At 70.1% G+C, this 110,664-nt stretch carries 121 protein-coding genes (1 of these 121 cut by a window edge); 88 read left to right on the top strand and 33 right to left on the bottom strand.

Annotated features, from left to right (window positions below; genetic code table 11):
- The first annotated feature begins 31 nt into the window (after positions 1 to 31).
- Together fusA and tuf are read left to right on the top strand one after the other, a co-directional pair.
- Entirely contained in the window at positions 32 to 2,137 is a 2,106-nt protein-coding gene (gene fusA / locus ACYVHG_RS05970; RefSeq protein WP_461166493.1) for an elongation factor G, read from the top strand.
- 122 nt (positions 2,138 to 2,259) lie between these two features.
- Entirely contained in the window at positions 2,260 to 3,450 is a 1,191-nt protein-coding gene (gene tuf / locus ACYVHG_RS05965; RefSeq protein WP_461166492.1) for an elongation factor Tu, read from the top strand.
- A gap of 67 nt (positions 3,451 to 3,517) precedes the next feature.
- On the opposite strand, the gene ACYVHG_RS05960 is transcribed toward tuf, so the two are convergent.
- Positions 3,518 to 4,336, bottom strand: a complete 819-nt coding sequence (locus ACYVHG_RS05960) for a hypothetical protein (RefSeq protein WP_461166491.1) — start codon at positions 4,334 to 4,336, stop codon at positions 3,518 to 3,520.
- Between the two features lie 155 nt (positions 4,337 to 4,491).
- The gene (locus tag ACYVHG_RS05955) at positions 4,492 to 4,650 is read right to left on the bottom strand and encodes a DUF5302 domain-containing protein (protein WP_461166490.1); all 159 of its coding nucleotides are present in this window, start codon (positions 4,648 to 4,650) and stop codon (positions 4,492 to 4,494) included.
- Positions 4,651 to 4,722: 72 nt separating this feature from the next.
- Between ACYVHG_RS05955 and ACYVHG_RS05950 the strand changes: the two genes are divergently transcribed.
- Complete coding sequence (locus tag ACYVHG_RS05950; RefSeq protein WP_461166489.1) at positions 4,723 to 5,544, top strand: SDR family oxidoreductase; 822 nt, start codon at positions 4,723 to 4,725, stop codon at positions 5,542 to 5,544.
- A gap of 18 nt (positions 5,545 to 5,562) precedes the next feature.
- On the opposite strand, the gene ACYVHG_RS05945 is transcribed toward ACYVHG_RS05950, so the two are convergent.
- The 7 genes from ACYVHG_RS05945 to ACYVHG_RS05915 all read right to left on the bottom strand — a co-directional run bounded on the left by ACYVHG_RS05945 (position 5,563) and on the right by ACYVHG_RS05915 (position 11,911).
- Complete coding sequence (locus tag ACYVHG_RS05945; RefSeq protein WP_461166488.1) at positions 5,563 to 6,960, bottom strand: nucleobase:cation symporter-2 family protein; 1,398 nt, start codon at positions 6,958 to 6,960, stop codon at positions 5,563 to 5,565.
- Positions 6,957 to 8,144 (bottom strand): FAD-dependent urate hydroxylase HpxO, encoded by a 1,188-nt coding sequence (gene hpxO, locus ACYVHG_RS05940; RefSeq protein WP_461166487.1) that lies wholly within the window; start codon positions 8,142 to 8,144, stop codon positions 6,957 to 6,959. Before hpxO ends, ACYVHG_RS05945 begins: the two co-directional genes overlap by 4 nt.
- A 75-nt stretch (positions 8,145 to 8,219) precedes the next feature.
- Positions 8,220 to 8,558 carry a hydroxyisourate hydrolase gene (gene uraH, locus ACYVHG_RS05935; RefSeq protein WP_461166486.1) on the bottom strand — a complete coding sequence of 113 codons (339 nt, stop codon included), beginning with the start codon at positions 8,556 to 8,558 and terminating at the stop codon, positions 8,220 to 8,222.
- Positions 8,555 to 9,064, bottom strand: coding sequence for a 2-oxo-4-hydroxy-4-carboxy-5-ureidoimidazoline decarboxylase (gene uraD / locus ACYVHG_RS05930; RefSeq protein ID WP_461166485.1), 510 nt, complete (start codon positions 9,062 to 9,064; stop codon positions 8,555 to 8,557). The genes uraH and uraD overlap by 4 nt, the downstream gene beginning before the upstream one ends.
- A gap of 48 nt (positions 9,065 to 9,112) precedes the next feature.
- Positions 9,113 to 10,240, bottom strand: coding sequence for an alcohol dehydrogenase catalytic domain-containing protein (locus ACYVHG_RS05925; RefSeq protein WP_461166484.1), 1,128 nt, complete (start codon positions 10,238 to 10,240; stop codon positions 9,113 to 9,115).
- Complete coding sequence (locus ACYVHG_RS05920) at positions 10,240 to 11,262, bottom strand: 2Fe-2S iron-sulfur cluster-binding protein (protein WP_461166483.1); 1,023 nt, start codon at positions 11,260 to 11,262, stop codon at positions 10,240 to 10,242. The genes ACYVHG_RS05925 and ACYVHG_RS05920 overlap by 1 nt, the downstream gene beginning before the upstream one ends.
- 10 nt (positions 11,263 to 11,272) lie before the next feature.
- On the bottom strand, positions 11,273 to 11,911 hold the full coding sequence (locus ACYVHG_RS05915) for an alpha/beta hydrolase family protein (protein WP_461166482.1): 639 nt from the start codon (positions 11,909 to 11,911) through the stop codon (positions 11,273 to 11,275).
- A gap of 33 nt (positions 11,912 to 11,944) precedes the next feature.
- On the opposite strand from ACYVHG_RS05915, the gene ACYVHG_RS05910 reads away from it, so the two are divergent.
- Positions 11,945 to 13,042, top strand: a complete 1,098-nt coding sequence (locus ACYVHG_RS05910) for a CaiB/BaiF CoA transferase family protein (RefSeq protein ID WP_461166481.1) — start codon at positions 11,945 to 11,947, stop codon at positions 13,040 to 13,042.
- Positions 13,043 to 13,121: 79 nt separating this feature from the next.
- Here ACYVHG_RS05910 and ACYVHG_RS05905 read toward each other — a convergent pair whose 3' ends face one another.
- The 3 genes from ACYVHG_RS05905 to ACYVHG_RS05895 all read right to left on the bottom strand — a co-directional run bounded on the left by ACYVHG_RS05905 (position 13,122) and on the right by ACYVHG_RS05895 (position 15,466).
- Complete coding sequence (locus ACYVHG_RS05905; protein WP_461166480.1) at positions 13,122 to 13,826, bottom strand: chymotrypsin family serine protease; 705 nt, start codon at positions 13,824 to 13,826, stop codon at positions 13,122 to 13,124.
- 126 nt (positions 13,827 to 13,952) lie between these two features.
- Positions 13,953 to 14,435 (bottom strand): hotdog fold domain-containing protein, encoded by a 483-nt coding sequence (locus ACYVHG_RS05900; protein ID WP_461166479.1) that lies wholly within the window; start codon positions 14,433 to 14,435, stop codon positions 13,953 to 13,955.
- A 32-nt stretch (positions 14,436 to 14,467) separates the two neighbouring features.
- A complete protein-coding gene (locus ACYVHG_RS05895; RefSeq protein WP_461166478.1) occupies positions 14,468 to 15,466 on the bottom strand; it encodes an alpha/beta hydrolase family protein in 999 nt (332 codons plus the stop codon).
- Positions 15,467 to 15,909: 443 nt separating this feature from the next.
- Between ACYVHG_RS05895 and rpsJ the strand changes: the two genes are divergently transcribed.
- From rpsJ to rpsQ, 11 genes are read left to right on the top strand one after another with little or no spacing between them, the layout of a single operon-like run.
- Positions 15,910 to 16,215 carry a 30S ribosomal protein S10 gene (gene rpsJ, locus ACYVHG_RS05890; protein ID WP_003938093.1) on the top strand — a complete coding sequence of 102 codons (306 nt, stop codon included), beginning with the start codon at positions 15,910 to 15,912 and terminating at the stop codon, positions 16,213 to 16,215.
- A gap of 43 nt (positions 16,216 to 16,258) precedes the next feature.
- A complete protein-coding gene (rplC, locus tag ACYVHG_RS05885) occupies positions 16,259 to 16,924 on the top strand; it encodes a 50S ribosomal protein L3 (RefSeq protein ID WP_461166477.1) in 666 nt (221 codons plus the stop codon).
- Positions 16,921 to 17,574, top strand: a complete 654-nt coding sequence (gene rplD / locus ACYVHG_RS05880) for a 50S ribosomal protein L4 (protein WP_461166476.1) — start codon at positions 16,921 to 16,923, stop codon at positions 17,572 to 17,574. The genes rplC and rplD overlap by 4 nt, the downstream gene beginning before the upstream one ends.
- Positions 17,574 to 17,885 carry a 50S ribosomal protein L23 gene (rplW, locus tag ACYVHG_RS05875; protein WP_461166475.1) on the top strand — a complete coding sequence of 104 codons (312 nt, stop codon included), beginning with the start codon at positions 17,574 to 17,576 and terminating at the stop codon, positions 17,883 to 17,885. Before rplD ends, rplW begins: the two co-directional genes overlap by 1 nt.
- Complete coding sequence (gene rplB / locus ACYVHG_RS05870) at positions 17,886 to 18,722, top strand: 50S ribosomal protein L2 (protein ID WP_068522671.1); 837 nt, start codon at positions 17,886 to 17,888, stop codon at positions 18,720 to 18,722.
- Positions 18,723 to 18,736: 14 nt separating this feature from the next.
- Complete coding sequence (rpsS, locus tag ACYVHG_RS05865) at positions 18,737 to 19,018, top strand: 30S ribosomal protein S19 (RefSeq protein ID WP_068522670.1); 282 nt, start codon at positions 18,737 to 18,739, stop codon at positions 19,016 to 19,018.
- On the top strand, positions 19,018 to 19,428 hold the full coding sequence (rplV, locus tag ACYVHG_RS05860; RefSeq protein ID WP_461166474.1) for a 50S ribosomal protein L22: 411 nt from the start codon (positions 19,018 to 19,020) through the stop codon (positions 19,426 to 19,428). The genes rpsS and rplV overlap by 1 nt, the downstream gene beginning before the upstream one ends.
- Before the next feature lie 2 nt (positions 19,429 to 19,430).
- Positions 19,431 to 20,240, top strand: a complete 810-nt coding sequence (gene rpsC / locus ACYVHG_RS05855; RefSeq protein WP_461166473.1) for a 30S ribosomal protein S3 — start codon at positions 19,431 to 19,433, stop codon at positions 20,238 to 20,240.
- A 4-nt stretch (positions 20,241 to 20,244) separates the two neighbouring features.
- Entirely contained in the window at positions 20,245 to 20,661 is a 417-nt protein-coding gene (gene rplP, locus ACYVHG_RS05850; protein WP_013128011.1) for a 50S ribosomal protein L16, read from the top strand.
- Complete coding sequence (gene rpmC, locus ACYVHG_RS05845; protein WP_013128010.1) at positions 20,661 to 20,891, top strand: 50S ribosomal protein L29; 231 nt, start codon at positions 20,661 to 20,663, stop codon at positions 20,889 to 20,891. Before rplP ends, rpmC begins: the two co-directional genes overlap by 1 nt.
- A complete protein-coding gene (rpsQ, locus tag ACYVHG_RS05840) occupies positions 20,888 to 21,193 on the top strand; it encodes a 30S ribosomal protein S17 (RefSeq protein WP_461166472.1) in 306 nt (101 codons plus the stop codon). The genes rpmC and rpsQ overlap by 4 nt, the downstream gene beginning before the upstream one ends.
- A gap of 109 nt (positions 21,194 to 21,302) precedes the next feature.
- Here rpsQ and ACYVHG_RS05835 read toward each other — a convergent pair whose 3' ends face one another.
- On the bottom strand, positions 21,303 to 21,848 hold the full coding sequence (locus tag ACYVHG_RS05835; RefSeq protein WP_461166471.1) for a hypothetical protein: 546 nt from the start codon (positions 21,846 to 21,848) through the stop codon (positions 21,303 to 21,305).
- Between the two features lie 198 nt (positions 21,849 to 22,046).
- Between ACYVHG_RS05835 and ACYVHG_RS05830 the strand changes: the two genes are divergently transcribed.
- Positions 22,047 to 23,519: a DEAD/DEAH box helicase gene (locus tag ACYVHG_RS05830; protein ID WP_461166470.1), complete on the top strand. Its 1,473-nt coding sequence runs from the start codon at positions 22,047 to 22,049 to the stop codon at positions 23,517 to 23,519.
- Positions 23,520 to 23,525: 6 nt separating this feature from the next.
- Here ACYVHG_RS05830 and ACYVHG_RS05825 read toward each other — a convergent pair whose 3' ends face one another.
- From ACYVHG_RS05825 to ACYVHG_RS05815, 3 genes are read right to left on the bottom strand one after another with little or no spacing between them, the layout of a single operon-like run.
- Entirely contained in the window at positions 23,526 to 26,948 is a 3,423-nt protein-coding gene (locus ACYVHG_RS05825) for a helicase HerA domain-containing protein (protein ID WP_461166469.1), read from the bottom strand.
- Positions 26,945 to 27,610 carry a hypothetical protein gene (locus ACYVHG_RS05820; protein WP_461166468.1) on the bottom strand — a complete coding sequence of 222 codons (666 nt, stop codon included), beginning with the start codon at positions 27,608 to 27,610 and terminating at the stop codon, positions 26,945 to 26,947. The genes ACYVHG_RS05825 and ACYVHG_RS05820 overlap by 4 nt, the downstream gene beginning before the upstream one ends.
- Positions 27,607 to 28,566 (bottom strand): endonuclease domain-containing protein, encoded by a 960-nt coding sequence (locus ACYVHG_RS05815; protein WP_461166467.1) that lies wholly within the window; start codon positions 28,564 to 28,566, stop codon positions 27,607 to 27,609. The genes ACYVHG_RS05820 and ACYVHG_RS05815 overlap by 4 nt, the downstream gene beginning before the upstream one ends.
- 148 nt (positions 28,567 to 28,714) lie before the next feature.
- On the opposite strand from ACYVHG_RS05815, the gene rplN reads away from it, so the two are divergent.
- The 5 genes from rplN (at position 28,715) to ACYVHG_RS05790 (ending at position 31,647) form a co-directional block, all read left to right on the top strand.
- The gene (gene rplN, locus ACYVHG_RS05810) at positions 28,715 to 29,083 is read left to right on the top strand and encodes a 50S ribosomal protein L14 (protein WP_013128004.1); all 369 of its coding nucleotides are present in this window, start codon (positions 28,715 to 28,717) and stop codon (positions 29,081 to 29,083) included.
- A gap of 1 nt (position 29,084) precedes the next feature.
- Entirely contained in the window at positions 29,085 to 29,390 is a 306-nt protein-coding gene (rplX, locus tag ACYVHG_RS05805; RefSeq protein ID WP_461166466.1) for a 50S ribosomal protein L24, read from the top strand.
- A gap of 1 nt (position 29,391) precedes the next feature.
- On the top strand, positions 29,392 to 29,955 hold the full coding sequence (rplE, locus tag ACYVHG_RS05800; protein WP_461166465.1) for a 50S ribosomal protein L5: 564 nt from the start codon (positions 29,392 to 29,394) through the stop codon (positions 29,953 to 29,955).
- 3 nt (positions 29,956 to 29,958) lie between these two features.
- A complete protein-coding gene (locus ACYVHG_RS05795) occupies positions 29,959 to 30,144 on the top strand; it encodes a type Z 30S ribosomal protein S14 (RefSeq protein WP_461166464.1) in 186 nt (61 codons plus the stop codon).
- A 234-nt stretch (positions 30,145 to 30,378) separates the two neighbouring features.
- The gene (locus ACYVHG_RS05790; protein ID WP_461166463.1) at positions 30,379 to 31,647 is read left to right on the top strand and encodes a phosphatase PAP2 family protein; all 1,269 of its coding nucleotides are present in this window, start codon (positions 30,379 to 30,381) and stop codon (positions 31,645 to 31,647) included.
- Here the strand turns inward: ACYVHG_RS05790 and ACYVHG_RS05785 are convergent, their stop codons facing one another.
- Positions 31,648 to 32,490 carry a DUF2382 domain-containing protein gene (locus tag ACYVHG_RS05785; protein ID WP_461166462.1) on the bottom strand — a complete coding sequence of 281 codons (843 nt, stop codon included), beginning with the start codon at positions 32,488 to 32,490 and terminating at the stop codon, positions 31,648 to 31,650.
- A 458-nt stretch (positions 32,491 to 32,948) separates the two neighbouring features.
- Between ACYVHG_RS05785 and ACYVHG_RS05780 the strand changes: the two genes are divergently transcribed.
- The 12 genes from ACYVHG_RS05780 (at position 32,949) to ACYVHG_RS05725 (ending at position 41,636) form a co-directional block, all read left to right on the top strand.
- Entirely contained in the window at positions 32,949 to 34,115 is a 1,167-nt protein-coding gene (locus ACYVHG_RS05780) for a cellulase family glycosylhydrolase (RefSeq protein WP_461166461.1), read from the top strand.
- A gap of 301 nt (positions 34,116 to 34,416) precedes the next feature.
- Positions 34,417 to 34,815 carry a 30S ribosomal protein S8 gene (gene rpsH / locus ACYVHG_RS05775; RefSeq protein ID WP_461166460.1) on the top strand — a complete coding sequence of 133 codons (399 nt, stop codon included), beginning with the start codon at positions 34,417 to 34,419 and terminating at the stop codon, positions 34,813 to 34,815.
- A gap of 14 nt (positions 34,816 to 34,829) precedes the next feature.
- Positions 34,830 to 35,369: a 50S ribosomal protein L6 gene (gene rplF / locus ACYVHG_RS05770; protein ID WP_461166459.1), complete on the top strand. Its 540-nt coding sequence runs from the start codon at positions 34,830 to 34,832 to the stop codon at positions 35,367 to 35,369.
- Positions 35,370 to 35,372: 3 nt separating this feature from the next.
- Positions 35,373 to 35,783 carry a 50S ribosomal protein L18 gene (gene rplR, locus ACYVHG_RS05765; protein ID WP_461166458.1) on the top strand — a complete coding sequence of 137 codons (411 nt, stop codon included), beginning with the start codon at positions 35,373 to 35,375 and terminating at the stop codon, positions 35,781 to 35,783.
- 43 nt (positions 35,784 to 35,826) lie between these two features.
- The gene (gene rpsE / locus ACYVHG_RS05760) at positions 35,827 to 36,480 is read left to right on the top strand and encodes a 30S ribosomal protein S5 (RefSeq protein ID WP_461166457.1); all 654 of its coding nucleotides are present in this window, start codon (positions 35,827 to 35,829) and stop codon (positions 36,478 to 36,480) included.
- Between the two features lie 36 nt (positions 36,481 to 36,516).
- The gene (rpmD, locus tag ACYVHG_RS05755) at positions 36,517 to 36,696 is read left to right on the top strand and encodes a 50S ribosomal protein L30 (RefSeq protein WP_461166456.1); all 180 of its coding nucleotides are present in this window, start codon (positions 36,517 to 36,519) and stop codon (positions 36,694 to 36,696) included.
- 3 nt (positions 36,697 to 36,699) lie between these two features.
- Positions 36,700 to 37,164 carry a 50S ribosomal protein L15 gene (rplO, locus tag ACYVHG_RS05750; RefSeq protein WP_461166455.1) on the top strand — a complete coding sequence of 155 codons (465 nt, stop codon included), beginning with the start codon at positions 36,700 to 36,702 and terminating at the stop codon, positions 37,162 to 37,164.
- Between the two features lie 263 nt (positions 37,165 to 37,427).
- Positions 37,428 to 38,741, top strand: coding sequence for a preprotein translocase subunit SecY (gene secY, locus ACYVHG_RS05745; RefSeq protein ID WP_461166454.1), 1,314 nt, complete (start codon positions 37,428 to 37,430; stop codon positions 38,739 to 38,741).
- Positions 38,738 to 39,280, top strand: coding sequence for an adenylate kinase (locus ACYVHG_RS05740; protein ID WP_461166453.1), 543 nt, complete (start codon positions 38,738 to 38,740; stop codon positions 39,278 to 39,280). Before secY ends, ACYVHG_RS05740 begins: the two co-directional genes overlap by 4 nt.
- A complete protein-coding gene (gene map, locus ACYVHG_RS05735) occupies positions 39,280 to 40,101 on the top strand; it encodes a type I methionyl aminopeptidase (protein ID WP_461166452.1) in 822 nt (273 codons plus the stop codon). Before ACYVHG_RS05740 ends, map begins: the two co-directional genes overlap by 1 nt.
- A gap of 42 nt (positions 40,102 to 40,143) precedes the next feature.
- Entirely contained in the window at positions 40,144 to 40,920 is a 777-nt protein-coding gene (locus tag ACYVHG_RS05730; RefSeq protein ID WP_461166451.1) for a MerR family transcriptional regulator, read from the top strand.
- Between the two features lie 59 nt (positions 40,921 to 40,979).
- Entirely contained in the window at positions 40,980 to 41,636 is a 657-nt protein-coding gene (locus ACYVHG_RS05725; protein WP_461166931.1) for a hypothetical protein, read from the top strand.
- A gap of 9 nt (positions 41,637 to 41,645) precedes the next feature.
- Here ACYVHG_RS05725 and ACYVHG_RS05720 read toward each other — a convergent pair whose 3' ends face one another.
- Complete coding sequence (locus ACYVHG_RS05720; RefSeq protein WP_461166450.1) at positions 41,646 to 42,947, bottom strand: bifunctional o-acetylhomoserine/o-acetylserine sulfhydrylase; 1,302 nt, start codon at positions 42,945 to 42,947, stop codon at positions 41,646 to 41,648.
- Positions 42,948 to 43,023: 76 nt separating this feature from the next.
- On the opposite strand from ACYVHG_RS05720, the gene ACYVHG_RS05715 reads away from it, so the two are divergent.
- Both ACYVHG_RS05715 and infA read left to right on the top strand, forming a co-directional pair.
- Positions 43,024 to 43,584, top strand: coding sequence for an NUDIX hydrolase (locus ACYVHG_RS05715; protein ID WP_461166449.1), 561 nt, complete (start codon positions 43,024 to 43,026; stop codon positions 43,582 to 43,584).
- 90 nt (positions 43,585 to 43,674) lie between these two features.
- Positions 43,675 to 43,896, top strand: a complete 222-nt coding sequence (gene infA / locus ACYVHG_RS05710) for a translation initiation factor IF-1 (RefSeq protein WP_005140011.1) — start codon at positions 43,675 to 43,677, stop codon at positions 43,894 to 43,896.
- Between the two features lie 77 nt (positions 43,897 to 43,973).
- Here infA and ACYVHG_RS05705 read toward each other — a convergent pair whose 3' ends face one another.
- Positions 43,974 to 44,702, bottom strand: coding sequence for a S1 family peptidase (locus ACYVHG_RS05705; protein WP_461166448.1), 729 nt, complete (start codon positions 44,700 to 44,702; stop codon positions 43,974 to 43,976).
- Between the two features lie 223 nt (positions 44,703 to 44,925).
- Between ACYVHG_RS05705 and rpmJ the strand changes: the two genes are divergently transcribed.
- The 18 genes from rpmJ to ACYVHG_RS05615 all read left to right on the top strand — a co-directional run bounded on the left by rpmJ (position 44,926) and on the right by ACYVHG_RS05615 (position 56,634).
- Entirely contained in the window at positions 44,926 to 45,039 is a 114-nt protein-coding gene (rpmJ, locus tag ACYVHG_RS05700; RefSeq protein ID WP_013127970.1) for a 50S ribosomal protein L36, read from the top strand.
- 198 nt (positions 45,040 to 45,237) lie between these two features.
- Positions 45,238 to 45,609 carry a 30S ribosomal protein S13 gene (gene rpsM / locus ACYVHG_RS05695; protein ID WP_461166447.1) on the top strand — a complete coding sequence of 124 codons (372 nt, stop codon included), beginning with the start codon at positions 45,238 to 45,240 and terminating at the stop codon, positions 45,607 to 45,609.
- Positions 45,609 to 46,022 carry a 30S ribosomal protein S11 gene (gene rpsK / locus ACYVHG_RS05690; RefSeq protein WP_068573267.1) on the top strand — a complete coding sequence of 138 codons (414 nt, stop codon included), beginning with the start codon at positions 45,609 to 45,611 and terminating at the stop codon, positions 46,020 to 46,022. Before rpsM ends, rpsK begins: the two co-directional genes overlap by 1 nt.
- A gap of 22 nt (positions 46,023 to 46,044) precedes the next feature.
- Positions 46,045 to 46,650, top strand: a complete 606-nt coding sequence (gene rpsD, locus ACYVHG_RS05685; RefSeq protein WP_461166446.1) for a 30S ribosomal protein S4 — start codon at positions 46,045 to 46,047, stop codon at positions 46,648 to 46,650.
- A 48-nt stretch (positions 46,651 to 46,698) separates the two neighbouring features.
- Entirely contained in the window at positions 46,699 to 47,754 is a 1,056-nt protein-coding gene (locus tag ACYVHG_RS05680) for a DNA-directed RNA polymerase subunit alpha (protein WP_461166445.1), read from the top strand.
- A 34-nt stretch (positions 47,755 to 47,788) separates the two neighbouring features.
- Positions 47,789 to 48,493, top strand: coding sequence for a 50S ribosomal protein L17, sunset domain variant (gene rplQ / locus ACYVHG_RS05675; RefSeq protein ID WP_461166444.1), 705 nt, complete (start codon positions 47,789 to 47,791; stop codon positions 48,491 to 48,493).
- Between the two features lie 94 nt (positions 48,494 to 48,587).
- Positions 48,588 to 49,418, top strand: coding sequence for a tRNA pseudouridine(38-40) synthase TruA (gene truA, locus ACYVHG_RS05670; protein WP_461166443.1), 831 nt, complete (start codon positions 48,588 to 48,590; stop codon positions 49,416 to 49,418).
- Between the two features lie 96 nt (positions 49,419 to 49,514).
- Entirely contained in the window at positions 49,515 to 50,177 is a 663-nt protein-coding gene (locus ACYVHG_RS05665) for a DedA family protein (protein WP_461166442.1), read from the top strand.
- Positions 50,178 to 50,244: 67 nt separating this feature from the next.
- A complete protein-coding gene (locus ACYVHG_RS05660; RefSeq protein WP_461166441.1) occupies positions 50,245 to 51,447 on the top strand; it encodes a type VII secretion-associated protein in 1,203 nt (400 codons plus the stop codon).
- A gap of 18 nt (positions 51,448 to 51,465) precedes the next feature.
- Positions 51,466 to 51,783: a hypothetical protein gene (locus ACYVHG_RS05655; protein WP_461166440.1), complete on the top strand. Its 318-nt coding sequence runs from the start codon at positions 51,466 to 51,468 to the stop codon at positions 51,781 to 51,783.
- A 4-nt stretch (positions 51,784 to 51,787) separates the two neighbouring features.
- A complete protein-coding gene (locus ACYVHG_RS05650; RefSeq protein WP_461166439.1) occupies positions 51,788 to 52,090 on the top strand; it encodes a YbaB/EbfC family nucleoid-associated protein in 303 nt (100 codons plus the stop codon).
- A 112-nt stretch (positions 52,091 to 52,202) separates the two neighbouring features.
- Positions 52,203 to 52,502 (top strand): hypothetical protein, encoded by a 300-nt coding sequence (locus tag ACYVHG_RS05645; protein ID WP_461166438.1) that lies wholly within the window; start codon positions 52,203 to 52,205, stop codon positions 52,500 to 52,502.
- Between the two features lie 2 nt (positions 52,503 to 52,504).
- Positions 52,505 to 53,878, top strand: coding sequence for a WXG100 family type VII secretion target (locus tag ACYVHG_RS05640; RefSeq protein WP_461166437.1), 1,374 nt, complete (start codon positions 52,505 to 52,507; stop codon positions 53,876 to 53,878).
- Between the two features lie 90 nt (positions 53,879 to 53,968).
- Positions 53,969 to 54,259, top strand: coding sequence for a PE domain-containing protein (locus ACYVHG_RS05635; protein ID WP_461166436.1), 291 nt, complete (start codon positions 53,969 to 53,971; stop codon positions 54,257 to 54,259).
- A gap of 2 nt (positions 54,260 to 54,261) precedes the next feature.
- Complete coding sequence (locus ACYVHG_RS05630) at positions 54,262 to 55,209, top strand: PPE domain-containing protein (RefSeq protein ID WP_461166435.1); 948 nt, start codon at positions 54,262 to 54,264, stop codon at positions 55,207 to 55,209.
- Positions 55,206 to 55,913 carry an ESX secretion-associated protein EspG gene (locus tag ACYVHG_RS05625; protein WP_461166434.1) on the top strand — a complete coding sequence of 236 codons (708 nt, stop codon included), beginning with the start codon at positions 55,206 to 55,208 and terminating at the stop codon, positions 55,911 to 55,913. The genes ACYVHG_RS05630 and ACYVHG_RS05625 overlap by 4 nt, the downstream gene beginning before the upstream one ends.
- A gap of 69 nt (positions 55,914 to 55,982) precedes the next feature.
- Complete coding sequence (locus tag ACYVHG_RS05620; RefSeq protein ID WP_461166433.1) at positions 55,983 to 56,309, top strand: WXG100 family type VII secretion target; 327 nt, start codon at positions 55,983 to 55,985, stop codon at positions 56,307 to 56,309.
- Positions 56,310 to 56,337: 28 nt separating this feature from the next.
- Complete coding sequence (locus tag ACYVHG_RS05615) at positions 56,338 to 56,634, top strand: WXG100 family type VII secretion target (protein ID WP_461166432.1); 297 nt, start codon at positions 56,338 to 56,340, stop codon at positions 56,632 to 56,634.
- 77 nt (positions 56,635 to 56,711) lie between these two features.
- Here ACYVHG_RS05615 and ACYVHG_RS05610 read toward each other — a convergent pair whose 3' ends face one another.
- Positions 56,712 to 58,163 (bottom strand): type VII secretion protein EccE, encoded by a 1,452-nt coding sequence (locus ACYVHG_RS05610; protein ID WP_461166431.1) that lies wholly within the window; start codon positions 58,161 to 58,163, stop codon positions 56,712 to 56,714.
- A 131-nt stretch (positions 58,164 to 58,294) separates the two neighbouring features.
- Here ACYVHG_RS05610 and eccB point away from each other — a divergent pair, with 131 nt between their 5' ends.
- Entirely contained in the window at positions 58,295 to 59,713 is a 1,419-nt protein-coding gene (gene eccB / locus ACYVHG_RS05605) for a type VII secretion protein EccB (RefSeq protein ID WP_461166430.1), read from the top strand.
- 22 nt (positions 59,714 to 59,735) lie between these two features.
- Here the strand turns inward: eccB and mycP are convergent, their stop codons facing one another.
- Together mycP and eccD are read right to left on the bottom strand one after the other, a co-directional pair.
- Entirely contained in the window at positions 59,736 to 60,995 is a 1,260-nt protein-coding gene (gene mycP, locus ACYVHG_RS05600) for a type VII secretion-associated serine protease mycosin (protein WP_461166429.1), read from the bottom strand.
- Positions 60,995 to 62,494 carry a type VII secretion integral membrane protein EccD gene (eccD, locus tag ACYVHG_RS05595; RefSeq protein WP_461166428.1) on the bottom strand — a complete coding sequence of 500 codons (1,500 nt, stop codon included), beginning with the start codon at positions 62,492 to 62,494 and terminating at the stop codon, positions 60,995 to 60,997. The genes mycP and eccD overlap by 1 nt, the downstream gene beginning before the upstream one ends.
- Before the next feature lie 192 nt (positions 62,495 to 62,686).
- Between eccD and eccCa the strand changes: the two genes are divergently transcribed.
- Positions 62,687 to 66,718 carry a type VII secretion protein EccCa gene (gene eccCa, locus ACYVHG_RS05590; RefSeq protein ID WP_461166427.1) on the top strand — a complete coding sequence of 1,344 codons (4,032 nt, stop codon included), beginning with the start codon at positions 62,687 to 62,689 and terminating at the stop codon, positions 66,716 to 66,718.
- Here the strand turns inward: eccCa and ACYVHG_RS05585 are convergent.
- Both ACYVHG_RS05585 and ACYVHG_RS05580 read right to left on the bottom strand, forming a co-directional pair.
- Positions 66,713 to 67,966, bottom strand: coding sequence for a hypothetical protein (locus ACYVHG_RS05585; RefSeq protein WP_461166930.1), 1,254 nt, complete (start codon positions 67,964 to 67,966; stop codon positions 66,713 to 66,715). The two genes, eccCa and ACYVHG_RS05585, sit on opposite strands and share 6 nt — an antisense overlap.
- 280 nt (positions 67,967 to 68,246) lie before the next feature.
- Positions 68,247 to 69,584 (bottom strand): hypothetical protein, encoded by a 1,338-nt coding sequence (locus ACYVHG_RS05580; protein WP_461166426.1) that lies wholly within the window; start codon positions 69,582 to 69,584, stop codon positions 68,247 to 68,249.
- Between the two features lie 317 nt (positions 69,585 to 69,901).
- Here ACYVHG_RS05580 and rplM point away from each other — a divergent pair, with 317 nt between their 5' ends.
- From rplM to ACYVHG_RS05545, 7 genes are all read left to right on the top strand, one after another.
- Positions 69,902 to 70,351 (top strand): 50S ribosomal protein L13, encoded by a 450-nt coding sequence (gene rplM / locus ACYVHG_RS05575; RefSeq protein ID WP_461166425.1) that lies wholly within the window; start codon positions 69,902 to 69,904, stop codon positions 70,349 to 70,351.
- Positions 70,352 to 70,398: 47 nt separating this feature from the next.
- Entirely contained in the window at positions 70,399 to 70,857 is a 459-nt protein-coding gene (rpsI, locus tag ACYVHG_RS05570; protein WP_461166929.1) for a 30S ribosomal protein S9, read from the top strand.
- Between the two features lie 95 nt (positions 70,858 to 70,952).
- Positions 70,953 to 72,287: a phosphoglucosamine mutase gene (gene glmM / locus ACYVHG_RS05565; RefSeq protein WP_461166424.1), complete on the top strand. Its 1,335-nt coding sequence runs from the start codon at positions 70,953 to 70,955 to the stop codon at positions 72,285 to 72,287.
- Positions 72,288 to 72,327: 40 nt separating this feature from the next.
- Complete coding sequence (locus tag ACYVHG_RS05560; RefSeq protein ID WP_461166423.1) at positions 72,328 to 73,020, top strand: HAD family hydrolase; 693 nt, start codon at positions 72,328 to 72,330, stop codon at positions 73,018 to 73,020.
- Positions 73,021 to 73,088: 68 nt separating this feature from the next.
- Entirely contained in the window at positions 73,089 to 73,385 is a 297-nt protein-coding gene (locus ACYVHG_RS05555; protein WP_461166422.1) for a hypothetical protein, read from the top strand.
- Positions 73,378 to 75,261 (top strand): hypothetical protein, encoded by a 1,884-nt coding sequence (locus ACYVHG_RS05550; RefSeq protein WP_461166421.1) that lies wholly within the window; start codon positions 73,378 to 73,380, stop codon positions 75,259 to 75,261. The genes ACYVHG_RS05555 and ACYVHG_RS05550 overlap by 8 nt, the downstream gene beginning before the upstream one ends.
- A 9-nt stretch (positions 75,262 to 75,270) precedes the next feature.
- Entirely contained in the window at positions 75,271 to 75,468 is a 198-nt protein-coding gene (locus ACYVHG_RS05545) for a hypothetical protein (RefSeq protein WP_461166420.1), read from the top strand.
- Between the two features lie 6 nt (positions 75,469 to 75,474).
- Here the strand turns inward: ACYVHG_RS05545 and ACYVHG_RS05540 are convergent, their stop codons facing one another.
- On the bottom strand, positions 75,475 to 76,320 hold the full coding sequence (locus tag ACYVHG_RS05540; protein ID WP_461166419.1) for a dienelactone hydrolase family protein: 846 nt from the start codon (positions 76,318 to 76,320) through the stop codon (positions 75,475 to 75,477).
- Positions 76,321 to 76,358: 38 nt separating this feature from the next.
- Between ACYVHG_RS05540 and ACYVHG_RS05535 the strand changes: the two genes are divergently transcribed.
- From ACYVHG_RS05535 to tsaE, 4 genes are read left to right on the top strand one after another with little or no spacing between them, the layout of a single operon-like run.
- Positions 76,359 to 77,783, top strand: coding sequence for an NAD(P)H-hydrate dehydratase (locus tag ACYVHG_RS05535; RefSeq protein ID WP_461166418.1), 1,425 nt, complete (start codon positions 76,359 to 76,361; stop codon positions 77,781 to 77,783).
- A 7-nt stretch (positions 77,784 to 77,790) separates the two neighbouring features.
- Positions 77,791 to 78,930: an alanine racemase gene (gene alr / locus ACYVHG_RS05530; RefSeq protein ID WP_461166417.1), complete on the top strand. Its 1,140-nt coding sequence runs from the start codon at positions 77,791 to 77,793 to the stop codon at positions 78,928 to 78,930.
- A complete protein-coding gene (locus ACYVHG_RS05525) occupies positions 78,927 to 80,006 on the top strand; it encodes an alpha/beta fold hydrolase (RefSeq protein ID WP_461166416.1) in 1,080 nt (359 codons plus the stop codon). The genes alr and ACYVHG_RS05525 overlap by 4 nt, the downstream gene beginning before the upstream one ends.
- Complete coding sequence (tsaE, locus tag ACYVHG_RS05520) at positions 80,003 to 80,446, top strand: tRNA (adenosine(37)-N6)-threonylcarbamoyltransferase complex ATPase subunit type 1 TsaE (protein WP_461166415.1); 444 nt, start codon at positions 80,003 to 80,005, stop codon at positions 80,444 to 80,446. The genes ACYVHG_RS05525 and tsaE overlap by 4 nt, the downstream gene beginning before the upstream one ends.
- A gap of 57 nt (positions 80,447 to 80,503) precedes the next feature.
- On the opposite strand, the gene ACYVHG_RS05515 is transcribed toward tsaE, so the two are convergent.
- On the bottom strand, positions 80,504 to 81,136 hold the full coding sequence (locus tag ACYVHG_RS05515; RefSeq protein ID WP_461166414.1) for a 4a-hydroxytetrahydrobiopterin dehydratase: 633 nt from the start codon (positions 81,134 to 81,136) through the stop codon (positions 80,504 to 80,506).
- A 268-nt stretch (positions 81,137 to 81,404) separates the two neighbouring features.
- On the opposite strand from ACYVHG_RS05515, the gene tsaB reads away from it, so the two are divergent.
- From tsaB to tsaD, 3 genes are read left to right on the top strand one after another with little or no spacing between them, the layout of a single operon-like run.
- Positions 81,405 to 82,004 (top strand): tRNA (adenosine(37)-N6)-threonylcarbamoyltransferase complex dimerization subunit type 1 TsaB, encoded by a 600-nt coding sequence (gene tsaB, locus ACYVHG_RS05510; RefSeq protein ID WP_461166413.1) that lies wholly within the window; start codon positions 81,405 to 81,407, stop codon positions 82,002 to 82,004.
- Positions 81,976 to 82,512 carry a ribosomal protein S18-alanine N-acetyltransferase gene (rimI, locus tag ACYVHG_RS05505; protein ID WP_461166412.1) on the top strand — a complete coding sequence of 179 codons (537 nt, stop codon included), beginning with the start codon at positions 81,976 to 81,978 and terminating at the stop codon, positions 82,510 to 82,512. The genes tsaB and rimI overlap by 29 nt, the downstream gene beginning before the upstream one ends.
- Positions 82,509 to 83,543: a tRNA (adenosine(37)-N6)-threonylcarbamoyltransferase complex transferase subunit TsaD gene (tsaD, locus tag ACYVHG_RS05500; protein ID WP_461166411.1), complete on the top strand. Its 1,035-nt coding sequence runs from the start codon at positions 82,509 to 82,511 to the stop codon at positions 83,541 to 83,543. Before rimI ends, tsaD begins: the two co-directional genes overlap by 4 nt.
- 27 nt (positions 83,544 to 83,570) lie before the next feature.
- Here the strand turns inward: tsaD and ACYVHG_RS05495 are convergent, their stop codons facing one another.
- The gene (locus ACYVHG_RS05495) at positions 83,571 to 84,014 is read right to left on the bottom strand and encodes a MarR family winged helix-turn-helix transcriptional regulator (RefSeq protein WP_461166410.1); all 444 of its coding nucleotides are present in this window, start codon (positions 84,012 to 84,014) and stop codon (positions 83,571 to 83,573) included.
- 61 nt (positions 84,015 to 84,075) lie between these two features.
- Here ACYVHG_RS05495 and ACYVHG_RS05490 point away from each other — a divergent pair, with 61 nt between their 5' ends.
- From ACYVHG_RS05490 to groL, 3 genes are all read left to right on the top strand, one after another.
- Complete coding sequence (locus ACYVHG_RS05490; protein WP_461166409.1) at positions 84,076 to 85,557, top strand: MFS transporter; 1,482 nt, start codon at positions 84,076 to 84,078, stop codon at positions 85,555 to 85,557.
- A 149-nt stretch (positions 85,558 to 85,706) separates the two neighbouring features.
- Entirely contained in the window at positions 85,707 to 86,006 is a 300-nt protein-coding gene (gene groES / locus ACYVHG_RS05485; RefSeq protein WP_461166408.1) for a co-chaperone GroES, read from the top strand.
- Positions 86,007 to 86,095: 89 nt separating this feature from the next.
- Positions 86,096 to 87,703 (top strand): chaperonin GroEL, encoded by a 1,608-nt coding sequence (gene groL, locus ACYVHG_RS05480; protein WP_461166407.1) that lies wholly within the window; start codon positions 86,096 to 86,098, stop codon positions 87,701 to 87,703.
- A 68-nt stretch (positions 87,704 to 87,771) separates the two neighbouring features.
- On the opposite strand, the gene ACYVHG_RS05475 is transcribed toward groL, so the two are convergent.
- A complete protein-coding gene (locus ACYVHG_RS05475) occupies positions 87,772 to 88,074 on the bottom strand; it encodes a WhiB family transcriptional regulator (protein WP_461166406.1) in 303 nt (100 codons plus the stop codon).
- Positions 88,075 to 88,476: 402 nt separating this feature from the next.
- On the opposite strand from ACYVHG_RS05475, the gene ACYVHG_RS05470 reads away from it, so the two are divergent.
- The 3 genes from ACYVHG_RS05470 to ACYVHG_RS05460 are packed head-to-tail and all read left to right on the top strand — an operon-like array spanning position 88,477 to position 90,996.
- Positions 88,477 to 89,358, top strand: a complete 882-nt coding sequence (locus tag ACYVHG_RS05470; RefSeq protein ID WP_461166405.1) for a hypothetical protein — start codon at positions 88,477 to 88,479, stop codon at positions 89,356 to 89,358.
- 20 nt (positions 89,359 to 89,378) lie between these two features.
- Positions 89,379 to 89,963, top strand: coding sequence for a sigma-70 family RNA polymerase sigma factor (locus ACYVHG_RS05465; RefSeq protein WP_461166404.1), 585 nt, complete (start codon positions 89,379 to 89,381; stop codon positions 89,961 to 89,963).
- Entirely contained in the window at positions 89,953 to 90,996 is a 1,044-nt protein-coding gene (locus ACYVHG_RS05460) for an anti-sigma-D factor RsdA (protein WP_461166403.1), read from the top strand. Before ACYVHG_RS05465 ends, ACYVHG_RS05460 begins: the two co-directional genes overlap by 11 nt.
- Positions 90,997 to 91,012: 16 nt before the next feature.
- On the opposite strand, the gene ACYVHG_RS05455 is transcribed toward ACYVHG_RS05460, so the two are convergent.
- Positions 91,013 to 91,402, bottom strand: a complete 390-nt coding sequence (locus ACYVHG_RS05455; RefSeq protein ID WP_068528661.1) for a DUF5319 domain-containing protein — start codon at positions 91,400 to 91,402, stop codon at positions 91,013 to 91,015.
- An 84-nt stretch (positions 91,403 to 91,486) separates the two neighbouring features.
- On the opposite strand from ACYVHG_RS05455, the gene guaB reads away from it, so the two are divergent.
- From guaB to ACYVHG_RS05430, 5 genes are all read left to right on the top strand, one after another.
- Positions 91,487 to 93,028, top strand: a complete 1,542-nt coding sequence (gene guaB / locus ACYVHG_RS05450; protein WP_461166402.1) for an IMP dehydrogenase — start codon at positions 91,487 to 91,489, stop codon at positions 93,026 to 93,028.
- A gap of 60 nt (positions 93,029 to 93,088) precedes the next feature.
- The gene (locus tag ACYVHG_RS05445) at positions 93,089 to 94,258 is read left to right on the top strand and encodes a GuaB3 family IMP dehydrogenase-related protein (protein ID WP_461166401.1); all 1,170 of its coding nucleotides are present in this window, start codon (positions 93,089 to 93,091) and stop codon (positions 94,256 to 94,258) included.
- An 80-nt stretch (positions 94,259 to 94,338) separates the two neighbouring features.
- Positions 94,339 to 96,075: an FAD-dependent oxidoreductase gene (locus tag ACYVHG_RS05440; RefSeq protein ID WP_461166400.1), complete on the top strand. Its 1,737-nt coding sequence runs from the start codon at positions 94,339 to 94,341 to the stop codon at positions 96,073 to 96,075.
- A gap of 39 nt (positions 96,076 to 96,114) precedes the next feature.
- Positions 96,115 to 97,686, top strand: coding sequence for a glutamine-hydrolyzing GMP synthase (guaA, locus tag ACYVHG_RS05435; protein ID WP_461166399.1), 1,572 nt, complete (start codon positions 96,115 to 96,117; stop codon positions 97,684 to 97,686).
- 51 nt (positions 97,687 to 97,737) lie between these two features.
- Positions 97,738 to 98,547 (top strand): SDR family oxidoreductase, encoded by an 810-nt coding sequence (locus ACYVHG_RS05430; protein ID WP_461166398.1) that lies wholly within the window; start codon positions 97,738 to 97,740, stop codon positions 98,545 to 98,547.
- Here ACYVHG_RS05430 and ACYVHG_RS05425 read toward each other — a convergent pair.
- Together ACYVHG_RS05425 and ACYVHG_RS05420 are read right to left on the bottom strand one after the other, a co-directional pair.
- Positions 98,480 to 98,719: a hypothetical protein gene (locus tag ACYVHG_RS05425; RefSeq protein WP_461166397.1), complete on the bottom strand. Its 240-nt coding sequence runs from the start codon at positions 98,717 to 98,719 to the stop codon at positions 98,480 to 98,482. The genes ACYVHG_RS05430 and ACYVHG_RS05425 overlap by 68 nt on opposite strands.
- On the bottom strand, positions 98,709 to 99,977 hold the full coding sequence (locus ACYVHG_RS05420; RefSeq protein WP_461166396.1) for a PspC domain-containing protein: 1,269 nt from the start codon (positions 99,975 to 99,977) through the stop codon (positions 98,709 to 98,711). The genes ACYVHG_RS05425 and ACYVHG_RS05420 overlap by 11 nt, the downstream gene beginning before the upstream one ends.
- Positions 99,978 to 100,140: 163 nt before the next feature.
- Here ACYVHG_RS05420 and ACYVHG_RS05415 point away from each other — a divergent pair, with 163 nt between their 5' ends.
- Together ACYVHG_RS05415 and ACYVHG_RS05410 are read left to right on the top strand one after the other, a co-directional pair.
- Positions 100,141 to 101,505, top strand: a complete 1,365-nt coding sequence (locus tag ACYVHG_RS05415) for an ATP-binding protein (protein ID WP_461166395.1) — start codon at positions 100,141 to 100,143, stop codon at positions 101,503 to 101,505.
- Positions 101,502 to 102,173 (top strand): LuxR C-terminal-related transcriptional regulator, encoded by a 672-nt coding sequence (locus ACYVHG_RS05410; protein WP_461166394.1) that lies wholly within the window; start codon positions 101,502 to 101,504, stop codon positions 102,171 to 102,173. Before ACYVHG_RS05415 ends, ACYVHG_RS05410 begins: the two co-directional genes overlap by 4 nt.
- An 11-nt stretch (positions 102,174 to 102,184) precedes the next feature.
- Here ACYVHG_RS05410 and ACYVHG_RS05405 read toward each other — a convergent pair whose 3' ends face one another.
- Together ACYVHG_RS05405 and ACYVHG_RS05400 are read right to left on the bottom strand one after the other, a co-directional pair.
- Positions 102,185 to 103,351, bottom strand: a complete 1,167-nt coding sequence (locus ACYVHG_RS05405; protein WP_461166393.1) for a serine/threonine-protein kinase — start codon at positions 103,349 to 103,351, stop codon at positions 102,185 to 102,187.
- Positions 103,352 to 103,367: 16 nt separating this feature from the next.
- Entirely contained in the window at positions 103,368 to 103,916 is a 549-nt protein-coding gene (locus ACYVHG_RS05400; RefSeq protein ID WP_461166392.1) for a CGNR zinc finger domain-containing protein, read from the bottom strand.
- A 49-nt stretch (positions 103,917 to 103,965) separates the two neighbouring features.
- On the opposite strand from ACYVHG_RS05400, the gene ACYVHG_RS05395 reads away from it, so the two are divergent.
- From ACYVHG_RS05395 to ACYVHG_RS05370, 6 genes are all read left to right on the top strand, one after another.
- Positions 103,966 to 105,477 (top strand): amino acid permease, encoded by a 1,512-nt coding sequence (locus ACYVHG_RS05395; protein ID WP_461166391.1) that lies wholly within the window; start codon positions 103,966 to 103,968, stop codon positions 105,475 to 105,477.
- 87 nt (positions 105,478 to 105,564) lie between these two features.
- Complete coding sequence (locus ACYVHG_RS05390; RefSeq protein ID WP_461166390.1) at positions 105,565 to 107,700, top strand: DUF6421 family protein; 2,136 nt, start codon at positions 105,565 to 105,567, stop codon at positions 107,698 to 107,700.
- On the top strand, positions 107,697 to 108,401 hold the full coding sequence (locus ACYVHG_RS05385) for an SDR family NAD(P)-dependent oxidoreductase (protein ID WP_461166389.1): 705 nt from the start codon (positions 107,697 to 107,699) through the stop codon (positions 108,399 to 108,401). Before ACYVHG_RS05390 ends, ACYVHG_RS05385 begins: the two co-directional genes overlap by 4 nt.
- On the top strand, positions 108,398 to 109,459 hold the full coding sequence (locus tag ACYVHG_RS05380) for a threonine aldolase family protein (RefSeq protein ID WP_461166388.1): 1,062 nt from the start codon (positions 108,398 to 108,400) through the stop codon (positions 109,457 to 109,459). The genes ACYVHG_RS05385 and ACYVHG_RS05380 overlap by 4 nt, the downstream gene beginning before the upstream one ends.
- A 145-nt stretch (positions 109,460 to 109,604) precedes the next feature.
- Complete coding sequence (locus ACYVHG_RS05375) at positions 109,605 to 110,282, top strand: hypothetical protein (RefSeq protein WP_461166387.1); 678 nt, start codon at positions 109,605 to 109,607, stop codon at positions 110,280 to 110,282.
- Positions 110,279 to 110,664, top strand: partial view of a DNA polymerase Y family protein gene (locus tag ACYVHG_RS05370; RefSeq protein ID WP_461166386.1) — the start only. 1,339 nt of this gene lie beyond the right edge of the window; only the first 386 of its 1,725 coding nucleotides appear in the window; it begins with the start codon at positions 110,279 to 110,281; its stop codon lies beyond the right edge, outside the window. Before ACYVHG_RS05375 ends, ACYVHG_RS05370 begins: the two co-directional genes overlap by 4 nt.

The following is a 110,664-nucleotide window of genomic DNA, read 5'->3' as shown; positions in this document are numbered from 1 at the left end:
CCATCCGCTTGAGAGAACGAGGCTTACCACCGTGGCACAGGAAGTGCTTACCGACCTCACGAAGGTCCGCAACATCGGCATCATGGCGCATATCGATGCCGGTAAGACCACCACGACCGAGCGCATCCTCTTCTACACCGGTGTGAACTACAAGATCGGTGAGACCCACGACGGTGCCTCGACCACCGACTGGATGGAGCAGGAGAAGGAGCGGGGTATCACCATCACCTCCGCAGCCGTGACCTGCTTCTGGAAGAAGAACCAGATCAACATCATCGACACCCCCGGGCACGTCGACTTCACGGTCGAGGTGGAGCGTTCGCTCCGCGTGCTCGACGGTGCCGTCGCCGTGTTCGACGGCAAGGAGGGGGTCGAGCCCCAGTCCGAGCAGGTCTGGCGGCAGGCTGAGAAGTACGACGTCCCCCGCATCTGCTTCGTCAACAAGATGGACAAGCTGGGCGCCGACTTCTACTTCACCGTGCGCACCATCGAGGACCGTCTCGGTGCGAAGCCGCTGGTCCTGCAGCTGCCGATCGGCGCCGAGGACGAGTTCGACGGTGTCGTCGACCTGCTCGAGATGAAGGCCATCACCTGGCGCGGCGTGGTCGAGATCGGCGCCGAGCCGACCATCGAGGAGATCCCCGCCGACCTCGCCGACAAGGCCGCCGAGTACCGCGAGAAGCTGCTCGAGACCGTCGCCGAGTCCGACGAGGCCCTCATGGAGAAGTACTTCGCCGGCGAGGAGCTCTCGATCGAGGAGATCAAGGCTCAGATCCGCAAGCTCACCGTCGCGCGTGAGCTGTACCCGGTGCTGTGCGGCTCGGCGTTCAAGAACAAGGGCGTTCAGCCCATGCTCGACGCCGTGATCGACTACCTCCCCAGCCCGCTCGACGTCCCCTCCATCGAGGGCCACGCCGTCGGCGACGAGGAGGAGACCCTCTCGCGCAAGCCCAGCAAGGACGAGCCCTTCTCGGCTCTGGCCTTCAAGATCGCCGCGCACCCGTTCTTCGGCAAGCTCACCTTCGTCCGCGTGTACTCGGGTCACATCGACTCGGGCACCCAGGTCCTCAACGCGACCAAGGGCAAGAAGGAGCGCATCGGCAAGCTGTTCCAGATGCACGCCAACAAGGAGATGCCGGTCGAGGACGCGACCGCCGGTCACATCTACGCGATGATCGGTCTCAAGGACACCACCACCGGTGACACCCTCTGCGATCCGGCGAACCCGATCGTGCTCGAGTCCATGTCCTTCCCGGACCCGGTCATCAACGTCTCCATCGAGCCGAAGACCAAGTCCGACCAGGAGAAGCTCGGCGTCGCGATCCAGAAGCTCGCCGAGGAGGACCCGACCTTCTCCGTCGAGCTCGACGAACAGACCGGCCAGACCGTCATCGGCGGCATGGGCGAGTTGCACCTCGACATCCTCGTCGACCGTATGCGTCGTGAGTTCAAGGTCGAGGCGAACGTCGGCAAGCCGCAGGTGGCCTACCGCGAGACGGTCCGCCGCCCGGTCGAGAAGCACGAGTACACCCACAAGAAGCAGACGGGTGGCTCGGGCCAGTTCGCGCGTGTCATCATCAAGCTGGAGCCGCTGGAGGACGCCGAGGACGGCGCCACCTACGAGTTCGTCAACGCCGTGACCGGTGGCCGCGTGCCGAAGGAGTACATCCCTTCGGTCGACGCCGGCGCCCAGGACGCGATGCAGTACGGCGTGCTCGCGGGCTACCCGCTGGTGAACGTCAAGGTCACGCTGCTCGACGGTGCCTACCACGACGTGGACTCGTCGGAGATGGCGTTCAAGATCGCCGGTGCGCAGGCCTTCAAGGAGGCCGCACGCCAGGCCGGTCCGGTCATCCTCGAGCCCATCATGGCTGTCGAGGTCACCACCCCCGAGGACTACATGGGTGACGTGATCGGCGACCTCAACTCCCGCCGTGGCCAGATCCAGGCCATGGAGGAACGCAGCGGAGCCCGCCTGGTCAAGGCTCAGGTCCCGCTGTCGGAGATGTTCGGCTACATCGGCGACCTCCGGTCGAAGACCCAGGGCCGAGCGAACTACTCCATGGTTTTCGACTCCTACGCCGAGGTTCCGGCGAACGTGTCGAAGGAGATCATCGCGAAGGTGAACGGGGAGTAGTCCTCCCCGCTCCCCGGAGCGTGGCGCTTCGGCGCCTGGCGCCTCGGCGTCGACAACAAGTTAAGTAATCACCCTTGTGGGGCAACCGGCCCCGCAAGCACTCAAGTCCAGGAGGACATCAAGTGGCGAAGGCGAAGTTCGAGCGGACCAAGCCGCACGTGAACATCGGCACCATCGGTCACGTCGACCACGGCAAGACCACCCTGACGGCTGCCATCACCAAGGTTCTGGCCGAGAAGTACCCGGACCTCAACGAGGTCTCGGCGTTCGATCAGATCGACAAGGCGCCCGAGGAGAAGGCTCGTGGCATCACGATCAACATCTCGCACGTCGAGTACCAGACCGAGAAGCGCCACTACGCTCACGTCGATGCGCCGGGTCACGCCGACTACATCAAGAACATGATCACCGGTGCCGCTCAGATGGACGGCGCGATCCTGGTCGTGGCGGCCACCGACGGCCCGATGCCGCAGACCCGCGAGCACGTGCTGCTCGCCCGTCAGGTCGGCGTGCCCTACATCCTGGTCGCCCTGAACAAGTGCGACATGGTCGACGACGAGGAGATCCTCGAGCTCGTCGAGATGGAGGTCCGCGAGCTGCTGGCCTCGCAGGAGTTCGACGAGGACGCCCCCGTCGTCCGCGTCTCGGGCTACCAGGCTCTGCAGGGCGACGCCAAGTGGGTCGAGTCCATCGCCGAGCTGATGAACGCCGTCGACGAGTCCATCCCGGACCCGCAGCGTGAGACCGACAAGCCCTTCCTGATGCCGGTCGAGGACGTCTTCACGATCACCGGTCGTGGCACCGTCGTCACCGGTCGCGTCGAGCGCGGCATCATCAACGTGAACGAGGAGGTGGAGATCGTCGGCATCCGCGAGAAGTCGACCAAGACCACCGTCACGGGCATCGAGATGTTCCGCAAGCTGCTGGACTCGGGCCAGGCGGGCGACAACGTCGGTCTGCTGGTTCGTGGCCTCAAGCGTGAGGACGTCGAGCGCGGCCAGGTCGTCGTGAAGCCGGGCACCACCACCCCGCACACGGAGTTCGAGGGCCAGGCCTACATCCTGAGCAAGGACGAGGGCGGCCGCCACACGCCGTTCTTCAACAACTACCGTCCGCAGTTCTACTTCCGTACCACGGACGTGACCGGCGTCGTGACCCTCCCCGAGGGCACCGAGATGGTCATGCCGGGCGACAACACCGAGATGAGCGTCAAGCTCATCCAGCCGGTCGCCATGGACGAGGGCCTGCGCTTCGCGATCCGCGAGGGTGGCCGCACCGTCGGTGCCGGCCGCGTCACCAAGATCATCGCCTGATCTTCGGTAGCAGCTGACAACGGCGCCCCTCCCGCAAGGGAGGGGCGCCGCTGTCGTTGGACGAGGTCTAGACCAGGTGCCGGGCCACCGTCCAGCAGTACACCGCGGATTCGACGTCACCGCCGGCCGCCGCGAGCGCCGTCTCCATGATCGCCCGTTCGAGCAGGTGCGCGCGCAGTGCGGCCCCGTCCGGAGCCCCCGCCGGGAAGGCCGAGCGCGGATTCGCCCGCGGCAGTCGCAACGCCTCCTCGACGTCGCCCAGTTCCAGGCGCAGCCGCTCGGTCGCCGCCCGCGGCACCCGGCCTGCCGCCAGTCGCCGACGGATCTGCACCCGCGTCTGCGGGTCACCGATCGCGTGGCGCGGTTCGACGGTGACCCGCTCCAGATCACGCACCAGCGCCCGGCACTGCCGGAGGGCACCGTCGGGCGGCAGGGACCGCACCCGGCGTACCCGGTCCGGGGAGGCCACCACCTCGAACCGGCTGACCGAACCGGGCAGCACCGGACCCAGGTGATGTTCCCCGACCAGCTGCCAGCGGCCCTTCGGAATGTGATGGGCCCGGCTCGGATGCGTGCTGGCCACCGCACCGATGCTGTAGCCATGCGCACCGGCGAACTCGACGAGCTGGCGCACGGGATCGTCCACCGGTGCCCACGCCGCCGCCTCCGGCTCGCTCCACAGCACCCGCACCCCGGCCGGGACCACCGTGCCGGCCGGTAGCCAGCCGGCGTCGGAGCCGGTCAGTACGAGCAGCGCGGAATCGTCGCGGAACAGGTACGCGGCCGCCCAGTGCAGGCCCGAGCCGGGTAGGTGCGGACCGCCGCGCAGGGAGCCGAGCACCGAGGCGATGACCGCCCGGACCTGCCGGACCGGGGCGCTCTCCACCGCCTGTTCCGGATCCGAGGACTCCGACGATGGTCGATCCGTGCGGCGCAGGGGGACCGGCACCGGGATGAGCAGGGGAAGGTCGATGATCGCCTCCTCACCCGGTCCGGACCATGCGATCGCAATGCTAGCGCGCGGCGCGGCCGCTCTCCCGGCTATCCGCTCTTGCGGCGGAACTGCTGTTGATGGCTCTCCGAGCCGTGCGGCTGCTGGGCCTTGGCGGCCCCGTCCAGATGGGCCGATCCCTTCCGGTGTACGGCGTTCTTCCGGTCCAGAGCTTCCTTGAACTTGTCGGCGATACCGTCGTCGGTCATGGGGTTTCTCCTTCCTTCGGCGTGGTTTCACGCTAGAACGGACCTCGAGTGATGTCACCGGATTTTCCGTCGATGAGGGGAGCAACGCGGATGGGTACCTATGTGATCACCGGAGCGGCCTCGGGTCTCGGCGCCGCCACTGCCGAACGGCTGCACCGGGCCGGGCACGGCGTGATCGGAGTGGACCGCGCCGGGACCGACGTCGAGGCCGACCTCGGCAGTCCCGGCGGCCGGTTCGAGGCGGTCGCCCGGATCGGTGAACTCGTCGGATCGGCGCCGGTCGAGGGCTTCGCGGCCTTCGCCGGAATGGCACCCGCAGCCGGGCGCCCGGGGTCCGACCTGGTGGCGGTGAACTACTTCGGCGCGATCGACCTGCTGGTGGGGCTGCGGCCGCTGCTGTCCCGGGAACCGTCGTCGGCGCTGCTGGTCAGCTCCAACTCCACCACCACCCAGCCCGGATGGCCCGTCGACCTGGCGCAGGCCTGCCTCGGCGGCGACGAGCACGCCGCCGCCCGGCTGGCCGACTCCTACGGTGAGCACGGCTCGGTCCTGACCTACCCCGCCACCAAGGCGGCGCTGGCCTACTACGTGCGCACCCACGCCGCCGACTACATCCGCAGCGGCATCCGGCTCAACGCGATCGCCCCCGGGTTCATCGACACCCCGATGACCCGGGCCGGGCGTGAGGACCCGCACCTGGCCTCGGCGATGGACGCCTACCTGAGGCTGATCCCGGCCGGGCGGGCCGGGACCGCTGAGGAGATCGCCGCGCTCGCGGCCTTCCTGCTCGGACCGGACGCCGGGTACTGCGTCGGCTCGGTGGTCTTCGCCGACGGTGGCCTCGACGCCCATCACCGTCCCACCGACTGGCCCCGTCCGACCGAGGCGACCTGACCGCCCGCCGACCCCCGGCTACTGGCCGGCCGATCCGGATGCCGATGCCGGGGTGGCGGCGCGCGCTCGCAACACGTTGAACACCAGGTTCAACACCACCGCCACGATCGCCGCGGCGCTGATCCCGGAGTGCGCGATCACCGCGAACCAGGTGGGGAAGGCCTGCCAGAAGTCGGGGGAGACCACCGGGATCAAGCCGAAGGCCACCGCCGAGGCCACGATGACCAGGTTGTTGTTGCCCGCGTAGTCCACCTTCGCCAGGGTCCGCACGCCACTGGCGGCGACGGTCCCGAACAGGACGATCCCGGCGCCGCCCAGTACCGGGCCGGGGATCACCGAGAACAGGGCCGCCGCCATCGGCGAGAGCCCCAGCAGCAGCAGGATCGCGCCGCCCGCAGCGACCGCGAACCGGCTCTTGACGCCGGTGAGCGCCACCAGTCCCACGTTCTGCGCGAAGGCCGTCGCCGGGAAGGCGTTGAACACCGGCGCCAGCACCGAGGAGGCCATGTCCGCGCGCAGTCCGTCGGCCACCCGGCGGCTGTCCACCCGGGAGCCCACCACATCGCCGACCGCGATGATGTCGGCGGTGGTCTCGACCATGATCACCACGATCACCACCGTCATCGAGATGATCGCGCCCACCTCGAAGACGGGCCAGCCGAAGGCGAAGGGCTGCGGCAGCGCGAGCACCGACGCCGAACCGATCCCGCCGGTTACCGCCTTCCCGACCAGCAGAGCGGCGACCGTACCCACGGCCAGGCCCAGCAGCACCGCCAGCCGGGAGAGCACCCGGATGCGGCTGAGCGCGATCACCACCGCGAAGGTGAACATGGCCAGGCCGATATTGCCCAGCGTCGCGAAGTCGGGGTTCGGCACCGTGTGCCCGCCGACGGTCTTCGTCGGTTTCCCGGTGATCCATCCCGCCGCCACGGGCATCAGCGACAGCCCGATCACGGTGATGATCGAGCCGGTCACCACCGGTGGGAAGAAGCGCACGATCCGGGCGAAGAACGGGGCCAGCACCAGCCCGATCGCCGCCGCCACGATCACCGCGCCGAGCGCCACCTGCAGGCCGTGCGAGCCGCGGCCCCCGATGATCGCCAGCGTGGTGGAGACCGCCGCGAAACTGGTGCCCTGCACCAGCGGCAGCCGGCTGCCGAAACCCGGCACCCCGAGGGTCTGCAGCATCGTCGCCAGGCCGCTGATGAACAGGCCACCCGCGACCAGGACGCTCTTCTGCGCGGTGTCCAGGCCGGCCGCTCCGCCGATGATCAGCGGCACCGCGATCACCCCGCCGAACATGGCCAGCACGTGCTGGACGCCGTACCCGACGGTGCGCGTCGGCCCCAGGTACTCGTCCTCGGGTGCGCCGCTGCGCGGTGCGTCCGCTGACGCCGTCTTCGTCGATTCGGTCATGACAGGATCCCTCCGCCGAGATGGACGGGACTGTCTTCGACATTGCCGAGGATCCCGTTGATGATGCCTTCGCCGTCCGCCCCGTCGAGACTGCGGTACCAGTCCGCCGTGGCCGCCGGATCGAAGCCGTGGGTCTGCAGGCTCCGCTTCCGGGCCCGCAGCACCAGATCACCCGCCCGTTCGGAGCGGATGCGCTGGTAGCGCAGCAGGGTGTCGGCCACCGAGACGGTGTTCGTCGCCACCGTGATCCCCAGCGCGAACGAGTCCTCCAACGCCGAACAGGCGCCCTGCCCGATGTCCGGGGTGGTGTTGTGCGCGGCGTCGCCGAGCAGCGTCACCCGCCCGCGGGTCCAGGTGTGGAACGGGTCGATGTCCCAGATCTCCACCCGGTTCAGCGAGGCCGACGGGTCGATCCCGCCGAGCAGGGCCCGAACCCCCGGCGCCCACCCGCCGAAGGCCGCGTGCAGCGGCGCCATCGGATCGGCGCGGTCGTAGGGCAAACCGGCGGGTTGCGGCACGTCGAACCAGAAGTAGAAGCGGTCCCCGGCCACCGGCATCACCGCGGCACGTTTGCCCTCACCGACGTAGGTGGTCCATTGGTCGGGCGGGCCGATGCGCGGATCCACCGGTACCAGCCCGTTGAAGTTCGTGTAGCCGGAGTAACTGCGCTCGACCGGGTCGAGACCGGCGGTGACGTACTCGCGGATCACCGAACGGGCACCGTCGGCCCCGATCAGCATGTCGGCGCTGTCGGTGCTGCCGTCGTCGAACTCGACGGTGACGCCGGCGCCGTCGTCGGTCACCGCCACCGCGCGCATCCCCAGACGGATCCGGTCCAGCCCGACGGTGCGCATGAGCAGCATCTGCAGGTCGGCGCGGGACACCGGGTACGGACGCTGCCCGGAGCGCCGGGTGACCGCGTCCAGGCCGAACCGGCACATCGGCTCCCCGGTGAGACCGTCGATGTACGCCATGTACGCCATGTCGCCGCCGAGCTCGGCGACCTGATCGGCCAGGCCCAGCCAGTTGAGCACCTTGACGCCGTTGGGCCACAGCGACAGTGCCGCACCGACCGGCTTGTTCTCCCGCATCCGGTCGTAGAGCACGACCTCGTGCCCGAGCCTGCTCAGCGCGAGCGCGGCACTGGTTCCGCCGATGCCCGCGCCGATGATGATCACCTTCATGCACCGGCACGTTAGGCCGCGTGTGTCACCGCAACATTTCCGATTCGAGGCGGCCGGTTACACCGGTGTTGCAGGTCAGCTGCCGCGGTAGGTGGAGTATCCGAACGGCGAGAGCAGCAGCGGTACGTGATAGTGCGGGCGGTCGCCGACACTGAAGTTGACGGTCACCGTCGGGTAGAAGCTCTCGCGCCCCTCCCGGGCGAAGTAGGCGCCGGTGCCGAAGGCCAGCAGGTAGTCGCCGGGTTCGAGCTGCTGGGGGCCGAGCGCGAGCCGGCCGTCGGCGTCGGTACTACCGCGCCCGAGTTCGGTGCCGTCGATGCCGGTGAGGACCACCGCCACACCGGCGGCGGGGGTGCCGGTGGTGGAATCGAGGACATGCGTCGTCAAGTGGGTCGAGTGGGTCGAGTGGGTCACTGCTGTTCTCCTGCGCTCAGGTCGGTGTGTAGTCGCAGCAGGGCGATCTCCCGCAGCTGCGCAAGCGCCTCGCCGGACTCGGTGGCCTCGTCGTTGCCCAGCCGGCGGTGGGCGTGCGCCAGGATCTCCTCCGCCGACCGTCCGGCCGCGCGGATCAGGAAGACCCGCCCGAACCGCGCCTCGTAATCGGCGTTGGCCTGCGCGATCGCGTCGACGGTGCGCTGCTCGGCCGAGCCGACCGCCGCCTGCTCGGAGCGGGAGGCCTGCGCCGCGGCACCGTCGCCGGTGGGCTGCCGGCCGATCCGCGGGTGGTCGGCCAGGGCGGCGTCGAGATCGGCCGCGGTCCAGGACTGCGAGAGCTCGTCGGCGCGGGCGGCCGCGGCCTCGACGCTGCCGAACGGGCGCGCGTCGGCCAGTGCGAGCGCCCAGGAGTCGATCGAGGCCCACACCCGGGCCCACTGCGCGGCCCGGTCGCGGTCCGCGGTGTTGAAATCGGCCAATCCCATGCCGCCCACCCTAAACCCGAAACCGGATTCCGGTATGCGGAAAATCGATCAGAATCGGATGATCTGCCGGACCGCGGCACCGTCGGCCAGCGCGTCCATGCCCTGGTTGATCTGCTCCACGGCGATGACCCCGCTGATCAGCTTCTCCACCGGTAACCGGCCCTCCCGCCACAACTGCACGTACCGGGGGATGTCACGTTGCGGTACCGCCGAGCCGAGATAACTGCCGATGATGGTGCGCGCCTCCGCGGTCATCTGCAACGGACTGATCTGCGCGCGGGCCTGCGGATTCGGCAGCCCGACGGTGACCGTCCGCCCACCCGGGGCGGTGGCCGCGACGGCGGTCTCGAAGGCAGCGGGATGCCCGGCCGCCTCGATCACCACCGGCGCCCGCAGTCCGGCGTCGAGCACCTGCTGCGGACTGTAGGTGAGGTCGGCACCGAGTCCGCGGGCGGCGTCCAGCTTGGCCGGCTGCGCATCCACACCGATCACCCGGCCGACGGCACCGTCGGCCTGCAGCGACTTCGCGGTGAGCACGGCGGCCATCCCCACGCCACCCAGCCCGATCACGATCACGTCGTCGCCGCCGCCGGGTGCGCCGGCGTTGAGCACCGCGCCGCCGCCGGTGAGCACCGCGCAGCCGAGCACCGCGGCCACCTCGGGCGGGACGTCGGCATCGACCCGGGTGACCGAGCGGGCATCGACCACGGCGTGATCGGCGAATCCGGAGACGCCGAGGTGGTGGTGCACCGGCTCGCCGCCGCGGCTCAGTCGCCGTCCGCCGCCCAGCAGCTCACCGGCGTTGTTGGCGGCGCTGCCCGGGGCGCACGGCAAACGGCCGTCGGTGCGGCAGGGCGCGCACTCGCCGCACCGCGGTAGGAAGGCCATCACCACCCGGTCACCGACGGCCACATCGGGTCCGGTTCCCGCCGGGACCGGACCGAGCTCCTCGACGATGCCCGCCGCCTCGTGACCGAGCAGCATCGGCACCGGCCGCACCCGGTTCCCGTCCACCACCGACAGGTCCGAATGGCACAGTCCCGCGGCCTCGATGCGCACCAGGACCTCGCCCGGTCCGGGCGGCGCCAGCTCCAGCTCTCCGACGGAGATCGGCGTCGAATCCGCGTACGGGCGCGGCCTGCCGATCTCCTCGAGCACCGCTCCGCGGATCCGCATCAGTATTCGACCTCCAGCTCCGGCGACGTCGGCTTGGCCTGACATCCCAGAATGTAGCCGTCCTCGGCGTCGTCGGGGTCGAGTCCGTCGGTCACCGCCATCTCGACGGTGCCCTTGGTCAACCGGCACAGGCAGGTCGCGCACTCACCGGACTGGCAGGAGTAGGGCACGTCGTGGCCGTTGTTGATCAGCACGTCCACCAGGGACTCGCTGTGCGGCCACGGGACGGTGAAGGTGGCCCCGAGGTTGTACACGGTGACCTGCGGCGCGTCATCGGTGACGGGGACCTCGTGCGGCACGATGTCGGCGAAGGCGTCACCGGTGAGCGAGGCGTAGATCTCCTGATGCACCTGCTCACGAGGGGTGCCGATGAGGTTCGCCGCCTGCTTGCACGCGGCCATGAACTCCTCTCGCCCGCACAGGTAGGTGGCCCGCGAGTGGTAGGGCGTGAGCAGCGTGGAGAGGCTGTCGGCGTCCGGGATGCCGCGTTCGGACTCCATCCACCACAGCACCGTCAGCCGCTCGTGCTCGGCCTCCAGCGCGGCGATCCGGTCCCGGAAGATGGTCGACGCCGGATCGGCGTTGGCGTACAGCAGGGTGATCGGCTCGGTGCCGGCGGTGAGCGCAGCGGCCAGGATCGACATGATCGGGGTGATCCCGCTGCCCGCGGCGAGCAGCAGCAGCGGAACGTCCAGGCTCTCGGGGACGAAAGAACCGGCCGGTGGCAGGACCTCCAGCTCGCTGCCGGCGGCCAGGTTGTCGCACAGCCAGTTCGAGGCGTACCCGCCGGCGGTGCGCTTGACCGTCACGCCGGGGGAGCCCGGGTCGAACGGGGAGGTGAACAGCGAGTACGACCGCGCCACCGACCCGGTCAGCTCCGAGGGCACGCGGACGGTGACGAACTGCCCGGGCCGGTAGTCCCACTGCGCGTCGAAGACGAACGACTTGGCGAGATCCGTCTCGTCGACCACCTCGGTGACGGTGACGATCTGGCTGCGGCTCGAATGGGGGGTCAGACTCATGCCTGACAGGTTATCGGTGCGCCTGATCGAGCAGCGCGATCACGGCGTCGGCGGCCTTGACCGGCGCGCCGGATCGGGTGGGCGCCAGATCGTGTGCGGCGGCCACCTCCACGATCGTGGTGGGTCCGGCGATCAGTTCCGCGGCCTCGGCGAGTTCCTCGGTGGTGGCGAACGGATCGCGCTTGCCGTGCACCAGCACCGTCGGGACCGAGACGGCGGGCAGGTGTTCGGTGCGGGCCCGCTCCGGCCGGCCCGGCGGGTGCAGCGGATAGGACAGCAGCAGCAGGCCCGCGGGCAGTGCGGCTCCGGGGCCGGCTCCGTCGGCGAGTTCGGCGACCGCCATCGACGCCATCCGGCCGCCGTAACTGTGCCCGCCCCACAGGATCGTCCCGTCCAGCTCCAGGGTGCGCACCGCCTCGGCGAAGGCGGCGCGGTCGGCCGGCTGTCCCGACGGTGACGGCGGGCCCTTCGGCCGCAGCCGGCGGAAGGGCAGGTCGATCCGTACCGTGCGCACCCCCCGTCCGGCCAGTTCGTCGCCGAGCAGTCGCAGCATCGTGGCGTCGCGGTCGCCGCCGGCGCCGTGCGCCAGTACCAGGGTCGCGCGGACGTCGGTACCGGCATCGGGATCGTGAATGGAGAGCCAGGTCACGTCGACAGGGTACGGGCAAGTTAACGTCGATTCATGACTGATTCGAAGCAGGGCCCCCTGGCGGGGTTGAAGGTGGTCGAGTTCGCGGGTCTCGGGCCCGCCCCGCACGCGGCGATGCTGCTGGCCGACCAGGGCGCCGACGTGGTCTCGGTGCAGCGTCCCGGGGTCGGAGTCTCCGGCCTCACCGGGAGGCCCACCGGGGTCAAGCGCGGGCGGCGGATCGTCGAGGCGGATCTGAAGGACCCGGACCAGATCGCCGCTGTGCTGGATCTGATCGACCGCGCGGACGTGCTGGTCGAGGGATTCCGGCCGGGTGTGATGGAGCGTCTGGGCCTGGGGCCGGAGGAGGTGCAGCAGCGCAACCCGGGCATCGTCTACGCCCGGATGACCGGCTGGGGTCAGGACGGTCCGTTCGCGCAGCGCGCCGGCCACGACATGAACTACCTCGCACTCACCGGCCTGCTGCACGCGATCGGCCGAAAGGGCGAGCGTCCGGTGCCGCCGCTGAACCTGGTCGGCGACTTCGGTGGCGGCTCGATGTTCCTGGTCTTCGGGGTGTTGGCCGCGCTGTACGAGCGCAGCGTCTCCGGGAAGGGGCAGGTGATCGACGTCGCGATGGTGGACGGCGCATCCCTGATCGGGCAGATGCAGTGGGACTTCCGCGGGCAGGGGATCTGGAGCGATGAGCGTGGCGTGAACACTCTCGACGGCGGTGCCCCGTTCTACGACACCTACGAATGCGCCGACGGCAAGTACCTCTCGGTGGGGGCGATCGAGCCGCAGTTCTTCGCGGAACTGCTGGTCAAGCTGGGCTTGAACGCCGAGGATCTGCCCGCCCAGCTGGACCAGGCACGATGGCCCGAGCTGCGGGCGGCGATCGACGCGGCGTTGCGCACCCGGACGCGGGACGAGTGGGCGGAGATCTTCTTCGACTCCGATGCCTGTGTCGCGCCGATCCTCACCTTCGCCGAGGCACCGGACCATCCGCACATGGCCGCGCGCGGCAATCTGCAGCAGGTGGGGGAGGCGATGGCGCCGATGCCGGCACCGCGGTTCTCCCGCACTCCCGCGGCCCGGCCCACCGCTCCGGTGGCCGACGTGGTGGATCCGGCGGCGACGCTCTGGCGCTGAACCCGCTGTGAAACCTGCGGTTTTCGGGGCTATGAGGCCCGATTCGGCTTCGTAGCCCCGAAAACCGGGATATTCACGGCTATCCGGTGACCAGGGTGGTGCCGGTGGCGCGCAGGGTGGCGCCCAGGTCGTAGAACAGGGAGCCGTTGGTGCGCACCGGACCGCTGAACGTGGCGGCGCGGCTGGCGATGCCCAGGGCGGCGTTGTCGGAGGTGCGGATCAGCGGCCCGCCGCTGTCGCCCACCTTCACCGGGATGGTGGTGGCGATGTAGCCGCCGTCCACGCTGACCACCGAGCCGCAGCGCCAGCCGGACGAGACGCCCTGGCTGCACACCTGGTCGCCGGCCTTGGCGGTGCCCACCGAGCTGGGGCGCACCCGGCCGCCGGGGGCGGCGGTCGCCAGCCGCGGGTCCAGGGTGAACACGCCCCAGTCCGGAGCGTCGGGCACCTCGAAGGTGTCCGACTTGGTCAGCGCCGGTGCCGACGAGCCGGTGTTCACGCCGACGATGCGTCCGTCCACCACCACCTGCTGCCCCTCGGCGCCGCAGTGCCCGGCGTACAGGCCCACGCGGGTGCCGTCCGGTCGCGCTCCGATGAATCCGACGGTGCAGCCGCGGCCGTCGGCCTTGTTGCCCACCAGCTTGGAGACGGTGAGCACCGAGGAGCCCGGGACGATCGTGGTGGCGGCCTGTGCAGGGGCGGGGATCAGGACGCCCGCACCGACGACCGCCGCACCGATGGCGACGGCGATGGTGCTGGGCGTGGACCCGGTGGTGCGGCGCATGATCCTCCTCGGGGCGCGGAACGGTCGTCGGTAGCGTGCCACACCCCACACCGTGTGTAAACCAAACGAGATCTGTTGCACGTGGGGGAAGTGATGCTGGTGTTGCGTCGGGTTACGTCGCTGCGGTCACTGCGCGGGTTTGGGGGTGACCCAGGTCGTGATCTGGGCGTGCACCACCTCGGTGCCCTTCTTGTCCGTCACGGCGATCTCCACCACCACGTCACGGCCGGTGGTGATCGCGTCCCAGTCGATCTCCTCGGCCAGGGTCGCGGTTGCGGTCAGCGACGACTCGGCCTTCGCGAGGTAGTCGACCTTCATCGACTTCGGGAGCCAGCGGTGCGTGCTCGGCGTCGAGGCCTCCATGACCATGCCCATGCCGACCTCGGCCAGGTTGCAGGCCGCGATGGCGTGGAAGGTGCCGATGTGGTTCTGCACGAACCACCACTTCGGGCCGCGGATCACCGCGCGCCCGTACTCGATCTCCGAGATGTACGGGGTGACCGACGCGAAGTACGGGGCCTTCAGCGAGGCGCCCGCCGAGAACGCGAGCTTGCCGAGCGGCTTCTCGCTGAGCGCGCGCCACATCTTGAGCGTGTTGGTATCAGACATGACGCTATCTTACCGCGCGGTAAGATAGCGGGTCAGCGCGGCGGATCGGCCGCCACCGCGGGGAACCCCTCACGGGCGAGCCGCACGATGGTGTCCTGGATCGTCGGCCACCAGCGGGTCCGCACGTTCACCGGGGTTCCGTGGTTCGCCCCCTTGAGCTCCACCAGCAGCGACGGTGCTCCGGCCGCGCGCGCGGCATCGACGAAGGTCACCGATTCCTGGACCGGGACCACGGTGTCGTCGGTGCCGTGGATCGCGATGGACGGCATCGACGGGTCGATCCGCTGGATCGGGTTCGCCAGCGCGTACCGGTCCGGGACGATGTCCGGCATACCGCCGAGCGCATTGCGCACGTGGTCGTTCAGGCGCGACGACGTGCGCATGTCCAGCACACCGGCCATGGAGACGAAGGCGCGCGGGATCACCGCCGGACCGCCCCCCGGCGGCCAGGTCACCCCGGGGGCGCCCTGGGGCAGCGCGGCGCGGGAGGCGGCCCAGGCCGCGAGCTGCCCGCCGGCGCTGTGTCCGACCAGGATCACGTTCGACGGGTCCACCGCGGGTGCCGACTGCGCCAGTGCGGGGACGTGATCGACCGCGTACCCCACATCGGTGAAGGTGGTGGGCCAGCCCCCGCCCGAGCCGACCCGCCGGTACTCGATGTTCCACACCGCCAGCCCGGCGCGCTGCAGCGCCCGCGCCACGTCGACCATGTACCCGGCGTTGGCCCGGGCCCGCCAGCCGCCGCCGTGGATCAGCACCACCAGCGGCACCGACCTCGGTGCGTGCGCGCCGCGCGGGAGGTACAGATTGCCGAAGTTCTGCCGCGGGTCGGCGTCCGGTGCAGGGTAGGAGTAGCGGATCGAATCGTCGCGCAGCGTGGCGGCCGACGGTGGCGGGTCGGCCACCCCCGAGGAGGTCGACGGGCCCGCCGAGGTGCCGATGCTGCTCACCGGCCCGACGGTGCAGCCGGCGCTCAGCGCCGTCACCACCAGGAGCGCGCCGAGCTGCGATGCGACGCGCTTTTCGGTCATGGCCGACATTCTTCCAGACATCCGTGCCCGGCCCGGGAGTGAGACGTGCCGGTGTGAGATGTGCCGCAACCGGCAGGGCGGGGGCGGAGACCGGCGGAAGCGATTTGAAAGCTGCGTCGAAGAAGTGCATACTGGTGGGGTTGCCTTGACCGGGCGGCGTGACTTCGTGTGACTTGTCGTGCGACCTGTCGAGTATTCGGCGGTCGGAACGCGGGGAACCACGGAGTCGTTCGCAGGGTCGAAGGTATCGCCCCGGCTCCCCAGGGAGCCACCGGACCATCCAGCGGAGCATGAGCGCCAGCGCGACACGCCCGACCGCGTGGACCGGAGCAATTTGACACATGAACAGCGTCGATCGACTTTTGAGCGGGACATTTCCCGCAGGTGATGAGGCTGTCCGTGCGTCAGGCAATACGTGAACACTTGACGGAAGAGGACACAGCGTGGCGGGACAGAAGATCCGCATCAGGCTCAAGGCCTATGACCATGAGGCGATCGACGCGTCTGCTCGGAAGATCGTCGAGACCGTGACCCGCACCGGCGCCCGTGTGGTCGGTCCCGTGCCGCTGCCGACGGAGAAGAACGTGTACTGCGTCATCCGCTCGCCGCACAAGTACAAGGACTCGCGCGAGCACTTCGAGATGCGTACCCACAAGCGGCTGATCGACATCCTGGACCCGACGCCCAAGACGGTCGACGCGCTCATGCGCATCGACCTGCCGGCCAGCGTCGACGTGAACATCCAGTAAGCGGCTTCGGGTAGCTAACGGAGATTTGAGAGACGAGTTCTAAATGACTGAGAACAAGATCAAGGGAATCCTGGGCACCAAGCTCGGCATGACCCAGGTCTTCGACGAGAACAACCGGGTCGTCCCGGTGACCGTCGTCAAGGCCGGGCCGAACGTGGTCACCCAGATCCGTACCCAGGCCGCGGACGGCTACGACGCCGTTCAGCTGGCCTTCGGCGCGATCGACCCGCGCAAGGTGAACAAGCCCGTCTCGGGCCAGTTCACCAAGGCCGGTGTCACCCCGCGTCGCCACATCGCCGAGCTGCGGCTCGCCGACGCCGAGGCCGCCGCCGAGTACGAGGTGGGCCAGGAGCTGGGCGCCGACGTCTTCGCCGACGGTGCCTTCGTCGACGTGACCGGCATCAGCAAGGGCAAGGGCTACGCCGGCGTTATGAAGCGCCACGGCTTCGCCGGCCTGGGCGCCTCGCACGGCGCGCAGGCGGTCCACCGTGCTCCCGGTTCCATCGGTGGCTGCGCCACCCCCGGCCGCGTCTTCAAGGGCGTGCGCATGGCCGGCCGCATGGGCTCGGACAAGGTGACCACGCAGAACCTCACCGTGTTCAAGGTGGACGCCGAGGCCGGCGTCCTGCTGATCAAGGGCGCAATCCCCGGTCGCAAGGGCGGCCTCGTGATGGTCCGTACCGCTGTGAAGGGTGGTGCTCGCGCATGAGCAAGCTGACTCTCGATGTCAAGACCGCCGACGGCAAGGCCGACGGCACCGTCGACCTCCCCGCCGAGATCTTCGACGTGGAGCCCAACATCGCGCTGATGCACCAGGTGGTCGTCGCGCAGCTCGCCGCTGCGCGTGCCGGCACCCACGCCACCAAGACCCGCGGCGAGGTCCGCGGCGGTGGCCGCAAGCCGTACCGCCAGAAGGGCACCGGTCGCGCCCGCCAGGGTTCGACCCGTGCACCGCAGTTCGCCGGTGGTGGCACCGTTCACGGTCCGCAGCCGCGTGACTACAGCCAGCGCACCCCGAAGAAGATGAAGGCCGCCGCCCTGCGCGGTGCCCTCACCGACCGGGTCCGCGAGGACCGTATCCACGTCGTCACCGAGCTGGTGGCCGGCCAGGAGGCGTCGACCAAGTCGGCCCGCCTGTTCCTGGCCGCGCTGTCGGAGCGCAAGAAGTTCCTGGTGGTCGTCGGCCGCGAGGACCTGACCGCGCAGCGCAGCGTCCAGAACCTGCCGAACGCGAAGTGGATCTACCCCGACCAGCTCAACACCTACGACGTCCTCGACAGCGACGACGTGGTGTTCAGCCGCGAGGCGCTGGGTTCGTTCATCGCGAGCGCATCGAAGACTGAGGAGGCGAGCGCCTGATGGCTACCGCAACCATCCCCGCCGACCCGCGGGACATCCTGCTCGCGCCGGTGATCTCCGAGAAGGCCTACGGCCTGATCGAGGAGAACACGTACACCTTCGTGGTGCACCCGGACGCGAACAAGACGCAGATCAAGATCGCCGTGGAGAAGATCTTCGGCGTCAAGGTCGACAGCGTCAACACCTTGAACCGCCAGGGCAAGCGCAAGCGCACCCGTGCCGGTTACGGTCAGCGCAAGAGCACCAAGCGCGCCATCGTGACCCTGAGCGCCGATAGCAAGCCCATCGACATCTTCGGAGGCGCGAGCTAAATGGCTATCCGTAAGTACAAGCCGACCACTCCGGGTCGTCGCGGCTCGTCGGGCTCGACCTTCGACGAGATCACGCGTTCGACCCCGGAGAAGTCGCTGATCCGCCCGCTGCACGGCCGTGGTGGCCGCAACGCGCACGGTCGTATCACCACCCGGCACAAGGGTGGCGGTCACAAGCGTGCGTACCGCGTCATCGACTTCCGTCGCCATGACAAGGACGGCATCAACGCCAAGGTCGCGCACATCGAGTACGACCCCAACCGCACCTCGCGGATCGCACTGCTGCACTACTTGGACGGCGAGAAGCGGTACATCCTCGCCCCCAAGGACCTCAAGCAGGGCGATGTGGTCGAGTCCGGCCCCAACGCCGACATCAAGCCGGGCAACGCCCTGCCGCTGCGCAACATCCCCGCCGGCACCGTGATCCACGCCGTCGAGCTGCGCCCCGGTGGCGGTGCCAAGATGGCCCGTTCGGCCGGTGCCAGCATCCAGCTGCTGGGCAAGGAGGGCGCCTACGCCACCCTGCGTATGCCCTCCGGTGAGATCCGTCGCGTCGACGTGCGCTGCCGCGCCACCGTCGGCGAGGTGGGCAACGCCGAGCAGAGCAACATCAACTGGGGTAAGGCCGGCCGTATGCGGTGGAAGGGCAAGCGCCCGACCGTCCGTGGTGTCGTGATGAACCCGGTCGACCACCCGCACGGCGGTGGTGAGGGTAAGACCTCCGGTGGTCGCCACCCGGTGAGCCCGTGGGGCAAGCCCGAGGGCCGCACCCGCAAGAACAAGGCGAGCGACAAGCTGATCGTGCGTCGCCGCAAGTCCGGTAAGAACAAGCGCTAGGAGGGAGTTAGAGAATGCCACGCAGCCTCAAGAAGGGCCCGTTCGTCGACGACCACCTCCTCGCGAAGGTCGACGTCCAGAACGAGAAGGGCACCAAGCAGGTCATCAAGACCTGGTCGCGTCGCTCCACCATCATCCCCGACTTCATCGGTCACACCTTCGCCGTCCACGACGGTCGCAAGCACGTGCCGGTGTTCGTCTCGGAGAACATGGTGGGCCACAAGCTGGGCGAGTTCGCCCCGACGCGGACGTTCAAGGGCCACATCAAGGACGACCGGAAGGCGAAGCGCCGCTAATGAGTAACGACACCGAAGTCCAGAACCAGACCGCCTCGGCCACCGCGCGCTTCGTGCGCGTCACGCCGATGAAGGCTCGTCGGGTGATCGACCTGGTCCGCGGCAAGGACGCCGAGCAGGCGCTCGCGATCCTGCGGTTCGCGCCGCAGGCCGCCAGCGAGCCGGTCGCCAAGGTGCTCGCCTCGGCGATCGCCAACGCGCAGAACAACCTGGGACTCGACCCGCGCACCCTGGTCGTCTCGGAGGCGTACGCCAACGAGGGCCCGACCATGAAGCGCATCCAGCCGCGTGCTCAGGGTCGTGCGTACCGGATCCGCAAGCGCACCAGCCACATCACCGTCGTCGTGACGGCGGTCGAGGGTGCGTCCAAGAAGGCCGCCACCAGCCGTAACAGCCGGAAGGGAGCGTAAGCATGGGTCAGAAGATCAACCCCCACGGCTTCCGCCTTGGCATCACCACGGACTGGAAGTCCCGCTGGTACGCCGACAAGCAGTACGCCGAGTACGTCAAGGAAGACGTCGCGATCCGTAAGAAGCTGACCGACGGCCTCGAGCGCGCCGGCATCAGCAAGATCGAGATCGAGCGCACCCGGGACCGCGTGCGGGTGGACATCCACACCGCGCGTCCGGGCATCGTGATCGGCCGCCGCGGCGCGGAGGCCGACCGGATCCGTGCCGAGCTGGAGAAGCTGACCGGCAAGCAGGTGCAGCTGAACATCCTCGAGGTGAAGAACTCCGAGGCCGACGCCCAGCTCGTCGCGCAGGGCATCGCCGAGCAGCTGAGCAACCGCGTGGCGTTCCGCCGCGCGATGCGCAAGGCGATCCAGTCGGCGATGCGTCAGCCGAACGTCAAGGGCATCCGGGTGCAGTGCTCGGGTCGCCTGGGCGGCGCGGAGATGAGCCGCAGCGAGTTCTACCGCGAGGGCCGCGTGCCCCTGCACACGCTGCGTGCCGACATCGACTACGGCCTGCACGAGGCGAAGACCACCTTCGGGCGGATCGGCGTCAAGGTGTGGATCTACAAGGGCGACGTCGTGGGCGGCCGGCGCGAGCTGGCGGCACCGTCGAACGACGACCGTCGTGGCCCGCGTCGTGAGCGCCCGCAGCGCCCGCGTCGCAGCGGCGCGTCGGGCACGACCGCCACCAGCACCGAGGCCGGTCGCGCCGCAACGGAGGAGACTCCGGTGGCGGCGGCACAGGCCGCAACGAACCAGGAGGGCTGACGCCATGTTGATCCCCCGTCGGGTGAAGCACCGCAAGCAGCACCACCCCAAGCGCTCCGGCGCCGCCAAGGGTGGCACCACCGTGGCGTTCGGTGACTACGGCATCCAGGCTCTCGAGCCCGCCTACATCACCAACCGTCAGATCGAGTCCGCTCGTATCGCCATCAACCGCCACATCAAGCGTGGCGGCAAGGTCTGGATCAACATCTTCCCGGACCGCCCGCTCACCAAGAAGCCGGCCGAGACCCGCATGGGTTCCGGTAAGGGTTCGCCCGAGTGGTGGGTGGCGAACGTCAAGCCCGGTCGCGTGATGTTCGAGATGACCTACCCCAATGAGCAGATCGCTCGCGAGGCCCTGCGCCGCGCGCAGCACAAGCTCCCCTGCAAGACCCGCATCGTGACCCGAGAGGAGCAGTTCTGATGAGCAACACCGTCGCCGCTGATCTCCGCGGTCTCACCGCGGACGAACTGGTGGAGAAGCTGCGCGAGGCCAAGGAGGAGCTGTTCAACCTGCGCTTCCAGATGGCCACCGGACAGATGAGCAACAACCGTCGCCTGCGCACCGTGCGTACCGACATCGCCCGGATCTACACGATCCTGCGCGAGCGGGAGCTCGGCCTGGCATCGGGTCCGGAGGGTGACGCCGCATGAGCAAGAATGGAAGCAGCGAGAACACTGTGACTACCGATACCTCGGTCGAGGAGCGCAACAGCCGCAAGGTGCGCATCGGGTACGTCGTGTCCGACAAGATGGAGAAGACCATCGTCGTCGAGCTCGAGGACCGCGTGAAGCACGCCCTGTACGGCAAGATCATCCGCACCACCTCCAAGGTGAAGGCGCATGACGAAGAGGGTCTGGCCGGCGTGGGTGACCGCGTCCGGATCATGGAGACCCGTCCGCTGAGCGCCACCAAGCACTGGCGCCTGGTGGAGGTGCTGGAGAAGGCCAAGTAACCCTCGCGGTTACCGGCCACCGGCCCACCGAGAGAACCCCCGGACCCCCCGCTAGGGAGGGCCGGGGGTTCTCGCGTTCTCGGGGTCGCTCAGTGTGCGTGTCCGGCTGTCACAGCGGGCACAGACGCTGCAGCGTGGACGTCGCGGAGCGCAGCGGCTCATTGGCGGCCTTGGTCCGCGGCCAGGTGGCCTCGTTCGAGCCCCGCGCCGACTGGTCCGCGTGCAGTGCCTCGTTGTAGGCGTCCAGCTTGGACTTGTAATCGACCAGCGCGGTGTGGATGGTGGCGGCCGGCTGCGCGGTGCTGATGGTCGAGGTCAACTGATTCGATTCGGTGGTGATCGCGGCGAACTCCGCGCTGATCACCGGCGCGATGGTGTTCCAGTTCCACTTCGGATCCTTGGTGTGGGCCACGGTCGCGCGGGTGGCTGTCGTGCGGGTCTCGTACCCGGCCCGCCAGGAGGCGCACGCGGACTTGCCCGCGGCCTCAGCGGCGGCGGCACGGGACGAGGCGATGGCGGACTGGTACCCGGCCACCACCTGCGGATCGGCGGTTCCGGCGCCGGGCACCGTCGCACACCCCGCCACCGCGAGGGAGAGTCCCAGCGCTGCTGTCGCGAGGACGCGGCGGGATGAGTACGTGATCGATACGGTCATCTGCTTGCCTCCCGTGGCGTACGTGCGCGGCGCACGCTTTCCGGTTTGCATTGTCGCCCATTCCGCCGTTCGGTGCCGCACCAGGGGTGTGCCCGCCGACACACGGACAAGACGCGATTTCGGATAGTGGGGTTCGGCCGGATAGACTGAGTGGTTGTTCGCAAAAGCAAAAGAGAAGTTCAGAGGTCACGTACCCGCATGACAGCCCCTTCGTTCGCCGCACTCGGCGTTCCCGCTCCCGTCGTCGATGCCCTGACGGCGATGGACCGGCCCACGCCGTTCCCCATTCAGGCGGACACCCTGCCCGACACGCTCGCCGGACGTGACGTTCTCGGCCGGGGGAAGACGGGGTCCGGTAAGACGCTCGCCTTCGCGATCCCGCTGGTCGTCGCCGTCGACGATGCCCGTGGCTCGCGCCGGCGCCCGGGCCGCCCGGTCGGGCTGGTGCTGGCACCCACCCGTGAGCTGGCGACCCAGATCACCGCCACCGTCGAACCCCTGGCGAAGGCCCTGGACCTGACGGTCACCACCATCTTCGGCGGGGTGAAGCAGTCCCGCCAGGAGCAGGCGCTGGCCTCCGGCGTCGACATCGTGGTGGCCTGCCCGGGCCGGCTCGAGGACCTCATGCGCCAGCGCATCGTCGACCTCTCCGACGTCGCGGTGTCGGTGCTCGACGAGGCCGATCACATGGCCGACCTCGGCTTCCTGCCGGTGGTCACCAGGATCCTCGCCGCCACCCCGTCGGACGGGCAGCGGCTGCTGTTCTCGGCGACGCTGGACAACGGCGTCGACAAGCTGGTCAAGCGGTTCCTGACCGACCCGGTCTCGCACTCGGTGGACCCGGAGACCTCGCCCGTCTCCGATATGACCCACCACGTCTTCGAGGTGGGCACCAAGGACGAGAAGACCGAGCTGGTGCGCGTGCTGGCCTCCGGTACCGGCCGGAGGATCCTGTTCACCCGGACCAAGCACCAGGCCAAGAAGTTGGCCAAGCAGCTCACCGCGCAGGGCATCCCGGCGCGTGATCTGCACGGCAACCTCAGTCAGCCGCAGCGCGACCGCAACCTGGAGGCCTTCAGCTCCGGCGCGGCCCGCGTGCTGGTGGCCACCGACATCGCCGCCCGCGGCGTGCACGTCGACGACGTGCAGCTCGTGGTGCACGTGGACCCGCCCGCCGAGCACAAGGCCTACCTGCACCGCAGCGGCCGTACCGCCCGCGCCGGCAGCGAGGGCACCGTGGTGACGGTGATGATGACCGAACAGCGCAAGGACACCCAGGCGCTGCTGAAGAAGGCCGCGATCAGCGTCCGCCCGGTGGCCGTGACCGCCGGCTCGGCCGTGGTGGTGGACCTGGTGGGGGAGACCGCGCCGTACGTCAAGCCCGAGGTGATCGCCGCTCCGCAACAGCAGCGCGCCAAGCGTCCCGCGCAGGGCCGCCCGCCGCGCTCGCGGCGCGGTGAGCCGCACCCCGGCCGGGGCCAGTCGCAGGGCGCCGGACGGGGGCAGTCCCAGGGTGCCGGACGGGGGCAGTCGCAGGGGCAGCAGCGCGGCCAGGGCGGCCCGCGCGGTCAGCGCCAGGCGGGCCAGACGGGCCAATCCCGTCAGTCCGGGCAGCCGCAGCAGAGCAGGACGCAGGCGCCGCGCCGGCGCGCCACCCGCCCCGCGGGCTGAGCCCGGTCAGTCGAGACGGTGCTGCCGGGCGATGGCCAGGACGTCGTCCTCGGTGGGTGGGCTGGCGGCGTGATGGCTCAGGCACATCGGGGTGCGCACCCGCACCGTCGACGCTCCGGCCCCGAGATAGAAGTCACCCGGTCCGAGGCCGCCGATCGCGTCGATCCGCCCGCCGCGCGCGGCCGCCAGGTCTTTGGCGGCCTGGATCTGCACCGGAGCGTTGAGCTTGCCGTAGAAGTGGGTGGCGCTGTTGCCGACCACCTTGTCGTGCAGGCCCTTCGGTGCCTGCGTCGCGAAGACCAGTCCGAGCCCGTACTTGCGGGCCTGTGAGGCCAGCAACAGCGTCGACTCGGAGGACGGTTTCACCGCACCCGACGGTGCGATCTGCTGCGCCTCGTCGATCACCAGCAGGGCGCCCAGCGGTCGCTCCCCGGCCGGGTTCCGCTTGATCCAGGAGAACAGGGCCAGCTGCAGCTGCGCCACGAAGGTCTGCCGCTGCGTCTCGTCCGGCAGCCCGATCAGGCTGATCACCGAGACGCGGGCGCGTTTGCCGGCCGCGGGAGTGAGCAGGGTCCCGGGGTCGACCGCCTCACCGCGCCCGCCCAGCAGGGGATTGTTGATCAGCGCCGCCTGGAGGTTCGCCGCCATCTCGGGAGCCCGCTTGTCCGCGCTGGCGAGACTGCTGCGCGAGGAGTCCCACTCGGCCAGGAATGCGGCGAAGCTGCGCACATCCGCCCGGCCGATCTGCCGGCCGTAGGCGTCGAGCGACTCGCGCAGAACCGCCCGCTGCTGCTCGCGCCGCGCTCCGCTCACCCCGACGTGCTGCTCCAGTGCGCTCGCGCACGCCTCGACCGCCATCGCGAACCCCTCGCGGGCCTCCTGCGCCAGCACGCCGTCCGGATCACCGGCACCGTCCATGCCGGTGCGCAGCGCCGCGAAGTCCGGGATCGGCGCCAGCACCAGGGGCTTCGCCGAGGGACGGTTCGGCGTCCACACCAGCACCTCGGTCCGGTCCAGATAGCGCCGCGCCCGGTCGGAGTCCCCGTCCCACCAGCCGGGCGGGGGATCCGGCCAGGCGCTGCCCAGCCGGGACAGATCGTTGTTCGGGTCCAGCACGATCGCCGAGACCCCGCGCAGCGCGCACTCCTCGACCAGCCGGCGCAGCAGCACCGTCTTACCCGAGCCGGACCCGGCGAACACGGACACGTGTTTGCGCAGCTCGGCGAGGTCGACGGTGACGTCGCGCCCGTCCGGAGAGGTACCCAGCGTGATCGACTCCCGCGCCGGCGACACCGCTGCACCCACCGGCGCCGACGGCTCCATCGGTGCGGTCGTCCGTGCCGGCGGAGTCGGCCGGGCCGGGGTGGACGGGCCACCGAACATCACGTCCGCGACCGAGTTGGACAGCCCGCCCACCCGGCCCACCGCGTCCCCGGGGATCAACCCGCGGGCCCGGCGTGCACCCCGGGTCCGTGCGGCCGGCTCGACGCCGGCCCCGTAGGTATGGGCCCCGACGATGCCGTCAGCACCCTGGTGGTCACCCGCACCACCGGCGTCCGGGGAGCGACGGTGCGGGGTGTCGAGTCCGGCGAACAGGCGCAGCCGGTGCGCCGGACGCCGGTCGGTGAGCCACTCGTCGAGCCCGTCCGGTCCGGCGGCGATGATCCGGCCGAGCGCGTCCAGCGAGGCCAGGTCGCCCTCGTCGAGCGGCAGGAGCAGCGCCCCGCGGTCGACGGCGTCGGCGATCACCGCCGACGCCCTGGGGCTGGTGGGCCACGGCGTGGACCGCAGCAGGAACAGCCGTCGGCGGTCCACCCCGGAGGTCAGGCCCGCTCCGGTCGCGGCGCCCTGCACCCGGTTGGTCACCGCGATCGGGTTGGCCGCCGGGATCGCCCGGAACGACCAGTGCTGCTCGTCCTCGACCCGCCCGGGCAGCCTGCGCCGCAGTCGCGCGTCGAGCTGCTTACCGCCGCGTTCGATCTGGAAGCCGTCGCCGCCGTCCTCCCGGGTCCAGGCCCGCAGGCCGGCTTCGAGCAGGTCACGCATCCGGGTATCGGCCACCGCCTGATCGGTCGCCACATCGCCGACACGGGCCCGGATCCGCAGCGCCTCGAACTGCTCGTCGATCCGGGTGAGAGCGTCCTCCGGCGTCTCCAGCCGGGGCTGCTCGGGCAGCTCCGAGGGCAGCGACGGTGCGGCCCGGCGCCGCTCGGTGGTGCGGGCAGCGCCCTCGTCGAACGACGCGAGTTCGAAGTCCGAACGGGTCGATACACAGGCCCGGATGTGCGCATCGACCTTGGTGAGCAGGTCACGAGGGGTGTGGTGGACCGCCGACGCGAAGGCCTCCGGTGCCACCGGCCAGGTCGGGTGCGGCGGAACGAACTCCTTCGACCGGTACGCCGTCCCGAGCCGGCGCTCGACGATGGCGCGCGCGATGGCACCGTCGGGCAGCGATTTCAGCGGACCGACCACCCGGAACCGGGCGGCCACCGAGGCGGTCGCCCGGCCGGAGAGGGTCTCCCACGCCGTCGGCAGCATGCAGGCGACGGTGACGGTGCGGTACAGGCCCTGCCGGAGCGACATCAGGCCGTGGCCGACCTGTTCGATCACCTCGGTCTCGGTCCGGGCGGCGACATCGGGATTGGTGAGCGTCGCCGCGGACTGCGCGAGCAGGGTGTCGATCTGGTCCACGGCGAACACGGTGGCCGCGGTCTCGGCCATGAACGCCGAGATCGCCCGCACCGTCTCGACCGCCGGGAAGCCGCCCGCCGGGAGCCCCCAGTGCAGGCGCTCGGCCGCGGTCTCCTCGACCTCGATGTCGTCGAGGAAGGCCGAGCCGAGGTCGGCGAGACGGGTGTCGGGTGAGGCCAGCAGCACCAGTGCGCGCAGCACACCGTGGTACTGCCGCACCTGCGGGCGACGCTTGCTCATGGCGGCGACCAGCGCGTCCAGGCCCTCCGGGGTGGGTACGGCGTCGCCGGAGAACTCCCGGCGGTGCGCGCGCGAGAGTCCGGCCTCGTCGGAGAGCAGCCAGAGCAACTGCGCGAGCTGGCTCTGGTGATCGCGTGCCGGACGCAGCAGCGAACTGCGCAGCGAGGTCAGCGCTGCGCGCCAGAAGTCGGAGGCGTCCAGGAGCTCCAGCAGTACGAAGTAGTGCCCTGCGCTCTGCACCTCCTCGCGGAAGCGAGTGAGCAGGTGGGTCTTGCCGGTGCCCGCGTTACCGGTGATCACCAGCCCGGTGGGGGAGGCGCCGGTGGAGGCGACCGCGTCGCCGAGGGCGTCCTCGAGATCCTCCCAGATGTCGGTGTGCAGGCCGTCGACGTGCGTGTCCTGCATCTGGGCCGAACCGTCCCACACCTCCTCGTAGGTCGGCGCCCAGCTCAGGCGGACGGAACGCAGTGCGGCGCGCTGCACATCGGAGAGCGTCATCGAGTGATCCGTATCGCGTGAAGGGGACGACCGCCCAGCTGCAGAGCGGCAGCGCGATCCTCGGCGGTGAGGGCTTTCAGATTGTCTTCGGCCACGATGTGCACCCCGGGCTCGGGGTAGAGCGTGCGCAGCGCATCGTCGACCGCACCGGCCGGCACTCCGGGCAACTGGGCCCGCAGATCCTTGAGCGCGACCCAGGATCCGGGGGCGGCGATGCGCAGGTAGGCCCGCCGCACCTGCTCGACGGTGGCCGGCCCCGGATCGGCCGGGGGTGCGGGTGCGCCGGCGGCGGCAGTGCTGATCGCAGTGGTGTCCGGCGGGACCACCACCTCGCCCAGTGCGAGGGATTCCCGACGCAGGTACCGGCCCAGGCCGGCGGCGACGGTCCACAGTGCGCGCTGGTGCCCGGTGGCGCCCGCCGGTGGTGCCGCCAGCAGATCCTCGGCGGTGGCCCAGCCCTTGTCGGTCAGTGAGAGCAGCAGCGACCGGCGCGGCCCGGCCTCCACCTCCAACAGGCCCAGCTCCTGGAGTTTGCGGCGCGACGGTGCTTCGAGGGCGGGGCCGAGGCGGCGCAGGTCCGGATTGCGTACCGGCTCGACCACGGCGGCCAGCACCAGCAGCACCGTCGCCTCGGTTCCGGTCAGCCGGCCGACCACACTCACCACGCGCCCCCTTCGCCGGCGGGGTCCCCCGCCTCCACCAACGTACGGATTATCGCCAACGCCTCCGGCAGGTCGGTGAAGATCCGGGTATCGGTCAGCCGCAGGACGCGGAATCCGGCCAGCATGAGGTCGGCGTCCCGGCGCCGATCGTCCTCGTACCGCGCCGGCTCCAGGTGGCCGGCACCGTCGACCTGGACCACCAGCCGGGCTCCGCCGAACAGCAGGTCCACCCGCACCGGCGGACGGTCCGGCCCCAGATCGACCGACCGGTTCCAGATCCGCCCGGCGGCCCAGCGGCAGCCGGAGAGGGCGCCTTCGAGATCGGCCTGTGCCGGCTCGGACGGGTGCGGGTGACCGGGCAGAGGCGGGAACACCGGCCCGGCGGTCGTCGCGCGCTCCGGACCGGTGCCGACCTCCCCCGGGGTGATCCGGGGGAACCGGTCGAGGGACCGGGTGCCCGGCCCGATCAGCCAGACCGCGCTCGTGCCGCGGGCGAGCCACTGCGCGGCGGTGCACAGCGCATCGGCGAGGTGGGGGACCGGCGGCTCATCGACCTCGATCGCCAGGGCCAGGCCGTGTACCCGGTAGCTGCGGGTGAGGGCGCGTTCGAGCGCTTCGCGGCGGTCGGCGGCGGGGAGGCCGGTGAACGCCGCGCTCGAATCCGGCCGCTGGGCCGTGCGCGCGTGGGCCGCGAGCGTGTCCAACGCAGGGCTGCTCGCGGCGTCGTTCCCGGTGTCCGGCCGCCACGCCGGGTACAGCGCGAGGGCCACGGTGAGCAGGCGGTCCAGGACGTCGTCGATGACGGCGCGCGGCGCCGAAGGCAGTGGGGTGCTCAGGCCGGGGAGGATCAGGATCGGGTCCGACGGTGTCCGGTGGTCCGCCGCCGCTACGAGGGCCGCTGCCGAGGTACCGCTCAGCACGGTGACCCCACTCGACGGCAGATCGGACGCAAGCACGCCCTGAAGGTACGCGATTCGACAGCGACCTGCGCGTTCGCCTATCATGGACGGGTTGCCCGCGGCCTGTGGCCGTGGGCGGCGGACCGCGCGCGTTCGGGTCGGTAATCCGGCGCGCATGAAAATCCAGGTCTGAGGAGACTGCAAAGTGATTCAGCAGGAATCGCGAGTGCGGGTCGCCGACAACACGGGTGCCAAGGAAATCCTGTGCATCCGCGTGCTCGGTGGAAGCTCGCGCCGCTATGCCGGCATCGGTGACATCATCGTCGCCACCGTCAAGGACGCCATCCCCGGCGGCAACGTCAAGCGCGGCGAGGTCGTCAAGGCCGTCATCGTGCGCACCGCCAAGGAGCGCCGCCGTCCGGACGGTTCGTACATCAAGTTCGATGAGAACGCCGCCGTCATCATCAAGAACGACAACGATCCGCGTGGCACCCGCATCTTCGGCCCGGTCGGCCGCGAGCTGCGTGACAAGAAGTTCATGAAGATCGTTTCGCTGGCTCCGGAGGTGCTCTGACATGAAGGTGCACAAGGGAGACACCGTCGTTGTGATCTCGGGTCCCGATAAGGGCGCCAAGGGCAAGGTCGTCGAGGCCTTCCCGAAGGCCGAGAAGGTCCTCGTTGAGGGCGTGAACCGGATCAAGAAGCACACCAGCACTTCCGCCACCGCGCAGGGCGGGATCGAGGTCAAGGAAGCCCCGATCCACGTCTCGAACGTGATGGTCGTCGACTCGGACGGCAACCCCACCCGCGTGGGCTACCGGACCGACGAGGAGACCGGCAAGCGCGTGCGGATTTCCCGCAAGAACGGGAAGGACATCTGAGATGACTACCTCCGAGAAGATCCAGCCGCGGCTGAAGGCGCGCTACCGCGCCGAGATCAAGGACGCGCTCAACAGCGAGTTCAACTACGACAACGTCATGCAGATCCCCGGCGTGGTCAAGGTCGTCGTGAACATGGGCGTCGGTGACGCCGCCCGCGACGCCAAGCTGATCAACGGCGCCGTCAAGGACCTCGAGCTGATCACCGGCCAGAAGCCGGAGATCCGCAAGGCCCGCAAGTCCATCGCGCAGTTCAAGCTGCGTGAGGGCATGCCGATCGGTGCGCGCGTGACGCTGCGCGGCGACCGCATGTGGGAGTTCCTCGATCGCCTCACCTCGATCGCGCTGCCCCGTATCCGCGACTTCCGCGGCCTCAACGGCAACCAGTTCGACGGCAACGGCAACTACACGTTCGGCCTGAACGAGCAGTCGATGTTCCACGAGATCGACGTGGACTCGATCGACCGCCCGCGCGGTATGGACATCACCGTCGTGACCACCGCCACCAACAATGAGGAAGGCCGCGCGCTGCTCAAGCACCTCGGCTTCCCCTTCAAGGAGAACTGAGCCATGGCAAAGAAGGCGCTGGTCAACAAGGCCAACAAGAAGCCGAAGTTCGCCGTCCGCGCGTACACCCGCTGCAACAAGTGCGGCCGCCCGCACTCGGTGTTCCGCAAGTTCGGCCTGTGCCGTGTGTGCCTGCGCGATATGGCGCACGCCGGCGAGCTCCCCGGTGTTCACAAGAGCAGCTGGTGAGTAGGCCCCGGGCACTCCGGGACCACTGATACGAATCGAGGCGCGCATCCACCGTTCCGGTGGGTGCGCGCCTTCGTCGTACGCGACGTCGGTCACGAAAACTCTCGTGGATACCCGTCATTCTCTGCGAGTTCACTATGATTTAACGTCATGTTGGTGCGATCGGATCTCGCGCTGCCGGGGGGACCGCGGGGGGCGCAGCGACGTCGATGGGGACGTCGTGAGTGGACGCGTGTGGTGCTCGCCGTCTGCGCGTTCGTCCTGGTGGTGCAGATCGCCGCCACCGTCTACGGTCTGCGTGGTCCGGTGCAGTCGCTGATCGCCGATTTCGTCGGACGGCCGGTGACCGGTGAGGTCAAGGTCGCCGCGATGGCGCTGGCACTGATGTGCATGCCGGCCCGGCTCCGCCTGCCGTTCACCGGCGTGCTGGTCCTGGTGGAGGTGCTGCTCAACACCGAGCGGCTGGTCGCGGGGAATCCGCTGCACTTCGGCAACGGCGTGATGTGGGCGCTCGCCGCCCTGGCCGGTTACGCCGGAACCGTCCTGGTCGGGCGAGAGCGGTCGGCGGCGCTCAAAGCGGCCGGTGTGGCCGCGATCCTGATCGTCGCGAACGCCGTCTCCGCGGTGTGGCTGGGCCTGACGATGGCGGCGCTGCCGGAGGTGGCGGACCAGTTCGTCGAGGTCGCCGACCGCGCGCTCGGCAGCCCGTCGTGGGTGATGGGCGCGTTCGTGCAGGAGCACACCTGGTACCTGTGGCTGATCACCAAGGTCTACACGTACCTGCCGGTCGGAGCGGCCGTGGTCGCCTTCTTCCAACTGCGCCGCAGCTCAGTGCAGGGATTCCCGCGGCACCACATCATCCGCTCGTTCCTGGTGATCGGCGCGATCGGCCCGATCGTCTACTTCCTGTTCCCGGTGGTGGGGCCGGCCTACGCCTTCGGAGACCAGGTGCCCGGCGCCGGCTGGATGGATGCGTGGCCGTCGATCGTGCCCAGCTCCCTGGCCCCGGTCTCCGAGTTCTACAGCCAGCTCGCACCGCGCAACTGCATGCCCAGCCTGCACACCGCCTGGGCCACGGCGATCCTGCTGCACGCACTGCGTGGACCGCGACTGCTCAAGGCCTTCGGTGTGTTCTGGTTCGTCACCACGCTCTCGGCCACGCTGGGGCTGGGCGCGCACTACGGGGTGGATCTGATCGCCGGACTGATCTTCGCGCTGACCCTCGAAGCGGCCCTGGTGCGGCCGCAGACCGGATGGGACCAGCGCCGGATCGTCACCGTCGCCGCAGGCGCGGGCGCCTTCGCTGCGGTGCTCGTGGCCATCCGCTACGTGAGCGTGCCGATGGCGCAGAGCGGGTACCTCGCCGCGCTGATGCTGCTCGGAGCCGTCGCCGCGATGGCCGTCGCCTACGCGCGGATCGTGAATCCGGTCCCGGTCGAGGGGAGGGGAGCACCCGCGCCGCGGATGCTCCCCTCGCGAGCCGCTCCGATGGAAGCGAGCTGATCAGCGCCGGCTCGGGTCCACGGTCTCCTGCTCGACCCGCTCCTTGCGGACGGTGTCCGAGACGGTCTGCTTGCCCTGCTCGGTGTTGACCTGCAGGCCGACCCGCTCGACCGGCACGGTCTCCTTGTCGGTGACCACGCGATCCTCGTGCAAGGTGACCTCGGCGGTCCCGTCGCCGATCTCGACGTCGCCGGCTTCGGCGCCGGTGATCGGTTCGCGGACCACCTCGACGTGCTCGCGAGTGACGGGCACGGTCACCGTCTTCTCCTCGGTGACCACGTACTTCCGGAGTCGGGCGCGGCCGGTCGCGACGCGCTCGGTACCCACGTTCAGTCGCTCCTCGGAGCGGACCACGCTGGAATCGGTGTCGGTCGGAGTGGCGCTGCGCCGGTCGTCGGTGGCACCCGCTGCAGCCCCGGTCGCTGCGCCGACGCCGGCTGCCGAGCCGGTGGCTGTCGAGCCGGTGGCTGTCGAGCCGGAGTTCGCGGTGGAACCGTCGTCGGCGTGCTTGCCGTAGGTGTCCCAGCCGGCGGTCTCCCGAGTGAGTCCGTAGTGCTGGAACAGCTCGTTCTGCTGCGCCTCCGAGATTCCCTCATCGGTGTCCAGGTGCGGTGCGTCCTTGATCTGGTCCTTGGTGGCGACCACGTCGATTCGGTCCTCGGAGTGGCGCGCACCCGACAGCGGTACCAGTGACGCGGAGCCGAACCAGCCGGTCTTGGCCGCGACCCACGTGGGGTACTGCGTTTCGCCGTCGATGTAGACCTGCTCGACCTTGCCTACCTTCTCCCCGTCGCGGTCGTACACGGTGGAGTTCGCCAGAGAGCTCAGGTTGTTGTTCGCCATAGTGACTCTTCCTGTGAGACGTTCGGGATCGTGCATCGTCACGCTAAGCACGGTTCAGGGCTCCCGTCATCACCCCTGCGGCGGCTTCGGAGGGTGCGGAAATGCCGAGTTAAGACGCGCGTCACATTCGCGTGATGTGATCTTCGTTACTGAGAATTCATGTCCGGCAAGGGCATCTGGCCGGCGGATCGGCGACGGGATCGGGGGTCCGTGACCCGGCCGTGATCCGGCTGCCGATTTCGCGTCTTCCTGCCATGTGAGACGGAACCGGTAGGAATCGGTCGGCGCCGGGCGACGGTGGCCCTCGAGTGCGTCTTTATCACCCCTCAGGGTGTGAAAACCGCGGATTTCGCGCCCATGAAGCCGAATCGGGCTTCGTGGCGTCGAAAACCGCGCTATTCACCGGCCGCGTCGCGACCCTTCTGTGACAAATGGTACGTATGGTGCTAGAGGTGCAGATGAGTCGAAGGTTGATGCTCACGGCGGCTGCGGCGACGCTGCCCGCCGCGATGGTCGCTGCCCGCGCCGGCGCCGAACCGGGTTCCGGGCCCGGAGCAGGAGCGGGGGCGGGTGCAGTGCCGGGGCCGTCCGCCGGTCCGGCGCCCGCACGCTGGACGGTCGAGCGTGCCGCCCAGTGGCGCGCGCAGCACGGCTGGATGGTGGGCTGCAACTACATCAACGCCAATGCCGGGAACCAGTTCGAGATGTTCCAGGCGAAGACCTTCGATCCGGGGCGGATGAGCACCGAACTGAGCTGGGCTCGCGGGCTGGGGATGAACGTGGTGCGGGTGTTCCTGCAGGACCAGCTGTGGACCGCGGATCCGACCGGATTCGTGCAGCGTCTGGACGCCTTCCTCACCGTCGCGCAGAGCAATGGCGTCAAGGTCATGTTCGTCCTCTTCGACTCCTGCTGGGATCCCGATCCCAAGCTCGGCGACCAGCGCGAACCCACTCCCGGTGTGCACAACTCCACCTGGGTCCAGAGCCCCGGCGCCGCCGGTCTGAGCGGCGACACCGCGAAGCTCCAGGCCTACGCCACCGGTGTGGTCAAGGCTTTCGCGGGTGACCCGCGTGTGGTGGCCTGGGACGTGTGGAACGAGCCGGAGAACCTCGCCGACTCCTATCCGTTGCGCCCGCCGGACAAGGTCGCGCGGGTCGCGCAGCTGCTGCCGAAGGCCTTCGAATGGGCGCGCGCCGGGAATCCGACACAGCCACTCACCTCCGGGGTGTGGGCCGATACCCGTCCCGAGATCCGGGCGATCCAGCTCGAACAGTCCGATGTGATCAGCTTCCACAGCTACGACCCGCCGGAGAAGTTCCGTGCGATGGCGTCCGACCTGGCGAAACTGAACCGTCCGATGCTGCTCACCGAGTACATGGCGCGGCCTCAGGGCAGCACCATCGAGGCGATCCTGCCGATCTGCAAGGAACTCGGTATCGACGCCTACCAGTGGGGATTCGTCGCGGGCCGTAGTCAGACGTACTACCCGTGGGACTCGTGGAAGCAGCCCTACGTGGGGGCGCGGCAGCCGCAGCAGTGGTTCCACGACCTGCTCTGGCCCGATGGCCGCCCATACCGCGACGGTGAGGTGGGTCTGATCAAGCGGCTCACCGCCCGCACCTGACGACGCACCCGCTCGCGAGCGCCCGCCAGTGGCGCCGGGGGAGCGGTGCGGCGACGATTCGACTCTGACCGGGACTTTCTCTACACTAGAGAGGTTGCCTGTCGTGCTTCGAGCACGGCCGGCGCACTTCCCCGAACCGGTACGGCTCCGTCCGGCCGGTCCGGAATCCCTGCGGTGCAACGGTATCGCAGGACGGTTTGCTTCGTAGTAGGCCCACCGTCGGACGTTCCAGGCCCCCTGGGGGCACCAGAGCGCCGTCGATGCATGGGAACCGCTGCGAGAAAGGTAGACGGACACTGTCATGACCATGACTGATCCGATCGCAGACTTCTTGACCCGTCTGCGCAACGCCAACTCGGCGTACCACGACGAGGTGACGCTCCCGCACTCGAAGATCAAGGCGAACATCGCCGAGATCCTCAAGTCCGAGGGTTACATCACCGACTTCCGTACCGAGGACGCCGAGGTGGGCAAGAACCTCGTCGTTTCGCTGAAGTACGGGCCCAGCCGTGAGCGTTCGATCGCCGGCCTGCGCCGCGTGTCGAAGCCCGGTCTGCGCGTGTACGCGAAGTCCACCAACCTGCCGAAGGTCCTGGGCGGCCTGGGCGTGGCGATCATCTCCACGTCCTCGGGCCTGCTCACCGATCGCCAGGCAGCCAAGCAGGGCGTGGGCGGCGAAGTCCTCGCTTACGTCTGGTAAGGGGACAGAAGAATATGTCGCGTATTGGTAAGCATCCCGTGGTCGTTCCCGCGGGCGTCGACGTGCAGATCGCCGGTCAGGACGTCACCGTCAAGGGCCCCAAGGGCCAGCTGGCGCTGACGATCTCCGACCCGATCTCGGTGTCGAAGAACGAAGAGGGCGCCATCGTGGTGGCCCGTCCGGACGACGAGCGGCGCAACAAGGCGCTGCACGGCCTGTCCCGGACCCTGGTCTCCAACATGGTGACCGGTGTGACCGAGGGTTACACCAAGAAGATGGAGATCTACGGCGTGGGTTACCGCGTGGCGCTCAAGGGTAAGGACCTCGAGTTCTCCCTGGGTTACAGCCACCCGGTGCCGATCGAGGCGCCCGAGGGCATCACCTTCGCGGTGGAGAGCCCGACCAAGTTCTCCGTGTCCGGCATCGACAAGCAGCAGGTCGGCCAGGTCTCGGCGGTCATCCGCAAGCTCCGTCGCCCCGACCCCTACAAGGGCAAGGGCGTGCGCTACGAGGGTGAGCAGATCCGTCGCAAGGTCGGAAAGACGGGTAAGTAACTCATGGCTAACAGCACCGCAACTCAGACCGACAAGCGCATCCCGGTGGGCAAGGACGTCTCCACGCGCCGTCGCGCGTCGAAGGCCCGTCGCCACTTCCGCCTGCGCAAGAAGATCGAGGGCACCGCGGCCCGCCCGCGGCTCGTGGTCAAGCGCTCCAGCCGGCACCTGCACGTGCAGCTGATCGACGACCTCAAGGGTCACACCCTGGCCGCCGCGTCGACCCTCGAGGCCGATGTGAAGGCCGCCGGTGGCGACAAGTCCGCACAGGCCAAGAAGGTCGGCGAGCTGATCGCCGCCCGCGCCAAGGCAGCCGGTGTGAACGCGGTCGTCTTCGACCGTGGTGGCAACAAGTACCACGGCCGGATCGCCGCGCTCGCGGACGCCGCTCGCGAAGGCGGGTTGGAGTTCTGATGACCTACACCAGCACGTTTTCCATCGAAGGAGAGGCAGCCTGATGCCCGGACGTCAGCGTCGTGACGGCGGCAACAACGGCCCCGCCGGAAACAACAACGGCCCCGAGAACTCGAACGACCGCCGCGGCGGCCGGGGTGGCCGCGACCGCGATCAGCGCGGTGGCCGCAACGAGGCCGAGAAGAGCAACCACATCGAGCGCGTTGTCACCATCAACCGCGTCTCGAAGGTCGTGAAGGGTGGTCGTCGCTTCAGCTTCACCGCCCTCGTGATCGTCGGCGACGGCCAGGGCATGGTCGGCGTCGGCTACGGCAAGGCCAAGGAAGTTCCTGCGGCCATCCAGAAGGGTGTCGAGGAGGCTCGGAAGAACTTCTTCCGTGTGCCGCTCATCGGCAGCACCATCGTCCACCCGGTCCAGGGTGAGGCCGCAGCCGGCGTCGTGCTGCTGCGTCCCGCCAGCCCGGGTACCGGTGTCATCGCCGGTGGCGCTGTGCGTCCGGTGCTCGAAGCGGCCGGCGTCCACGACGTCATCGCCAAGAGCCTCGGTTCGGACAACGCCATCAACGTGGTGCACGCCACCGTGGCCGCGCTCAAGGAGCTGCAGCGTCCGGAGGAGGTCGCGGCTCGTCGCGGCCTGCCCATCGAGGACGTCGCTCCCGCGGGCATGCTGCGTGCGCGCGCAGGTCAGGGAGCGTAGCGACATGGCCCATCTCACAGTCAGGGAGGCGATCTGATGGCAGAGCTCAAGATCACCCAGGTGCGGGGCACCATCGGGACCAAGCAGAACCAGCGCGACAGCCTGCGGACGCTCGGCCTGAAGGGCATCCGCAAGTCGGTCGTCCGTGAGGACACCCCCATCAACCGCGGCCTGATCCAGGTCGTCTCGCATCTCGTGGAAGTGGAGGAGGTGTAAGCAATGGCTATCAAGCTGCACGATCTCCGTCCCGCGAAGGGCGCGAAGACCGAGAAGACCCGTGTCGGTCGTGGTGAGGGTTCCAAGGGTAAGACCGCTGGTCGCGGCACCAAGGGCACCAAGGCCCGCAAGAACGTCCCGGTGGCGTTCGAGGGCGGTCAGATGCCGCTGCACATGCGGCTGCCGAAGCTCAAGGGCTTCAAGAACCGCAACCGGGTCGAGTACCAGGTGGTGAACGTGGGCGATATCGCCCGCCTGTTCCCGCAGGGCGGCACCATCGGCATCGACGAGCTCGTCGGCGCCGGTGCGGTTCGCAAGAACCGTGTCGTCAAGGTGCTCGGCGACGGCGAGATCAGCGTCAAGGTGGACGTGACGGCGACCAAGGTCACCGCCGCCGCCAAGGCGAAGATCACCGCCGCGGGCGGCTCGGTCACCGAGCTCGCCCCGTCGGCACAGTCCGAGGCCTGATTCCTGGTCTCGCGCTGATGCGAACGTGCCGCGGTAGGCACCGGTATCCGGTGCCTACCGCGGCTCTCGTTCATCGGTTCGACGGTGACCGTCCGCCACCTGCCGGTCGGTACCCGCCGTGAACAGCCCCGATGAGTGCGGCTGTTAGAGTTCATACGTTTGCAGGAATACCCATGAGGACACAGGCGCTCCGCCGCTGAGCGGAGCGTGTGTCCACGAGCGTGGGGCGGGTCGCACGGCCCGCCCGGCTGCCAGGAGGATGTGTGCTTTCGGCCCTAGTCCCGATCTTCCGGACCCCGGATCTACGGCGGAAGATCCTGATCGTCCTGGGCATCCTCGTGCTCTACCGCCTCGGTGCGACGCTGCCGTCGCCCGGCGTGAACTTCAAGAACGTCAGCGAGTGCGTCGATGACCTGTCCAAGGGTGCGAACGCCGATGTCTACTCGCTGATCAACATGTTCTCCGGCGGCGCCCTGCTGCAGCTGTCGGTGTTCGCGATCGGCATCATGCCCTACATCACCGCGTCGATCATCGTCCAGCTGCTGATGGTGGTCATTCCGCGGTTCGAGACCCTCCGCAAGGAGGGGCAGGCCGGGCAGGCGAAGATCACCCAGTACACCCGCTACCTGACGGTGGCGCTGGCGCTGCTGCAGGCCACCGCGATCGTCGCGATGGCCTCGCGCGGCCAGCTGCTGCAGGGCTGCACCAAGCCGATCCTCGCCGACAACGGCCTGTTCACCCTGATCACCATCGTGGTCGTGATGACCGCCGGCGCGATCCTGGTGATGTGGTTCGGCGAGCTGATCACCGAGCGCGGCATCGGCAACGGCATGTCGCTGCTGATCTTCGCCGGCATCGCCTCGCGCCTCCCCGCCGACGGCCAGAACATCCTGCAGAACCAGGGCGGCCTGACCTTCGGACTGGTCTGCTTCGCGGTCCTGCTGATCCTGGTCGCCGTGGTCTTCGTCGAGCAGGGCCAGCGCCGGATCCCGGTGCAGTACGCCAAGCGCATGGTCGGCCGCAAGATGTACGGCGGCTCGTCGACCTACCTGCCGTTGAAGGTCAACACCGCGGGTGTGATCCCGGTGATCTTCGCGTCCTCGCTGCTGTACCTGCCGCAGCTGGTGATCCAGCTGGTCGCCAGCAACTCGACCGCCGGCTGGGTGCAGTGGATCCAGTCGAACCTGGTCAACCCGGCGAGCGCCTGGCACATCGTCATCTACTTCGCGCTGATCGTGTTCTTCACGTACTTCTACGTGGCGATCACCTTCAACCCGGAGGAGCGCGCCGACGAGATGAAGAAGTTCGGTGGCTTCATCCCGGGCATCCGCCCCGGTAAGCCCACCGCCTCGTACCTGAACTACGTGCTGCAGCGGATCACGCTGCCCGGCTCGCTGTACCTCGGCATCATCGCGATCCTGCCGAACCTGTTCCTCGAGCTCGGCGGTGGTTCGAGCACGAGCAACCTGCCGTTCGGCGGAACGATGATCCTGATCATCGTCGTGGTCGCGCTCGATACGACGAAGCAGATCGAGAGCCAATTGATGCAACGCAACTATGAAGGATTCCTCAAGTGAGACTGGTTATTCTCGGCCCTCCCGGGGCGGGTAAGGGAACGCAGGCCGAGCGGCTCTCGGAGAAGTACGGCATCCCGCACATCTCCACCGGTGATCTGTTCCGCGCGAACATCAGCGAGGGCACCCCGCTCGGTGTCGAGGCCAAGAAGTACATGGACGCCGGCGAGCTGGTCCCGTCGTCGGTCACCGTCGACATGGTGCGCTCGCGTCTGGCCGAGCCGGACGCCAAGAACGGTTTCATCCTCGACGGTTTCCCCCGCTCGACCGAGCAGGCCGATTCGCTGGCCGAGATCCTCGCCGAGCGCGGCGAGAAGATCGACGCCGTGCTGTCGTTCGAGGTCCCCGAGGACACCGTCGTCGAGCGGATGCTCGCGCGCGGCCGCGCGGACGACACCGAGGACGTGATCCGCAACCGCATGCGTGTCTACGCCAAGGAGACCGCGCCGCTGCTCGATTACTACGGCGACACCGTCACCCGGATCGACGCCGTCGGCACCGTCGACGAGGTGCTCGGCCGGGTGGCCGCGCAGCTCGGCTAGTGAGCCGTTTCCGGTTCAAGAAGGTCGTGCCCTTCCGCTCGGCGGGGGAGCTCGACGCGATGGCCGCCGCGGGTGCGGTCGTGGGCCGCGCACTGGTCGCGGTGCGCGACGCGGCCCGTGCCGGCGTCACCACCGCCGAACTCGACGAGGTCGCCGAGACGGTGATCCGCGAGGCCGGGGCGGTGCCCTCGTTCAAGGGCTACCACGGTTTCCCGGGGTCGATCTGCTCCTCGGTCAACGAGGTCGTCGTGCACGGCATCCCGGACCGGTCGACGGTGCTCGCGACGGGTGACCTGGTCTCCATCGACTGCGGCGCGGTGCTCGACGGCTGGCACGGCGACTCCGCGTGGACCTTCGGCGTCGGAGAACTCGCCGCCGCCGACGCCGATCTCTCCGAGGCCACTCGCCTGGCGATGGAAGCCGGCATCGAGGCCATGGTCGACGGTGGCCGTCTCACCGACGTCTCGCACGCCATCGAGACCGCCACCTATGCGCAGGCGGCCCGGCTGGGCCGCGACTTCGCGATCGTCGACGGGTACGGCGGCCACGGCATCGGCCGTGAGATGCACATGGAACCGTTCCTGGCCAACGAGGGCGATCCCGGTAAGGGGCCGCGTCTGGTGGTCGGCTCCACTCTGGCGATCGAGCCGATGCTCACGCTCGGCACGCCGGACACCTCCGTCCTGGAGGACGACTGGACCGTCGTCACCGATGACGGCTCCCGCTCGGCCCACTGGGAGCACACCGTCGCCGTCACCGCCGACGGTCCCCGCATCCTCACCCTGCGGCCGGAAGGTCGGCCCGCCGACCCGCATGATTAAGGGCTTGACCCTCACGTGACGTGAGGCGGTTGAGTGGTCGCTGTGAACGAACGGAAGCCTCCGCAGCACACGGTCGGCGTGATCGCACGCCTGACCGGGGTCAGTGTTCGCACCCTGCACCACTACGACGAGATCGGGCTGGTCCCGCCCTCGGCGCGGACGAGCGCCGGTTACCGGGCCTATTCCGACGCCGATGTCGAGCGGTTGCACCGCGTGCTGACCTACCGTGAGCTGGGCTTTCCGCTTGAGCAGATAGCGACCCTGCTCGACGATCCGGCGGCCGACGCGATGGCGCACCTCCAGGCGCAGCACAAGCTGCTGTGCGAGCGGATCGAACGTTTGCACCGGATGGTCGCGGCTGTGGAGGACATGATGGAGAGCAAGAAGCAGGGCATCCAGCTCACCGCGCAGGAGCAGACCGAGATCTTCGGCGACGACTGGATGGGCGATCAGTACGCCGAGGAGGCGGAGCAGCGCTGGGGTGACACCCCGGCGTGGAAGCAGAGCGCTGAGCGCACCGCCGCGTTCAGCAAGGACGACTGGAAGCGCATCAAGGCCGACGGTGACGCCGTGAACGAGGCCCTCGCCGGGGGCCTGCGCGCCGGTATCGAGCCCGGCACCGACGCTGCGAACCGGCTCGCCGAACGGCACCGCGGGGGAATCGAGGTGTTCTACGACTGCGACCACGCCATGCAGGTGTGCTTGGCGCAGATGTACCTCGCCGACGAGCGGTTCACGAAGTACTACGAGGACATCGCGCCGGGCCTGGCCCAGTACGTGCACGATGTGATCGTGGCGAACGCGGACCAGCAGAAGTAGCATTCATCGGCCCCGCGGAGGCGGGTGCGCGCGGTTACCCTGGGATCGTGGGCGACCTGATGAACTACTGGTGGCTCGTCTTCGTCTTCGGCGGGTCGATCAGCGCCGCGGTCAAGGGGGCGTCGGCGTGGAACGAGCGGCGCGCCGACCGCCGGCTGGAGAAGTACCGGATCAAGCAGGAGGCCAAGGTCGCATTGGCCACGGCCGCGGGCATGGGCCGGGTCGATGCGGCCCAGGCCGAACGCGATCTGGCGCGGGCGATCGCCGAACACGACGCGGTCGACTCCCGCTGGTTCGGCTACGAGACCGACCTCGCCACGATCCTCGACCATCCGATGCTGATCGACATGCGGGAACCGCTCACCGTCGAGTTCCACAAGGCCAAGCGCGCCGCTGATCTTCTGCGCCCCGACGCTCCGGGTGCCACCGATCCGGAGGGCCGGTATCGGGATGCGGTGCACGCCTACGTCGCGGCCTTCGACGTCGCCGAGCAGGAGGCGAAGCGGCGCCGGCGCGGCGACTTCGACCCGATCGAGCAGGAACGTCTGGCGCGGGCGCAGCGCCTGCTGGCGGTGGCGCTGGACTCGGGCGCCACCGGACCCGAGCGGCAGGCCGCCTACCAGCGGGCCCGCACGGAACTCGACGGTCTCATCGAGTTGCCGAGACCGGCCACCGTGGTACTCGAACGCCAGGTGCGGTCGGCGCTGGAGCGGTGACCGGCCCGTCTACGCGGAGGCGGCCGCGGCGGCCAGACCCACCCGCAGGTCGGCGAGGATGTCGTCGATGTGCTCGATACCCACGGCCAGGCGCACCAGACCGGGGGTGACTCCGGACTCGAGTTGCTCGGACTCGGTGAGCTGGGAGTGCGTGGTGGACGCGGGGTGGATCACCAGCGAGCGCACGTCGCCGATGTTCGCGACGTGGCTGTGCAGTGTCAGTGCGTCCACGAAGGCCTTGCCCGCGGGCACGCCGCCGGCCAGCTCGAAGGCGACGATCGCGCCGGCGCCCTTGGGCAGCAGTTCCTGGGCCCGCTGGTGGAACGGCGACGACGGCAGGCCGGCGTAGATCACCGAGGTCACACCGTCCTGGTCGGCCAGGAACTCGGCGACCCGCTGCGCGTTCGCCACGTGCCGCTCCACCCGCAGGCTCAGCGTCTCGATGCCCTGCGCCAGCAGGAAGGCGTTGAACGGGGAGATCGCCGGACCCAGGTCGCGCAGCAGTTGCACCCGCGCCTTGAGGGCGAACGCCGGCGCACCGAGGTCGGCGAAAACAGCGCCGTGGTACGACGGGTCCGGGGTGGTGAAGTTCGCGTGCCGGCCCTGCGTCCAGTCGAAGGTGCCACCGTCGACGATCACTCCGCCGATCGCCGCGCCGTGCCCACCGAGGTACTTGGTGGCCGAGTGCACCACGATGTCGGCGCCGTGCCGCAGCGGGTTGAGCAGGTACGGCGTCGCCACGGTGTTGTCGACGATCAGGGGCAGCCCGTTGTCGTGCGCGACGCCGGACACCCCGGCGATGTCGAGCACGTGCCCGCGGGGATTGGAGATGGTCTCGGCGAAGAAGGCGCGGGTGTTCGGCCGGACCGCCGCGCGCCACTGGTCGAGGTCGTCGGGATCGGCGACGAAGGTGACCTCGATGCCCAGCTTGGCCAGGGTGTAGTGCAGCAGGTTGTAGGTGCCGCCGTACAGGTACGGCGAACTGACGATGTGATCGCCGGACTCGGCGACGTTGAGGATCGCCAGTGACTCCGCCGCCTGCCCCGAGGCCAGCAGCAGCGCTGCGACGCCGCCCTCCAGGGCCGCGATCCGCTGCTCCACCGCGTCCTGGGTGGGGTTCATGATGCGGGTGTAGATGTTCCCCGGCTCGGCCAGCCCGAACAGCGCCGCCGCGTGATCGGTGCTGTCGAAGGTGTACGAGGTGGTCTGGTAGATCGGCAGGGCGCGGGCGTTGGTCGCCTGGTCGGGGGCTTGCCCGGCGTGGATCTGGGTGGTCTCGAAGTGCCAGCTGGGGCCGTCCGCTTCACTCATGGTGCCGATACAAGTGCACCGGTGCGGCGATGTCCAGGGTTTGACTCATACTGGTGCGGAAGGAGCGGAGGTGCCCATGCCGGAGCATCCGGGCCCGGAGCATCCCGGGATCGAGGTCGTCGCGCTCTACGACGACGCGGGCCGTCCCTGCGGTAGCGCCCCGCGCGCGCGGGTGCGGGAGCAGAACCTGCGCCACGGCGCCACCGCGGTCGTCGTCTTCGACTCCACCGGACGGGTCTACGTGCATCGCCGCACCGTCACCAAGGATCTGTACCCGGGCCTGCGGGACTTCTGCGCCGGCGGGGTGCTCCGGGCGGGGGAGGACCCGCACGACGGCGCCGTGCGGGAGGCCTTCGAGGAACTCGGCGTGCATGCGGTGCCGCTGCGCCCGGTCGGCGTGCGGGAGTACGCCGACGACGCCACCCGGTTCGTGTGCTTCCAGTACGTCTGCACCTACGACGGTGCCGTGGTGCATCAGCCCGAGGAGGTCTCCGGCGGCGAGTGGATGCGGCCGGAGGATCTGCTCGCGGCGCTGCGGTCGGAGCCGGAGGACTTCGCTCCGGACTCGGTGGAGCTGGCCGCGCACCTGCTCACGGGCGGGCCCGGCACGGACCTTGATTCGGCTGACGGACTCTGAGCGCGTAGAATGGGCAGGTAGTGCAGCGGATCGCCGCTGCGGTTTCGGGCGCAACCGGCGCCCGTGCAGACATACAGGATCGTGGAGGGTATGGCGAAGAAGGACGGAGCCATCGAGGTGGAGGGCCGCGTCGTCGAGCCGCTCCCCAACGCAATGTTCCGCATCGAGCTGGAGAACGGGCACAAGGTGCTCGCCCACATCAGCGGCAAGATGCGGCAGCACTACATTCGTATTCTGCCCGAGGATCGCGTCGTCGTGGAGCTCTCTCCGTACGACCTGACGCGCGGGCGCATCGTCTACCGGTACAAGTGACCGTGTAACGAGCGTACGGATACGCCGAAGGCCCACCCCGACGATGACGGGGTGGGCCTTCTCGTTGGCTCAGCGGTTCAGACCGCCAGGCGCAGGCCGCCGGCCTGGGCGAAGACGAAGCCGAGGTCCACGAACTCCGAGAGCAGCCCGCTCTGGCGGGAGAGCTCGACGCCGCCGGTGGTCAGGCCGAGGGCGGCACCGTCGGACAGGCGCACCAGCGGGCCGCCGCTGTCGCCGTGATCGCCCTTGAGGTCGGTGAGCACCCGGTTGGGGGCCACGTCGACCACCTTGCCGCACTGCCAGCCGGTGGTGCGGCCCTGCCGGCACACCTGATCGCCGACCATCGCGCGGCCGACCTTGGCGGGCTTGACCCGGCCCAGCGACGGGCTCAGCGGAACCCCGGGCTTGAACGAGACGGTGGCCCAGTCCGGGGCGTTGAAGTCACTGATCCGGCCGTCCTTGCTGACCTTCGGGTTCGACGACTTCTCGATCTTGCCGACGGAGGCGATGGTCCGCGCATCACCGGGGACCGGTACGGCGACCTCCTGGCCGGCGGTGCCGCAGTGTCCGGCGGTGACGCCGATGCGGCGGCCGTCCGGGGTGGTGGCCAGCACACCCAGCGTGCACGAGGCGACCTCGATGCCCTGCGGCGTCTCCTTCTTCACCACTTCGATCGGGGAGCCCGGGCCCACCACGATCTTCGGAGCGGGGGCTGCGGCTGCGGGAGCGGCGGTCAGCACCGATGCTGCGACACCCACTGCGGCGGTGGCGGCGACGGCGAAACGGTGGGTGGGAGCCAGACGCATGACGGTGTTTCCTATCGAATCAGTGGGAATCGGCGGTATCGAATAGTGCATGTCGTACGCGTTTCCTGAGGGTAGCATGAGAGCTCCCCAGGTCGAGATTTTGGTACTCGCCTCGAACGGCGTACGATGGATCATCGCGTGCGTGCGCGGCTCAGTCGTGCGCGCCGTGACGCCGTGTCGGCTCACGACACGGCGCCGGAAAATCACTGAAGATAGGACTGACGTGAAGGTCAACCCCAGCGTCAAGCCGATCTGCGAGAAGTGCAAGGTGATCCGTCGTAACGGCCGGGTCATGGTGATCTGCGACAACCTGCGTCACAAGCAGCGTCAGGGCTAATCCCCGAAGATCCACCGCGCTTTGAGCGGTTCGCCGCTTGAACAGCAATCAGATGACCTCTCCGCACCAGCGGGGGCATACGGGCCCCTGTAGGACCCCCGGCTCGGAGGCCGGGGCCTCGGCCGGCGTGAAAGCGCCGGAACCAGCGAGGACGGGCGGGGAGCAGACCTCCGAACGAAAAGAAGGAAGAGCCAGACAATGGCACGTCTCATGGGTGTCGATCTCCCGCGCGAGAAGCGCATGGAGATCGCACTGACCTACATCTACGGCATCGGCCGTACCCGCGCGACTGAGATCCTCGACGCCACCGGCGTGAGCCCGGATCTGCGCAGCAAGGACCTCAGCGACGAGGATCTGACCAAGCTCCGCGACTACATCGAGTCGACGGACTTCAAGGTCGAGGGCGACCTGCGCCGTGAGGTGCAGGCCGACATTCGTCGCAAGATCGAGATCCAGTGCTACCAGGGCATCCGCCACCGCCGTGGCCTGCCCGTGCGTGGCCAGCGCACCAAGACCAACGCTCGCACCCGTAAGGGTCCGAAGAAGACCATCGCCGGAAAGAAGAAGTAATGCCTCCGAAGTCGCGCGCCGCCACCGGCGCGAAGAAGGGCGCATCGCGTCGTCGCGAGAAGAAGAACGTCCCGCACGGCCACGCCCACATCAAGAGCACGTTCAACAACACCATCGTGTCGATCACCGACCCGAACGGCAACGTGATCAGCTGGGCCAGCTCCGGCCACGTCGGCTTCAAGGGCTCGCGTAAGAGCACCCCGTTCGCCGCGCAGCTCGCTGCCGAGAACGCCGCCCGCAAGGCGCAGGAGAACGGCGTCAAGAAGGTCGACGTCTTCGTCAAGGGCCCGGGTTCGGGCCGCGAGACCGCCATCCGCTCGCTGCAGGCCGCCGGCCTCGAGGTGGGCACGATTTCCGATGTGACCCCGCAGCCGCACAACGGCTGCCGTCCGCCCAAGCGGCGCCGGGTCTAAGGGAAGGTAGGAGAGAGAAACCATGGCTCGTTATACCGGCCCTGTCACCCGCAAGTCCCGTCGTCTGGGCGTCGACCTCGTCGGCGGCTCCGAGGCGTTCGAGCGTCGTCCTTACCCGCCCGGCCAGCACGGCCGCGCCCGGGTCAAGGAGAGCGAGTACCTGCTGCAGCTCAAGGAGAAGCAGAAGGCCCGCTTCCTGTACGGCGTGATGGAGAAGCAGTTCTCCCGCTACTACCAGGAGGCCAAGACCGCCACCGGTAAGACCGGTGACGCTCTGCTGCAGATCCTCGAGACCCGCCTCGACAACGTCGTCTACCGTGCCGGCCTGGCCCGCACCCGCCGGCAGGCCCGCCAGCTGGTGACCCACGGTCACTTCACGGTCAACGGCGTGCGCGTGGACGTCCCCTCGTACCGCGTCTCGCAGTACGACATCATCGACGTCCGCCCGAAGTCGCTGGGCACCACGCCGTTCCAGATCGCGCGTGAGACCCTCGGCGAGCGTCCGACCGCTGCCTGGCTCCAGGTGGTCCCGTCGTCCCTGCGCATCCTCGTGCACCGCGTGCCCGAGCGTGAGCAGATCGACGTGCCCTTCCAGGAGCAGCTCATCGTCGAGTACTACTCGAAGTAAGTCTTCAACGGGCGTCAAATAGCGGACGCCCAGAGAGAAGGAAACTCAATGCTCATCTCGCAGCGACCCACCCTCAGCGAAGAGGTCATCTCCGACGCGCGCTCGAAGTTCGTCATCGAGCCGCTGGAGCCCGGCTTCGGCTACACGTTGGGCAACTCGCTCCGCCGCACGCTGCTGTCGTCCATTCCGGGCGCAGCCGTGACCAGCATCCGCATCGACGGTGTGCTGCACGAGTTCACCACGGTCCCCGGCGTGAAGGAGGATGTCACCGACATCATCCTGAACCTCAAGGGCCTGGTCGTCTCGTCGGAGGACGACGAGCCGGTCACCATGTACGTGCGCAAGCAGGGTCCGGGCGCCGTCACCGCGGGCGACATCGTCCCCCCGGCGTCGGTCACCGTCCACAACCCCGACCTGCACATCGCCACCCTGAACGACAAGGGCAAGCTCGAGATCGAGCTCGTCGTCGAGCGGGGCCGCGGCTACGTGCCGGCCGTGCAGAACAAGGCCTCGGGCGCCGAGATCGGCCGCATTCCGGTCGACTCGATCTACTCGCCCGTGCTGAAGGTGACCTACAAGGTCGAGGCCACCCGTGTCGAGCAGCGCACCGACTTCGATCGCCTGATCCTCGACGTCGAGACCAAGAACTCCATGACCGCGCGGGACGCGCTGGCTTCGGCCGGTAAGACCCTGGTCGAGCTGTTCGGTCTGGCGCGCGAGCTCAACGTCGAGGCCGAGGGCATCGAGATCGGTCCGTCGCCGACGGAGGCCGATCACATCGCCGCGTTCTCGCTGCCGATCGAGGATCTCGATCTGACGGTGCGTTCGTACAACTGCCTCAAGCGTGAGGGTGTGCACACCGTGGGCGAGCTCGTGGCCCGCACCGAGTCCGACCTTCTCGACATCCGCAACTTCGGTCAGAAGTCGATCGACGAGGTCAAGGTCAAGCTGCACACGCTGGGTCTGGCCCTCAAGGACAGCCCCGCGTCGTTCGATCCGTCGCAGGTCGACGGCTACGACCCCGCCACCGGAACCTGGAGCGAGGATGCTTCGTTCGCGGCCGACGGTGACGATCAGGACTACGCCGAGACCGAGCAGCTCTGAGCTGAAGAGCTCGTAAACACCCACAGGAGAAACAATGCCTAGGCCCACTAAGGGCGCCCGCATGGGCGGCTCGGCCTCGCACCAGAAGCACATTCTGGCGAACCTCGCGACCGCGCTCTTCGAGCACGGCCGCATCGAGACCACCGAGTCCCGTGCCAAGCGTCTGCGTCCCTACGCGGAGAAGCTGATCAGCCATGCCAAGCACGGCAAGCTGGCCAACCGCCGCGAGGTCATGAAGGAGATCCGCAACAAGGACGTCGTGCACGTGCTGTTCGCGGAGATCGCTCCGGCCGTCGCCGACCGTCAGGGCGGCTACACCCGGATCATCAAGACCGAGAACCGGAAGGGCGACAACGCCCCGATGGCGATCATCGAGATCGTGACCGAGCAGCTCGCCACCACCGAGGCTTCGCGCGCCACCCGCGTCGCCGCCTCGCAGGCCGCTGCCAAGTCCGCTGCTCCGGCCGCGGATGCCAAGGAGTCCGAGGCCGAGGTTACGGCCGACGATTCCGCGTCGGACCTGCCTGCCGGTGCGCACGCGCCGCTGGCGGACCCGAACGAGGCTCCCGAGGGCTTCCCGATCAAGGGCAACGCCGACTCGAAGCTGTACCACCGTCCCGGTACCCGCTTCTTCGAGTCGACCGTCGCCGAGATCTGGTTCGCCGACGAGGCCGCGGCCGAGGCCGCGGGCTACTCGCTGCCCAAGTCGCAGCAGGACGACGACTCCGACTCGGAGTAGTCCTTCCGCCCGTACGGAACCCGCCGGACCGCCTGGTCCGGCGGGTTCCGTCGTTTTCGGGGGTGCTCGCGGCGACGGTAGAATTCCCGGCGACATGACTCGCTATCGCCTCGACATCGCCTACGACGGCACCGACTTCAGCGGCTGGGCCCGTCAGCCGGAACGGCGCACCGTGTGCGGCGTGCTGGAGGAGGCTCTCGGCACCGTGTTACGCACCCCGGTGCAGCTCACCGTCGCCGGACGCACCGACGCCGGGGTGCACGCCACCGGGCAGGTCGCCCACCTGGATCTGCCCGCGGAACATCCGCTGCCCGACGGTCTGGTCCGGCGGCTCGCGCGGATGCTGCCGCAGGACGTGCGGGTCACCGCGATCACCGACGTGCCGGACGAGTTCGACGCCCGCTTCTCGGCTCTGCGCCGGCATTACGAGTACCGGTTGACCACCGCCCCCTACGGCGCGAACCCGCTGCGGGCCCGTGACACCGCGCCGTGGCGCCGGCCCGTCGATCTGCAGCGGATGCAGCGGGCGTCCGACCGGTTACTGGGCCTGCATGACTTCGCCGCCTTCTGTCGTCGCCGCGACGGCGCCACCACGGTCCGCGAACTGCAGCGATTCGCGTGGCGGGTCGGCGCCGACGGGGTCTACACCGCCGAGGTCTGCGCCGACGCCTTCTGCTGGTCGATGGTGCGTTCGCTGGTCGGCGCGGTCGCCGCGGTGGGGGAGGGCCGGCGCTCCGCCGACTGGGTAGCCGGACTGCTCGACGAGCGGGAGCGTTCCAGCGCGATCAATGTCGCCGCCGCGTGTGGACTGACCCTGGTCGAGGTCGATTACCCCGCCGTCGGCGACCTCGCCGAGCGCAACCGGACAACCCGTGAGAAGCGCGATGTCGACACGGCGGGCGGTGCCGGCTGCTGCGGCGACTGAACTGACGCCTGTGGGTTCGCCGGGCAGGCGGGTCGGTGGACGACGTTTGCCGGGAGTTCACGGCGGCGTCGCACGCCACCGGGATACTCGGCTGATGTGAACCCTTTCGACGTCACCGGCTTCCTCGGTTCGGCCGGCCTGATCGGCCTGATCCTGCTGATCTTCATCGAAACCGGGCTGCTCGTGGGGTTCATCTTCCCGGGCGACTCGATCCTGTTCACCGCGGGCATCTTCGCAGCTCAGCCGCAGCCCTTCGCGCAGCTGTGGCAGTTGCTGCTGTTCCTGCCGCTGGCGGCGATCATCGGCGATCAATGCGGATACGCGCTGGGGCGTTACGGCGGCCCGAAGGTGATGCGCGGACGGGTGATGCGCTGGATCGGCCAGGGGCCGGTGGACAAGACCTTCGCCTTCTTCGACAAGTACGGCCCGTTCACGGTGCTCTTCGCCAGGTTCATCGGCATCGTCCGCACCCTGGTGCCGGTGCTCGCGGGCTTCTCGAAGATGGATCACCGCAAGTTCACGCTGTTCTCGGTGCTCGGCTCGATCCTCTGGTGCGACGGCATCGTGCTGCTCGGCTATTACCTCGGCGGGATCCCGTTCCTGCGCGACAACCTCGAGGTGCTGTTCATCGGCTCGGCGCTGACCATCATCGTCCCGATCGTGATCACGGTGATCACCCGTCGCCGGGCCCGTCAGCGCGAATCAGCGGCAGCTCCTGCAAATTCCGGTCACCCGCCCGCGGAATCGGTGGGTCACTGACCGAGATCTTCCTCGGAAACAGCGGAAGTCGACACACCGGTGAGCCTCCCGCGCTAACCTCCGTCGCATGATCGGGTTGGGGGACCCGGAGCGCATCGTCATCGACTGCGCGGGGGATCAGTGGTACGTCCGCGGGCCGGGCGGTGCCGTGCACACGATGCCGGCACCCGGCGACGCGGCCGAGTTCGTCGCGCCGACGCTCGCCGCGCGCCTCTGGTCCGAGTGGCTCTCCGATGCCGCGGCCGCGGTCGCCCCCGCGCGTGACTGGACGGTGCTCACACCGTCGGTGTTCGGCTCACCGCGGCGGAGTCTGGTCGCCGCAGGAGCCGCGGCACTCGGTGTGAACGCCCAGGTGATTCCCCGCGCCGAAGCGATCGCGGACACCAGCGGGCTGCTGTACTGCCGCCGCGCCCTGGTCGTCGAATGCCGCACCCCGGTCGCCCAGGCACATGTCCTCGACCTGGTCGGCGACCACTGGCAACCGGTGGCGGCGGCATCGCACCCCGACCCCGCGGTCGCGGCGCGCAGCATCCTCGACGATCGGGTCGACCAGGCGCTGATCGACGCCGGCCCGGATGACTACCAGGCGGTCCGTGCCGCCCTCGCGCGCGCCGGCCTGTGGCGCGCGGTGCGGACCGAGCCGGGTGAGGTGCTCGCCGCCCTCACCGCCTCGGCGCCCGACCAGCCGGCACGGACACAGACCGAGGTCACTGCTCCGCCGCGGCACGCTTCGCCGCGAGTCCGACGATGGCCGATCGCCGCAGCGGGGTCGGCGGTGCTGACCACCGTCGCCGCCGGTGCGGTCGCCTGCCTGCCGGGGGAAGCCCCGGCCCCGCAGCGCCCCGGACCGCCACCCGATACCTACCGTCGGGTCGCTTTCGACGGTGCCCTGGTCGAGTTGCCTGAGGGCTGGTCGGTGACGGAGCCGGCCCCCGGGCGGCGGATGGCACAGGCCGCCGACGGTCGCAGGGTCACGGTGGTGCGGGCGCGGCTGCGGTCACCGTCGGACACCTCCGGTGTTGCAGCGGAACTGAAGGCCGCACTGGCCCGCCGTACCGATCACCGCATCGCCGACCTGAACCCGAGCGTGGTGGTGGCCGGCCGGGAGGTGATCGGCTACCGCGAGCTGCTCGACGCACAACGGTCCGTGAACTGGTACGTGGTGGTCGCCGGGGAGGCACAGCTCAGTGTGGGCTGCGAGGCCGGCGACGGCGCGGCTCCGCTGACAGCGCCGTGTGAGCGCGCGGTGGGGACGGTCCGGGAGGAATGAACCGATGAAGGGGGAGCGATGACCATTGCCACGTCCGCCAACGGCGGTCTGACGGTGCGCGCGAACGATCAGGGCACGCCGTTGCACATCGCGATCGAGAGGAGTGAACTCCGCCGTGAGCCGCGCGATCTGGCCGACACCATCGTGCGCCTGTGTCGTGAGGCCGCGACCACTGCGGGCCTTCGCCGTCGCGCCGAACTGCAGCGGGCAGGCGTCGGTGACGAGGTACTGCGCGCACTGCGGTTGCCGCAGCCGCCCGCGGAGCCGGATGTGAGCACCGGCACCGTCGTGCCCCAGGACGACGGTGCCGTCGGCACCTGGCTGCGCAGGGTGTGAGGCGATGAGCGAGGAGATGGACCGGATCGAGGCCCGCGCCCTCGACCAGCTCCGCGTCCTGACCCGCACCACCGGCGAACTCGATGCGCTCCGGGTGTCGGTCTCCAGTCCCGACGGCGGCATCCGAGTACAGCTCGACGGGGTGTGCGCGCTGGTGGGTCTGGACCTGATGCCTTCGGCGCTGCGCGGCGACGGTGCCGCCCTCGGTCGGCGCATCGTGGACCTGTGCGCGGTCGCGGCGCGGGAGGTGCAGGCCAGGCGTGGTGAGGTGATGGCTCGCTTCCACGCGGACTACGGCTACCCCTGAGCCAGGGGGAATCCGCGATGGGCGGTTGGGATCCGATGGTGTTGCTGGTGCGTCCAATTGATGAGGGCCCTCGCACCGGGCCCGTGCACGAAGACGGGGGAGAAAGATGTTCATGGCGGTCAACTCGGCGATCGCGGCGTTCGGCGCCGCCAACGCGGGCATCGGCACGGCGGTCGCGACCGCGGGCTCGGTGAACGCCGCGGCCAATGTGGCGGCGCTGAACCCGGCGCTCGGCCTGATCGGACAGGACTTCATCGCGGCTTTCGGTGTGGCGCAGGCGAGTTATGTCTCGTCCGTGGCGGAACTGGCCGCGCTCTACGGTGGGATCGCGGCATCGTCGGCGGCGACGGTCGCGTCCTACGGTGCCACCGAGGCGGCGAACGTGGCGGGGCTGATGGTCGCGGCGGTCTGATCGTGCCGGACCCCCTCGCCCCACCCGGGCCGGACCCGGAGATCGCGGCGATGCTGAGCCGGCCGGTGAACGAGGTCCTCGCGGCGCTCGGCCTCCCGCCGGTTCCCGTGGCACCGTCGAATCCGCCGCAGCAGCAGTTGCCACCGGCGCCGAAGGGGATCCCCGAGGCGCCGATGGTACCGGGCTTCGACGTTGCCGGACTGGTCAAACCGATGACGGATCTGTTGTCCACCTTCGGATCCGGAAGCTTCGGCGGCCTCGACCCGTCGCAGGCGCTCGCCGGTGCCTCGAAAGCACTGGAACAGGGCATGTCGGCGGGGATGCAGGCGATCAGCCAGTTGTCATCGGTGTGGCAGGGGCCTGCGGCCGCCGCTGCCACCGGAAAGGGAGTGCAGGCCGCAACCGGTACCGGGCTGACCGCTGAGCAGGGAGCCGAACTGTCCACCGCGGTAGGCGAAGCCGCAACCGTGGTCGGTACCGGTGAGGCGGAACTGCAGGCGATCATCGACTCCTTCATGTCCGTGATCGCGGCGCTCGGACCGTCACTGTGGCTGCCACCGGGCCAGGCCGCGGCGGTCGCGTCGGCGCAAGAGCACCTGGCGCACGCGACCGAGGTGGTCGCGCGGGTCAAGAGCGAACTGTCCGGGTTGAGCGCGCAGGTCGGCGCGGCGGGACGCAAGGTACCGGTGGCTTCGCCGCCGATGGCGGCTGCCGGCACCGCGGCGCAGGCCGCTGCGTCGATCGTGCCCGCCGTCGCGTCTGCGGCCACCGGAGCGGTCACCGCGGTCGGGAAGCTCGCCACCGATACCGTGACCGGGGCGGTGAAAACCGCAGCCGGGCTGGCAGGTTCGGCCGGTGAGGCGCTCGGTGGGCTGGCACAGCAACGATCCACGGAGCAGTCGGCCGCGTTCGCGCCCGGTCTCGGCGACGGTGGCAGCACCGGGCTCTCCGGAACCGGGAGTCACCCGCCTGGCGGTGCGCTCGGTTCGGTCGGATCGTCGGCGGGTTCCGGTGCTTCGGTCGGCGCCGGGGCGGGCGGTGTCGCCGTCGGCGGAGCCGGGCTCGGTGCGGCTCCACTCGTGTCACCGGGTTCGTCGGCACCGGCTGCGCGCACTCCGGTCATCGAGGGCGGCGCGCGTACCGTTCCGGCCTCGGATCCGGTGTCCCGCGGCGGCACCGGCATGGTGCCGATGGGTGCGGCGGGAGCGGCCGGTGCCCGCGCATCGGCCGCCGATCATGCGGTGCCCGATTACCTGGTGACCAGTGACAACGGTGAGCAGGTGCTCGGGGAACTGCCGCTGGTCGGTCCGCAGGTCGTGGGTGATTCCGCGCCGGCGGCCGAGCACGAGCCGCCGGACGTGGAACTGCGGCTGTAACCCGCGGAACCGTACCGGCCGCCGGTGCGTCTAATGGATAGAAGACGAACTTCGGGGGGAGTGCGCACGATGTCGAACACCAGGCTCAGCATGGATCCGCAAGAGGCACAGGAGATCGCCCGCGGTATCGAGCGGATCGCAGACGATCTGCTCGGCGCACAGCGCCGGTTCGGCGCACACGCGGCCCCACCGGCCACCGGGAGCGACGAGGTCTCGATCGCCGTGGCCAGCACCGTCGAGCAGATGGGCCGGCACCAGCAACGCGCGGGCGACACCGCCACCGCGGATCTGCGTCGGCTGGCCGACGCCGTCTTCGCTCACGTGCGGGCGGTACAGCGCAGTGATACCGAACTGGCGGGCGCCGTCGGGCTGGCGGTCTGACGGTGACCCGGGACCCGGGCTTCACCGGGGTCGACTGGTACTCGCGCACCACGGAGAGACTGGCCGCCGACCTGCTCGGTGGAGCCGGACCGCAACCGCTGTCGACTGCCGCGCAGGAGACCGCTCGCCTGGCCTCCGCCTACGGGGAGGCCGCCACCCGTCTCGATGCGCTGGTGGTCCGGCTCGACGGTGCCGTTGACACCGGGCGGACCGATTCCAGCGCTCGACGCACCGGACCGTTACCCGAGTACGCGCGCTGGCTGGCCGGACACGCCGCGGATCTCGCCGAGTACGCTGCGAAGCTCTCCGCTCAGGCCGGCGCCTACGAAGTCGCTGCTCGAGCGATGCCCGACCCGGCCGAGGCCGTACGGATGCGGATCGACCGCGAGAACGCCCAGGCCGCGGCAGCCGCCGGTGGCGGCGTACCCGCGTCCGCCGCATTGATCGGCGCCGCAGCCGATTCCGAACGCGCCGAGCAGCTGGCTCACGGTGAGGCGGCCGCTGTCATGGTCGGCTTCGAGCGTGCCGCGGAACCGCTGCGGGCCGCGTGGGAGTTCACGCCACCACCGAAGACGCAGCTCGGCCGCGGCAAGGGCAGAGACAGGCCCCGCGGTCCGGGTGCGGGCTCGAAGGCGGGCCGTGGCGGTGGCTTCGGTGCCGGGGCACCGGCGGCGCCGATGTCGGCGTTCCCGGTCACCGCGTTGCACCGCGATCAGAGCGCCGCGGTTCGGCCTACCGTCTCGTCCGGAGCGCCGAGCGCCGGCCAGCGGGGGATGCCCATGATGCCCGCGGGCATGATGGGCGCCGGTGCGGGCGCGGCGCTCAAGAACGGCAACCATACGCCGGGCGCCACGGCCTCCGAAACCGACGACGGTCCCGAGGCGTTCATCGTGCACGCCGCACCGTCGGTTCTCGGGGATCACGCCGACGCCGAACCGGAGCAGTCGTGACCGCTCACAGTGTGGCGGGCCTGCGCACCCTCTACGGCACCGAGGTGCCGCCGGTGCTGTGGTCGCCACCGGATCCGCGCCGGGATGCCGCGCCCGTGGCAGCACCGGAGGACCTGAGCGATGACGAGACCACCGCCCTGCGGGTGCTCGCCGCACCGGACGTGCGGATCGAGGGGCGGTGCACCGATGCGATGGAATCGAAGCTCTGTCTGGCACGGTCGGGACCGCACACCGCGAGAGTGGTGCGCAGCGCCGGTACCGCCACCGTCGACCTGCCGCACTGCGACGGCTCCGCCGACCGGTTGTTCACCCTCGTCGAACCACTGCTGCCGAAGGCGGTCCCGGCACCGCCGGAGGTGGCCGCGTCCTTTCCGGCCGGTCCGGGGCGGGCGGCGCTGGCCGAGGGGGAGCCCGGTGTGGTGGCGGCGCGACTGCGCGGTCTCGGTGTCGACGGTGACGCCGCCCGGTCGATCGCCAAGGTCTTCGGCCGTTCGCGGCGCAGCGCGGAGTTCACCGTGTACGCCGGTCACCGGCGATCGACGGTGGTCGCCGTGATCGATGCCTCCGCCGGGCGGATCGTGGCGCTGACCACCGTCGATGCCGGCGGAGAGTGGATCTCGATCGCCGAGGGCAGTGCGCATCGGATCGGCAGGGCGCTACGGCGCGCCTGCGAAGGGCTTCCGGGTGGCGGCTGGACGCCGTGACCGGGACGGACCGCGCCATCCGGGGGCGGCCCGACAGGTGCCGGCACGTCCGGCGGGGAGGAGAACGAGATGGGGACCAAGGCCGAACTCGCGGCGATGAAGACCGGTGCCGCGACGCTGGACGACCTCGGGGTGCAGATGAACGCAACCCTGGCGCAGCTGCGCGGTGACGTGGAGGCGACGCAGGGGGTGTGGGCGGGTGCCGCGCAGGCGGCGTTCCTCGGTGTGATGGCGCGGTGGGACGAGAGCGCGGCGAAGATCAACACCTCGCTCACCGACATCGGCACCATGCTGGCGCAGAACACCAGCAGCTACGGCGCGCAGGAGGAGCAGAACGTGGCCGACCTCAACGGCGTCGGCGGCGGAGTGGGCGACGTCGCACCGCTGAACATCTGATCCGAACATCGAAGGGGGAGAGTAGAACATGAGCGATTACATCCGGTACGACTACACCACCATCCGCGGCGCGCTCGACGACATCGCCAAGCGGTACACGGTGCTGATCCAGCAGGCGGATTCGATCCGCGCTGAGCAGAAGAAGTTCGAGGGAGCGTGGGAGGACGAGGAATCGGCCACCGCCTACCAGGCGGTGCAGACCCGGTGGAACACCGCTTTCGAGGACATCAACACGCTGCTCAACCGGGTCAAGATGGCTGCGGAGAACGCGGTGCAGTCCATGCAGCAGACGAACTCCCAGGCGGCGGCCGGCTGGCAGGCCTGACCGCCGGGGAACCGCGAAGGGTCCGGTGGCCATCGGCCACCGGACCCTTTTTCCGGAGTACCGGGTTCGGAATCCGGTCACGCCACCAGCCGGACGGTGGCCGCGCCCCCGTCGGTCCGGACCGTGAGCATTCCCGGCTGCGGCTGGCTGAGCACCACATCCGCTTCGGCGACCGGCGAGATCCGCGGCGCCTCGATCCGCCACACCGTGCCCGACGGTTCCACCGAGCCCGGCGTCAGCCCGGACGCGGTCCCGTCGAGCACCGTCACCGTGTACCGGCCGGTGTCGACGGCCGCACCGTCGGGGTACCGCCAGCCCGAGATCCACAGGTCGTGCGGTGAACCCACCCAGGAGACCAGCGGTTCCCACATCGCGGGCCGGCCGGTGACCACCAGTACCCGGGCTCCGGTGGCCACCGCGCGCTCGACCAATTGCAACGCCGGATCGTCGGCGACCGCGGCCCACACCGTGCGCACACCCGGACCGTGCAGGCGCACCGCGACCGGGTTCCCCGCGGTGTCGCCACCGAGCACCTGCCCGCAGCCGGCCACCGGAATCTCCAGGCAGGACAGTGCTCCCACTACGCCGGACACCTCCCGGCCAGTCCGCCGGGGCGGCCGCGTCTCATCACCTGCGGGGAGTCGCCAGGCACCGACGCGGACTCGGTGGTCACCGTCGGCCCGCACGCTGATCGCCGCCCGGCCGCTGCCGCCCTCAGTGAGCAGGTGACGGAGGTCTCCCTGCGCAACTGCGCCGGGGTCGGCGTACTGCGCCTCCGGTGGTGCCCAGATGTGCTCCGCCGCCACCTGATCCGGCCGCAGGGGCGACGCCGTCATGCCCGCTTCGCGCAGCACGTCGACGGTGCGCTGGGCGGCGAGCGCGGCCACGCGCAACTGCGCCTGCGGTCCCCCGCCGCGCCGTCCGCAGGCAGCGGCGCAGGCCTGCGGGTCGACGGTGACCGCCAGCAGCACCTCGGCGGCGGACCACCGCGCCAGCGGCCCGAGAAGCTGCTGGTACCGCAGGAGGGGCCGGACTGCCGTGCCGGGAGCGCGACCGCCCGTGATCAGGACGTCGATCCGGGACAGTGGGGTGTCGGTGTGCTGCAGGAGGTGCGCGATCCGCTCGAGCGGTAGCCCACCCTGCTGCGGGGCGAGCAGGGATACCACCTCCGGGCGTGACGGTGCGATGCGGATCAGGCAGGTCAACAGCCGATCCGTGCGCCGAACCCCGATCTCGCCACCGCCGGATCGCGGCGCCGCCTCGACACCGGTGCGCCGTTCGCGCCGGACCGTCAGACGCGCGGCGAGGCGTTCGGCAGTGGATGCGGACCGATAGCGGGCCAGCGCGCCGCTGCCGACCAGCAGCGCTGCGGCAGCGGCCGCCCAGTGCGGGGCGCCCGCGGCGGCGAGTCCCAGTGCGGCACCGCCCGCGGCTGACTCGGCGAGCAGCACCGCGCCGGTCGAGGGCCATTGCGAGCGATCGAATCGCCCGGGCGCGACGAACCGGTCGGCCGACTGGACCTGGTGCATGTGACATCCCCCTCGGACTCGGCCGTCTCCCCCCGAAACGTCGTGCCGTGAGCCGAAAGTACCGTACGCTCGGCGCCAGAACGGCGGCTTCGGGGGAAGTCGCCGGCTTGCATCGTCGGGGGCGATCAATCATGAGGAAACAGCTGACCACGCGTGCGCAGGTGAGCGGGTACCGGTTCGTCCTGCGCCGAATGGACCATGCACTCATCCGGCGTGATCCGCGGATGATCTCCGACCCGATGGCCTCTCAATCCCGGTCGTTGCTGGTGGGCCTGGTCCTCGCCCTGGTGGTCACCGGAGGCTGCGGAATCCTGGCGCTGATCCGGCCGCAGGGCGCAGTCGGAGACGCGAAGATCGTGCTGGCCAAGGAATCCGGTGCACTGTACGTGCACCTCGATGATGTCCTGCATCCCGTCACGGGACTGGCCTCCGCTCGCCTGGTGGTGGGAGAGGCGGCCGCGCCGGTCCCGGTCAAGGACGGTCGGCTCAACGGCTACACACGCGGCCCCGAAGTGGGGATAGTCGGCGCTCCGGCACAGATCCTGGGCCCACGGACGGCATGGCGGGACGGCGCGCAACCGTGGCTGCTGTGCGACCGCACGATCGTCGCGCCCCCGGATCAGCCCGCAGCGCCGGACCGGCTGGAGACGTCCGTGATCGCCGACCCGCCCGCGTCCGGTGCCGACGACGGTGCGGTGCTGGTACGCCGCGGTGAGCAGAGCTTCCTCCTCCTGCGCGGACTGCGGGTGCCGGTGGACCCGTCCGATCCGGTGACCCGGCGGATCACCGGTCTCGACGGGAGCCGGGGCCGGCCGGTGAGTGCGGCATTGCTGAACGCCTTCCGGTTGGCCGATCCGCTCGCGGTGCCGCAGATCCCCGGCCGCGGAGGCAGATCCGTGCTGCCCGGTGTGACGATCGGTGAGGTGGTGCGGGTGGCGGACGCCGACCGGGACAGGCTGTACGCGGTGCTCGCCGACGGACTGCAGCCGGTGGGTGCGTGGGCCGCCGACCTGATCCGTGCCGGAGACCCGACCGGTGCTCCGATCTCCACCGTGGCGGCTTCGACGGTCGCCGCCGCCCCCACTGTGAGGTCGCTACCGGTGCGGGATCTGCCCGACCATCGACCGCAGATGCGCTCACTGCGGGAGGCGCCGACGCTGTGCGCGGCGGCCTCCGCGGATGGAAGTGGCGGCGGCACCGTCGAACTGCGCACCGGTCCAGGTACTCCCGCGCCCGGTAGCACGGTCGTGCTGGCCGGTGCCGACGCCGGCGGTGACGCCCTCGATGCCGCGTACGTCCCTCCCGGCACCGGTGAGTACGTGGTGGCCGCCGAACCAGGCGGAGAACGGCGGGACGGCCTGTACTACGTCTCCGATTCCGGTGTCCGTTACGGTATCCCGGACGTTGCGACTGCGCGGACGCTGGGGCTCGCTCACCAGCCGCGGCCGGTGCCGTGGTCGGTGCTGTCGGCATTGCCCGCAGGCCCCGACCTGAGCCGGCGCGCTGCGGCTGTCACGCGCGATGGAACGCCGATCGCACTCTCACACTGAGGTGTTCAGAATTCGATCTCGATCAGCGGCGGGTCAGGCACACCGCGGCGGCGGCTACGAGCATCAGGGCCACGCCCGCCAGGGAGGTGTTCCGGGCCAGCGTGTCCTCCGGTCGCGGCCGGGCGGTGTCGAACCGGCCCTCCCGGCCGGCCCGGTCGGGAAGATCGGCGGTCACCGCTGCCACCGGGTCGACGATGCCCGCACCACCCATCGCCGCGGAGCGCCGCGCGGTGGCGAGGATCCGGGTGCGCACCTGCGCGGCGGTGAGTTGCGGGTAGCGGGCGCGGACCAGCGCCGCCACCCCCGCCACATAGGGCGCGGCGAAACTGGTTCCGGCGAGCGGTCCGACACCGTCGCGGGTGAGCTGAGCGTTCGCAAGTCCGGCGCCGCGCGGTTCCAGGGTGGTCACGTCTGTACCCGGTGCAGCCAGGGTGACCCATGGCCCGGCCAGGGAGAACGACGCGGCCCGGCCGTCCGGCTCGGTGGCGCCCACGGTGAGCACGTGCTCGGCGAAGCGCGCAGGTGAAGCGATCGTGACCGGCGCCGCGGGATCGTCGTTCTGGCTCGCACACGGACCGCCCGACGAGGTGTTTCCGGCCGCGGCGACCACCACCACGTTCCGCTCCGCCGCGTACCGCACCGCGCGGCCGAGGGCGTCATCACCGAGCGCCGCCGGACCGGCGGCGCAGGCGACCTCGGAGATGTTGATCACGGTGGCGCCCAGATCCACCGCACGCACGACGGAGAAGGCCATGGTGGTGACGTTGCCGTGACTGTTCACGCCGCGCTGCTGGGCTTCGAAAGCGGCGCTGGCCTGGCGGATCGCGATGATCGACGCCGCCGGAGCCACTCCGGCGAAGGCATCGCCGGGCGCCGGTCGGGCCGCGATGATCCCGGCCACCGCGGTGCCGTGCGCATCGCAGTCGTCGCGGCCGTCGCCGGACGAGACGTAGTCACCGCCGGCGATCACCTCGCCGAGCCGGGGATGCGGGCTGACTCCGGTATCGATGACGGCCACCTTCTGTCCTTCGCCACGGGTCAGCCGCCACACCTGATCGAATCGCAGGGTGCGCAGCGCGTGGTCGGCGCGCGAGTAGTCGGTTCCGGGACGGGTGCGCAGCGTATTGCACTGGGTGCGTTGGACGGTCGGCGCCAGCGGGGCGACCGGGCCCCGTGGGGCACCGTCGGGCGGTGGTTCGGCGGCGGTCGGGATCGCCGGTGCCGCGAGGACGAGCGCGGTGAACGCCGTCGCGGCGCGCAACGGCCGCCCGACCCGCTTCATCACAGGTTCCGGACCGTCGCGTACACGTCCCACACCCACCCCAGCAGGGGTCCGGCCGCTGCGATCACCAGATACTCTCCGAGCTCGGCGATCCGGCGCTGCACCGGACTGAAGGTGATCCGCGGGGCCGCCGCTCCGCAGGCCACGGCGATCACCGCGATCGCCAGCAGCGCCGACAACCCGACCACGGGCAGATCCGGTTGGGCCCGGGCCAGGCCGGTCGCCGTCGAGACGGCCATGACGGCTCCACTGAGCACCGCCGAAGCCGCCTGCAACGGCTCCGAGTGGGTACGCCCGCGCAGGCTGAACGCGATCGCCATGACCAGCGTGAATGCGATGTGGTGGGCGGGTGCGCCGGTGCGGGCCGCCCACGCGCCGGCACCCATCCCGAGGACGGCGCAGGCGCCCGCGACGGACGCACCGACCGTGATGCCGGTGCACACCGACTGCGCGAGCACCGCCCGGTGCGGACCGGGCCGCGGTTCCTCCGCAGCCGGCCCCAGTCCCGACGCGACCGCCCCGACACCGGCCACCGTCGGTGGTGGGTCGTCGTCGATCGGATCGATCCGTTCCCCGGCCGCCGGAACCCGGGGCAGCGGCAACCGGGCCGCGACCGCACCCAGCCGGGCGGCGAAGACCAGCAGCAGATACGCCAGCACGGTGCCGGTGGCGGCGATAGCGGCCCGATCCGGCACCCACAGTGCGGCGAACGCCGCGAGAGCCACCAGCACCGAGGTGGTGAGGACCGCGGTGTGCAGCACTGTTCCCCGGGCTGTGAAGCGCAGTGCGATGAGCGCGGCGAGAGCGCCGCACGCCGCTGCGAGCAGCGCCTGCGGCGGTCCGTCGCCCCCGCCGGAGACCACCGGGACGACCACTGCTCCGGTGGCGGAGGCAGTGGCCGTGGCGTATCCGGCGAGCACTGTCGGCATCGGTCCGGGCTCGCTCATCCGCCGCGCACTGAGTATCGAGCCGGTCAACAGGACGATGGTCGTTGCGCCGCACCACAGCTGCGCCAGCAGCGCACCCGCCGGGTTCGAGCCTCGGGATCCGCCGAGCCCCAGCGAGATCACCACCGTGGCGCACACCGTCAGTCCCAGCACCGCCAGCCCGCAGGTCCGCGCCGTCCGCTCGTCCCAGCGTCGCCCCCGGGCGAGATCAGCCGCGGTGGAATCGAAGACGTCGTCGAAGACCGGAGGTGGCGGCGGGGCTTCCGATACGTACAGCACCAGCAGGGCACCGTCGGAGATTCCGGCGTCGGCCGGTGTCTGCGAGCCGGGTAGCGGATCAGCGCCGACGGTGCCGAGCCGCCAGGGCCGCGACCACGCCGCCTCAGCGGAACCGGAGATCCGGTCACCGAACAGGCGAAGCAGCTCCGGGATCAGTACCTCGGTGGGCATGTGCAGCGGTACCGAGACATCGACCTGCGCCTGCCCGCACAGCACCGAGACCCGGCTCAGCCGCGTCACCTCGGCATCGGTGTTCTCGGCGACTTCGGTCATCGCGACTCCCTTCGGTTCCCCGCCGCGGGCGTGGACGGTCCCGCATGAATTGGACGCACCTGCACCCCGAACGGTTCCCGATCGGCGGACCGCGCAGCGATCGCACCGAATCCGCCCGGATCCGGCCGGCGCGGTGTTAGGTGGTGGCACGGCGGAGCGTGGGGGCGCACCGCGGATCGGGGAGGGGCGATCGTGGCTGAAACGGTGTTCGAGCCGGTCACAGAGGGATTCGCACGCAAGCAGCGGCTCGCACCTCCGCGCACACCCGGCGGAGAGGTGGCGCTGCAGGCGCCGCCGGAGATTCCGCGCGCGGTGCCGGGTGGGCTCCTCGGCAAGTTGCTGCCGGTGGTGATGGTGGTCGCCGTGATCGGCATGATCGCGCTGATGGTCACCTCGGGAGGCTCGATGATGGCCAGCCCGTTCATGATGATGTTCCCGCTGATGATGCTGATGTCGATGTTCGGCATGTACGGCATGAACAATCGCAGCTCCGGCGCCTCGGCGGCCGAGCTCGACGAGGACCGCAAGGACTACCTGCGCTACCTGGGACAGATCCGCGGCCAGGTCCAGCGCACCCGGACCGAGCAGCGCGCCGCGCTCGAATGGACCCACCCGGACCCCGCGGCGCTCCTCGGTTGCGCCGGCACCCGGCGGATGTGGGAGCGCCGCCCCACCGACCCGGATTTCCTGCACGTGCGGGTCGGCGTCGGCAGCCAGCGCCTGGCAACCCGGCTGGTACCACCCGAGACCGGTCCGCTCGAAGACCTCGAACCCGTTTCGACGGTGGCGCTGCGCACCTTCGTCCGGCACGGCGCGTCAGTGCCCGGTCTCCCGGTCGCGGTGGCGCTGCGCGGATTCCCCGCCGTCGGCCTCGACGGTCCGCGTGGGGCGGTGCTGGGCGCCGTCCGTGCGATGCTGCTGAGCCTGACTGTGCTGCACGGCCCCGATCACGTCCGGATCTTCGTCGCCACCAGCGAAGTGGACGACCCCGAATGGGGATGGCTCAAATGGCTCCCGCACGTGGCGCACTCCGTGCAGTGCGATGCACTCGGACCGGCCCGTACCGTCTACGGATCGACCGGCGAGTTGGAGGAGGCGATCGCTCCCGAGCTCGCGGACCGGGGCGTCTTCGCGCGCTCCACTCCGCCGGATCCTGCACGCCCGCACCACGTGATCGTGCTCGACGCCGGCAGTCGCGTCACCCCGGGCGGGGTGTTGGACGTGGCAGCCGGGATCGACGGTGTCACCCTGATCGACCTCGACCCGCAGCCGGAGTCGCTGGCGGTGCGCGCCGGACTGCAGTTGGTTCTCGACGGCGACGGCGACGGCGACGGCGACAACGACGATGGCGGCGGCAGACTGGGTGCCCGCAGTAGCGCCGGGGTGGAGTTCTTCGCCCGCCCGGACGCGGTCACCGTCGGCGCGGCCGCCGTCACCGCCCGGGCCGTGGGGCGCTTCCGTCCCGCGTCGATGGCCGATCTGCTCGACTTCGACGCCGGCGGTGAACCGGGCGATCCCGGTCTGCCCGCATTGATCGGCATCACCGATGCGGCGGCGATCACCCCGGACAGCGTGTGGCGCGAGCGCTCGGCCCGGGAACGACTGCGGGTACCGATCGGCGTGGGGCCGCGCGGTGAGCCGGTGGAACTGGACCTGAAAGAGGCCGCCGAGAACGGAATGGGGCCGCACGGACTGTGCATCGGCGCCACCGGCTCCGGCAAATCGGAGTTTCTGCGCACCCTGGTGCTGTCCATGGTGGCCACCCACCCGCCGGAGAACCTGAACCTGGTGCTGGTGGATTTCAAGGGTGGCGCCACCTTCCTGGGCCTGGAGAGCCTGCATCACGTCGCCGCGGTGATCACCAACCTGGAGGAGGAGATCGCGATGGTCGACCGGATGCGCGATGCCCTCTCCGGCGAGATGAACCGCAGGCAGGAGGTCCTCCGGCGGGCGGGGAACTTCGCCAACGTCGGCGAGTACGAGCGGGCCCGCCGGGACGGGGCGCCACTGGATCCGTTGCCGGCGCTGGTGGTGATCGTCGACGAGTTCTCCGAACTGCTCGCGCAGAAGCCGGATTTCGCGGAGTTGTTCGTCGCGATCGGGCGGCTGGGCCGCTCCCTGCACATCCACCTGCTGCTCGCCTCTCAGCGACTGGAGGAGGGCAAGCTCCGCGGATTGGACTCGCACCTGTCGTACCGGATCGGACTCAAGACGTTCTCCGCCAGTGAATCCCGGGCGGTGCTCGGGGTGCCGGACGCCTACCAGCTGCCGTCGACGCCCGGAGCCGGCTACCTGAAGTTCGACGCCGACCCGCCGCGCCGCTTCCACGCCAGTTACGTCTCGGGGGAGTACGTGCCACCGGATGTGCGGGTACCGTCCGCTCACTTCGGTGCGCTCGGAGTGGCGACGGTACGTGAGTACCGCAATGCGCCCGCGCCGGTCGAACCCATTGCGGATGTGTTCGCCGCACCGCTGCACCATGATCCGGATCCGGCACCCCAGTCGCAGGGGGCCGGGCGGGCACCGTCGGTGCTGCAGACGATGGTGGCCCGGCTCGCCGGGCACGGTCTACCGGCGCACGAGGTGTGGCTGCCTCCGCTGGACGACTCGGCCGCCGTGGGTGAACTCGCGGAGCACCTGCGCCGAACCGACGCCACGGCACTGCGGGTGGCGATCGGCGTGGTCGACCGTCCCTACGATCAGCGCCGGGATCTGCTGGTAGTGGACCTGTTCGGGGCGCAGGGCAACGTCGCGGTGGTCGGTGGACCGCAGTCGGGCAAGTCCACCGCGCTGCGTACCGTGATCGTCTCGGCCGCACTGAGTCACACCCCGCGTCAGGTGCAGTTCTACGTCCTGGACTTCGGCGGCGGCTCGCTGGCCGGTCTCGACGGGGTGCCGCACGTCGGGTCGGTGGCCGGACGGCTCGATCCGGACCGGGTGCGGCGCACCGTCGCCGAGGTCACCGGGCTGATCCGGCGGCGTGAGGCGGCCTTCCGTGAGCACGGCGTGCAGTCGATGGAGCAGTACCGCGAGCACCCGGCTTCCGACTCGGACCCGTTCGGTGACGTCTTCCTGGTGATCGACGGCTGGCAGGTGCTGCGCACCGAGTTCGAGCCGTTGGAGCCGCAGGTGAACGCGATCGCGGCGCAGGGCCTGTCGTACGGTGTGCACCTGGTGGTCTCCGCCGCCCGGTGGGGCGAGATCCGGCCGGCGGTCAAGGACCAGTTGGGTACCCGGATAGAGCTGCGACTCGGCGACCCGATGGATTCGGAGATGAGTCGCCGGGTGGCCTCACTGGTCCCGATGGGGCGGCCCGGGCGCGGTATCACCGCGGAGCATCTGCACATGCTCATCGCTCTGCCCTGCGCGGTGCTCGACGCGGAACCGCCGGCGGCGCAGCGGGCCACGGTCGCAGATCTGGCAGGGCGGTGCTCCGAGCGTGCACCCGAGGTGCGGATGCTCCCCGATCTGATTCTGCGGGATCGGATCCCGGTTCGCCGGGACGCACCTCCGACGCACGCGGTGTTCGGGGTGGGCGAGTCCGAACTGGCAGCGGCGACCCTGCACTTCGAGACGCAGCCGTTCTTCCTGATCCTGGGGGATTCGGAATGCGGGAAGACCGAGGCGCTGCGCACGCTGATGGCTTCGCTGGTCGCGAGTGGCGGCCCGGAGCAGACGAAGATCGTGTTGGTGGACTACCGGCGCACCCTGCTCGGCGTGGTCGACGGCGATCACCTGGCCGGGTATGCGACCTCATCGGATGCGCTGAGCCCCATGGTCACTCATCTGGTGCGGATCCTGCGCGAACGGTGTCCCGGCCCGGATGTGACACCGCAGCAGCTCAAGGACCGTTCGTGGTGGACCGGACCCGACGTCTACCTGGTGATCGACGACTACGACCTGGTCGCGAGTGCCGCGGGTAATCCGCTGGCGCCGTTACTGGAACTGCTGCCGCAGGCCCGCGACATCGGGCTCAAGGTGATCATCGCGCGGCGCAGTGGTGGACTGGCACGTGGTCTGTACGAGGCCTTCCTGGCCCGGATCCGGGACCTCGCGGCCGACGGTCTGGTGATGAGCGGATCCCGTGAGGAGGGAACCGTTCTCGGTACGGTCAGGATGTGCCCCATGCCACCCGGTCGCGGCACCTGGGTCTCCCGTGCCCGCGGCACGGAGTTGGTCCAGGTAGCCCTGGTCGCCGAACCCGACCGGAGCGGTCCGTCATGAACCGCTCTGCTGGCTGGGGCCGGCGTCGTCGGGCTGGATCAGGCGGAACCCGGAGCGTTCACGCTCCATGAACCGTCGCTCGTAGACCCCCTCGATGCGCTTGCCGTCGAGCGTCGCGGACAGGTGCAGGCGGTCACCGTCGAGCCGCGCCGTGACCGGGATCGCAGTGTCGTTCTTGCGTTTACGGATCTCCAGTACGTCACCCTTGAGCTCCATCTGCCAGGCGGTGGTGTAGCCCGACGGTTCCTGGGTCACCACACTGTCGTAGGTCGTCGAGAGTTGTTTGAGGGCGCCCACGGAATCACTGCCGCGCAGGGTGATCGCCACATTCGACCACGGAGCCGGGCCGGTCTGCGTCAACGACGCCGGAGCGCCGTCGACGGTGAACGAGGTGGCCCGCCACACCCCGTCCAGCGGGGAGCGCACCGAGTAGAAGGTGTACGCGGTCACGGCACCGTTGACCGTCATCAGCAGCAGCATCAGGGCCGCAGCGCCGAATTTGACCAAGTGGCCGCAGATCCGCGCCCACGCTGCGCCGCCACCCGCAACGGGGAGCGCGGCGACCGGGGGACCCGGCGGGCGGTTGAGCGCGACTCGCAGTAGGTTCGGCAGGAACGGCCACGTCAGCGCGACCGCGACGATCAGCAACTGGCCCGAGACGATCTTCACCGGGACGTCGTAGAACAGATTGAGTGCGAAGACCTGCCCCATGGCCACGATCGCCAGCAGCGCGCCGATCACTGAGGTACGCCGCCACAGCAGCAGGATTCCCGCGACCAGTTCCACTGCACCGGTGAGGATCATGTACGGGACCGAGGCCCCCATGAAACCCCAGAGCGTGTTGAACAGGCTGGTGTCGCCGGTGAGCTGCAGTTGGTGCGAGGGCAGCGCCATGAAGCCCATCTGGGTGGGGATCACCTTCGCGATGCCGTAGATGAGCATCGACACCGCGAGACCGAACCGGGCCAGCACGCCCAGCAGGCCGAGCAGTGAGCGGTAGTTCGGGCGATCGCGGTCGAGCGCAGTCCACACCGCAACGATCACCAGACCCACCACGATCGTGCCCAGGTGCATGCACCACGTCCACAGGCCGTCGCCGCCGGCGCTGAGCACCACGTCCACGCCCTCGCCGCGGGTGAGGTAACTGCCGATCTGGGCCAGAACCCACCACACGCCGGTGAACTGCCACACCATCGCCAGCCCGACGTTCCCGTAGATCGACAGCAGCAGGATGCCGCCGCCGATCACGAACAACAGCCGGAAGGCTAGCTTGCGAGCGTTCGACCAGTGCGGCTGCGGCAAGGGCGGGGCGGTGGGAGAAGCAGAGTGCGGGGTGGTGGGAGAAGCAGAGTGCGGGGTGGTGGGAGAAGCAGAGTGCGGGGTGGTGGGAGAAGCAGCGGGCGGGGCGGTGGACGAAGTGGGCGGAACCGCGGGAGAAGCAGCGGGTCCGGCGGGACTCTGCGGTGCGCTCATGGCCAAATCGTATGGCTGACTCATCACTGCTCCAAGTGACAGATGTAATGGGGCATCACGGGAAATCGAGGGTCGGCGCATCGTCGTCGGGGACGGGGTGAGTGAACCTCAGCCCCTCGGACTCCCGCTTCATCGGACGCCGTTCGTACGTGGCCGCGATCTCGCGTCCGCCGACCCGGCCGGTGATGGCGAGGCGATCCCGGCCGGGCTGTGTGTAGCGCAGCACGGTCTCCGGCCCGGACTTGCGAGTCTTCGCGGTGAGGGTGTCGCCGCTGATCTCGAGTTGCCACGGCGTCACGCGCGCGGCGGTGTCCTGCGTGACCAGGACCGTGTAGGTGTCGCCGGCGGCCTTCCACATCCCGCGGCCGCGGTGGGTGATCGCGAGGTTGATCCATACCGGGTCGGTGGCGAGGGTCGCCTCGCGGCCGTCCACCCGGAAGGAGGTGGTGTGCCAGACCCCGTCGAGGTCGCTCCGCGGCTCGGAGAGCGCGGACTTCATCATGACCCCGGCGGCCAGGCCGACGGCCGCGACGGAGACCACCGCGAGCGCTGCCACCGTCTTCCCGGTGCGGCGCAACCAGGTGATCTCGGCGCCGGCGGCCCGCCAGAGCGCGCCCATCGGCGCGGCCGGGTGGCCGAGTCCCACCCGAACCAGGTTGATCCACTGCGGCGCCAGCAGGCCGATCGCGATCAGCAGGAACTCGAAGCAGAGGAACTTCACCGGCACGTTGTAGAAGACGTCCACCAGCAGGACCTGGGTCATCGAGACGATCGCCCCGAGCGCGCCGAGGATCCAGGTGCGCCGGGACAGCAGCAACAGCCCGGAGACCAGTTCCACCAGCCCCGTCGCGATCGAGTAGCCGTCGGAGGCTCCCATGAACCCCCAGAGCACGTTCATCCGGCTGACGTCGCCCGCGGCCTGCAATGCGTACGTGGGCAACTGCATGAAGCCCATCTGGACGGGGATCGCTTTGCTCAGGCCGTAGAAGATCAGCCCGGCCGCCAGCGCGGTCCGACCCACCTGCCAGAGCAGGCCGGCGAGGCTCCGGTAGTCGCGGCGATGCCGGTCCAACAGTGTCCATACCGCCGTGATCACCACCGCCACCACCGCCCAGCCGATGTGGTACTGCCAGATGCCCATGGAATCGCCGGAGTTGCTCCGGGCCGGAAGTTGCAGTTCGGTCCCGGTGACCAGCGCCCCGATCCGCGCGAACGGGCCCTGCACGGTAGGCATCACCGGTGCGAACTGGAGGCTGCCGAACACCGCGAGCACGATCAGCCCGCCGCCGAGGCTGAACAGGAATCGGAAGGCCGTCCGCTGTGTGGGCGTCCAGGCGGGTGGGGTCTCGGTGACGGGGGCGGACGGTGCCTCGTCCGGGGTGCGCAGGCTCACGCCCCGAAGGCTATTTCCGCAGCACCGGCGGGCACATCGGGGAAATCCCGGGACCGGACCCCGACGTTTCCGCAGCTTCGTCCGGCGGTGTCCGGCGCGGACCCGCCCGGTCGGTGTGCCGATCCGCGCACCGTCGTACGTTTTGACCTGCGGTGGGCCGGACGCGTAAGCTGGTTCGCTGGTGTGTGGCGCCGTGCTGCCCGCCGACCGGAAGGTCGTCGGGGGTGCGGAGTCGGGTCCCGGGTCTCCGTTGGTCGCCGGGAGTTCCCTCGCCGCGCACAGGACCGGCACCGAACCGACTAAGCAGAGGATCTCCTGTGCCTACTTACACCCCCAAGGCGGGTGACGTGACCCGGCAGTGGCACGTCATCGACGCTTCTGACGTGGTGCTCGGCCGCCTCGCCGTCGCAGCGGCCAACCTGCTGCGCGGCAAGCACAAGCCGACCTACGCCCCCAACGTGGACAGCGGCGACTACGTCATCATCATCAACGCCGAGAAGGTCGCCCTCTCCGGCGCCAAGCTCACCGATAAGCGGCACTACCGCCACTCGGGCTTCCCGGGCGGCCTCAGCTCTCGCTCCGTCGGTGAGGTGCTCGGCTCCAAGAACCCCGAGCGCGTGGTCGAGAAGGCCGTTCTGGGCATGATCCCCAAGAACAAGCTGGGTAGCGCCATCGGCGGCAAGCTGAAGGTCTACGCAGGCCCGAACCACCCCCACACCGCGCAGCAGCCGGTTCCCTACGAGATCAAGCAGGTGGCGCAGCAGTGAGCGAAACCATCGACAGCGGCGAGAACTTCGCGTCCGACGCGGAAGTCATCCCCAACGAGTACACCACCGAGACCGAGGCCACCGTCGAGACCCGCGCCCCGCGCGGTCCCGTGGTCGTCGAGCGTCCCGTGCAGACCGTCGGCCGCCGCAAGGAGGCCGTCGTGCGCGTGCGCCTGACCGCCGGCACCGGCAACTTCGTGCTGAACGGCCGCACCATCGAGGACTACTTCCCCAACAAGCTGCACCAGCAGCTGGTGAAGTCCCCGCTGGTCACCGTCGAGCGCCTCGAGTCCTTCGACATCGCCGCCAACCTCACCGGTGGCGGCCCCTCGGGTCAGGCCGGTGCGCTGCGCCTGGCCATCGCCCGCGCGCTGATCGAGGTCTCGCCCGAGGATCGTCCGGCGCTCAAGCGCGCCGGCTTCCTCACGCGTGACCCGCGTGCCGTCGAGCGGAAGAAGTACGGCCTGAAGAAGGCCCGTAAGGCTTCGCAGTACAGCAAGCGCTGATTGCAGGCTTCCACCAGGGCAGGCACCCGCATCCGTGCGGGCGCCTGCCCTGGTTTCGTTTCCACCCTTCGTGACCACAGTTGTGAGGTAAATCCATGGGGCGTCTGTTCGGGACCGACGGTGTACGCGGCCTGGCGAACAAGGATCTGACCGCCGATCTGGCTCTGCGCCTGTCAGCGGCCGCTGCGGCGGTGCTCGGCGCACACGACCTGCAGGGCGCTACCCGGCCCTTCGCCGTCGTCGGCTGGGACCCCAGGGCATCGTCGGAGATGCTGTCCGCGGCCGTCGCGGCGGGCCTGACCAGCGCCGGTGTCGATGTTCGTCTGGTGGGTGTGATGCCCACACCGGCCGTCGCGCATCTCACCGCCGAGTACGACGCGGCGCTCGGCGTGATGATCTCCGCCTCGCACAATCCGATGCCCGATAACGGCATCAAGTTCTTCGCGCGCGGTGGGCACAAGCTCGAGGACGCGCAGGAGGACGCGATCGAGGCGGCCATGGACGATCCTCAGCCGCCGCGCCCCACCGGCGCCGCGATCGGCCGTGTGGTCCGGGCCTTCGACGCCGTGGACCGGTACGTCGCCCACCTCGAATCGGCGGTGCACCACCGGTTGACCGGCCTGAAGGTGGTCGTGGACGCCGCCAACGGCGCCGCCTCCGCCGTCGCCGCCAAGGCCTACCAGGACGCCGGGGCCACCGTCGTCGCGATCCACGACGCCCCGGACGGGCTGAACATCAACCGTGACTGCGGCTCCACCCACCTGCAGAGCCTGCAGGCCGCGGTGGTCGAGCACGGCGCCGACCTCGGTCTCGGGCACGACGGTGACGCCGACCGCTGTCTCGCGGTGGACGCCACCGGCCGGATCGTCGACGGTGACGCGATCCTGGCGATCCTCGCGATCGCCATGGATGAGGCCGGTGAGCTGACCGATCACACCCTGGTCGCGACCGTGATGAGCAACCTCGGTCTGCACCTGGCCATGAAGGCCGCCGCGATCACCCTGCGGACCACCTCCGTGGGCGACCGCTACGTGCTCGAGGAACTGCGCACCGGCGGCTACGCGCTCGGCGGCGAGCAGTCCGGCCACGTGGTCCTACCGCACCTGGGTACCACCGGTGACGGTGTGCTCACCGGTCTCAAGCTGATGGAGCGGATGGCGCAGACCGGATCGTCGCTGGCCGAGCTGGCGTCGGTGTTGACCGTGCTGCCGCAGGTCCTGGTCAACGTGCGGGTGGTGGACAAGGCCGCCGCCATGGCCGACGGTGCCCTCACCGCCGCGCTGGCCGCGGAGGAGGCCGCGCTCGGTGAGGCGGGCCGGATCCTGCTGCGCCCGTCCGGAACCGAGCCGCTGGTGCGGGTGATGGTGGAGGCGCCCACCGAGGAACTCGCCCGCGGTACCGCGGAGCGACTCGCCGGGCTCATCTCCTGAGCAATCTCGAAACGTTTTCATCGACCGGTACCCTGTAGCAATGACCGGCTACCGCGGGGTGCTCTTCGACTTCTCCGGAACGCTGTTCCGGCTCGAACCCGAGCCGGGGTGGTTCACCGGTGTCCAGGACCGCGAGGGCCGACCGCTCGACGCCGCCGCGCAGCGCGAACTGCTGCACCGGATGACGGTCCCCGTCGGGCCGCCGGTGCCGATGGAGGGCGCCGCACTGGCCACCTGGCACGCCCGTGACCTCAGCTCCACCGATCACCGCGGCGCGTACCTCGACGTCCTGGAGCAGTCCGGGGTGTTCGACCGCGAGCAACGCGAGCGGCTCTACGGTGAGTTCTCCGATCCGCTGAACTGGACCGCCTATCCCGACACCGGCCGCGTCCTGGCCGCGGTGCGGGAATCCGGCCGCAGCGTGGGCGTGCTCTCGAACATCGGCTACGACATCCGCCCCGCCTTCCGGCGCGAGCGCATCGAGGACCTGGTGGACGCGTTCGTGCTGTCCTTCGAGGTGGGATACGCCAAGCCCGATCCGGAGGTCTTCCGGGCCGCGTGTGCCGAGCTGGGTCTGCCGCCGGAGCAGGTGCTGATGGTCGGCGACAGCGCCGAGGCCGACGGTGCCGCGGCCACGATCGGCTGCGGCTTCACCCGGGTCGAGCCGCTTCCGGTCGACCAGCGGCCGTCCGGCCTGCTCGACGCGGTACGCGCGGCCGGCGCCCTCACCTGATCGGGAACCGATCACCGGCCCGGCGCGTCCAATGTATGACGGGGACGTGCGAGTGACGGGGGACGGCCATGGGCACGCGGATCGACGCCGCTGCGGTGGCGCGCAGCGGCGGCAGCTACCAGGCGGCGGCGGACGCGCTGGGCACCGTCGGCGGCCGGATCCGTGGGTACACCGCCGAGCCGGGGGATTTCGGCCGGAACTACCGCACCGAGGGGCAGGCCTACGGTTCGGCGCTGTCCGGGCTGGCGCGGGCGGTGGACGCCTGGCGTGACGGCGCCCGGGCGTGCGGTGGCGGACTGCAGACCTCGGCGACGGCGCACGTGCGGACCGATGCCGCGGGGGCGGTGGGGATCTCCCGTGGCTGACCGGACCGTCGACGATCTGCTCGACGCCGGAGCGGCTTCGCTGCAGTACTTCAAGGTGATGCTCGACATCGCCGCAGCGATCTCCACTCGCGATTGGCCCGACTGGACCGATGGGGTGTGCCGCCCCTACGACTTCGAGCGCGGGATCGACCTCGCGGCTCTGCGCGGTGACGCCTCGATGCTGCGCGCCCAGGCCGCGGTGGCGAGGCGGGTGTGCACCGATCAGGCGGCGGCCAGCGGTGAGGTGGAACGCGCGTGGCCCGATGCCGCCGGACGGGCCGCGGTGCAGACGCTGGCGACCCACCAGCGACGCAGTGAACCGACGGTTGTGGTGCTGGAGAACACCGCAGCCGCAGCCGAGGGCGTGGCCGATGCGGTGGTCAAAGCGGTGTCCGGCAAGATCGACCGGCTCAGCGAGTTCAGCCAGTCCGCGCTGACGGTGGACGGGGTGGGACCCCTGGCGTCGATCGGCTCGTGGCTGGGCAACCCGGCGTCGGCGCACCTGCTGGCGAACCTCGCCGGCCAGCCGATGCTGGTGTTTCAGTTCGAGCAACAGTTGCAGCAGGACCTCAACCGGTTCTCCGCGATCATCACCGAGACCCGGGCGGCGATCCGCGATGCCTACGCGAAGGTGGCTGCGGCGGCGGGAGCGGCGGAGGCCGCGCCGTTCCCGGCACCGTCGTTCGGTCCGCTGACCGCCGGTGGGGTGGGGCTGGATGAACCGGCCGGGCCGGCGGCACCCGCCGGACCACGGTCCAGCGGTCTCGCTCCGGCGGCCGTGCCCCCGGTGGCCGGAACCGCAGCAACGTCCGGGGCAGGCCGGTCCGGTGGAGCCGGCGGTGGCATGACCGGCGGGACGGGCGGGACGGGCAGAGTGCGCGGCGGGGTTCCCGCGCCGGCAGCGACTCCGGCTGTACCGCCCGTGACGTCGCCCGCGGCCGCACCGGCAGCGGCCCCCGCTGCCCCGCCCGTGACCGCACCGACAGCGACCCCGGCGAGCACCGCACCGACAGCGACCCCGGCGGGCACCGCACCGTCGGGCGGCACCCCGGCGACGGGGCTCTCACCGGGTGCGATGCCCGCGGGCGGCCTCGGGACCGGCGCGCAGATGCCGGCCTGGCTCTCGAAGCTGCTGCCCGAGATCACCGACAGGCTCGGTCTGGGCCAGTCCGGTGAGCAGGGTGGGGGAGCCGGCGGACCGGCCGACAAGTCCGGCGACAGGCCGGGCGCCAAGGACTCCGCCGGGCCCGGCGCCGAGGACACCGCCGGGCGCAGCGGGCCGAAGACCGGGGACGGCGCCGGACCCGGCAAGGTGACGGCCACCCTGAGCCCGGACGGGAAGACCGTCGAGGTCACCGTCCGTAAGCCCGACGGCACCGAGCAGCACGCAACGCTCCGCGTCGGCGACGACGGCAAGCTCACCTGCGCGGACGCGACTGCGGACAGGTCCGAACCCACGGCGACCGCCCCGGAACCCGACGGCGCGCAGAAGCCGGTCGCACCGGAACCGGACCTCGTTAGGAGACCGGACCAGGCCCAGGAACCGGTGCCACCGGCGCCGGCCGGCAGCAACCCGAGCGGAAGTAGCCAGGGCGGAAGTAGCCAGAGCGGAAGTAGTCAGGGTGGCGCCACAGCCGGTACTGCGCCGAGCGCCGGTGCGCCGCCGATACCGGAACGGGCCCCGGACCACACCGCACCGGTGACGCCGCCGCCCTCCGCCCCTGCTCCCGGCCGAGCTCCGGGTCCGGCTGCGGGCGCTGCTCCGGGCCGCCCGGCCGGGCCCGGCGGGCAGGGGGCGAGGCCGTCCGCCGCTGCGGAGGAATGCCCGCCCGCCGAACCGGGCAGCGGAGCCGAGTTCGCCACCACCGTCCCCTAGGAGCAGACCATGGCGTACCACGCCGATACCGAGATGCACGCCCGCGCACGACGAGTCGCCGAACGCGACCGACTCTTCGCGACGATGCTGTGTGTCGCCGGTGCGCACCGGACACCCGCCGGCCCGGACGACGAGGCGCCCATCACCGAACCCATCGCGGTGATCGGCCGCACCGAGCAACCTGCCTCCTGGCTCAGCGCGGGCTGAGACGGATCAGGCCAGACTGCGTAGCCGCTGCATCAGGCCGGGCTCCTCCGGCTCGGCATCGGGATCCCACACGTACGAACTCTCTCCGAGGTCGGCACCGGCCTCGGCGAACACCTGGTACTGCTTCTCGCCGCCCAGAGTGCCCAACAGGAAGCCGGTCAGCAGGGCCCGCACCGTCTTCTGCGTCGCCTTGTCGGACCGGCCCGCTCCGAGCGCACCGCGCACCGAGATGCCCTCGGCGAAACCACCGGGATCCGCCCCGGGAACGATCCGCAGGTCCGTCGACGCCCCGTACCGCAGTGACAGCACGCCCGCGTTCGAGCCCATCGAGTGCTCGCCGCCCTCCGCGGCCAGGATCAGCGCCTTCGCGTCGGTCTGCTCGACGGCCTGCTCCGCGCGGGGCGAGGTGGGCGCCGGGAACAGTGCGGCGAGCGCCTCGATCCGGTCGTCGGCGGCCGCGGCGATCAGCGCCGCCCCCACTCCCCAGCCGTGGCCGACCACACCGCGGACGGTGCTGTTGACGGTGATGTCACCCTCGCCGAGACGGACCTCGGTGAGCACGTCGAGCGCGGTCGCGATGTCGAGCGCGAGTTTGGCGTCGGAACCGAGCAGACCGCCCTCGGTGTCCGGAGCTGCCACCACCAGACCCCACGAGGCGAGATGCTCGAGCGTCTTGCGGTACCGCTTCGGCGGCGTCAGCCAGTCGTGCGCGAGGACCACCGCGGGCAGGTTCACGCCGCTCTCCGGGGTGTAGATCACGCCCCGCACACCGGCCACCCCCAGATCGCCCCTGAGCACGCGATGCGGGCCACGGCCCTGCAACTGCTTCACCAGCTTGTTCGCATCAGTCACGCCGCTCACGTTAGCCGATCTGCAGTACCGTGGCGCTGGTGCGGCACTACCACCTTCCCGGCGCCGTCCGCGACGCCGAGGCGCCCCTGCTCGCGGCCCTGCCGCCCGGCACGTTGATGCGGCGCGCGGCACACGGTCTGGCGCGGGTCTGCGTCGCAGAACTGGCGGCCCGCACCGGCGGTGTCGCCGGACGCCGGGTGAGCCTGCTGGTCGGGTCCGGCGACAACGGTGGCGACGCCCTGTTCGCCGGCGCCCTCCTGCGCAGACGCGGAGTGCGGGTCGAGGCGATCCTGCTCGTGCCGGATCGCGCGCACGGCGAAGGGCTCCGGGAGCTGCGCCGAGCGGGCGGCCGGATCGTGGACCGCCCGGACCGCCCGGACCTGGTCATCGACGGCATCGTCGGGATCAGCGGGCGTGGTGCGCTGCGTACGGATGCCGCGCGGATCGTCGCCGAGCTGACCGCACCGATCGTGGCCGCCGACACACCCTCGGGTGTGGATGTGTGCACCGGGACCGTGCACGGCCCTGCGGTGTCGGCAGCGGTCACCGTCGCCTTCGGAGCGCTCAAACCGGTGCACGCTCTCGCTCCGGGACACTGCGGCCGGGTCGAAACGATCGACATCGGGCTGCAGCTCGGTCCCGCAGCACTGACCGCCCTCGACGACGCCGACGTCGCCGCGCACTGGCCCGTGCCGGGCGCCGGCGACGACAAGTACAGCACCGGAGTGCTCGGCATCGTCGCCGGTGATGCCCGGTACCCGGGGGCGGCGGTGCTGTCGGTGGGGGCGGCCGTGCGCGCCACCTCGGCGATGGTCCGCTACGCCGGACCGGCCCGGGCGGCGGTGCTCAGCGCCTGGCCCGAGGTCGTGGGCAGCGAGGAGGTCGGAGACGCCGGGCGGGTACAGGCCTGGGCCGCCGGTCCCGGGATGGGGGTGGACGAGGACGCCGCGGATCGGCTCGCGGCGGTGCTCGACCAGGACCTGCCGACGGTGCTCGACGCCGACGCGCTGACCCTGCTCGCGGAACACCCCGGCCTGCTCGCCGGCCGGACGTCGCCGACCGTGCTCACCCCGCACGCCGGGGAGTTCGCCCGGTTGATGAGCCCCGTCGGGCGGGACCGGATCGCCGCCGCACGTGAGGCCGCCCGGGAGTTCGGGGCGACGGTCCTGCTCAAGGGACACCGGACGGTGGTCGCCGGACCGGACGGGCGGGTCGTGGTCGACACGGCCGGATCGTCGTGGGCGGCCACGCCCGGTTCCGGGGACGTGTTGACCGGCATCGTCGGCACACTGCTCGCCGCCGGACTGGACCCGGTCGACGCCGCTTCCTGCGCGGCCCGGGTGCACGCTCTGGCCGCCGCCCGCGCCGCCGACGGCGCCCCCACCAGTGCCGCTGCGATCAGCGGCGCGATACCGGAGGTGCTGCGCCAGGTCCTGAAAACCGGGGAACCTGATCTAGGCTGACAGCGCCATGAAGACACAGCTCCCGCTCACCGGGCTCACGGGGCTCACCGCTCGGATCGACCTGAGCGCCCTCGCCCACAACACCGCGGTCGTGGCCGCGCACGCGCCCACCGCCGCGGTGATGGCTGTTCTCAAGGCGGACGCCTACGGTCACGGTGCGCTGCCGGTGGCCCGCGCCGCACTGGCGGGCGGCGCCCGCGAGTTGGGCGTCACCACCATCGACGAGGCTCTGGTGCTGCGCGAGGGCGGCATCGACGTCCCCCTGCTGAGCTGGCTCAGCACCAGCGGGTACGAACGGGCCATCGACGCCGACGTGCGGCTGGGAGTGAGCTCACCGCGGCAGCTCGCGGGCATCGCCGCCGCGGCGAGGATCGTCGGCCGCCCGGCGACGGTGCACGTGAAGGTCGACACCGGTCTCAACCGCAACGGCGTCGCACCCGACGAATGGGCGACGACGCGGGACGCCCTGGTCGAGGCCGAACGCGCGGGGCTGGTGCGGGTCCAGGGGATCTTCACGCACCTCGCGCACGGCGACGAACCCGCGCACCCCTTCCTGGACGTGCAGCGTGACGCGCTGACCGCCCTCGTCGCCGATGCCCGGGCGCACGGCCTCGACCCGGCCCAGGTCCACGCCGCGAATTCCGCGGCCTCGCTGACCCGCCCCGACCTGCACTTCGACCTGGTTCGTCCGGGTATCGCACTGTACGGCGGGGTGCCGGTGCCCGAGCGCGACTTCGGCCTGCGCCCGGTGATGACCTTCGCGGCGCCGGTGATGCTGATCAAACGGATCCGTGCCGGTGACGGCGTCAGTTACGGGCACAGCTGGATCGCGCCGCACGACACCGTCGTCGGGTTGATCCCCGCCGGGTACGCCGACGGTGTCTGGCGCCCGCTCAGCGGCCGCATCGAGGTTGCGATCGGCGGTCGTCGGTTCCCACAGGTCGGCCGGGTCTGCATGGATCAGTGCGTACTCGACCTCGGCCCCGACGGTGGCGGCGTCCGCGAGGGCGACACCGCGGTGCTGTTCGGTGACGCGCCGGGCGCCGACCAAGCGCACGACTGGGCGCAGCGACTCGGCACCATCGACTACGAGGTTCTCACCGGCGTGCGCGGGCGCGCCGTCCGGACGTACACGGGGGAGCTGTGAACGACGAAGATCCCGGCCAGGTACACATCCCCGAGCCGATCCGGGTGCCGGGACCGGCGCTGCTGGCGGGCCTGAGCACCGGGGTGGCGGTGGCCGCGCTGACCGGGATGTCGGCGGTCGCGCGCACCCTGGGCCTGCGGGGGGCCGGTGTGGATCCGATCACCCCGGACGATCTGGTCTTCCGTGCCGACCGGGAATCGATCGTGATGAGTTCCGACGGGGTTCCACTGCACGTGCGCGAGGTGGGGTCGCGCACCGCGCCGATGACGGTGCTGTTCGTGCACGGTTTCACCCTGCGCACCGGGTCCTGGGTGCTGGTGATGCGGGAACTGCGGCAGCGGTGGGGCGACGATGTGCGGATGGTCTTCCCGGACTGTCGCGGGCACGGCGATTCCGGTGCGTGCACGCCCGAGCAGAGCACCGTCGGCATGCTCGCGGACGACATCGCCACGGTGATCGAGGCCGTGATCCCGCAGGGCCCGGTGGTGCTGGTGGGGCATTCGATGGGCGGTATGGCGATCTGCGCGCTGGCCACGGCGCGCCCGGACCTGATCGGGCCCCGGGTGGTGGGGGTGTCGATGCTGGGGACCGCCTCACACACACTGACCGACGTGGGGCTGGCCGCGGCGCTGCGCAATCCGGCGCTCGGGCTGCTGCGGGTGGCGATCGGCTGCGCGCCGGCGGTCGTGGGCCGCGGGCGGGCTGCGATCACGCCGATCGCGGTTCCGTTCATCACCGCCGGGGCCTATGCGCCGGGGGATCGCAGCGCGACGATGACGGAGTTCTCGTCCACCATGAGCCTGACAGCTCCGCTCGGCGCCTACGCCGGGTTCATGCCGGCGCTGGAGAACTACGACGAGCGCGGCGCGTTGCCGGTGCTGCGCGGGATCGAGGCCTCCGTGGTCTGCGGCGATCACGACTGGATGACACCGCTGCGCAAGTCCAAGGCGCTGGCGCAGGCGCTCGACTGCGAGCTGATCGTGCTCGCGAACACCGGGCACATGCTGGTCCTGGAATCTGCGCCGCGGGTGGCGAACACCATCGCCCGGCTGGTGGCCAGGACGGCCGCGCAGTGAGCGCCGCGGAACGGGTGCTGCCCGAGGTCGAGGACACCGAGGCGCTCGGCCGGGAGATCGCCGGGCAGCTGCAGGCCGGTGACCTGGTGATCCTGGACGGTCCGCTCGGGGCCGGGAAAACAGCCCTCACCCGCGGTATCGCCGCAGGTCTGGGGGTGCAGGGGCGGGTCTCCTCGCCGACCTTCATCATTGCCCGTGAGCATCGGTCCGGTGTGGCCGGCGGTCCGGGGCTGGTGCACGTTGACGCCTACCGCCTGGGCGGACTCGACGAGCTCGATGCGCTCGACCTCGACACCGATCTGCAGGAGTGCGTGGTGGTGGTCGAATGGGGGCAGGGGGTGGCCGAGCGATTGACGGACCGGCATCTGATGGTGCGGCTCCGGCGCGCTGAGGGGACCGACGTCCGCACCGCCAGGTGGGAGTGGGTCGACGGGGTGTAGCCGCCCCGTGTTCCTCGGGGGAGCCGGCGATCGCGGTCGTGGTGGTGAACGCGGCGGTCACGGCCGGCCGGCCACGGTGCAGATACAGGCGTGATTGCCCTGGGCGTCGGCGAGCACCCAGAAGCTGGGGGCGTGCTCATCGGACACCAGGTGGCCGCCGGCTTCGAGGGCGGCGTCGATCCGGCCGCGGGCCTCGCTCGGGTCGACCCATACGTCGAGATGGAACCGCTGGCGGGGTGTCTCGTGCGGGCCGGTGCGCTGGAACCACAGCGTCGCGTCGGAGCCGTGCGCGCGGATTTCGAGGTCACCGTCGTCATCGAAGGTCTCGGCGTTGAGCAGTGCCGACCAGAACGGCGCGATCTCAGCGGCGTCGGCGGTGTCCAGCCCGAGCTCGACCACGGACAGTTCGCCGGGATTGGCGGTGATGGACCGCTCGCGGGCGAGCTCGGAGAAGCGTGCCGCAAGCCGTCGGTCGCGGTCGGTCACGCCACCGACGTCGTGACTGTAGAGCAGCACGTCGACGGTGCCGTAGCGCAGTGTGAGGTCGGGGTGATGATTCGCCGCCTCCGCTTCCGCAGCGAACGCGGTGACCAATTCCAGGCCCGCGGTGAAGTCGCGGGTGCGGAACCGGGTGTGCAGGCCGCGGACGAGTGGTGCCCAGTCGTGGAGGGAATCGGATTTCTCGCTCATACCTCCATGGTGCGCCCCGGGGCTGACGAGTTCGGGCTAACGGCGGAGTTCGGACGGGCGCCGCCGGTGACACCTGGCCGCCACCGCACGACCATCCGTGCCGAGCGGGCCGCACCGCCGCCGAGCACCGTCGAACCGCTCCTCGAGTCCACCCTCGGCGGAACCCCGCGGGTCGCCGGGCGGCGGTGTCGCGGCCGAGGTGCGCGGCCGGGCCTGCCGGCTCCGGACGACCAGCCGCGGCCCTTCTGGAGTGCGGTAACCTGCACGTATGTACGTGCTCGCCCTGGACACCGCCACGCCGGCGCTCACGGTGGGCATCGTCGACTCCGGGACCGGAGCCGTACTCGCCCGCCGTGACCGCGTCCACTCGCGCGGCCACGCCGAGGTGCTGGTGCCCTTCCTGCTCGAATGCCTCACCGAGGCCGGCCTGCAACGATCCGACCTCGGCGCGATCATCGTCGGCTGCGGCCCGGGCCCGTTCACCGGACTGCGCGTGGGCATGGCCACCGCCGCCGCCTTCGGTGACGCCCTCGGGATCGAGGTCCAAGGTGTGTGCAGCCTGGACGCCATCGCAGCCGCCGACCGAGCCGCCGCCGGCGCGGGCGACACCCGGGACGTGGTCGTGATCACCGACGCACGCCGCAAAGAGGTCTACTGGGCCCGCTACGCGGGCGGTGCCCGGACCGCCGGACCGGGCGTGATCAAACCCGCTGAGCTCGATACCGACGGTGCCCGCACCGTCGAGGGGTCGCCGACGCCGAGCAGTCTCGTCGCCGTCGGCAAGCACCTGCTCGGCACCACCCCGGCGCCCTTGGTCCCGCTGTACCTGCGTCGCCCCGATGCCGTCGAAACGGCCGCGCGTGTGTGATGTCCGGATCGGGCCGCTGCGTCCCGACGAGGCGCAGCGCTGCGCCGAACTCGAAGCCGTCCTGTTCGACGGTGACAGTCCCTGGCCCGCATCGGCCTTCGCGCCGCAGCCGCACACCCGCTTCTTCGCCGCCCGCAGTCGTTCCGGCCGTGAGCATTCCGCCGGTGAGCATGCCGGCGGTGAGTCGGAGCACCTCATCGGCTACGCCGGGATCGGACTGCTGGGAAACACCTTCTTCCCCGAGTCCGAGGTCCTCACCATCGGCGTCGACCCCGCGCACCAGGGCCGAAAAGTCGGCTACGCCCTCCTGCGGGCTCTGCTCGACGAGGCGGACAGGCACGGCGGAGCGGTCTTCCTCGAGGTTCGGACCGACAACGACGCGGCGCGCGCGTTGTACGAGCGCAACGGTTTCGTCACCGTCGGGCTGCGGAAGAACTACTACCGGCCCTCGGGAGCGGATGCGTACACGATGAAGCGGGAACCGGTGGCGGAGGAGAGCGTCCGATGATCGTCATGGGAATCGAGAGCTCGTGCGACGAGACCGGTGTGGGCATCGTCGAATGGGACCCGCAGAGCAGGACCGCGGTGCTGCTCGCCGACGAGGTCGCCTCCTCGCAGGACGAGCACGCCCGCTACGGGGGAGTGGTGCCCGAGGTCGCCTCCCGTGCGCACCTCGAGGCCGTCGTCCCGACGATGCACCGCGCCCTCGCCGCAGCCGGGGTGGACCGCCCCGACGCTCTGGCCGTCACCATCGGGCCCGGCCTGGCCGGGGCACTCCTGGTCGGCGTCGCCGCCGCCAAGGCCTACGCCGCGGCCTGGGACGTGCCCTTCTACGGCCTCAACCACCTGGGCGGACACGTCGCCGTCGACACCCTCGAACACGGTCCGATGCCGCCGTGCATCGCGCTGCTGGTCTCGGGCGGCCACACCCACCTGTTGCACGTCACCGACCTCGGTGCGCCGATCACCGAACTCGGGACCACCGTCGACGACGCCGCCGGGGAGGCCTTCGACAAGGTCGCGCGACTGCTGGGTCTGGGTTACCCGGGTGGGCCGGTGATCGACGAGCTCGCACAGCAGGGCGATCCGCAGGCGATCCGGTTCCCCCGTGCGATGACCCGGCAGCAGGACGCCCGGCACGACTTCTCGTTCAGCGGTCTCAAGACCGCGGTCGCCCGTCACGTCGAGGCGGAGAACGCCGCCGGTCGTGCGCTGAACATCGCGGACATCGCCGCCTCGTTCCAGGAGGCGGTGGCCGACGTCCTCACCTTCAAGGCGGTTCGAGCGGCGCAGGACACCGGCGTCCGGACCATGGTGCTGGGCGGTGGTGCGACGGCGAACTCGCGGATCCGTTCGCTCGCGCAGCAGCGGTGCGACGCAGCGGGGATCGAACTGCGGGTGCCGAAACCGCGTCTGTGCACCGACAACGGGGTGATGATCGCGACCCTCGGAGCGCACGTGATCGACGCCGATCCGACGCCGACGGATCTCGGAGCGGCCACCGATCCGGGGTTGTCGGTCACCCGTACGAAGCTCTGAACCGCCCGTCGCGGGATCGGCGGCCGGTCACTGCCCGCAGAGGTACTCGCGGATCCCGCACTCGGCGGCCTCGGCGCGCAACACCGCGCGCTGGGTGGGCCGGGCCTGGTGGTAGCGCTCGGCCCCGGCCTCGGTGATCCGGGTGAACACCGAGCGGCGGTCGTTCTCGCACATCGAGCGGGTCGCCAGGCCGTCCTTCTCCAGTCGCGCGACCAGGCGCGACAGAGCAGACTGGGACAGGTGTACGTGTTCGGCGAGGTCAGACATCCGGACCTTGCCCGACGGGGTCGCCTTGGCGCAGTCCGCCCGGGCCAGCTGTTCGAGCACCTCGAACTCCGACGAGCTCAGGTCGTGCGCGGCCAGTGCGCGATCGAGGGCGCAACTCAGACGGGTGTAGTCGCGCATCAGCCGGTGCCATTGCTCGGCGAGCGCGTCGTCGTCGACCGTTCGATCGTCACCTTTGACGCCCATGCCCGCAGTTTACACCCGGCGCCCGCAAAATATTCCTCAGAAATAAATGTAGACACATTCAATGCAAGCGCATAGAGTTCGGGAGGTGACTACGACACGCGAAACCTCGACAACCCCGTCGCACGGACCGGCTGATCTCGTCACCACCGCGTCCGGGTGGACCTCCCGAACCTGGCTCCTGCTGCTCGTCCTGTGCGGCGCGCTGTTCCTGGACGCCCTCGACATCTCGATGGTGGGCGTGGCGCTGCCCTCCATCAAGGCCGCCCTTGGCATGGAACCGTCCGCGCTGCAGTGGATCGTCTCCGGCTACGTCCTCGGCTACGGCGGCCTGCTCCTGCTCGGCGGCCGTGCTGCCGACCTGATCGGGCGCCGTCCCGTCTTCCTCTCGGCGGTACTGGTCTTCGGCGTCGCCTCCGTGGCGACCGCCTTCATCGATGTTCCGGCGGCACTGATCGCGCTGCGCTTCGTCAAGGGGGTCGCCGCGGCGTTCACCGTCCCGGCGGGCCTGTCCATCATCACCACGACCTTCGCCGAGGGGCCGGCGCGCAACAAGGCCTTCTCCATCTACACCGTGTGCGGTGCATCAGGCTTCTCGCTCGGCCTGGTGTTCGGCGGCCTGCTCACCGAGGTCTCCTACCGGCTCACCCTGCTCTTCCCCGGGCCGATCGCGCTCGCGCTCGCACTCGTCGGCTGGCGGGTGATCGCACGCACCGCGCCGTCGGAGAGGTTCACGCTGCGCCGCTTCGACGTGGCCGGAGCCCTGACCTCCACCGGCTCGCTGCTGCTGCTGGTCTTCACCGTGGTGCAGGCGCCGCATCGGGGCTGGGCATCCGCGACCACGCTCACGCTGTTCACCGTCTCGGCGTTGCTGGCGGCGGCGTTCATCGTGATCGAGCTCAAACATCCGCACCCGCTGGTGCGACTGGGAATCCTGCGCTCGGTGCGCCTGGTGCACGCGAACCTGGCCGGCTTCGTGATGTTCGGCGGCTACGCCGCCTTCCAGTTCCTGGTCACGCTGTACGTCCAGGATTCGCTCGGGTGGAGCCCGGTCGCGATGTCGCTGGCGTTCCTGCCGGCCGGCCTGCTGGTGGTGGCCTCGGCCACCAAGATCGACGCGGTGCTGGACCGGGTCAACAGCACCGTCCTGGTGGCCGTCGGCCTGACCGCCTTCCTGGGCGCGTACGTGTGGTTCCTGCGCGCCGAGGCGGGGGCGAGCTACTGGCTGTTCCTGTTCCCGACGATCCTGTTGCTCGGTGTCGGATTCGCGCTCACCTTCCCGGCGGTGAACGCCCAGGCCACCTCCGGGGTGGACGACGACGAGCAGGGGCTGGCCTCCGGATTGCTCAACACCTTCATCCAGGTCGGCGGCGCGGTGATGATGGCCGTGGTCACCGCGATCACCACCAGCGCCGGCGCACAGGCCGTCCCGGGGCACCTGCTACCCGGGATGACCACGGCTATCGCGGTGGTGGTGGGGCTGACTCTGGTCGGCCTGGCCGGCACCGTCTCGGTGCTCGCGCTCGCCCGGCCGGCCAGACCTTGAAGTGCTAGCACTCACGTGGGTAGAGTGCTAAGTGGTTCGTGTGGCCGGGTCCGTCCCGGTCGCACAAGGTGACGCCGGCACCCGCGACGACGGCTGTGACTTTCGGGCCAGACAAACATGACACCGATATCCATACATGGAGGCGAACTGTGGCAAGCGTGAACATCAAGCCGCTTGACGACAAGATCCTGGTCAAGGCCACCGAGGCGGAGACCGCCACCGCGTCCGGGATCATCATCCCGGACACCGCCAAGGAGAAGCCGCAGACCGGCACCGTCGTCGCCGTGGGCGAGGGCCGCGTGACCGAGCAGGGCACCCGCATCCCCACCGGCATCAACGAGGGCGACACGGTGCTGTACAGCAAGTACGGCGGCACCGAGTTCAACTACGACGGGCAGGAGTACCTCGTGCTCAGCTCGCGTGACGTCCTCGCCGTGATCGGCAAGTAAGCGGCCGCACACGTGTGGAACCGGACCGCCCCGCCCCGATGCCGGGGCGGGGCGGTCCGCTTTTCCTCTGAGCTTAGGAGCTAGTGAACATGGCTAAGCAGATTGAATTCGACGAGCGGGCACGCCGCAGCCTCGAGGCCGGCGTCGACGAGCTCGCCGATGCGGTGAAGGTGACCCTCGGACCCCGCGGCCGGCACGTCGTGCTCGCCAAGGCCTACGGCGGCCCCGTCGTCACCAACGACGGTGTGACCATCGCCAAGGAGATCGAGCTGGAGGACCCGGTCGAGAACCTGGGCGCCCAGCTGGTCAAGTCCGTCGCCACCAAGACCAATGACATCGCCGGCGACGGCACCACCACCGCGACCGTCCTGGCCCAGGCCCTGGTCAAGGAGGGGCTGCGCAACGTCGCGGCCGGCGCGAACCCGATCGAGTTCGGCAAGGGCATCGGCGCCGCCGCCGACAAGGCCGCCGAGATCCTGCTCTCCCAGGCCACCGAGGTCGACGGTGAGAAGGCGATCGCGCAGGTCGCGACCGTCAGCTCCCGTGACGAGGAGCTCGGCGAGATGATCGGCTCCGCGATGACCAAGGTCGGCGCCGACGGTGTCGTCACCGTCGAGGAGAGCTCGGGCGTCGAGACCGACGTCGTGGTCACCGAGGGCGTGCAGTTCGACAAGGGCTACATCTCCCCGAACTTCGTCACCGACGTCGAGGAGCGCAAGGTCGTCTTCGAAGACGCCCTGGTGCTGCTGCACCGCGACAAGATCACCTCGCTGCCGGACTTCCTGCCGTTGCTGGAGAAGATCCTCGAGACCGGTAAGCCGGTCCTGATCGTCGCCGAGGACGTCGAGGGCGAGCCGCTGTCGACGCTGGTGCTGAACTCGCTGCGCAAGACGATCCGCGCCGTGGCCGTCAAGGCCCCGTTCTTCGGGGATCGCCGCAAGGCCTTCCTGGAGGACCTGGCGATCGTCACCGGCGGCACCGTGATCAACACCGATCTGGGCCTGAACCTGGCCACCGCCGGGATCGACCTGCTGGGCACCGCCCGCCGGGTCGAGGTCACCAAGGACGCCACCACCATCGTCGACGGTGGCGGCGACGCGGCAGCGGTCAAGCAGCGTGCGGAACAGATCAAGGCCGAGATCGACGGCAGTGATTCCGATTGGGACCGCGAGAAGCTCTCCGAGCGGCTGGCCAAGCTGGCCGGCGGCGTCGCGGTGATCCGGGTCGGCGCGCACACCGAGACCGAGCTCAAGGAGCGCAAGCACCGCGTCGAGGACGCGGTGTCCGCCGCTCGCGCCGCGGTCGAGGAGGGCATCGTCTCCGGCGGTGGTACCGCACTGGTGAAGGTCAGCGCGCAACTGGCCGATCTGGAGGACGGCGCCGACGGTGACTTCCGGCTCGGCGTGCGCGCCTTCCGCCGGGCACTGACCGCCCCGCTGTACTGGATCGCGGTCAACGCCGGCGAGGACGGCGCGGTCGTGGTCAACCAGGTCACCGAGACCGGTCAGGGCTTCAACGCCGCCACGCTGCAGTTCGGTGATCTGATCGCCGAGGGTGTCATCGACCCGGTCAAGGTCACCCGCAGTGCCGTGGTGAACGCGGCTTCGGTGGCCCGCATGGTGCTCACCACCGAGGTCACCGTCGTGGACAAGCCGGTCGAGGAGGCCGACGACGCCCACGCCGGTCACTCCCACTAGGTCGTCGCTCCACCGACGAGATCGCCCCCGGCCGGCAGGCCGGGGGCGATCTTCGTCCGTCGAACGCGTCAGACTGCGATGCGACCGGGCTTGACCCGGGTCTTCGAGGCCAGCGCGGCGCGCTCGGACTCGGAGAGACCGCCCCAGATCCCGTACGGCTCGCCGACGGCGATCGCGTGCGAGCGGCACTGGGCGAGCACGGGGCAGGTGCGGCAGAGTTCCTTGGCGCGGCGCTCGCGCTGGGCGCGGGCACGGCCCCGCTCTCCGTCCGGATGGAAGAAGACCGAGCTGTCGACGCCCCGGCACACGCCCCGCATCTGCCAGTCCCAGAAGTCAGCATTGGGTCCCGGAAGTTCGTACGGTTGAGGCATCGCATTCTCCAAACACTCGGCATAGACGCTGGCGTGGAAACGTCGTTGTTCCTCTCGCGTGCTCACCGTAGGCAATTCGTCAGATGAAGGTCAACCCACCCGAAGTGGACTTGAGAGCTGATGAATCACCATCCGAATTCACCCGTTGTTCATTGTTCGGAACATCGCCGAGAAGTGAATGCGCGCCGAACGCTCCAGCTCGACGACCTGAATGTGCAGGTAGCGGGGTGTGGCTGAGCGCCGCCGGAGAGTAATGCCCGCACAAGCCCTTTGACATGAATGCGAAGGCCAATTCACGTGGCGGTAACATCAGAGACCATCGTCACCATCCGCTGCGACGAATCGGGCGGCACATTCTGGAAGGTTAAATCTTTGGAAACCGGACATTCGGGGTGGTTGGGCGTGCGAGGGATCGACGACCTGCTCGCCGACGCATTCGGCGCCGGCGCCGGAGCGGCCGGGCCGGTCGATTCCGGCGGGGGCCGGCGCTGGCTGCGCGCGGTCGCGCTCGCCGGAACCGGCCGTTTCGCCGCCGCCCGCACGCTCGCGGCCACCGTCGCCGACGGACCGTTCGCCTCGCCCGCGCGCTGCCTGGAGGCGTCGATGCTGCGGCAGTCCGGCCGGCACTGCGCCGCATCCGGACCCGACGGTGCCGCCCTCGCCCTGGCGCTCGCTACGGACGGGGACCCGGCCCCGACCGGGGATTCTGTGAGCCCGCTGACCGTCGCGGCGCGGACCGATGCCGCGGTCGGGCTGGCCGCTGACGCGCTGGGGACCGGGCGGTTCGCGCTCAGTGCCCGTCTGCTGCGCCGTGCCGAGCGATTCCTCGACGAGTTCGCCGCCGCACCGCCCCCGGCGGGCCCTGCCGCATTTGACCCGACGGGGCCCGCCCCGGCGTGGTGGACGGTGCCGCGGGCGCGGCTGCGGCTCGACTGGGTGGCCGCCGAACTCGCGGTCTACTCCGGTGACGCCGACGGCGCCGCAGCGGCGGTCGACCTGCTGCTCGCCGCTGATCCGGGACCGGCCAAGCCCCGTCACCACGCCAAGACCCTGCTCATCGCCGGAGCCGCCGCGCTGGCATCGGACGATGGGAAGCGCGCCGAGGAACTTGTGATCCGCGCCTACGACCTCGCCTCGACAACCGGGTTCCATCCTTTACAGTGGGCCGGAGCGAAAATGTTGAACGCGGTGTCAACGGACGGGCGGGGGGATGTTTTCCTGCGGGACGCGGCCGTTGTGGAAGCGAAGTGGATTCGTGATGGTGCGGAATTGGCACGGTTGTAACGGCGGAATGCAGGCTGGCGATGAATCTGACAGGTGAGGAGCTCGACCTGGCGGTACGCGAGGCATCGCGTGGCGACCGGTCGGCGCTCTCCGACGTACTCGACACCATTCGGCCCTTGGTCGTGCGGTACTGCCGCGCCCGGGTCGGAGGTGCGGAGCGTCACTCGCTGTCGGCTGAGGATATCGCGCAGGAGGTGTGCATGGCGGTGATGACGGCCCTGCCCCGGTACCAGGATCAGGGACGCCCGTTCATGGCGTTCGTGTACGGCATCGCTGCGCACAAGGTCGCGGACGGCTTCCGGAGCGCTTGGCGTAACAAATCAGATCCGGTCGGCGACATACCGGAGAGAGCGTCCCTGGACGGTGGCCCGGAAGGCGATGCGCTCGCCTCCGAGGCGAGCCGCGACATGGCCCGACTCCTGAGCACGCTCCCGGACAAGCAACGGGAGATCCTCATCCTCCGCGTCGTCGTCGGCCTCTCGGCCGAGGAAACGGCGGAGGCCGTGGGAGGAACGCCGGGTGCCGTGCGCGTCGCACAGCACCGGGCATTGACGAAACTGAAGAACCAGATCGCGAAAGAAGGTGAGAACTCACATGGCCGATGACCGCAAGCGCTTCCCCGGGAACACTCCCGGGAACGACGGGGTCCCGTACGACCCCGAGCAGACGGCCGCTCACCGTCTGGGTCCGCCGATCCGCCCCATGCGTCCCGGCGAACCCCGCGATTTCCGTTCCGCCGATACCGGCCACATGGGCCGGCCCGGCGAGGACTCCGCCCCCGTCGATGTCGCGGCCGTGCGCCGCGACGACCACCTGATCGAGGCCCTCGCCGCAGGCGGTGCCGTGAACACGGCGGACAACGCCGAGTTCGAGTTGGCCTCGCTGCTCGCCGACTGGCGTGACGAGATCGTCAGCAGCCCGGTCCCCGCGGGCCCATCGGTGGACGAGGTGGTGGCAGCACAGGCCGCCGCAGCGTCCGGTGCGGTACCCGGGCTCGACGGTGCCCGCTCGCGCAAGCAGCGTCGCTTCGGCCTGATCGCCGGTGGTGCCGCGGCCGCGCTGGCACTGCTCGGCGGTGGCGCACTGGTCAGCTCCGCCGACCCGGGCGACGGTGCCCTGTGGAGCGTCAAGGAGGTCGTCTTCTCCGACTCGGCCTCGCAGACGCTCGCCAGCGCCGAGGCGAACTCGCAGATCCAGGCCGCCGACGAGCAGATCAGCGCCAAGAATCAGTCTGCGGCGAAGTCCGCACTGACCAAGGCCCGGGAGCAGGCGGCGAAGGTCAAGAGCGAGAAGGAGCGCAAGGCCCTCGAGGAGAAGATCCGCGCCGCCGAGGCCCGTGCCGGACTTCCGGTCGAGCCCGCGCCGGGGGAGAGCAGCGTCTCGCAGATCCCGTCGACGGCCCCGGTCTCGACCACGACGACCTCGATCCCTGCGGTCGATCTGCAGAAGGCCCCGGTCAAGCCGACCGGGACCACCACGACGCCGACCACCACGACCACGACGCCGTCGCGGACCACCACCACGACGCCGAGCACGACACCGTCGCGCACCACCACGACACCGCCGCCGAGTGCCACGTCCACGACGCCGCCGGTCACCACTACGACGACGACGCCGCCCTCCTCGGTGACCCGGTGAGTGCTGCGGCTGCCCGCTACTCCTCGCCGGCCAGGTTCATCGCGGCGTCGGCGTAACCGCGGCAGTAGTCCCAGGTGACATAGGCGTCGGGCGCGGGATCGTAGGCCGGCTCGTGCGGCCGGACGGTGCCGTCGACCAACAGTTGCAGGAGGTTCGCGCGCAGCATGTCCCAGTCGTGGTAGTGGTCCTCCTGGCAGTCGTCACAGCAGATGACCAGGCCACGGACGCCGCGGTGCGCCAGTAGTGCCTCGTAGACCGACAGGTCCGCCAGGTCCTCCTCGACGGCGAGTCGCTCGGCCGGGTCGAGGGGCTGGCCGGGGTCCAGCGAGTCCAGAGCGGCCGTGGGGTCACTCGGATCGTCGGCGAACGGGTCCGGCGGGAGCCCGGGAGGAAGATTGTTGCGCACGCCCCCACGGTACGCAGGATCGTCGCGTTCGTGCCAGTCACACGCGCTGTAGGAGGTGTGCTCCGCTCCGCGTACCATGGATACATGACGCGTTCCGCCTCTTCCGCGCCCGCATCCGGCACCGCACACATCGGAGGGGACGATCCTTTCAAGGTCGCCATGCTCGGCTTGACCTTCGACGACGTGCTGCTGGTTCCCGCCGCGTCGGACATCGTCCCGTCAGCGGTCGACACCGCCACCAAGCTCACCCGTGAGATCAGCCTCAAGGTCCCGCTGATCAGCTCCGCGATGGACACCGTCACCGAGGCCCGGATGGCCATCGCGATGGCCCGCAACGGCGGCATGGGCGTGCTGCACCGCAACCTCTCGGTCGAGGCGCAGGCGCAGCAGGTGGAGACGGTCAAGCGTTCCGAGGCCGGGATGGTCACCGATCCGGTCACCTGCAGCCCGTCGAACACGCTGCGCGAGGTCGACATGATGTGCGCGCGGTTCCGCATCTCCGGCCTGCCCGTCACCGACGACGCCGGCACCCTGGTCGGCATCATCACCAACCGGGACATGCGCTTCGAGGTCGATCTGGAGCGCCCGGTCTCCGAGGTGATGACCAAGGCGCCGCTGATCACCGCGCAGGAGGGTGTCACCGCGGAGGCCGCGCTGGGCCTGCTGCGCCGGCACAAGATCGAGAAGCTGCCGATCGTGGACGGGACCGGAAGGCTCACCGGGCTGATCACCGTCAAGGACTTCGTCAAGACCGAGCAGCATCCGAACGCCACCAAGGATTCCGACGGCCGCCTGCTGGTCGGCGCGGCCGTGGGCGCCGGAGACGAGGCCTGGGAGCGTGCGATGGCGCTGCGCGACGCCGGCGTCGACGTGTTGGTGGTCGACTCCGCGCACGGCCACTCGTCCGGTGTGCTCACCATGATCTCCAAGCTCAAGGCCGAACTGAGTGAGCAGGTGCAGCTGATCGGCGGCAACGTCGCCACCCGCGGGGGTGCCGCCGCGCTGGTCGAGGCCGGCGCCGATGCGGTGAAGGTGGGCGTGGGTCCCGGCTCTATCTGCACCACTCGCGTGGTGGCCGGCGTCGGTGCCCCGCAGATCACCGCGATCCTGGAGGCGAACGCGGTGTGCGGCCCGGCCGGCGTCCCGGTGATCGCCGACGGTGGCCTGCAATTCTCCGGTGATGTCGCCAAGGCCCTCGCGGCCGGCGCTTCCACCGCCATGCTCGGTTCGCTGCTCGCCGGCACCGCCGAGTCCCCGGGTGAGCTGATCCTGGTCGGCGGCAAGCAGTTTAAGAGCTACCGCGGTATGGGCAGCCTCGGCGCCATGCAGGGGCGCGGCCAGGGCAAGTCCTACTCCAAGGACCGGTACTTCCAGGACGATGTGCTCTCCGAGGACAAGCTGGTCCCCGAGGGGATCGAGGGCCGTGTGCCGTTCCGGGGCCCGCTGAGCACCGTCATCCACCAGCTCACCGGTGGTCTGCGCGCGGCCATGGGGTACACCGGCAGCCAGACCATCGCCGATCTGCACCACGCCCAGTTCGTGCAGATCACCGCGGCGGGTCTGAAAGAATCGCATCCGCACGACATCACGATGACGGTCGAGGCGCCGAACTACACCACGCGCTAGAACCCCTGCTGAACAGGCACATTCGGAGCGGTCGCTCCGGAATCGGAAGGACTGAGCGCGTTGCGCGACATGGTTGAGATCGGCATGGGCCGCACGGCCCGACGCACCTACGAGCTGCAGGACGTCAACATCGTCCCGTCGCGGCGCACCCGCTCGTCGAAGGAGGTCTCCACCGCCTGGCAGCTCGACGCCTACCGGTTCGACACCCCTATCGTCTCGCATCCCACCGATGCGATCGGCTCCCCGGAGTTCTCCATCGAGCTGGGCCGGCTCGGTGGCCTGGGCGTGCTCAACGCCGAGGGCCTGTTCTCCCGGCATCGTGACGCGCAGGCCAAAGTCGACGAAGTGGTGCGCCTAGCGGCTTCCGACATCACCGGAGTCGAGGCGATCCGGCGGCTGCAGGAGTTGCACGCGGCTCCGCTGGATCCGGAGCTGTTGGCCGCCGCGGTCGGCCGGGTCCGGGACGCCGGGGTGACGGTGGCCGTGCGTGTGTCCCCGCAGCGTGCCCGTGAGCTGACGCCGGTGCTGGTCAAGGCGGGGATCGACCTCCTGGTGGTCCACGGCACGATCATCTCCGCCGAGCACGTCTCGGCCGAGGATTCGGCGGGGGAGCCGCTGAACCTCAAGACCTTCATCGGGGATCTCGACGTGCCCGTGGTCGCGGGCGGAGTCAGCGACCACCGCACCGCCCTGCACCTGATGCGCACCGGCGCGGCCGGGGTCATCGTCGGTTACGGCTCGGCCGAGGGGGCCACCACCACCCGCGAGGTACTGGGCATCGGTGTGCCGATGGCGACCGCGATCGCGGACGCCGCTGCGGCCCGCCGGGATTACCTGGACGAGACCGGCGGACGCTACGTCCACGTGATCGCCGACGGCGACATCTACAGCTCCGGCGACATCGCGCGGGCGATCGCCTGCGGTGCGGACGCCACCATGCTCGGTGCGCCGCTGTCCCTGGCCGCGGAGGCGCCGGGTAAGGGCTGGTACTGGCCGTCGGTCGCGGCGCACCCGTCGATGCCGCGCGGCGCCGTCGCACCGGCCCAGTTGGGCGGTCTGGATCTCGCCGAGGGCGCGGCGGCGCCGTCGCTGCAGACTATCCTGACCGGCCCCTCGGCGGAGTCGAACGGCCAGCTGAACCTGGTGGGCGGTTTGCGGAGGTCCATGGCCAAGGCCGGTTACAGCGAGCTCAAGGAATTCCAGAAGGTCGGTCTCAACGTCGCCTACTGACGGAGTATCCTACCCGTCAGTAGGGTCGTTCAGCCACGCCCCACAGGCACAGGTCCACAGGGACGGTGAGGAGTAGCGCAATGGTGAAGAAGGCATCGAGGACCTCCGCGGGCGATCATTTCGACGTGCTGGTGATCGGGTCCGGATTCGGTGGCAGTGTCACCGCGCTACGTCTCACCGAGAAGGGCTACCGGGTCGGTGTGCTCGAAGCCGGCCAGCGGTTCAACGACGAGGACTTCGCCGATTCCACCTGGAACCTGCGCAAGTTCGTGTGGGCGCCCAAGCTCGGGTTCTACGGGATCCAGCGGATGCACGTGCTCAGCGACGCGGTGGTGCTAGCCGGTGCCGGCGTGGGTGGCGGATCGCTGAACTACGCCAACACCCTGTACAAGCCCCCGTCGCCGTTCTTCAACGATCCCCAGTGGAAGCACATCACCGACTGGGAGGACGAGCTCACTCCGTTCTACGACCAGGCCAGCCGGATGCTGGGTGTGGTCAAGAATCCGCACCCGACGCCGCCGGACCGGGTGATCAAGGAGATGGCCGAGAAGATGGGCGTGGGAGACACCTACGTCGCCACCCCGGTGGGCGTGTACTTCAACCAGCCCGGCCGCACCGATGCCGATCCCTACTTCGGTGGCGCTGGACCCGACCGCACCGGCTGCACCGAGTGCGGGCAGTGCATGTCCGGCTGCAAGGTGGGTGCGAAGAACACACTGATGAAGAACTACATCCACCTCGCCGAGAAGGGCGGTGCCCGGTTCATCCCGATGACCACCGTCACCGGTGTGCGGGAGGGCTCGAAGGGCGTGTGGGAGGTCGAGACCCGGCGCACCGGCGCGCTGCCGCGGGGCAAGCGCACCGTCTACACCGCCGACAACGTGGTCTTCGCCGCCGGTACCTGGGGCACCCAGACGCTGCTGCACCGGCTCAAGGACGAGGGCGTGCTGCCCCGAATCTCGGACCGGCTCGGCGTGCTCACCCGCACCAACTCCGAGTCGATCCTCGGGGTCGCGCGCAACAAGGCGGTCCCCGGCGACGACCTCTCCCGCGGCGTGGCGATCACCAGTTCCTTCCACCCCACCGCCGACACCCACATCGAGCCGGTGCGCTACGGCCCGGGCCGCAATGTGATGGGCATGATGCAGACGCTGCTGGTCGACGGTGGCGAGCACCGCACCCGCGTGCGGGGGCTGCTGCGTGATGTGGTCCGCAATCCCTCCTACGTGAGGATGCTCAAGCAGAAGAACTGGGGCCAGCGGGTGATGATCCTGCTGGTGATGCAGACGCTGGACAACTCGATCACCACCTACACCAAGCGGATCCCGGGCACCCGCAAGCGGCGCATGGTCTCCAAGCAGGGCCACGGCGCCCCGAACCCGACCTGGATCCCGGTGGGTAACGAGGCCGCCCGGATCTGCGCCGACACCATCGGAGGGGTGGCCGGCAGCACCTGGGGCGACATCTTCAACATCCCGATGACCGCCCACTTCCTCGGCGGCGCCGCGATCTCGCCCACCCCGGCCACCGGCGTCATCGACCCGTACCACCGGATCCACGGCTACCCGTCGCTGTACGTGGTCGACGGTGCCGCGATCTCCGCGAACCTGGGTGTGAACCCGTCGCTGTCGATCGCCGCGCAGGCCGAGCGCGCCGCCTCGTTGTGGCCGAACAAGGGGGAGCAGGATCCGCGCCCGGCTCAGGGGACCGAGTACGAACGGATCGCGCCGACCGCCCCGAAGTCGCCGATGGTGCCGGAGGGGGCGCCCGGGCAGCTGTTGCTGCCGATGCCCAAGGTCAAGCCCGCGACGACCTGACGTTCGGGCGCGGCCGGGGCCGCGACTAGACTGACCCGGGTGACGGACTCCAACCCTGTTCTCGTCGTCGACTTCGGTGCGCAGTACGCGCAGCTCATCGCGCGCCGCGTGCGTGAGGCGCGGATCTACTCGGAGGTGGTGCCGCACACCATCACCGCCGACGAGGTGCGGGCGAAGGCTCCGGCCGCGATCGTGCTCTCCGGTGGTCCCGCTTCGGTGTACGCCGAGGACGCGCCCAGTCTCGATCCGGCGGTCTTCGAGCTCGGAGTGCCGGTCTTCGGCATCTGCTACGGCTTCCAGATGATGGCCCGTGCGCTCGGCGGCACGGTCGCCAACACCGGTGGCCGGGAGTTCGGCCGCACCACCCTGACCGCTTCCGAGGGAGGCGGCGTGCTGCACGCGGGCCTGCCCGCCACGCAGCCGGTGTGGATGAGCCACAACGACGCCGTGCAGGTTCCGCCCGCCGGCTTCTCGACGGTGGCCTCCACCCCGGGCGCCCCGGTCGCCGCGTTCGAGAACGTCGAGGCCGGGATGGCCGGCGTGCAGTACCACCCGGAGGTGCTGCACAGCCCGCACGGTCAAGAGGTGCTCACCCGGTTCCTGTACGAGATCGCCGGTCTCAAGCCCACCTGGACCGCGGCGAACATCGCCGAGCAGCTGATCGAGGACGTTCGTGCCCAGGTCGGCGAGAGCGGGCTGGCGATCTGCGGCCTGTCCGGCGGTGTCGATTCGGCGGTGGCCGCGGCCCTGGTGCAGCGCGCCATCGGTGACCGCCTGACCTGTGTCTTCGTCGATCACGGGCTGTTGCGGCAGGGTGAGCGCGAGCAGGTGCAGAAGGATTTCGTGGCGGCCACCGGGGCGCGTCTGGTCACCGTCGACGCCGAGCAGACGTTCCTGACCCGGCTCGCCGGGGTGTCGGATCCGGAGACCAAGCGCAAGACCATCGGTGAGCTGTTCATCCGTTCCTTCGAGGGTGCGGTGTCCGAGGTCCTCGGGGAGCAGGCCAGCGCCGGGCGCAGCGTCGACTTCCTCGTCCAGGGCACGCTCTACCCGGATGTGGTGGAGTCCGGCGGCGGAGCGGGTACCGCCAACATCAAGAGCCACCACAACGTCGGTGGCCTGCCCGAGGACCTGGAGTTCACGCTCGTCGAGCCGCTGCGGTTGCTGTTCAAGGACGAGGTCCGCGCCGTGGGCCGCGAGCTGGGCCTGCCCGAGGAGATCGTCGGCCGCCAGCCCTTCCCCGGACCGGGCCTGGCCATCCGCATCGTCGGTGAGGTCACCAAGGAGCGACTGGAACTGCTGCGCAAGGCCGACGCGATCGCGCGCGAGGAGCTGACCGCCGCGGGGCTGGACGGCACCATCTGGCAGTGCCCGGTGGTGCTGCTCGCCGACGTGCGCAGCGTGGGCGTGCAGGGCGACGGTCGGACCTACGGCCATCCGATCGTGTTGCGTCCGGTCAGCTCGGAGGACGCCATGACCGCGGACTGGACCCGGGTTCCGTACGAGACGCTGGAGATCATCTCGACCCGCATCACCAATGAGGTCGAGGACGTCAACCGGGTGGTTCTGGACGTGACCAGCAAGCCGCCGGGCACCATCGAGTGGGAGTGACCGCGAAGTAGCGGCCATACCCCGGCCGGAATCGTAGGTACCGTCGCTGGCATGACGATTCTGGTGACCGGGGCGACGGGCAACATCGGGCGGATCGTGGTGGACGAGCTGCTCGCGCGCGGCGCGACCGGCGTGCGCGCGTTGACCACCGATCCGAGGAAGGCCGCACTTCCGGCCGAGGTGGAGGTCTTCGAGGGTTTCATCGGCAGGCCGGTCTCTCTCGACGGTGCCTTCGACGGTGTCACCGCGATGTATCTCGCCCCCTACGAGGCGACTGCGGCCGAGGTGCTCCGCCGGGCGAAACAGGCCGGGGTGCAGTACGTCGTCGCCACCTCCGGTGGCGCGCACTGGCAGCCGCTCACCGACATCATCGACGCCGCCGGGATCGACGTCACGCACCTCGGTCCGGGGGAGTTCCTGGAGAACTTCGCCGGCTGGGGCGAGTCGATCGCGGCCGAGCAGGTGGTGCGCGAGCCCTACCCGGACGCCGGCGGCGCGCCGATCGCGATGGCCGACATCGCCGCCGTCGCCGCTGCGCTGCTCACCTCCGGGGATCGCACCGAGCATGTGGGCCGGACGTACGAGCTCACCGGCCCGCAGTTCCTCACCCGGGTCGACGCGGTCGCGGCGATCGCCGAGGGGATCGGGCGTGACCTGCGTTTCGAGCAGGTGAGCCGGGCCCAGGCCGAGGCCGCGTTGTCCGCACAGCTCGGAGACATGGCCGGTTGGTACCTGGACCTGCAAGACGCCTCCCGCCGGTATCGGCAGGAGGCGAACTCACTGGTCGAGCAGCTCAGCGGTCGTCCGGCGATGTCTCTGGCGCAGTGGGCCGGTGAGCATCGCGCGATGTTCGGGGCTTGATCAGCATCACCCCGGCCACGGCCACGGCGAAGATGCCGAGTACCGCGGCCACGGTCTGCGCGTCGATCAGGGTGGGGCCTCCGAGGACCGCCCAGGCGGCGACGGCCAGGCACGCGATGCCGGCGGTCAGCAGGGGGAAGGAGACGGTGCGGGTACGTTCTTCAGCGGACACGGGAGACCTCCACTTCACCGACGTTGCCGCGGGCTTCGATGGTCAGAGTCGGTGCACCGGGTGCGGCGCCGGCGCCGGTGATCCGGCCGTCCGGGCAGCGTGTCTCACCGACGTTCACTGCGCACGTGACCTGGACGTTCATCGTCTCGGGCACCTGGATCCGGGTCTGCCCGACGCCGACCTTGGTGGAGACGGTGCGGTCCCGGTCGAGCGTCATGCCCCGCAGGTCGAGGTCCAGTGATCCGGCCTGCACGAGGTAGTCCCGCGCGAGGGTGTTCGGGTCGGTCACAGTGAAGCTCTGCTCGCCGCGCGGTGCGTTCGCGTAGCCGGCGAGAGTGTTCTGCGCGGTGGTGGCGATCACCAGGAAGCCGGCCAGCGGGATCGCTACCGCGAGCAGGCCGAATCCGGTGCGGCGGAAGGCGCCCACCACGAGGCCGGTTCCCACCACGCCGAGCACGATCGCGGCACCGGTCACCGTCGAGACCGGGGCGCCGAAGACAAGGTTGATCGTGGCGAGGGCCGCGGTGGCGAGCAGGGCGAGGCCGAGCGTCACCGGCGTCACCCGGGACCGCCGCCGCGGCGGCAGGGGGGCGGGTGCTGCCGCAGCCGCCGGTTCGGGGAGGTCCCAGGCGAACGGGGCGGCGCCGAGCGGATCCCAGCGGGGCGGGTTGATCTGCTCGGTCGGATGGGGCTGCTCGGCCGGCTGGGAGCCGCTCGGCGCTGACGGTGCCTGGCCCGGAGCCTGATCCGGTGCCGGTGACTGGGCGGCCGGGGGTGCGGGCTGGGCCACCGTCTGCGGCTGCCAGGCGCTGACCGGCGCGGCGGCGAAGCCGGGTTGCACGGCGGTTCCGGGCGGCGGTACCGGTAGCCGCTGGTGCAGCGCGTACCAGCCGATCAGCAGCAGGACCACGGTGATCAGGCCGGCGCCCGGCCAGGACGCGCTGATCCCGCTGCCGAACATCACGGCGATCACCGCGGCCACGATCAGCACGAACGCCGGTGGGCCGGACTGTTGCACCCGGGTGCCGTACCAGGGTTCCGATTCCCGGGGGAGGACGAAGACAGCGGCGATGTAGGCCACCAGGCCGAGTCCGCCGAGCACCGTCGCGCCGATGAACGCGGCGCGCACCAGTGCGACGTCCACCTGGTAACGGCGGGCGAAGCCGGTGCACACGCCGGCGATCGGCGCGGAACGGGCCCGGAGCGGCCGGGTGTCCCACATCCCGCGAGCGGTGGTGGTGAGGTTGCTCGTTTCCATACCTTGATCCTGCTGCGCGGCCGCTCGCCGGACCATCGGGATCTACCCTGAGATCCCCTGATTCCGCACGTCCAGCGCTCGGGGTCGACGCCGGGGTGCGGCACCGATATCAGGGTGGACCCCGATGCGCGTCACCGGCTGAGCGTGCCACGATGCAGGCACGATGAGCAGACGAGATCGCCGCCGTGAGCGGTACGCGGAGCACCAGCGTGCCTGGGCGAACTGGCAGCAACAGCTGACGCCACCGCCGCCGGTGGTGCTGCGCGACGGGCCCACGTTCCCGCGGATGTACCGCCGCAACGGCGGTGCGGTGATCGGCGGGGTGTGTGGCGGGATCGCCGACCACCTGGAGGTCGATGCGGTCAAGGTGCGCATCGCGTTCACCGTGCTCGCCCTGATGGGCGCCGGTGTGGTGATGTACGCGCTGCTGTGGTTCATGTGCCGGCCCGGCACCGATACCGAGCAACCCGATCCGTCCGAGCGGCGGCGGGGCCTTGCACTGGCCGTTCTCGGCGTGGTCGGTGCCGCCACTCTGGCCACCGTCGCCAGCAGTTCCAACGTCGGTTTCATCGTCCCGGTCATCGTGATCGGCGTCGGCGCGGCACTGGTCTGGCGCGAGGCCGACTCGGCGACCCGCCCCCCGGATCAGCCCGCCCCCGCGGGGTCGCTCTGGGTGATGTGGCTGCGCACGCTCAGTGGCGTCACCCTGGTGATCGTGGGTCTGGCGGTGGTCTTCCTGGGCCGGGTCGACGTGGCCGCGATCCCGACAGCCCTGGCCGCGGTGGTTCTCACCCTGGTCGGTGTGGCCCTCCTGACGGTGCCGATCTGGGTGCGGATGTGGCGCGACCTGGGTGCTGAACGTGCCGCCCGGGTCCGCACCATCGAACGGGAGGAGATCGCCTCCCACCTGCACGATTCCGTGCTGCAGACGCTCGCCCTGATCCAGAAGCAGTCCGCCGACGGTGCCGCCGTCAAACGGCTGGCGCGCAGTCAGGAGCGGGAGTTGCGGCAGTGGCTCTTCGGAGGAGCGCAGCCTCCGGCGCAGTCCCTGGCCGCCGCCGTGAAGGCCGCCGCCGCGGAGGTCGAGGACGTGCACGCGGTCGCGGTGAACGTGATCACCGTCGGTGATGTGGAGGGCGGCGAGCTGGAGGTCGACGACCGGTTCACCGCTCTGCTGGGAGCGGCGAAGGAGGCGATGGTCAACGCCGCCAAGCACTCAGGTTGTGAGGACGTCGACGTCTACGCCGAGGTCGACGGTGACCTCGCGTCGGTCTTCGTGCGTGATCGCGGCGTCGGATTCGATCCGGAGGCGGTACCGTTGGACCGGCAGGGGTTGGCGAAGTCGATCAGGTCGAGAGTGCAGCGCCGCGGCGGCACCGTCGTGGTCCGGTCGAACCCGGGCCGGGGCACTGAGGTGCGCCTGTCCGTTCCGCGCAGCCCTGCAACGATTCCCGAACCGAGCGCCGAGACGATCACCGAGACGAGCAGGGCGACGAGCAGGGCGACGAACACGGAGGAGACGGCGTGAGCTACCGGGTGTTCCTGGTCGACGATCACGGGGTGTTCCGCTCCGGCGTGCGCGCCGAGCTGGCCCGCGAGGACTCGATCGAGGTGGTCGGTGAGGCGGGGACGGTCGCCGAGGCGGTGTCCGGCATCCTGGCCGCCGCACCGGATGTGGTGCTGCTGGACGTGCACATGCCCGACGGTGGCGGTATCGCGGTGCTGCGGTCAGTGACCGACGGCGCCCCGCGCGCCCGGCTGGAGAAGATGCCGGTCTTCCTCGCGCTGAGTGTCTCCGACGCCGCGGAGGACGTGATCGCCACCATTCGCGCCGGTGCCCGTGGCTACGTGACCAAGACGATCTCCGGTGCCGAGCTGGCGGCCGCGGTGCGGAGGGTCGCCGACGGCGATGCGGTGTTCAGTCCGCGGCTGGCGGGATTCGTGCTGGATTCGTTCACCGGCCGCTCGCCGGTGCCGGAGCCCGCACTGGACCCGGAACTCGACTCGCTGACGCCGCGTGAACTGGAGGTGTTGCGGCTCCTGGCACGCGGCTACACCTACCGGGAGATCGCCGAGGACCTGTTCATCTCGGTGAAGACGGTCGAGACGCACGCCTCGAACGTGCTCCGCAAGACCCAGCAGAGCAACCGCAATGCACTCACTCGCTGGGCGCACACCCGGCACCTCGCGGACTAGCCGCAGAAGGGTCAGCCCAGGGCGATGATCACCGCCGCCACGATCACCGCGAGGACCACGAAACCGGCGACGATCACCGCGGCCAGCATCGCGTTCGACATCCGGGTGGGCGGCGCCACCGGTGGTGGGGTGTAACTGCCGGGCCGCGCCACCGGAGGCGTGTAGCCACTGCTCGGACGTGCCGCCGAAGTCCGGTCGCCGGTGCGTTCACCGTTGGCGCGCTCACCCGAGCTGCGGCGCATCCACACCGGGGTGGCGCCGTCCACGGCCTGCAGCGGTGCGGCGAGGATCGCCGTCGGGTTCCCGCCGGCGGCCGCGATCCCGGCCAGCCGGTCGCGTGCCTGTTCCAGCGTGATCCGTTTCTTCGGGCTCGGTGCCAGCATGTCCAGGATCACCGCGGTCAGCGGGCCGTCCTGGCTGGGCGGGTTGATCTGGCCCCGGGCCACCTTGTGCAGCAGCGCGATCGAGTCCTCGTCCACGCCGAACGGCGGAGCTCCCTCGACCGCGGTGTACAGCGTCGCCCCGAGCGAGTACAGGTCGGAGGTCTCGGCCGGTTCGGTGCCGCGGGCCACCTCGGGTGCGAAGTACGCGGGTGTGCCGGTGATGATCCCCGACGGGTCCGATTCACCGTCGCCCTTGACCCGGGCGATGCCGAAGTCCGAGAGTTTGACGGTGCCCGAGGCGCGGCCGCGGTTGGCGATCAGGATGTTGCCGGGCTTGATGTCGCGGTGGATGATGCCGGCCTCGTGTGCTTCGATCAGCGCGTCGGCGACCTGCGCGCCGAGCTGTGCGACCTGACGCTCGGGCATCTTGCCGGTCATGTGCAGCACCTGTGCGAGTGAGCGCGAGGGCAGGTACTCCATCACCAGCCAGGGCTCACCACGGTCGAGGGCCACGTCGTACATGGCGATGGCGTTTCGGTGCTGCAGGCGGGCGGCGATACGCCCCTCGTGCAGCGCGCGCCGGCGCAGTTCCTGCGCCTGCTCCTCGGTCAGTCCCTCGGTGGAGATGACCTGCTTGACGGCCACCTCACGGTCGAGTCGTTCATCGCGGGCCAGCCACACCGCGCCCATGCCCCCGCCGCCGATCTTGGACCGGAGGCGGTACCGGCCGGCGACCAGGTGGTCGGGGCCGGGCACGCCCCGGACACTTCCCGTCGGTCCCGTCGATTGCGCCACGCGTCGATCCTAGAGGTCAGGCGCGGCGCGCGCGGTACGCGGCCACGTTGAGCCGGTTGTTGCAGCCGTCGTCGCAGAATCTGCGGGAGCTGTTGCGGGAGAAGTCCACGAACACCCCGGCGCAGGCGGGTGCTGCGCACTCGCGCAGCCGGTCCAGTTCCCCGGCTCGCACCACGTCCACCATTCCCATCGCGGGCTCGGCCAGGAAGCGCTCCGCGATCGGTGTCGCGTCGTTCCATCCGTGCAGGTGGTAGGGCCAGTCGTCGTGCCGCACCAGTTGCGGGAGGACGGCGGCCTCGCGCAGCATCGCGTTCACCAGGTCGACGGTGCGCTGCTCGTCCCCGGCCGTCTCCCACAGCCCGCGCAGGGTGCGTCGCACGGCGTGGACACGGGCCAGTTCGTCCTCACGCAGCGGGATCGGTCCGGTCCAGCCCCAGCGCTGGACGAAGGCCCGCAGTGCGGCCACGTCGGGGAGCCGCTCGGCCCGGCCGGTGCCGCGGTCGGGGGCGGTGTTGACCAGGTCGGCGGCGCTGGCGAGCGCGGAGCGGGTGTCGTAGGAGAACATGACGTGCGAATGCTAGCCCTGGAGCAGATCGGGTCGCTACTCTCATCGGGTGTCCAGCCCCCTCGGAATCACCCCGGACGAATCCCTTCGTAAGGGATTGCAGACCCGTCACATCAGCATGATCGCGCTCGGTGGCGCGATCGGCACCGGCCTGTTCGTGGCCTCCGGTGCCACCATCAACGACGCCGGCCCGGGTGGTGCGCTGGCCGCGTACGCACTCATGGGGCTGATGGTCTTCTTCCTCATGCAGAGCCTCGGGGAGATGTCGGCGTACATCCCCTGCAGTAATCCGTTCGAGGAGTACGGCACCCGGTTCGTCAGCAAGTCCTTCGGTTTCGCCGCCGGGTGGAACTACTGGTTCAACTGGTCGATCACGCTGGCGGCGGAGGTGGTGGCTGCCGGGCTGATCATGAAGTTCTGGCTGCCGGACGTGCCCAGCTGGATCTGGTCGCTGATCTTCCTCGGCGGGCTGCTGGCGCTGAACCTGTTCGCGGTGAAGGCCTTCGGTGAGGCCGAGTTCTGGTTCGCCTCGATCAAGGTGATCGCGGTGGTGATCTTCCTGATCGTCGGCGCACTGATGGTCTTCGGCGTGATCGGCGGGCCGTCACCGGGGTTCGCGAACTGGTCGGTGGGCGACGCCCCGTTCGTGGACTGGCCGTTGGGCATGCTGTCGGTGTTCCTGATCGCCGGCTTCGCCTTCCAGGGCACCGAGATGATCGCGGTCGCCGCGGGTGAGGCGGTCGAGCCGAAGAGTTCCATCCCGCGGGCGGTGCGCACCGTCTTCTTCCGGATCCTGCTGTTCTACATCGGTACCCTCACGATCATCGCCTTCCTGATCCCGTACACCAATCCGGATCTGTTGGACGCGTCCGACGAGAACGTCGCCGTGGCACCGTTCACCCTGGTGTTCAAGCTCGCCGGGATCGACGCCGCGGCGTCGATCATGAACGCGGTGATCCTGATCGCGATCCTGTCCGCCGGCAATGCCAGTCTGTTCGCCGCGACCCGGGCGCTGTACGGCCTGGGCGTGCAGGGCAGTGCCCCGAGGGTCTTCGGGCGGATCTTCCGGGGCGGTGTCCCGGCCGCCGCGGTCGCCGCGACCACGGCGATCGGCGCGCTGTGCTTCATCGCCAGCCGGGTCGGTGACGGTAAGGCGTACACGGTGCTGGTGACCGCCTCGTCGGTGGCGGGTTTCGTCACCTGGATCGGGATCGCCTGGGCGCATTACCGGTTCCGCCGGGCGTGGAACGTGCAGGGACGCTCGCTGGACGTGTTGCCGTACAAGGCGTGGCTGTACCCGGCGGGGCCGATCGTGGCGCTGGTGATGTGCGTCGCGGTGATCGGCGGCCAGTACTACGTGGCCGTTCGTGGCGGCGAGCAGGCCGGCTGGGGGCTGCTGCTCACCTCGTACGCGGCGCTGATCCTGTTCCTCGGTCTGTGGTGGGGCCACAAACTGGTGCGGCGTGATCCGACGGTGGATCTGCGGAACGCGGACCTGTCGCCGCGTGCGCTGGCATCGGCGCACCGCGACGCCGATCCCGATCCGGCGCCCGCCGCCTGACCGACTCGTACCGTTCCGGTCGAAACCTCCCGCATCGCGCGCTAAAATCGCGCCAAGAAGCGTAAGAGGCAAAAGATCGGAACGCTTATGTCGTCGAATGCCGTCTTCCCCAGCGTCGTGGTCGAACAGGCCCGTGGATGCGCCTGGGCGACCACGATCGAGCGCGCCCGGGAGATGGTCCCGGTCAATCCGGGGGACGCCAGTCTCGCCGAGGCGGTGCAGGTACTGCGCCGTCGCGGAATGACGGTGACCGATGCTCGGTTCGAGCGGATCACCGTCGACGCGCTGCGGCAGGCGCAGGTGTACGTGATCCCGCACCTCGCCCGGACCGGGGTCGAGCGCGTCACCGGCGATCTGCCGCCGGTCTACGCCCCGGATGAACTCGACGCGATCGAGCGGTACGTGCGCGAGGGCGGCGCACTGGTGGTGCTCGCCGAGTGCGATACCGCCACCTCGGGTAACAACCTCGACGAATTGCTGGCCCGGTTCGGAGTGCGGGTGCAATCGGTGGTGGTGCAGGAGGCGCCGGGGCAGCGGCGGCACGGCGGCAACGCCACCTGGGTGCGCTCGGTGATCGCCCCCGAACTGGACGGCCAGGGCATCGTCGCCGGTGTCGGCGAGGCGTGCTTCTACCGCACCGGGGTGCTCGACGTCTCCGGCGCCGAGAAGCCGACGGTGATCGCCCGCACCAGTGGCTCGGCCGCCCCGGCGGATCAGCCGCTGGCCGCCGCCCTAGAGGTGGGCCGCGGCCGGGTCGTGGTCTTCGCGGATTCGGACCTGTTCGGCGACGACAGCATCGACGATTTCGACCAGCGCGCCCTCTGGGCGAACGTGGTCACCTGGGCCGCCGGAACGGATGCGCCGGACACCGTCGGAGCCGGGCCCCGCGGGGTGGCCCACAGTGCCGACTGGCTCGCGCTCAAGCATGCGGTCGAGCAGCTGCGCGGGCTGCAGGACGCCGGCGGTGCCGTCGCCGAACCGTCCGATCGGGTCCGCGCGGGTCAGCTGGTGGGCGAGGTGGTGCGCCGGATCGAGGCGCTGGCTCCGCGGTTCCCGCACGACGCCGACTATCTCGCCGCGCTGCCCCGGGACTTCGCGCGCTGGGTGGACGGCGGTTTCGGTCGCCCCGAGTTCGACGAGTCCCTGGCCGCCTTCCGTCCGGACCGGGACCGCAGCGACGGTGTGGAGCATCTGGTGGTGTTCCCGATGTACACCCAGAACGGCAATCCGGGCAAGGTCTTCGAGGCGGTACTGCTGAACGTCGTCTGGCCGCAGTGGCTCGCCGAGACCGAGGCCCGGTTCGACAACCCGCAGTTCCTGGCGGTCGCCTTCGAGGACTTCACCTCCGGCTACGACACCAACTCGGCGGTGCTCTTCCCGGAGACGGTGACGGTGTCCGGTACCCCCGAGTTCCACTGGGGCGCCATCTTCTGCGATCGTGAGGCGGCACGGTTCCGGCGGGTCACCGGCGCCGCCTGCGAGATCCTGTCGCTGCGCCTGCCGCCCGACGGTGAGCGCCTGGTCGGCTCGCAGGCGCTGGCGCAGTCCACCTTCGCCCTATGGGACCTGATCCACGATCGCACCCACAGCCGCGGTGAGCTGCCCTTCGACCCGTTCATGATCAAACAGCGGATGCCGTTCTGGTTGTACGCCCTGGAGGAGCTGCGCTGCGATCTGACCACCTTCCGCGAGGCGCACGTGCTGGCGGGGCAGGGGCATCCGTTCGGGCTTCCGGTGCAACTGGCGATCCTGTGCGATCGGCTGTTCCGATTCCCGATCACCGGCGATCGGGTGCGCAACTACGACGGTCTCGGTGGTCAGCTGCTGTTCGCCTACCTACATCGGCACGGTGCTCTGCGCTGGCGCGACAATCGGCTGAGTTTCGACTGGAAGGAGCTGCCGCAGCAGGTGATCCGGCTCGGAGAGGAGATCGAGGAGCTCTATCGCACCGGTATCGACCGGTCCAAGGTGGGGCAGTGGCTGGCGACCTACGAGTTCGTCTCGTCCTATGTGGCGCCGGGTCCGGGCTCGGTGTGGGCACGGGGCGGCGCGTCCCTGCCCTTCGACGGTGAACCCCGCGCCCTGGTCGATCTGGTTCTGCCGGACGAGTTCCCGCTCAACGTGTTCTACGACGCCTTGCGTCGTAGAATGACGACCGTGATCGCGGGTACTCGAGGTGTAACCGGACAAACCGAGCAGGAGCGGGCGGAGGCCGGCGCGTGAGCGGTGTGGCGGGCCGCACCGTCGTGGTCACGGGTGCGAACGGTGCGCTCGGTCGGGAGACCGTACGGCGGCTCACCGATGCCGGGGCGAAGGTCGTGGTGATCACCCGGGGCGCGCCGGCGGCGGCGCTCACCGGTCTGAGCGGTGTGTACGACTACCGGGCCGACCTCGCCGATCGTGCGGCCACGATGCAGGTGGCGCAGCGGATCGTCACCGACCACGGCGGCGTCGACGGCCTCGTGCATCTGGTGGGCGGCTGGCGCGGTGGTACGCCGATCGCCGATGCCCCGGCGGAGGATTGGGAATTCCTGGAACAGGGATTGATCCGCAGTCTGCAGAACGTGACGCAGGCGCTGTACCCGGCGCTGGCCGCGAGCGACGACGCCCGGGTCGCGGTGATCTCATCGGTGTCGGTGGCCGAGCCTACGGCGATGAACGCGATGTACGCCGCGGCGAAGGCGGCGGCGGAGGCGTGGACCCTGGCGCTGGCCGACGCCTTCACCGGCACGGGGGCCGCGGCGACGATCCTGCGAGTGATGGCGTTGCTCACGCCGCAGATGAGGGCCGATGCACCGGATCGGAAGTTCCCGCGCTACACCGGAATCGAGGATGTCGCACAGCATCTGGTGCAGTTGTGGGACGTGCCCGCCGTTGAGCTCAACGGTACCGTCGTCTCCCTGGTTCCGGAGGTGACGGTATGAGTGCGCTGCATGATCCGACGGTGCGGGGTTTCGCCAGCGACAATTACGCGGGGGTGCTGCCCGAGGTGCTCGATGCGATCGCCGAGGCGAACCTCGGGCACCAGGGTGCGTACGGCGCCGATGTCTACACCACCGCACTGGGTGAGCGGATCAAGGAACTGTTCGGTGAAGCGGCGCAGGCGTTTCCGGTGTTCAACGGTACCGGTGCGAATGTGGTCGCGCTCTCGGCGGTGTGTGACCGGTGGTCGGCGGTGGTGTGCGCCGACAGCGGGCACATCCATGTGGACGAGGGTGGTGCGCCGGAGAAGCTGGCCGGGCTGAAACTGTTCGTGGTGCCCGCTGACGGTGGCAAGCTCACGCCGGAGGCGATCTCTGCGGTCGTGCCGGAGCGGGCGGGCGATGTGCACTTCTCGCAGCCGCGGGTGCTGTCGGTGGCGCAGTCCACCGAGCTCGGCACCGTCTACACCCCGGGTGAGCTGCGTGCTCTGGCGCAGTACGCGCACGGGCGGGGCTGGTTGCTGCACATCGACGGTTCCCGGCTGGCGAACGCGGCGGCGAGCCTGGGGGTCGGCCTGCGGGCGATCACCACCGATATCGGCGCCGACATCGTCAGTGTCGGCGGCACCAAGAGCGGTCTGCTGGGGGCGGAGCTGGTGGTGGTGCTCAACGCTGAGCCGGAGGGCTCGGGTACCAGCGGGATCGAGTACGTGCGCAAACTGTCCATGCAACTGGCGTCCAAGCAGCGTTTCCTGGCCGCGCAGTTCCTCGCCCTGTTCCAGGACGATCGGTACCTGCGGGTGGCGGCGCATGCGAACGCGATGGCCACTCTGCTCGCCGAGCTGGTGGGCGATCTCGACGGGGTGCACATCACGGCACCGGTGCAGGCCAACGCCGTGTTCGCGGAGATCCCGCACGCCGCCGCCGAGGCCCTGATGCAGACGGTGCCGTTCTACTTCTGGGACGAGGCCCGCGGTGAAGTGCGCTGGATGTGCGCCTGGGACACCACCGAGGAGGACGTGCGTTCCTTCGCCGAACTGGTGCGCTCCCGGCTGTCCTGAACCCGCTTGACGCCGCGGCGGCGGCGGACCTACCCTGGAGTTGTATCGAACAGAAGTTCTAGTCATGCCTTCCCCGTGGCTCTGTCTTCATCGGTGATCGGACCGTAGGGGAGGGGTGTGACAGGTGTCCGCACGTGTTCCAGTGATGAGCGGCAACCGTGAGGAGAAGCTCGCGGAGCTGCGCAAGCGGCTCGCGGCGCTCCCGGAGAAGCATCGTCCGGGCAAGGCGCAAGCGCCACGGAGGCCGCCGCTGCAGGAGTCCGCACAGCCGGACATGGGTGTGCTCCCGGTGCCAGGGGAACTGGGGCGGCTGCTCCCCGGGGGCGGGTTGCCGCGGGGCGTGGTCGCCACCGTCGAGGGCGCCGGCTCACTGGCCGTCTCCCTGGTGGCCTCGGCCTCCCGGGCGGGATCGCGGGTCGCGCTGTGCGGCGTCTCCGGATTCGGAATGGCCGCGGCGCTCGAACAGGGGGCCGATCCGGCGCGCATCGCGCTCATCGAAGGTCCCCTGGCTGATCCGGTGTCGGTGGCCTCGGTCCTGCTCGACGGTGCCGACGTGGTGCTGTGCGAGCTCGGCGGCATCGCGGTGCCACCCAGCCGGGGCCGCGCGATCACGGCGCGTACCCGCTCCCGAGGATCGGTCCTGCTGGTCACCGGCGGCCACTGGGACGGCGCCGCACTGCACCTCGGAGCGCGGGTGCGGGGCTACCGGGGGCTCGGTGAACGGCCCGGCCGCGGCCGTATCCGCGGTGTCGACCTGGCCTTCTCCGCCCGTGGTCGCGGCTGCACCGATCCGTACCGGGGCACCCTGGCGGTGGCCCGATGAACAGCGACTACCCACTGTTCTCCCCGCCGCCCGGTTTGTCTCCCGCCCCGCCGCCCGGTTTGTCCCCCGCCCCGCCGCCCGGTTTGTCCCCCGCCCCGCCGCCCGGTCCACAGCGCATCCTCGCCCTGTGGTGCCCGGACTGGCCGGCCGCAGCGGCAGCCGCCGACGCCGATCTGCCACCGGACCACCCGGTGGCGGTGCTGCACGGCAACCGGGTGGCCGCCTGCAACGCCGCCGCCCGCGTCGACGGGGTGCGCCGTGGAATGAAGCGCCGCGAATCGCAGGCCCGCTGCCCCGGGCTGCACATCGCCGCTGCGGACGCGGGGCGCGACGCCCGGGGGTTCGAGCCGGTGGCGAGCGCGGTGGCGATGCTGATCCCGCT

It is taken from the genome of Tsukamurella serpentis (assembly GCF_054780975.1).
Note: the sequence above shows the minus strand (reverse complement) of the source record. Positions and strands in the feature narration are given on the sequence as shown.

Bases quoted from the DNA above. Each gene is read 5' to 3' on its own strand.
- ACYVHG_RS05955 (WP_461166490.1), bottom strand. From the start codon at position 4,650: ATGACCGACGACGGTATCGCCGACAAGTTCAAGGAAGCTCTGGACCGG.
- ACYVHG_RS05950 (WP_461166489.1), top strand. From the start codon at position 4,723: ATGAGGGGAGCAACGCGGATGGGTACCTATGTGATCACCGGAGCGGCC.
- ACYVHG_RS05945 (WP_461166488.1), bottom strand. From the start codon at position 6,960: ATGACCGAATCGACGAAGACGGCGTCAGCGGACGCACCGCGCAGCGGC.
- hpxO (WP_461166487.1), bottom strand. From the start codon at position 8,144: ATGAAGGTGATCATCATCGGCGCGGGCATCGGCGGAACCAGTGCCGCG.
- uraD (WP_461166485.1), bottom strand. From the start codon at position 9,064: ATGGGATTGGCCGATTTCAACACCGCGGACCGCGACCGGGCCGCGCAG.
- ACYVHG_RS05925 (WP_461166484.1), bottom strand. From the start codon at position 10,240: ATGCGGATCCGCGGAGCGGTGCTCGAGGAGATCGGCAGGCCGCGCCCG.
- ACYVHG_RS05920 (WP_461166483.1), bottom strand. From the start codon at position 11,262: ATGAGTCTGACCCCCCATTCGAGCCGCAGCCAGATCGTCACCGTCACC.
- ACYVHG_RS05910 (WP_461166481.1), top strand. From the start codon at position 11,945: ATGACTGATTCGAAGCAGGGCCCCCTGGCGGGGTTGAAGGTGGTCGAG.
- ACYVHG_RS05905 (WP_461166480.1), bottom strand. From the start codon at position 13,826: ATGCGCCGCACCACCGGGTCCACGCCCAGCACCATCGCCGTCGCCATC.
- ACYVHG_RS05900 (WP_461166479.1), bottom strand. From the start codon at position 14,435: ATGTCTGATACCAACACGCTCAAGATGTGGCGCGCGCTCAGCGAGAAG.
- ACYVHG_RS05895 (WP_461166478.1), bottom strand. From the start codon at position 15,466: ATGACCGAAAAGCGCGTCGCATCGCAGCTCGGCGCGCTCCTGGTGGTG.
- rplC (WP_461166477.1), top strand. From the start codon at position 16,259: ATGACTGAGAACAAGATCAAGGGAATCCTGGGCACCAAGCTCGGCATG.
- rplD (WP_461166476.1), top strand. From the start codon at position 16,921: ATGAGCAAGCTGACTCTCGATGTCAAGACCGCCGACGGCAAGGCCGAC.
- rplW (WP_461166475.1), top strand. From the start codon at position 17,574: ATGGCTACCGCAACCATCCCCGCCGACCCGCGGGACATCCTGCTCGCG.
- rplB (WP_068522671.1), top strand. From the start codon at position 17,886: ATGGCTATCCGTAAGTACAAGCCGACCACTCCGGGTCGTCGCGGCTCG.
- rpsS (WP_068522670.1), top strand. From the start codon at position 18,737: ATGCCACGCAGCCTCAAGAAGGGCCCGTTCGTCGACGACCACCTCCTC.
- rplV (WP_461166474.1), top strand. From the start codon at position 19,018: ATGAGTAACGACACCGAAGTCCAGAACCAGACCGCCTCGGCCACCGCG.
- rpsC (WP_461166473.1), top strand. From the start codon at position 19,431: ATGGGTCAGAAGATCAACCCCCACGGCTTCCGCCTTGGCATCACCACG.
- rplP (WP_013128011.1), top strand. From the start codon at position 20,245: ATGTTGATCCCCCGTCGGGTGAAGCACCGCAAGCAGCACCACCCCAAG.
- rpmC (WP_013128010.1), top strand. From the start codon at position 20,661: ATGAGCAACACCGTCGCCGCTGATCTCCGCGGTCTCACCGCGGACGAA.
- rpsQ (WP_461166472.1), top strand. From the start codon at position 20,888: ATGAGCAAGAATGGAAGCAGCGAGAACACTGTGACTACCGATACCTCG.
- ACYVHG_RS05835 (WP_461166471.1), bottom strand. From the start codon at position 21,848: ATGACCGTATCGATCACGTACTCATCCCGCCGCGTCCTCGCGACAGCA.
- ACYVHG_RS05830 (WP_461166470.1), top strand. From the start codon at position 22,047: ATGACAGCCCCTTCGTTCGCCGCACTCGGCGTTCCCGCTCCCGTCGTC.
- ACYVHG_RS05825 (WP_461166469.1), bottom strand. From the start codon at position 26,948: ATGACGCTCTCCGATGTGCAGCGCGCCGCACTGCGTTCCGTCCGCCTG.
- rplX (WP_461166466.1), top strand. From the start codon at position 29,085: ATGAAGGTGCACAAGGGAGACACCGTCGTTGTGATCTCGGGTCCCGAT.
- rplE (WP_461166465.1), top strand. From the start codon at position 29,392: ATGACTACCTCCGAGAAGATCCAGCCGCGGCTGAAGGCGCGCTACCGC.
- ACYVHG_RS05795 (WP_461166464.1), top strand. From the start codon at position 29,959: ATGGCAAAGAAGGCGCTGGTCAACAAGGCCAACAAGAAGCCGAAGTTC.
- ACYVHG_RS05785 (WP_461166462.1), bottom strand. From the start codon at position 32,490: ATGGCGAACAACAACCTGAGCTCTCTGGCGAACTCCACCGTGTACGAC.
- ACYVHG_RS05780 (WP_461166461.1), top strand. From the start codon at position 32,949: ATGAGTCGAAGGTTGATGCTCACGGCGGCTGCGGCGACGCTGCCCGCC.
- rpsH (WP_461166460.1), top strand. From the start codon at position 34,417: ATGACCATGACTGATCCGATCGCAGACTTCTTGACCCGTCTGCGCAAC.
- rplF (WP_461166459.1), top strand. From the start codon at position 34,830: ATGTCGCGTATTGGTAAGCATCCCGTGGTCGTTCCCGCGGGCGTCGAC.
- rplR (WP_461166458.1), top strand. From the start codon at position 35,373: ATGGCTAACAGCACCGCAACTCAGACCGACAAGCGCATCCCGGTGGGC.
- rpsE (WP_461166457.1), top strand. From the start codon at position 35,827: ATGCCCGGACGTCAGCGTCGTGACGGCGGCAACAACGGCCCCGCCGGA.
- rpmD (WP_461166456.1), top strand. From the start codon at position 36,517: ATGGCAGAGCTCAAGATCACCCAGGTGCGGGGCACCATCGGGACCAAG.
- rplO (WP_461166455.1), top strand. From the start codon at position 36,700: ATGGCTATCAAGCTGCACGATCTCCGTCCCGCGAAGGGCGCGAAGACC.
- ACYVHG_RS05725 (WP_461166931.1), top strand. From the start codon at position 40,980: ATGAACTACTGGTGGCTCGTCTTCGTCTTCGGCGGGTCGATCAGCGCC.
- ACYVHG_RS05720 (WP_461166450.1), bottom strand. From the start codon at position 42,947: ATGAGTGAAGCGGACGGCCCCAGCTGGCACTTCGAGACCACCCAGATC.
- ACYVHG_RS05715 (WP_461166449.1), top strand. From the start codon at position 43,024: ATGCCGGAGCATCCGGGCCCGGAGCATCCCGGGATCGAGGTCGTCGCG.
- infA (WP_005140011.1), top strand. From the start codon at position 43,675: ATGGCGAAGAAGGACGGAGCCATCGAGGTGGAGGGCCGCGTCGTCGAG.
- ACYVHG_RS05705 (WP_461166448.1), bottom strand. From the start codon at position 44,702: ATGCGTCTGGCTCCCACCCACCGTTTCGCCGTCGCCGCCACCGCCGCA.
- rpsM (WP_461166447.1), top strand. From the start codon at position 45,238: ATGGCACGTCTCATGGGTGTCGATCTCCCGCGCGAGAAGCGCATGGAG.
- rpsK (WP_068573267.1), top strand. From the start codon at position 45,609: ATGCCTCCGAAGTCGCGCGCCGCCACCGGCGCGAAGAAGGGCGCATCG.
- rpsD (WP_461166446.1), top strand. From the start codon at position 46,045: ATGGCTCGTTATACCGGCCCTGTCACCCGCAAGTCCCGTCGTCTGGGC.
- ACYVHG_RS05680 (WP_461166445.1), top strand. From the start codon at position 46,699: ATGCTCATCTCGCAGCGACCCACCCTCAGCGAAGAGGTCATCTCCGAC.
- rplQ (WP_461166444.1), top strand. From the start codon at position 47,789: ATGCCTAGGCCCACTAAGGGCGCCCGCATGGGCGGCTCGGCCTCGCAC.
- truA (WP_461166443.1), top strand. From the start codon at position 48,588: ATGACTCGCTATCGCCTCGACATCGCCTACGACGGCACCGACTTCAGC.
- ACYVHG_RS05660 (WP_461166441.1), top strand. From the start codon at position 50,245: ATGATCGGGTTGGGGGACCCGGAGCGCATCGTCATCGACTGCGCGGGG.
- ACYVHG_RS05655 (WP_461166440.1), top strand. From the start codon at position 51,466: ATGACCATTGCCACGTCCGCCAACGGCGGTCTGACGGTGCGCGCGAAC.
- ACYVHG_RS05650 (WP_461166439.1), top strand. From the start codon at position 51,788: ATGAGCGAGGAGATGGACCGGATCGAGGCCCGCGCCCTCGACCAGCTC.
- ACYVHG_RS05645 (WP_461166438.1), top strand. From the start codon at position 52,203: ATGGCGGTCAACTCGGCGATCGCGGCGTTCGGCGCCGCCAACGCGGGC.
- ACYVHG_RS05635 (WP_461166436.1), top strand. From the start codon at position 53,969: ATGGATCCGCAAGAGGCACAGGAGATCGCCCGCGGTATCGAGCGGATC.
- ACYVHG_RS05620 (WP_461166433.1), top strand. From the start codon at position 55,983: ATGGGGACCAAGGCCGAACTCGCGGCGATGAAGACCGGTGCCGCGACG.
- ACYVHG_RS05615 (WP_461166432.1), top strand. From the start codon at position 56,338: ATGAGCGATTACATCCGGTACGACTACACCACCATCCGCGGCGCGCTC.
- ACYVHG_RS05610 (WP_461166431.1), bottom strand. From the start codon at position 58,163: ATGCACCAGGTCCAGTCGGCCGACCGGTTCGTCGCGCCCGGGCGATTC.
- eccB (WP_461166430.1), top strand. From the start codon at position 58,295: ATGAGGAAACAGCTGACCACGCGTGCGCAGGTGAGCGGGTACCGGTTC.
- mycP (WP_461166429.1), bottom strand. From the start codon at position 60,995: ATGAAGCGGGTCGGGCGGCCGTTGCGCGCCGCGACGGCGTTCACCGCG.
- eccD (WP_461166428.1), bottom strand. From the start codon at position 62,494: ATGACCGAAGTCGCCGAGAACACCGATGCCGAGGTGACGCGGCTGAGC.
- glmM (WP_461166424.1), top strand. From the start codon at position 70,953: ATGGGGCGTCTGTTCGGGACCGACGGTGTACGCGGCCTGGCGAACAAG.
- ACYVHG_RS05560 (WP_461166423.1), top strand. From the start codon at position 72,328: ATGACCGGCTACCGCGGGGTGCTCTTCGACTTCTCCGGAACGCTGTTC.
- ACYVHG_RS05555 (WP_461166422.1), top strand. From the start codon at position 73,089: ATGGGCACGCGGATCGACGCCGCTGCGGTGGCGCGCAGCGGCGGCAGC.
- ACYVHG_RS05545 (WP_461166420.1), top strand. From the start codon at position 75,271: ATGGCGTACCACGCCGATACCGAGATGCACGCCCGCGCACGACGAGTC.
- alr (WP_461166417.1), top strand. From the start codon at position 77,791: ATGAAGACACAGCTCCCGCTCACCGGGCTCACGGGGCTCACCGCTCGG.
- ACYVHG_RS05515 (WP_461166414.1), bottom strand. From the start codon at position 81,136: ATGAGCGAGAAATCCGATTCCCTCCACGACTGGGCACCACTCGTCCGC.
- tsaB (WP_461166413.1), top strand. From the start codon at position 81,405: ATGTACGTGCTCGCCCTGGACACCGCCACGCCGGCGCTCACGGTGGGC.
- rimI (WP_461166412.1), top strand. From the start codon at position 81,976: ATGCCGTCGAAACGGCCGCGCGTGTGTGATGTCCGGATCGGGCCGCTG.
- tsaD (WP_461166411.1), top strand. From the start codon at position 82,509: ATGATCGTCATGGGAATCGAGAGCTCGTGCGACGAGACCGGTGTGGGC.
- ACYVHG_RS05495 (WP_461166410.1), bottom strand. From the start codon at position 84,014: ATGGGCGTCAAAGGTGACGATCGAACGGTCGACGACGACGCGCTCGCC.
- ACYVHG_RS05490 (WP_461166409.1), top strand. From the start codon at position 84,076: ATGCAAGCGCATAGAGTTCGGGAGGTGACTACGACACGCGAAACCTCG.
- groL (WP_461166407.1), top strand. From the start codon at position 86,096: ATGGCTAAGCAGATTGAATTCGACGAGCGGGCACGCCGCAGCCTCGAG.
- ACYVHG_RS05475 (WP_461166406.1), bottom strand. From the start codon at position 88,074: ATGCCTCAACCGTACGAACTTCCGGGACCCAATGCTGACTTCTGGGAC.
- ACYVHG_RS05465 (WP_461166404.1), top strand. From the start codon at position 89,379: ATGAATCTGACAGGTGAGGAGCTCGACCTGGCGGTACGCGAGGCATCG.
- ACYVHG_RS05460 (WP_461166403.1), top strand. From the start codon at position 89,953: ATGGCCGATGACCGCAAGCGCTTCCCCGGGAACACTCCCGGGAACGAC.
- guaB (WP_461166402.1), top strand. From the start codon at position 91,487: ATGACGCGTTCCGCCTCTTCCGCGCCCGCATCCGGCACCGCACACATC.
- ACYVHG_RS05440 (WP_461166400.1), top strand. From the start codon at position 94,339: ATGGTGAAGAAGGCATCGAGGACCTCCGCGGGCGATCATTTCGACGTG.
- ACYVHG_RS05430 (WP_461166398.1), top strand. From the start codon at position 97,738: ATGACGATTCTGGTGACCGGGGCGACGGGCAACATCGGGCGGATCGTG.
- ACYVHG_RS05420 (WP_461166396.1), bottom strand. From the start codon at position 99,977: ATGGAAACGAGCAACCTCACCACCACCGCTCGCGGGATGTGGGACACC.
- ACYVHG_RS05415 (WP_461166395.1), top strand. From the start codon at position 100,141: ATGAGCAGACGAGATCGCCGCCGTGAGCGGTACGCGGAGCACCAGCGT.
- ACYVHG_RS05400 (WP_461166392.1), bottom strand. From the start codon at position 103,916: ATGTTCTCCTACGACACCCGCTCCGCGCTCGCCAGCGCCGCCGACCTG.
- ACYVHG_RS05390 (WP_461166390.1), top strand. From the start codon at position 105,565: ATGTCGTCGAATGCCGTCTTCCCCAGCGTCGTGGTCGAACAGGCCCGT.
- ACYVHG_RS05380 (WP_461166388.1), top strand. From the start codon at position 108,398: ATGAGTGCGCTGCATGATCCGACGGTGCGGGGTTTCGCCAGCGACAAT.
- ACYVHG_RS05375 (WP_461166387.1), top strand. From the start codon at position 109,605: ATGAGCGGCAACCGTGAGGAGAAGCTCGCGGAGCTGCGCAAGCGGCTC.